The sequence below is a fragment of the Mesorhizobium sp. ZC-5 genome (genome assembly GCF_025753855.1).
Lineage (GTDB): Bacteria > Pseudomonadota > Alphaproteobacteria > Rhizobiales > Rhizobiaceae > Neomesorhizobium.
On record NZ_JAOWPT010000007.1, the window covers coordinates 1 to 113,651 of the forward strand.

General features: G+C 60.5%; 105 protein-coding genes and 8 pseudogenes (1 of these 113 running past the window's edge). 61 read left to right on the forward strand and 52 right to left on the reverse strand.

The window, feature by feature from the left end:
- Positions 1-867 precede the first annotated feature (867 nt).
- The gene (glmS, locus tag OHD58_RS18700) at positions 868-2,691 is read left to right on the forward strand and encodes a glutamine--fructose-6-phosphate transaminase (isomerizing) (protein WP_263804946.1); all 1,824 of its coding nucleotides are present in this window, start codon (positions 868-870) and stop codon (positions 2,689-2,691) included.
- Positions 2,692-3,891: 1,200 nt separating this feature from the next.
- On the opposite strand, the gene OHD58_RS18705 is transcribed toward glmS, so the two are convergent.
- Complete coding sequence (locus tag OHD58_RS18705; protein WP_040583815.1) at positions 3,892-4,143, reverse strand: helix-turn-helix domain-containing protein; 252 nt, start codon at positions 4,141-4,143, stop codon at positions 3,892-3,894.
- A gap of 429 nt (positions 4,144-4,572) precedes the next feature.
- Here OHD58_RS18705 and OHD58_RS18710 point away from each other — a divergent pair, with 429 nt between their 5' ends.
- Complete coding sequence (locus OHD58_RS18710; RefSeq protein ID WP_263792257.1) at positions 4,573-4,824, forward strand: DUF6074 family protein; 252 nt, start codon at positions 4,573-4,575, stop codon at positions 4,822-4,824.
- Between the two features lie 547 nt (positions 4,825-5,371).
- Here OHD58_RS18710 and OHD58_RS18715 read toward each other — a convergent pair.
- Entirely contained in the window at positions 5,372-5,677 is a 306-nt protein-coding gene (locus OHD58_RS18715; protein WP_263792254.1) for a hypothetical protein, read from the reverse strand.
- A gap of 3 nt (positions 5,678-5,680) precedes the next feature.
- Positions 5,681-6,070: a hypothetical protein gene (locus OHD58_RS18720; RefSeq protein ID WP_412177248.1), complete on the reverse strand. Its 390-nt coding sequence runs from the start codon at positions 6,068-6,070 to the stop codon at positions 5,681-5,683.
- Positions 6,071-6,490: 420 nt separating this feature from the next.
- Here OHD58_RS18720 and queC point away from each other — a divergent pair, with 420 nt between their 5' ends.
- Genes queC through queE form a run of 3 tightly spaced genes read left to right on the forward strand, consistent with a single transcriptional unit; the run spans position 6,491 to position 8,276 of the window.
- A complete protein-coding gene (gene queC, locus OHD58_RS18725) occupies positions 6,491-7,189 on the forward strand; it encodes a 7-cyano-7-deazaguanine synthase QueC (protein WP_006205545.1) in 699 nt (232 codons plus the stop codon).
- Positions 7,189-7,545, forward strand: a complete 357-nt coding sequence (queD, locus tag OHD58_RS18730; RefSeq protein ID WP_006205546.1) for a 6-carboxytetrahydropterin synthase QueD — start codon at positions 7,189-7,191, stop codon at positions 7,543-7,545. The genes queC and queD overlap by 1 nt, the downstream gene beginning before the upstream one ends.
- Positions 7,542-8,276: a 7-carboxy-7-deazaguanine synthase QueE gene (queE, locus tag OHD58_RS18735; protein ID WP_040583817.1), complete on the forward strand. Its 735-nt coding sequence runs from the start codon at positions 7,542-7,544 to the stop codon at positions 8,274-8,276. Before queD ends, queE begins: the two co-directional genes overlap by 4 nt.
- Positions 8,277-8,640: 364 nt before the next feature.
- On the opposite strand, the gene OHD58_RS18740 is transcribed toward queE, so the two are convergent.
- The gene (locus OHD58_RS18740; protein ID WP_244426062.1) at positions 8,641-9,096 is read right to left on the reverse strand and encodes a hypothetical protein; all 456 of its coding nucleotides are present in this window, start codon (positions 9,094-9,096) and stop codon (positions 8,641-8,643) included.
- A gap of 126 nt (positions 9,097-9,222) precedes the next feature.
- Here OHD58_RS18740 and OHD58_RS18745 point away from each other — a divergent pair, with 126 nt between their 5' ends.
- The 4 genes and pseudogenes from OHD58_RS18745 to OHD58_RS18760 all read left to right on the forward strand — a co-directional run bounded on the left by OHD58_RS18745 (position 9,223) and on the right by OHD58_RS18760 (position 12,659).
- Entirely contained in the window at positions 9,223-10,023 is an 801-nt protein-coding gene (locus tag OHD58_RS18745; protein ID WP_263804947.1) for a molybdopterin-dependent oxidoreductase, read from the forward strand.
- A gap of 58 nt (positions 10,024-10,081) precedes the next feature.
- The gene (locus OHD58_RS18750; RefSeq protein ID WP_263804948.1) at positions 10,082-10,636 is read left to right on the forward strand and encodes a hypothetical protein; all 555 of its coding nucleotides are present in this window, start codon (positions 10,082-10,084) and stop codon (positions 10,634-10,636) included.
- Positions 10,596-10,820, forward strand: a pseudogene (locus tag OHD58_RS18755) (molybdenum cofactor oxidoreductase); the annotation flags it as partial. The gene OHD58_RS18750 and the pseudogene OHD58_RS18755, both read left to right, overlap by 41 nt.
- Positions 10,821-10,937: 117 nt before the next feature.
- A complete protein-coding gene (locus OHD58_RS18760; protein WP_263805104.1) occupies positions 10,938-12,659 on the forward strand; it encodes a molybdopterin dinucleotide binding domain-containing protein in 1,722 nt (573 codons plus the stop codon).
- Positions 12,660-13,112: 453 nt separating this feature from the next.
- On the opposite strand, the gene OHD58_RS18765 is transcribed toward OHD58_RS18760, so the two are convergent.
- On the reverse strand, positions 13,113-13,502 hold the full coding sequence (locus OHD58_RS18765) for a hypothetical protein (protein ID WP_354494175.1): 390 nt from the start codon (positions 13,500-13,502) through the stop codon (positions 13,113-13,115).
- A 97-nt stretch (positions 13,503-13,599) separates the two neighbouring features.
- Here OHD58_RS18765 and OHD58_RS18770 point away from each other — a divergent pair, with 97 nt between their 5' ends.
- Positions 13,600-13,767 (forward strand): hypothetical protein, encoded by a 168-nt coding sequence (locus OHD58_RS18770; RefSeq protein ID WP_006204585.1) that lies wholly within the window; start codon positions 13,600-13,602, stop codon positions 13,765-13,767.
- A gap of 330 nt (positions 13,768-14,097) precedes the next feature.
- Here the strand turns inward: OHD58_RS18770 and OHD58_RS18775 are convergent, their stop codons facing one another.
- Entirely contained in the window at positions 14,098-14,481 is a 384-nt protein-coding gene (locus tag OHD58_RS18775) for a hypothetical protein (RefSeq protein ID WP_263804950.1), read from the reverse strand.
- 318 nt (positions 14,482-14,799) lie between these two features.
- On the opposite strand from OHD58_RS18775, the gene OHD58_RS18780 reads away from it, so the two are divergent.
- Positions 14,800-16,359, forward strand: a complete 1,560-nt coding sequence (locus tag OHD58_RS18780; RefSeq protein ID WP_006204587.1) for a dicarboxylate/amino acid:cation symporter — start codon at positions 14,800-14,802, stop codon at positions 16,357-16,359.
- A gap of 512 nt (positions 16,360-16,871) precedes the next feature.
- On the opposite strand, the gene hemN is transcribed toward OHD58_RS18780, so the two are convergent.
- Positions 16,872-18,221, reverse strand: coding sequence for an oxygen-independent coproporphyrinogen III oxidase (gene hemN / locus OHD58_RS18785; RefSeq protein ID WP_263804951.1), 1,350 nt, complete (start codon positions 18,219-18,221; stop codon positions 16,872-16,874).
- Between the two features lie 158 nt (positions 18,222-18,379).
- Here hemN and OHD58_RS18790 point away from each other — a divergent pair, with 158 nt between their 5' ends.
- The 12 genes from OHD58_RS18790 to OHD58_RS18845 all read left to right on the forward strand — a co-directional run bounded on the left by OHD58_RS18790 (position 18,380) and on the right by OHD58_RS18845 (position 31,510).
- The gene (locus tag OHD58_RS18790; protein ID WP_040583499.1) at positions 18,380-19,126 is read left to right on the forward strand and encodes a Crp/Fnr family transcriptional regulator; all 747 of its coding nucleotides are present in this window, start codon (positions 18,380-18,382) and stop codon (positions 19,124-19,126) included.
- Between the two features lie 167 nt (positions 19,127-19,293).
- Complete coding sequence (locus OHD58_RS18795; RefSeq protein WP_156788634.1) at positions 19,294-19,602, forward strand: hypothetical protein; 309 nt, start codon at positions 19,294-19,296, stop codon at positions 19,600-19,602.
- An 85-nt stretch (positions 19,603-19,687) separates the two neighbouring features.
- Positions 19,688-21,319, forward strand: a complete 1,632-nt coding sequence (gene ccoN, locus OHD58_RS18800) for a cytochrome-c oxidase, cbb3-type subunit I (RefSeq protein WP_006204595.1) — start codon at positions 19,688-19,690, stop codon at positions 21,317-21,319.
- Positions 21,310-22,041 (forward strand): cytochrome-c oxidase, cbb3-type subunit II, encoded by a 732-nt coding sequence (gene ccoO / locus OHD58_RS18805; RefSeq protein WP_006204597.1) that lies wholly within the window; start codon positions 21,310-21,312, stop codon positions 22,039-22,041. Before ccoN ends, ccoO begins: the two co-directional genes overlap by 10 nt.
- Positions 22,042-22,053: 12 nt before the next feature.
- Entirely contained in the window at positions 22,054-22,209 is a 156-nt protein-coding gene (locus OHD58_RS18810) for a CcoQ/FixQ family Cbb3-type cytochrome c oxidase assembly chaperone (RefSeq protein WP_006204598.1), read from the forward strand.
- On the forward strand, positions 22,206-23,072 hold the full coding sequence (gene ccoP, locus OHD58_RS18815; RefSeq protein WP_006204599.1) for a cytochrome-c oxidase, cbb3-type subunit III: 867 nt from the start codon (positions 22,206-22,208) through the stop codon (positions 23,070-23,072). Before OHD58_RS18810 ends, ccoP begins: the two co-directional genes overlap by 4 nt.
- A gap of 204 nt (positions 23,073-23,276) precedes the next feature.
- Positions 23,277-24,836 (forward strand): cytochrome c oxidase accessory protein CcoG, encoded by a 1,560-nt coding sequence (gene ccoG / locus OHD58_RS18820; RefSeq protein WP_263804952.1) that lies wholly within the window; start codon positions 23,277-23,279, stop codon positions 24,834-24,836.
- Positions 24,833-25,330: a FixH family protein gene (locus OHD58_RS18825; RefSeq protein WP_006204603.1), complete on the forward strand. Its 498-nt coding sequence runs from the start codon at positions 24,833-24,835 to the stop codon at positions 25,328-25,330. The genes ccoG and OHD58_RS18825 overlap by 4 nt, the downstream gene beginning before the upstream one ends.
- On the forward strand, positions 25,327-27,597 hold the full coding sequence (locus OHD58_RS18830; protein WP_263804953.1) for a cation-translocating P-type ATPase: 2,271 nt from the start codon (positions 25,327-25,329) through the stop codon (positions 27,595-27,597). The genes OHD58_RS18825 and OHD58_RS18830 overlap by 4 nt, the downstream gene beginning before the upstream one ends.
- Positions 27,597-27,752 (forward strand): cbb3-type cytochrome oxidase assembly protein CcoS, encoded by a 156-nt coding sequence (gene ccoS / locus OHD58_RS18835; protein ID WP_006204605.1) that lies wholly within the window; start codon positions 27,597-27,599, stop codon positions 27,750-27,752. The genes OHD58_RS18830 and ccoS overlap by 1 nt, the downstream gene beginning before the upstream one ends.
- Positions 27,753-28,310: 558 nt before the next feature.
- A complete protein-coding gene (gene ubiM, locus OHD58_RS18840; RefSeq protein ID WP_006204607.1) occupies positions 28,311-29,492 on the forward strand; it encodes a 5-demethoxyubiquinol-8 5-hydroxylase UbiM in 1,182 nt (393 codons plus the stop codon).
- A 110-nt stretch (positions 29,493-29,602) separates the two neighbouring features.
- Positions 29,603-31,510 (forward strand): putative bifunctional diguanylate cyclase/phosphodiesterase, encoded by a 1,908-nt coding sequence (locus tag OHD58_RS18845; RefSeq protein ID WP_263804954.1) that lies wholly within the window; start codon positions 29,603-29,605, stop codon positions 31,508-31,510.
- Between the two features lie 95 nt (positions 31,511-31,605).
- On the opposite strand, the gene OHD58_RS18850 is transcribed toward OHD58_RS18845, so the two are convergent.
- Positions 31,606-31,734, reverse strand: coding sequence for a hypothetical protein (locus OHD58_RS18850; RefSeq protein ID WP_263792225.1), 129 nt, complete (start codon positions 31,732-31,734; stop codon positions 31,606-31,608).
- A gap of 214 nt (positions 31,735-31,948) precedes the next feature.
- Between OHD58_RS18850 and OHD58_RS18855 the strand changes: the two genes are divergently transcribed.
- A complete protein-coding gene (locus tag OHD58_RS18855; RefSeq protein WP_318528268.1) occupies positions 31,949-32,644 on the forward strand; it encodes a transposase in 696 nt (231 codons plus the stop codon).
- Between the two features lie 910 nt (positions 32,645-33,554).
- On the opposite strand, the gene OHD58_RS18860 is transcribed toward OHD58_RS18855, so the two are convergent.
- Positions 33,555-33,767 (reverse strand): hypothetical protein, encoded by a 213-nt coding sequence (locus OHD58_RS18860; protein WP_006204612.1) that lies wholly within the window; start codon positions 33,765-33,767, stop codon positions 33,555-33,557.
- A 242-nt stretch (positions 33,768-34,009) separates the two neighbouring features.
- Between OHD58_RS18860 and OHD58_RS30725 the strand changes: the two are divergent.
- The 3 genes and pseudogenes from OHD58_RS30725 to OHD58_RS30735 all read left to right on the forward strand — a co-directional run.
- Positions 34,010-34,105 (forward strand): annotated as a pseudogene (locus tag OHD58_RS30725) (hypothetical protein); the annotation flags it as partial.
- A 12-nt stretch (positions 34,106-34,117) separates the two neighbouring features.
- Positions 34,118-34,309 (forward strand): hypothetical protein, encoded by a 192-nt coding sequence (locus OHD58_RS30730; RefSeq protein WP_006204613.1) that lies wholly within the window; start codon positions 34,118-34,120, stop codon positions 34,307-34,309.
- Positions 34,310-34,405: 96 nt separating this feature from the next.
- A complete protein-coding gene (locus tag OHD58_RS30735; RefSeq protein ID WP_412177245.1) occupies positions 34,406-34,705 on the forward strand; it encodes a hypothetical protein in 300 nt (99 codons plus the stop codon).
- Between the two features lie 270 nt (positions 34,706-34,975).
- Here OHD58_RS30735 and OHD58_RS18875 read toward each other — a convergent pair.
- The 6 genes and pseudogenes from OHD58_RS18875 to OHD58_RS18900 form a co-directional block, all read right to left on the reverse strand.
- Positions 34,976-35,977, reverse strand: a pseudogene (locus OHD58_RS18875) (IS30 family transposase).
- A gap of 189 nt (positions 35,978-36,166) precedes the next feature.
- Complete coding sequence (locus OHD58_RS18880) at positions 36,167-36,499, reverse strand: hypothetical protein (protein WP_006204615.1); 333 nt, start codon at positions 36,497-36,499, stop codon at positions 36,167-36,169.
- A 37-nt stretch (positions 36,500-36,536) separates the two neighbouring features.
- The gene (locus tag OHD58_RS18885; RefSeq protein ID WP_263804955.1) at positions 36,537-37,418 is read right to left on the reverse strand and encodes a dioxygenase; all 882 of its coding nucleotides are present in this window, start codon (positions 37,416-37,418) and stop codon (positions 36,537-36,539) included.
- Positions 37,419-37,515: 97 nt separating this feature from the next.
- Positions 37,516-38,574: a maleylacetate reductase gene (locus OHD58_RS18890; RefSeq protein ID WP_263804956.1), complete on the reverse strand. Its 1,059-nt coding sequence runs from the start codon at positions 38,572-38,574 to the stop codon at positions 37,516-37,518.
- Positions 38,575-38,611: 37 nt separating this feature from the next.
- A complete protein-coding gene (locus tag OHD58_RS18895) occupies positions 38,612-40,336 on the reverse strand; it encodes an FAD-dependent oxidoreductase (RefSeq protein ID WP_263804957.1) in 1,725 nt (574 codons plus the stop codon).
- A gap of 69 nt (positions 40,337-40,405) precedes the next feature.
- On the reverse strand, positions 40,406-40,819 hold the full coding sequence (locus OHD58_RS18900) for a MarR family winged helix-turn-helix transcriptional regulator (RefSeq protein ID WP_006204619.1): 414 nt from the start codon (positions 40,817-40,819) through the stop codon (positions 40,406-40,408).
- Positions 40,820-41,257: 438 nt separating this feature from the next.
- Between OHD58_RS18900 and OHD58_RS18905 the strand changes: the two genes are divergently transcribed.
- The 10 genes from OHD58_RS18905 to OHD58_RS18950 all read left to right on the forward strand — a co-directional run bounded on the left by OHD58_RS18905 (position 41,258) and on the right by OHD58_RS18950 (position 56,739).
- Positions 41,258-42,673 (forward strand): aminomethyl transferase family protein, encoded by a 1,416-nt coding sequence (locus tag OHD58_RS18905; RefSeq protein ID WP_263804958.1) that lies wholly within the window; start codon positions 41,258-41,260, stop codon positions 42,671-42,673.
- A 510-nt stretch (positions 42,674-43,183) separates the two neighbouring features.
- Complete coding sequence (locus OHD58_RS18910; protein ID WP_263804959.1) at positions 43,184-44,347, forward strand: ABC transporter substrate-binding protein; 1,164 nt, start codon at positions 43,184-43,186, stop codon at positions 44,345-44,347.
- A gap of 78 nt (positions 44,348-44,425) precedes the next feature.
- Positions 44,426-45,289 (forward strand): branched-chain amino acid ABC transporter permease, encoded by an 864-nt coding sequence (locus OHD58_RS18915; protein WP_263804960.1) that lies wholly within the window; start codon positions 44,426-44,428, stop codon positions 45,287-45,289.
- Complete coding sequence (locus OHD58_RS18920; RefSeq protein WP_263804961.1) at positions 45,286-46,275, forward strand: branched-chain amino acid ABC transporter permease; 990 nt, start codon at positions 45,286-45,288, stop codon at positions 46,273-46,275. Before OHD58_RS18915 ends, OHD58_RS18920 begins: the two co-directional genes overlap by 4 nt.
- Entirely contained in the window at positions 46,272-47,021 is a 750-nt protein-coding gene (locus OHD58_RS18925) for an ABC transporter ATP-binding protein (RefSeq protein WP_263804962.1), read from the forward strand. Before OHD58_RS18920 ends, OHD58_RS18925 begins: the two co-directional genes overlap by 4 nt.
- On the forward strand, positions 47,014-47,724 hold the full coding sequence (locus tag OHD58_RS18930) for an ABC transporter ATP-binding protein (RefSeq protein WP_263804963.1): 711 nt from the start codon (positions 47,014-47,016) through the stop codon (positions 47,722-47,724). Before OHD58_RS18925 ends, OHD58_RS18930 begins: the two co-directional genes overlap by 8 nt.
- A 23-nt stretch (positions 47,725-47,747) precedes the next feature.
- On the forward strand, positions 47,748-48,977 hold the full coding sequence (locus OHD58_RS18935; protein WP_263804964.1) for a cytochrome P450: 1,230 nt from the start codon (positions 47,748-47,750) through the stop codon (positions 48,975-48,977).
- A gap of 681 nt (positions 48,978-49,658) precedes the next feature.
- Entirely contained in the window at positions 49,659-50,486 is an 828-nt protein-coding gene (locus OHD58_RS18940; protein ID WP_263804965.1) for a cell envelope integrity EipB family protein, read from the forward strand.
- 486 nt (positions 50,487-50,972) lie between these two features.
- Positions 50,973-55,445: a Ulp1 family isopeptidase gene (locus OHD58_RS18945; RefSeq protein ID WP_263804966.1), complete on the forward strand. Its 4,473-nt coding sequence runs from the start codon at positions 50,973-50,975 to the stop codon at positions 55,443-55,445.
- 517 nt (positions 55,446-55,962) lie between these two features.
- The gene (locus tag OHD58_RS18950; protein WP_412177249.1) at positions 55,963-56,739 is read left to right on the forward strand and encodes a host specificity protein; all 777 of its coding nucleotides are present in this window, start codon (positions 55,963-55,965) and stop codon (positions 56,737-56,739) included.
- A gap of 697 nt (positions 56,740-57,436) precedes the next feature.
- On the opposite strand, the gene OHD58_RS18955 is transcribed toward OHD58_RS18950, so the two are convergent.
- Positions 57,437-58,174, reverse strand: coding sequence for a helix-turn-helix transcriptional regulator (locus OHD58_RS18955; protein ID WP_263804968.1), 738 nt, complete (start codon positions 58,172-58,174; stop codon positions 57,437-57,439).
- Between the two features lie 879 nt (positions 58,175-59,053).
- Between OHD58_RS18955 and OHD58_RS18960 the strand changes: the two genes are divergently transcribed.
- Complete coding sequence (locus OHD58_RS18960; RefSeq protein ID WP_263804969.1) at positions 59,054-59,719, forward strand: hypothetical protein; 666 nt, start codon at positions 59,054-59,056, stop codon at positions 59,717-59,719.
- Between the two features lie 337 nt (positions 59,720-60,056).
- Here OHD58_RS18960 and OHD58_RS18965 read toward each other — a convergent pair whose 3' ends face one another.
- A complete protein-coding gene (locus OHD58_RS18965) occupies positions 60,057-60,323 on the reverse strand; it encodes a hypothetical protein (RefSeq protein ID WP_006205846.1) in 267 nt (88 codons plus the stop codon).
- A complete protein-coding gene (locus OHD58_RS18970; protein WP_006205845.1) occupies positions 60,320-61,390 on the reverse strand; it encodes an acyltransferase family protein in 1,071 nt (356 codons plus the stop codon). Before OHD58_RS18970 ends, OHD58_RS18965 begins: the two co-directional genes overlap by 4 nt.
- A gap of 66 nt (positions 61,391-61,456) precedes the next feature.
- On the opposite strand from OHD58_RS18970, the gene OHD58_RS18975 reads away from it, so the two are divergent.
- The 3 genes from OHD58_RS18975 to OHD58_RS18985 are packed head-to-tail and all read left to right on the forward strand — an operon-like array spanning position 61,457 to position 63,316.
- Complete coding sequence (locus OHD58_RS18975) at positions 61,457-62,047, forward strand: hypothetical protein (protein ID WP_263804970.1); 591 nt, start codon at positions 61,457-61,459, stop codon at positions 62,045-62,047.
- A 59-nt stretch (positions 62,048-62,106) separates the two neighbouring features.
- Positions 62,107-62,616 (forward strand): hypothetical protein, encoded by a 510-nt coding sequence (locus OHD58_RS18980; protein WP_263804971.1) that lies wholly within the window; start codon positions 62,107-62,109, stop codon positions 62,614-62,616.
- Between the two features lies 1 nt (position 62,617).
- Positions 62,618-63,316, forward strand: a complete 699-nt coding sequence (locus tag OHD58_RS18985; RefSeq protein ID WP_263804972.1) for a transglycosylase SLT domain-containing protein — start codon at positions 62,618-62,620, stop codon at positions 63,314-63,316.
- Positions 63,317-63,359: 43 nt separating this feature from the next.
- Here OHD58_RS18985 and OHD58_RS18990 read toward each other — a convergent pair whose 3' ends face one another.
- Together OHD58_RS18990 and OHD58_RS18995 are read right to left on the reverse strand one after the other, a co-directional pair.
- Positions 63,360-63,692, reverse strand: a complete 333-nt coding sequence (locus OHD58_RS18990; protein WP_100084852.1) for a hypothetical protein — start codon at positions 63,690-63,692, stop codon at positions 63,360-63,362.
- Positions 63,693-63,836: 144 nt separating this feature from the next.
- Positions 63,837-64,289 (reverse strand): helix-turn-helix domain-containing protein, encoded by a 453-nt coding sequence (locus OHD58_RS18995; protein ID WP_006205840.1) that lies wholly within the window; start codon positions 64,287-64,289, stop codon positions 63,837-63,839.
- Positions 64,290-64,935: 646 nt separating this feature from the next.
- Between OHD58_RS18995 and OHD58_RS19000 the strand changes: the two genes are divergently transcribed.
- A complete protein-coding gene (locus OHD58_RS19000; protein ID WP_263804973.1) occupies positions 64,936-65,277 on the forward strand; it encodes a hypothetical protein in 342 nt (113 codons plus the stop codon).
- A gap of 147 nt (positions 65,278-65,424) precedes the next feature.
- Here the strand turns inward: OHD58_RS19000 and OHD58_RS19005 are convergent, their stop codons facing one another.
- Together OHD58_RS19005 and OHD58_RS19010 are read right to left on the reverse strand one after the other, a co-directional pair.
- Positions 65,425-66,027 carry a thermonuclease family protein gene (locus OHD58_RS19005; RefSeq protein WP_263804974.1) on the reverse strand — a complete coding sequence of 201 codons (603 nt, stop codon included), beginning with the start codon at positions 66,025-66,027 and terminating at the stop codon, positions 65,425-65,427.
- A complete protein-coding gene (locus OHD58_RS19010) occupies positions 66,027-66,599 on the reverse strand; it encodes a hypothetical protein (RefSeq protein WP_263804975.1) in 573 nt (190 codons plus the stop codon). The genes OHD58_RS19005 and OHD58_RS19010 overlap by 1 nt, the downstream gene beginning before the upstream one ends.
- A 55-nt stretch (positions 66,600-66,654) precedes the next feature.
- Between OHD58_RS19010 and OHD58_RS19015 the strand changes: the two genes are divergently transcribed.
- From OHD58_RS19015 to OHD58_RS19080, 14 genes are all read left to right on the forward strand, one after another.
- Positions 66,655-67,506: a lytic transglycosylase domain-containing protein gene (locus OHD58_RS19015; RefSeq protein ID WP_263804976.1), complete on the forward strand. Its 852-nt coding sequence runs from the start codon at positions 66,655-66,657 to the stop codon at positions 67,504-67,506.
- A 12-nt stretch (positions 67,507-67,518) separates the two neighbouring features.
- Positions 67,519-67,827 (forward strand): TrbC/VirB2 family protein, encoded by a 309-nt coding sequence (locus OHD58_RS19020; protein WP_006205835.1) that lies wholly within the window; start codon positions 67,519-67,521, stop codon positions 67,825-67,827.
- Positions 67,828-67,832: 5 nt separating this feature from the next.
- Entirely contained in the window at positions 67,833-68,141 is a 309-nt protein-coding gene (locus tag OHD58_RS19025; RefSeq protein WP_040583984.1) for a type IV secretion system protein VirB3, read from the forward strand.
- 1 nt (position 68,142) lies between these two features.
- On the forward strand, positions 68,143-70,554 hold the full coding sequence (locus tag OHD58_RS19030; protein ID WP_263804977.1) for a VirB4 family type IV secretion system protein: 2,412 nt from the start codon (positions 68,143-68,145) through the stop codon (positions 70,552-70,554).
- On the forward strand, positions 70,551-71,429 hold the full coding sequence (locus tag OHD58_RS19035; RefSeq protein WP_263804978.1) for a hypothetical protein: 879 nt from the start codon (positions 70,551-70,553) through the stop codon (positions 71,427-71,429). The genes OHD58_RS19030 and OHD58_RS19035 overlap by 4 nt, the downstream gene beginning before the upstream one ends.
- 11 nt (positions 71,430-71,440) lie before the next feature.
- On the forward strand, positions 71,441-72,154 hold the full coding sequence (locus tag OHD58_RS19040) for a type IV secretion system protein (protein ID WP_263804979.1): 714 nt from the start codon (positions 71,441-71,443) through the stop codon (positions 72,152-72,154).
- A gap of 226 nt (positions 72,155-72,380) precedes the next feature.
- Positions 72,381-73,451 (forward strand): type IV secretion system protein, encoded by a 1,071-nt coding sequence (locus OHD58_RS19045; protein ID WP_263804980.1) that lies wholly within the window; start codon positions 72,381-72,383, stop codon positions 73,449-73,451.
- 13 nt (positions 73,452-73,464) lie between these two features.
- On the forward strand, positions 73,465-74,196 hold the full coding sequence (locus tag OHD58_RS19050; protein ID WP_263804981.1) for a virB8 family protein: 732 nt from the start codon (positions 73,465-73,467) through the stop codon (positions 74,194-74,196).
- Positions 74,193-75,029, forward strand: a complete 837-nt coding sequence (gene virB9, locus OHD58_RS19055) for a P-type conjugative transfer protein VirB9 (RefSeq protein ID WP_263804982.1) — start codon at positions 74,193-74,195, stop codon at positions 75,027-75,029. The genes OHD58_RS19050 and virB9 overlap by 4 nt, the downstream gene beginning before the upstream one ends.
- 7 nt (positions 75,030-75,036) lie before the next feature.
- Positions 75,037-76,371 (forward strand): type IV secretion system protein VirB10, encoded by a 1,335-nt coding sequence (virB10, locus tag OHD58_RS19060; RefSeq protein ID WP_263804983.1) that lies wholly within the window; start codon positions 75,037-75,039, stop codon positions 76,369-76,371.
- The gene (gene virB11 / locus OHD58_RS19065) at positions 76,337-77,383 is read left to right on the forward strand and encodes a P-type DNA transfer ATPase VirB11 (protein ID WP_263804984.1); all 1,047 of its coding nucleotides are present in this window, start codon (positions 76,337-76,339) and stop codon (positions 77,381-77,383) included. Before virB10 ends, virB11 begins: the two co-directional genes overlap by 35 nt.
- Entirely contained in the window at positions 77,373-79,688 is a 2,316-nt protein-coding gene (locus OHD58_RS19070) for a type IV secretory system conjugative DNA transfer family protein (protein WP_263804985.1), read from the forward strand. Before virB11 ends, OHD58_RS19070 begins: the two co-directional genes overlap by 11 nt.
- Before the next feature lie 220 nt (positions 79,689-79,908).
- Positions 79,909-80,232: a type II toxin-antitoxin system RelE/ParE family toxin gene (locus OHD58_RS19075; protein WP_263804986.1), complete on the forward strand. Its 324-nt coding sequence runs from the start codon at positions 79,909-79,911 to the stop codon at positions 80,230-80,232.
- Positions 80,229-80,510: a helix-turn-helix domain-containing protein gene (locus OHD58_RS19080; RefSeq protein WP_006205593.1), complete on the forward strand. Its 282-nt coding sequence runs from the start codon at positions 80,229-80,231 to the stop codon at positions 80,508-80,510. The genes OHD58_RS19075 and OHD58_RS19080 overlap by 4 nt, the downstream gene beginning before the upstream one ends.
- 132 nt (positions 80,511-80,642) lie before the next feature.
- Here the strand turns inward: OHD58_RS19080 and OHD58_RS19085 are convergent, their stop codons facing one another.
- A complete protein-coding gene (locus tag OHD58_RS19085) occupies positions 80,643-83,150 on the reverse strand; it encodes a relaxase/mobilization nuclease domain-containing protein (RefSeq protein WP_263804987.1) in 2,508 nt (835 codons plus the stop codon).
- The gene (locus OHD58_RS19090; RefSeq protein WP_006205591.1) at positions 83,147-83,569 is read right to left on the reverse strand and encodes a hypothetical protein; all 423 of its coding nucleotides are present in this window, start codon (positions 83,567-83,569) and stop codon (positions 83,147-83,149) included. Before OHD58_RS19090 ends, OHD58_RS19085 begins: the two co-directional genes overlap by 4 nt.
- A gap of 309 nt (positions 83,570-83,878) precedes the next feature.
- On the opposite strand from OHD58_RS19090, the gene OHD58_RS19095 reads away from it, so the two are divergent.
- The 3 genes from OHD58_RS19095 (at position 83,879) to OHD58_RS19105 (ending at position 85,395) form a co-directional block, all read left to right on the forward strand.
- Positions 83,879-84,571, forward strand: a complete 693-nt coding sequence (locus OHD58_RS19095) for a ParA family protein (protein WP_263804988.1) — start codon at positions 83,879-83,881, stop codon at positions 84,569-84,571.
- Positions 84,568-84,909 (forward strand): hypothetical protein, encoded by a 342-nt coding sequence (locus tag OHD58_RS19100; protein ID WP_263804989.1) that lies wholly within the window; start codon positions 84,568-84,570, stop codon positions 84,907-84,909. Before OHD58_RS19095 ends, OHD58_RS19100 begins: the two co-directional genes overlap by 4 nt.
- Before the next feature lie 210 nt (positions 84,910-85,119).
- Positions 85,120-85,395 carry a WGR domain-containing protein gene (locus tag OHD58_RS19105; protein ID WP_006205588.1) on the forward strand — a complete coding sequence of 92 codons (276 nt, stop codon included), beginning with the start codon at positions 85,120-85,122 and terminating at the stop codon, positions 85,393-85,395.
- Between the two features lie 200 nt (positions 85,396-85,595).
- On the opposite strand, the gene OHD58_RS19110 is transcribed toward OHD58_RS19105, so the two are convergent.
- The 19 genes and pseudogenes from OHD58_RS19110 to OHD58_RS19200 form a co-directional block, all read right to left on the reverse strand.
- Positions 85,596-86,336: a thermonuclease family protein gene (locus OHD58_RS19110; protein ID WP_263804990.1), complete on the reverse strand. Its 741-nt coding sequence runs from the start codon at positions 86,334-86,336 to the stop codon at positions 85,596-85,598.
- Positions 86,337-86,704: 368 nt separating this feature from the next.
- Positions 86,705-87,046 carry a hypothetical protein gene (locus OHD58_RS19115; RefSeq protein WP_263804991.1) on the reverse strand — a complete coding sequence of 114 codons (342 nt, stop codon included), beginning with the start codon at positions 87,044-87,046 and terminating at the stop codon, positions 86,705-86,707.
- Positions 87,047-87,103: 57 nt separating this feature from the next.
- Positions 87,104-87,427: a DUF736 domain-containing protein gene (locus tag OHD58_RS19120; protein ID WP_006205585.1), complete on the reverse strand. Its 324-nt coding sequence runs from the start codon at positions 87,425-87,427 to the stop codon at positions 87,104-87,106.
- Positions 87,428-88,137: 710 nt separating this feature from the next.
- Complete coding sequence (locus OHD58_RS19125) at positions 88,138-88,671, reverse strand: hypothetical protein (RefSeq protein ID WP_263804992.1); 534 nt, start codon at positions 88,669-88,671, stop codon at positions 88,138-88,140.
- 267 nt (positions 88,672-88,938) lie between these two features.
- Entirely contained in the window at positions 88,939-89,358 is a 420-nt protein-coding gene (locus OHD58_RS19130) for a hypothetical protein (RefSeq protein WP_263804993.1), read from the reverse strand.
- Positions 89,348-89,608, reverse strand: a complete 261-nt coding sequence (locus OHD58_RS19135; RefSeq protein WP_057143280.1) for a type II toxin-antitoxin system prevent-host-death family antitoxin — start codon at positions 89,606-89,608, stop codon at positions 89,348-89,350. The genes OHD58_RS19130 and OHD58_RS19135 overlap by 11 nt, the downstream gene beginning before the upstream one ends.
- Before the next feature lie 62 nt (positions 89,609-89,670).
- Positions 89,671-90,612, reverse strand: a complete 942-nt coding sequence (locus tag OHD58_RS19140; protein WP_263804994.1) for a DUF2493 domain-containing protein — start codon at positions 90,610-90,612, stop codon at positions 89,671-89,673.
- Positions 90,613-90,860: 248 nt separating this feature from the next.
- Positions 90,861-91,109: pseudogene (locus tag OHD58_RS19145) on the reverse strand (toprim domain-containing protein); the annotation flags it as partial.
- Positions 91,100-91,738, reverse strand: coding sequence for a tyrosine-type recombinase/integrase (locus OHD58_RS19150; RefSeq protein ID WP_263804995.1), 639 nt, complete (start codon positions 91,736-91,738; stop codon positions 91,100-91,102). The pseudogene OHD58_RS19145 and the gene OHD58_RS19150, both read right to left, overlap by 10 nt.
- Before the next feature lie 51 nt (positions 91,739-91,789).
- Complete coding sequence (locus tag OHD58_RS19155; protein ID WP_263804996.1) at positions 91,790-92,089, reverse strand: hypothetical protein; 300 nt, start codon at positions 92,087-92,089, stop codon at positions 91,790-91,792.
- Positions 92,089-92,988: a tyrosine-type recombinase/integrase gene (locus OHD58_RS19160; RefSeq protein ID WP_006205578.1), complete on the reverse strand. Its 900-nt coding sequence runs from the start codon at positions 92,986-92,988 to the stop codon at positions 92,089-92,091. The genes OHD58_RS19155 and OHD58_RS19160 overlap by 1 nt, the downstream gene beginning before the upstream one ends.
- A 484-nt stretch (positions 92,989-93,472) precedes the next feature.
- A pseudogene (locus OHD58_RS19165) lies at positions 93,473-93,667 on the reverse strand (transposase zinc-binding domain-containing protein); the annotation flags it as partial.
- Between the two features lie 9 nt (positions 93,668-93,676).
- Positions 93,677-93,997, reverse strand: a pseudogene (locus OHD58_RS19170) (tyrosine-type recombinase/integrase); the annotation flags it as partial.
- Between the two features lie 75 nt (positions 93,998-94,072).
- Positions 94,073-94,879, reverse strand: coding sequence for a glycoside hydrolase family 12 protein (locus OHD58_RS19175; RefSeq protein ID WP_263804997.1), 807 nt, complete (start codon positions 94,877-94,879; stop codon positions 94,073-94,075).
- A gap of 345 nt (positions 94,880-95,224) precedes the next feature.
- Positions 95,225-95,410, reverse strand: a complete 186-nt coding sequence (locus OHD58_RS19180) for a transposase (protein WP_412177246.1) — start codon at positions 95,408-95,410, stop codon at positions 95,225-95,227.
- Positions 95,407-96,660, reverse strand: a complete 1,254-nt coding sequence (locus OHD58_RS19185) for a tyrosine-type recombinase/integrase (RefSeq protein ID WP_263804998.1) — start codon at positions 96,658-96,660, stop codon at positions 95,407-95,409. The genes OHD58_RS19180 and OHD58_RS19185 overlap by 4 nt, the downstream gene beginning before the upstream one ends.
- 82 nt (positions 96,661-96,742) lie before the next feature.
- Entirely contained in the window at positions 96,743-97,774 is a 1,032-nt protein-coding gene (locus OHD58_RS19190; protein WP_263804999.1) for a toprim domain-containing protein, read from the reverse strand.
- 104 nt (positions 97,775-97,878) lie between these two features.
- A pseudogene (locus OHD58_RS30740) lies at positions 97,879-98,070 on the reverse strand (hypothetical protein); the annotation flags it as partial.
- Between the two features lie 12 nt (positions 98,071-98,082).
- Positions 98,083-102,630 (reverse strand): strawberry notch-like NTP hydrolase domain-containing protein, encoded by a 4,548-nt coding sequence (locus OHD58_RS19200; RefSeq protein WP_263805000.1) that lies wholly within the window; start codon positions 102,628-102,630, stop codon positions 98,083-98,085.
- Between the two features lie 187 nt (positions 102,631-102,817).
- On the opposite strand from OHD58_RS19200, the gene OHD58_RS19205 reads away from it, so the two are divergent.
- Positions 102,818-104,011 carry a DUF1173 domain-containing protein gene (locus OHD58_RS19205; protein ID WP_263805001.1) on the forward strand — a complete coding sequence of 398 codons (1,194 nt, stop codon included), beginning with the start codon at positions 102,818-102,820 and terminating at the stop codon, positions 104,009-104,011.
- A gap of 35 nt (positions 104,012-104,046) precedes the next feature.
- On the opposite strand, the gene OHD58_RS19210 is transcribed toward OHD58_RS19205, so the two are convergent.
- Positions 104,047-104,802 (reverse strand): transposase, encoded by a 756-nt coding sequence (locus tag OHD58_RS19210; RefSeq protein ID WP_263805002.1) that lies wholly within the window; start codon positions 104,800-104,802, stop codon positions 104,047-104,049.
- Positions 104,803-105,031: 229 nt separating this feature from the next.
- On the opposite strand from OHD58_RS19210, the gene OHD58_RS19215 reads away from it, so the two are divergent.
- Positions 105,032-105,418 (forward strand): hypothetical protein, encoded by a 387-nt coding sequence (locus OHD58_RS19215; RefSeq protein WP_263805003.1) that lies wholly within the window; start codon positions 105,032-105,034, stop codon positions 105,416-105,418.
- 188 nt (positions 105,419-105,606) lie between these two features.
- On the opposite strand, the gene OHD58_RS19220 is transcribed toward OHD58_RS19215, so the two are convergent.
- The 8 genes and pseudogenes from OHD58_RS19220 to OHD58_RS19255 form a co-directional block, all read right to left on the reverse strand.
- A complete protein-coding gene (locus tag OHD58_RS19220; protein WP_006199589.1) occupies positions 105,607-106,206 on the reverse strand; it encodes a DUF1419 domain-containing protein in 600 nt (199 codons plus the stop codon).
- A gap of 132 nt (positions 106,207-106,338) precedes the next feature.
- A complete protein-coding gene (locus tag OHD58_RS19225; protein WP_050900681.1) occupies positions 106,339-106,731 on the reverse strand; it encodes a hypothetical protein in 393 nt (130 codons plus the stop codon).
- Positions 106,732-106,848: 117 nt separating this feature from the next.
- Entirely contained in the window at positions 106,849-108,999 is a 2,151-nt protein-coding gene (locus tag OHD58_RS19230; protein ID WP_263805005.1) for a ParB/RepB/Spo0J family partition protein, read from the reverse strand.
- A gap of 281 nt (positions 109,000-109,280) precedes the next feature.
- Positions 109,281-110,477, reverse strand: a complete 1,197-nt coding sequence (locus tag OHD58_RS19235) for a DUF932 domain-containing protein (RefSeq protein ID WP_263805006.1) — start codon at positions 110,475-110,477, stop codon at positions 109,281-109,283.
- A 759-nt stretch (positions 110,478-111,236) separates the two neighbouring features.
- Positions 111,237-111,397, reverse strand: a pseudogene (locus OHD58_RS19240) (cold-shock protein).
- Between the two features lie 299 nt (positions 111,398-111,696).
- Positions 111,697-112,287: an RES family NAD+ phosphorylase gene (locus tag OHD58_RS19245; RefSeq protein WP_040581798.1), complete on the reverse strand. Its 591-nt coding sequence runs from the start codon at positions 112,285-112,287 to the stop codon at positions 111,697-111,699.
- The gene (locus OHD58_RS19250; protein ID WP_006199596.1) at positions 112,284-112,895 is read right to left on the reverse strand and encodes a hypothetical protein; all 612 of its coding nucleotides are present in this window, start codon (positions 112,893-112,895) and stop codon (positions 112,284-112,286) included. The genes OHD58_RS19245 and OHD58_RS19250 overlap by 4 nt, the downstream gene beginning before the upstream one ends.
- Positions 112,896-113,435: 540 nt before the next feature.
- Positions 113,436-113,651: the 3' portion of a hypothetical protein gene (locus OHD58_RS19255; RefSeq protein ID WP_263805008.1), read on the reverse strand. It continues 78 nt past the right edge of the window; 216 of the gene's 294 nt are visible here — the last part of the coding sequence; its start codon lies off the right edge, out of view — the gene reads right to left on this strand; the stop codon is at positions 113,436-113,438.

Below are 113,651 nucleotides of genomic sequence, written 5' to 3' on the forward strand. Positions count from 1 at the left end.
GCTGAACAGTTCGGCAGTTCGATCGTCGCCGCCGCGCACTCGTCACCTCCGAATCCCTTCGAAGCCAGTGAATCACCGCTGCGGTCCGGTGGCGAGTGCCTTTTTCAACAGCCTGCTAGACAGCCTTCCTGAGTGAAGGCCGATGCCTCGCAAGACAATAAAGCCACTGCGTCATCCTGAGTGATCGGCATCCACGGTTGGCGTTTTCCGCCACATGTGCCCATTCATCGGGGATGATCGCCAAAGCGACATGGATTCCTCGGGGCTTCTGCTACTCAAGTGCAGGGAGCCATCGCTCCATTGCATCTGCTCGATATTGTATTGCTCAGAGGCCACACGAGCCTACCAGTCGGCGGGAAGTAACCCTTCTCCTGCTCCCATGCCCACGGCGGCAGAACCAGCGAACTTCCCTTCCGCCGTGGATGCCGCGGCAGCCATCCGTTGACATGAGGGCGGACCGACAATCGCGCTGCGCATGGATCCCGTGACAATGTCTGCTGATCGAGGCTCGGATAATCATCAAGGATCTGCCGACGCGAGTGGGTTGAGAACATCGGGGACTGCAACGGCGGTTGCGTTGGGAATTCCCTGGCCGGGCGAAGGCCGGGCTGATGCCCGCTGAGCTGCTTCGGGCCGCAGGCGTGCGCCTGCGTTCACCTCATGAGAGCGTCAAGCGCAACGAGGAGATCTAAATCAGGGCCCTCAAACGAATCTTCATCTATCCACAGTATGGATGGTAGCCATTATAACTATCAATTTTACCAATATAACTGGATGCTACTATAACATCCATGATCAAAGCGAGCAGGTGAACGTCTCCGTGATTGCTGTGGGGCTGACGCTGACGGGAAGAATTCGGGGACGAACATGTGCGGGATTGTTGGCATCGTTGGGCTACAGCCAGTATCGGAGCGGTTGGTCGACGCGTTGAAGCGCCTGGAATATCGCGGCTATGATTCAGCCGGCGTTGCGACGATCACCGAGGGTGCCTTGCACCGCCGGCGCGCAGAGGGAAAGCTTGTCAATCTCGAAAAGAGGCTGAAGGAAGAGCCGCTGAGCGGCACCATCGGCATCGGCCACACGCGTTGGGCAACCCATGGCGCATCGACGGAACGCAATGCGCACCCACACTTTACCGACGGTGTGGCCGTCGTTCATAACGGCATCATCGAGAATTTCGCCGAGCTGAAGGACGAATTGACGGCAGCGGGAGCCCAGTTCCAGACCGACACCGACACCGAGGTTGTCGCGCATCTCTTGGCAAGATACCGCCGCGAGGGCATGACGAGGCAAGAGGCGATGCGTGCCATGCTGAAACGCGTCAAAGGCGCGTACGCGCTTGCCATCCTCTTCGAGGATGATCCGTCAACCATCATGGCGGCGCGCAACGGACCACCGCTGGCGATCGGTCACGGCGACAGTGAGATGTTCCTGGGCTCCGACGCGATCGCACTTGCTCCCTTCACGAATGAAATCACTTATCTTATCGACGGCGACTGGGCCGTTATCAGCAACACGGGCGCACATATCTTCGATTTCGATGGCCATCCTGTCGAGCGTGCGCGCCAGACCTCCATGGCCGCGGCCTATCTGGTCAACAAGGGCAACCATCGCCACTTCATGGAGAAGGAAATTTACGAGCAACCCGAGGTCATCTCCCAAGCGCTCGGTCATTATATCAACTTCACAGACAGTCGCGCTGATACGGTTTCTAGCATCGATTTCGCCAGGATACCGAGCTTGGCGATCTCTGCCTGCGGAACCGCCTATCTCGCCGGATCGATCGGAAAACACTGGTTCGAGCGCTACGCGCGCCTACCGGTCGAAATCGACGTTGCGTCCGAATTCCGTTACCGCGAGATCCCGTTGTCGCCGCAGTCGGCGGCTCTTTTCATTTCGCAGTCTGGTGAAACCGCCGATACGCTAGCGTCGCTGAGGTACTGCAAGGAGCTTGGGTTGAAAATTGGCGCCGTCGTCAATGCTGGCGAATCGACCATCGCTCGGGAGGCCGATGCGGTCTTCCCGATCCTTGCCGGCCCGGAGATCGGCGTGGCCTCCACCAAGGCTTTCACCTGCCAGCTTACCGTTCTTGCCGCACTCGCCATCGGCGCCGCCAGGGCCCGCGGAACCGTAACCGAAGACGAGGTGCAGGCTCTCGTCAGGAGCCTCGCCGAAATGCCGCGCATCATGGGCCAGGTACTAAACAGCATCCAGCCGGAGATCGAACTCCTATCGCGCGAACTGTCAAAATTTCATAACGTCCTGTATCTCGGCCGTGGCACCAGTGTCCCACTGGCGATGGAAGGTGCGCTGAAGCTCAAGGAGATTTCCTACATCCATGCCGAGGGCTATGCCGCGGGTGAATTGAAGCACGGCCCGATCGCATTGGTCGACGAGAACATGCCAGTGATCGTCATCGCGCCACATGATCGCTTTTTCGACAAGACCGTCTCCAACATGCAGGAGGTGGCTGCCCGTGGAGGTCGGATTATCCTCATCACCGATGAAACAGGGGCGGCCGCATCGAAACTCGACACCATGCACACGATCGTACTGCCGGCCGTCGACGAGATTATCGCGCCGATGATCTTTTCGCTGCCGATACAGCTTCTTGCCTATCACACGGCGCTCTTCATGGGCACAGATGTCGACCAGCCACGCAATCTCGCAAAATCGGTCACCGTCGAATGATTGTGAGGCTTTACAGGTCGCAACGTTCGTCCATCCGAAACTGCCAACATCTTTGTCTTTAGACCCGAAGCCCAGATGACCATTATTGCTCGCCGCAATTTCGGGAAACGCGCAGTCGCTGCAGTCATGAAAATCGCCTTTCTTTTTCGGCAGGTCGCATGATTGCGCAGGGCAACCGGATAGAGCTTGCTGAAGCTGGCGTCAGCACGGCCGTCCGGCAATACATGTCCCCTGGCCGTTGATTGCAAGAATGCGGTCGTTCAGAGTTGGGTTGGCTCGTGTCAGACCGTCGCCGCCGCTTCCTCTTTCGGATGCATGTGGCCGATGGGTTCCAGAGTTCGAACTCGGCAAATCGCAGGAAGCCCTGTTCTGCGATGCGCCCGCCGGCTCGCATCAAGTTGCAACCGGGTTGAGCCGCTTCGCGCGGCAGCCCAGTGACAACTGGCCTATGAGGCGAGCACGAACGAGGCATCAATCCGGGCTCGAGCATATTGGTCGAGACACCCATGATGACTATGGCGGCTGTGCCGACGAGCAATAGCCGGAACGAGAACGCGGCAAGCGCACCGTTGGCCTAAGGCGGCAGTTGGCGGCTCGACGCTGAAGCTGCTGGGCAACCAGGCGGCCGACGACTATCGATGGCTGAAGCCGATGATCTGCACCCTATGGTGCCTTTGATCTCCATCTCGCGCAGCGGATTGCTTTCGACGTGAAACGGGGGGCCTGGATTGAAAAGACGCAGCCTATTGGGGCCATCGCTTTTGCCACTCTCGTCAGAGGTATCGAGGATGACGCCATAGGCCGTTGAGTACCCGGGACTGGCTTCGATGGCTCGCCACCGTCGCGTGCATAAGGGATGTCTTTGAAGCGCCCGTAGCCGTGGAGCAGCTTGCCGGACACCGACCAAGCATGCCGGGTTCATTTTCCCAAGCACGGGTATGCTCGGCAAGTTGCACGAAACGCTGGCATTGTCTTTCGCTGGCATTGACTTTCAAAGACGACGGCAGCGGACGCAGATAGGCAAAGGTGACCAAGGAGGTGGTCAGAGCCCGCGGCGCTTTCGGCTATCCTCGGCCGGCCATCTCAGGGAAAGGAACCAAGATGTCGGCTTCACCATCCAGCATTCCATACGCCTGGCCGGAAGCGCAACGCCAATGTTTCGACTAGCACAGGTCGCGGTGTCCAACTCACATACCCACATCACGCAGCGTCCAATATGTCCGACTCTTCAAGAATTCCCACAGGCAGGGACAGCGATCTGGCGATGCGATGCCGATAGCCCTTGTTGTACCTCAGACCCGACTCGATGTTTTGGATTTCCTCAGCGGCTAGCCCGCATGCCACCGCCAGGTCCTCGATCGTATATCCGAGGTGCTCACGATAAGCGCGAATGACGTGGGTTCCCTCCGATATAGCCTTCAAAACCGGCTCGGGAATGCGCGAAGCCTTCATAAACACCTCCAAGAAGACCAGGGCACCTGACAAATCGGGAGACTTCTTCCCCCGATCTGGCGCTCCCGGCAATTCAAATAAATGGACGTCGATTCGGCCGATAGGCCCCATCCATGGAATGGGCCACCTGAAATTGGCAGCCAAATCGGGATATGGCGGTTCAGCTGGTTCTGATCAAGTCCAAGAACCTGCCCTAAGACGGGCCTGATCGGCTGAAGCATCACTCCCTGCGATTCCGCGGCTTGTCATCGCCGATGGCTTTTGCTGAACAGGAACTCGAACTCGCGCCTGCCGCCACGTCCAGTGGCGGGCCTGTGCACCGAGCCTGGCGGACGCTTACTCCATTGCTGACCACCGTCAAAAAAGCCCTGTTAACCAGATTTTTAATCCGCCAATCCTTATTCGCAGACTGAAAGGGTGAGGTGACCGATGTGTGATTCAAACATAAGCGCGTTTCCGCTGCATCGGCGGCGGAAATTGGTCGAAGGTATTGCCCGGGTCCTGCAATCCAGGAACAGAAAGGACGCACACGACTTCTGGCGCAGCACCGCCAAGAAAATTCTCGTTCAACTGTCCGAATCGGGAATTGCACCGGGGCTCGCCGAACAGGAAGTTAGAATGCTTCTTCATGCTGTCTTAGGCGATATAGCCACCCGCAGTGCTGCGACACGTGCGCGATAGCATCGGCTCGCGACGAAGGGATTGCTGACGGCGTGCTTGTGCTGGTCGGCAGGGCGATACTGACTGGAACATCAAGGTAGCCGGCGAGAGCGGCCCATCACGTTAGCAACGATCTGCCGACATCCCGCGCCGCTCGTACGAGCGCATAGCGCACCCAGACGTTACTGGGTTGACTATAGGCATCTAAATCGCGAAAAGGGGCCGCTCTTCGTGAGTGGCGTGCGCCGGCAGTCTAACCCCAAGCCCCCCGCCCAGGCTGCCGGCGCGCTTCTAGGAATGCCGAGGTAGGGCGCACCGACGCCTCCTTTGCCGATCCCCCAGCAGGCAGCCAGTGTGACCGTCGCATGCGCGTAAACTCTTGCGCTTCCTCTGGCGCGTCAAGCCCACCGCCATGGGGTGCGCCAGTTTGGTGTTCACCCACCTGCCATTTGCGATCATGTGTCGACGTGACCCAGCAAGAGCACCGGAAGCTCCTGCCTGCTTGAAAAAAGGCAGGGCGGCGCGGCGGCGCCGCTGTTGCCATGTCGGAGTTTCCCTTGGCATAGGATCAGAGCCCTTCGACTTCCGCCAGAAGGAGGCGATGGTGGTCGATTCTCCCGCCTCCGAATTCGGCGGCACCGGGGGCGGCAGGGCCAGGCCCCATTTGCGCGTTGCGAAAACCGCGGTGAATGTTGCTCGATGCCAGGCAGAGACCTCGCTCTAAACGATCGCATCGATGCAACGTAAGATTGGTCGCCATGGTCACGGTCACTGCTTTGCCGCGGTCGCCGGAGCCGTTGTCGAGCACGACTGTCATCCCGGCGATGTCGGCGCCGATGTCGCATGCAAAAATCCACAGATTCACTCCGGCCAAATGTTAGCTGCCAAGCATATGCCCGGCCTTTCGCAAGGCGCCCAGAAAGAGACTGGCATGGTCGTCGACATCGATCTTGGCCTGCATCGGCAGGGGCATGCTGGTCCAGTTCTCCAATGGCGCAATGAAACGTGAGAAAGCGCCGTTGACGATGCAATGGCGGGTAACATGGCCTTGTCTGTCCAAAGCCAGCACGCCGGCCTGGTCGCCCGGATATCGGATGGCTGCGACCCGCTGGACCTCAGCGTCGCCGTCGACTCGCACGTCGAAAAGCAGGATACCACGGCTCCTGGCGGCTATCGCCGCGGCTTTTTCAGTGAAGCTTAAGGGGAGTGAGCGGACGCTTTCGACCGCCATCTGGAAAACCATCAAGTCCAGTTCATTTACGGCCATAAGGGTAATTGCGCGCAACACAGGGGTGATTGCAATCGACGCCCACGGCTTGTTCACAGATGTAGGTCCACCGCCGATCATTTAGTTTGGATTTGCCATCGGCCCCTGACCGACGACGTGCTGCGGTTCGAACCGCTCCTGTAGCGGAAGGCGCGGGCAGTTCGTGAAGTTGGGCTTCTGCTCGACGACCGTTAATGACTTCCGTCACTGGAAGTTCGGGATCCGTGATTGAACCGTCGAGAACCTTGCCGTTTCGTGTGTCCGACTTTTCCAGGCTCAGCGTCACCTGTGAGCCCCGCGCACCGCGGCACGTCAGCGCATCAAACTCGTCCCCCCGTTCACAAACGAGACTCCCTGAGGTACTGCGAGCGCAGAGAAATCTCCGGTCGCAGCCTACCCGGTCAAAACAGGGACCCCACGATGAAGACTCTCGTCATCTGCTCCGGCGGACTGGACTCCGTTTCCCTTGCTCACAAGGTGGCGGCGGAGCACGAACTCGCCGGCCTCCTATCTTTCGATTACGGCCAACGACACAGGAAGGAGTTGCGCTTTGCCGCTCTTTGCGCGGAGCGACTGAGCGTCCCGCACCGCATCATCGACATTCGTGAAATCGGCCGCGGCCTGTCCGGGTCCGCGCTGACGGATAATGTGGCTGTGCCCGACGGCCACTACGCTGAAGACACGATGAAGACCACGGTCGTGCCGAACCGGAACGCCATCATGTTGGCCATCGCCTTCGGTCTCGCGGCCGCTCGCCGCGCTGACGCGGTGGCGACGGCCGTGCATGGTGGGGATCATTTTATCTATCCGGACTGCCGGCCAGCCTTCATCGACGCTTTCCAGGTGATGCAAGACCGCGCGCTCGACGGCTACGCGAACATCCGCCTCTATGCGCCTTATGTGAACCTCACGAAGGCGGACATCGTTGGTGATGGAGCAACATACGGCACGCCATTTGTCGAGACTTGGTCCTGCTACAAGGGCGCCGAGCGTCACTGTGGACGGTGCGGGACCTGCGTCGAGCGGCGCGAGGCGTTTCATCTCTCCGGGTGCCCGGACCCCACCGACTACGAGGACACCGACTTCTGGCTCGAGGCGCTGCGGAGGAGGAGCGTGTAATGTTCCGAATCACCAAGGAATTTCACTTCTCGGCCTCGCATCAGCTCATGTCTTTGCCGCCAGACCACCAGTGCGCGCGCCTGCACGGGCATAACTATATCGTCGAAGTGGAGCTTTCGGCGAAGGAACTGAACGAGCACGGCTTCGTGCGCGACTATCATGACTTGGCACCGCTCAAACGCTATATCGACGAGAGCTTCGACCACCGACATCTCAACGACGTGCTGGGACATGGGCAAGTCACGGCGGAATATCTGGCCAGACATTTTTATGAATGGTGCAAGGCACGCCTGCCCGAAACTTCGGCCGTGCGGGTAAGTGAAACGCCGAAAACATGGGCGGAATGCCGGCCATGACCGATACGCATCCCGCAATCCGCGTGAGTGAGATTTTCGGGCCGACGATCCAGGGCGAGGGAGTACTTATCGGTTTGCCGACCGTCTTCGTCAGAACCGGCGGGTGTGACTATCGCTGTTCCTGGTGCGACAGCCTGCATGCAGTGGACAATCAATTCCGCCATGAATGGGAGACGATGTCCATCGGCGCGGTATGGCAAAACGTGCTTGCGCTTTCCGGTGGCCGCCCGATGATGGTTTCGCTGTCAGGCGGCAATCCGGCCATCCAGCCGCTCGGCGCGCTGATCGAGCGCGGCCATGGTGACGGTTACCGTTTTGCGCTGGAAACCCAAGGGTCGGTGGTCAGGGACTGGTTTGCCGACCTTGACGTGCTGGTCCTCAGCCCAAAGCCGCCCTCAAGCGAAATGACGACCGATTGGGCCGCGCTCGAGGCGTGCCTCCAGGCGGCACAGGGGAAGCCGCAAATCGTGCTCAAGCTCGTTGTTTTCGATGAGAGTGACTACGCCTTCGCGAAAGACACCGCCGCCAGATTTCCTCGACTTCCGATCTATCTGCAACCTGGCAATCACACGCCGCCACGTCCGGGAAATGAACAGGCGCCTGTCGACCTTGAAGGAATAGTGAAACGCATGGAGTGGCTGGTTGATAACGTGACCCGCGACAGGTGGTTCGAAGCCCGCGTGCTGCCGCAGCTGCATGTTATGCTCTGGGGTAACAAGAGAGGCGTCTAGCCTGCCCCGGCTTTTTCACGCAAACTGCGCCTGCGGATATTCGGTTGGACGGTTGGCTATGTTCGACGGCGCAATCGGAAGACCTGGGGACTGCTGTCGCCGGCACCAAGAGCGTGGCCAGCTGCTTCGATAGTTCCCTCCCGATTCGGACTGTTGCCAAGGCGTCGACGAGTGTCGGCCTTGTTGGCGCAGATAGCGAATACGGTTGGCGCTTGCGATCAGGAGCAGTTCTACCTTCGAGGTCGTTTCTCACCCACTAAATTGGAGCCATCCGGGCTGTGCTGGCAACTGTCGAGGCCGCGGGCGCAGTTCTGGTCGATATTGAGATTCCCGATCTGATTGATCACATCGCCAAGACCTCGCTCTATGGCTGCCATTCCAGGCACGACATCAATGTCTTTTTGGCCTCGCGGCCCAATATGCCGACCGGCTCGCTCGAGGAAATCAAGGCAATGGTACCTACGATCCTGCGGTCGACCTGCTGGTTGGCATTTTCGACGGGCCAAACAAGCCGGAGGACGATCCGGACTACTATTTCAAGCTCGCCGCACGTGACCGCTTCCAGCGCGTTAGCAAACATGCGCTCGACGCCATCGTCTTCCCCTCGGTGCAGGTGCTTCCGCCGCTTCAGGACGAGATTCGCGCCGGCAACCATCCGTGTCTGACCTTCCCGACCAACACGCTGATTGGGTCGCAGACCTGGTTGCCCTCGATCTGCCTGCCCGCAGGCTTCTGTCAGGGCATTCCGGTTGGCCTCGAACTGCTCGTCCAGCCCTACCGGGAGGCCAATCTGTTCCGCCTCGGATACGGTTTCGAGCAAACGACCAAATATCGCAGGCCGCCAGTCTTCGATTAGTCCCTTCCGCCATTCGGGCTGCTGGCTGCCTGCACGAACTACTGAGCGGCCCGGCTAGGCGGATTTGGTCTGTTCCCATGGGAGGCCCATTTGACCACTACCATCCCGGGCTATTGCACGCTTTGCCGGTCGCGTTGCGGCACGTTGAATGAGGTAGACCGCGAGATGTTGATTGCGGTACGCCCCGATCCGTCTCACCCCACTGGCCAGGCCATGTGCATGAAGGGTCATGCCGCGCCGGAGATCGTTCACAGCCCGCATCGCCAGCTTTATCCGCTCAGGCGCACCACGCCCAAGGGCTCAGCCGGTCCAGGCTGGCAGCGCATCACCTGGGAAGAAGCACTCTCCGAGACAGCTCGGCGTCTTGGCGAAATCAAGGCCGAAAGCGGCGCTGAAGCAGTGGCCTTCGCCATCACATCGCCGAGCGGCACGCCGCTGTCTGACAGTATCGACTGGATCGAGCGTTTCATACGTCATTTCGGTAGTCCAAACATCTGCTTCGCCACCGAGATTTGCAACTGGCATAAGGACTTCGCCCACGCCTTCACCTTCGGTTGCGCTATGCCGACCGCGGATTATGAGAATGCCGACACGATCCTGCTCTGGGGCCACAATCCGGCCAATACATGGCTGGCGCAGGCCCATGCCATCGGACGCGGCCGCAAGAAGGGCGCCGCCATGGTGGTGGTCGATCCGCGTCCCATAGCACTGGCGCACCAAGCCGACGTCTGGCTGCCTGTCCGGCCGGGAACCGACGCCGCGCTCGCGCTCGGCCTGATCCGCATGCTCATCGAAACACGCCGCTACGATGAAGACTTCGTTCGACGCTGGACGAATGGGCCATTTCTGGTGCGCTCGAGCGCGCGATCTTTTACCGGGCGACGAGACTGAGCGCTACATCGTCTGGGACGAGCAGGCCGGATGTCCTATCGCGATCGATCCGGGTGCAGTGCGATCATCCATCGATCCGCAGCGCTTGGCACTGCGCGGCACCTTCACCGTCACTCTTGAAGCAGACGGACAACGCGTCGATATCGGCTGCATGCCAGCCTTCGAGCATCTGACACGCGAGGCTGAACCCTACGACGCGCTGCATGTGCAAGCCGTCACCAACGTACCCCCGGAGGCGCTGAGGGCGGCGGCCGACCTCCTCTGCGGGGGACGGCGTATCGCCTACCACGCCTGGAGCGGACTGGCACAGCACACCAACGCGACACAGGCCGATCGCGCAGTTGCTACACTCTACGCGCTCAGCGGCAGTTTCGATCGCATCGGCGGCAACCGTATCAGGCGCAGTCCACCCTACAATCCCGTCAACGCTTTCGGCTACATCCCGAAGGAGCAAATGGCGAAGGCCCTCGGCATCCGAACGGCCGATCGGCCCGCCCGCAATGGGCTGGGTCACCGCCCGCGACCTTTACCGGGCTGTGTCGGAAGGCGTGCCTTACAAGGTGCGCGGGATGATGGCGTTCGGGACGAACCTGTCGCTTTCGCAGGCGGATAGCAGGACGGCCGAAGCGGCGCTCAAGGCACTCGAATTCCATGTCCATTGCGATCTCTTCGAGACACCGGCCGCGCGTAACGCCGATATTTTTCTGCCGGTGAATTCTCCCTGGGAGCATGAGGGCCTCCGCATCGGCTTCGAGATCAGCGCCGCCGCCGCCTCCCTTATCCAGCTTCGCCCGCGGATGGTCGCTCCGCGTGGCCAGTCCCGCTCCGACAACGATATCGTCTTCGATCTTGCCAGCCGACTCGGCATGGGAGACGCATTCTTCGGCGGAAGTCTCGAGGCGGGCTGGAACCACATGCTGGCTCCGCTCGGCCTGACCGTGGATGAGCTGCGCGCGGCGCCCCGGGGCCTACGATGGCCGGTTGACGCGCCTGAGCGGAAATTTGCGCTGACACTTGCCGACGACCCCGAAAAGATACGCGGCTTCGACACGGAGACGCGTCGCGTCGAACTCTATTCCGAACGTCTGCATCGATGCGGCCAGCCGGCTATCGCCAGCTATGTTCCGCCGGCGGAACGTACCGGACCGGACAACATCCGCCGAGGCCGGAAGTATCCGTTAATCCTTAGTTCGGCGAAAAACGGCCTCTACTGCCACAGTCAGCACCGCAGCCTGGCTTCGCTGCGAAAGCGCGCGCCCGAGCCGATTGCCGAAATCAGCCCAGCGCTCTCAGCCGCGCGGGGCATCGCTGAAGGCGACGGGATCAGGATATCCACCCGAGAAGGCCAGGCGCGCTTCATAACCCGGGTCACGCCGGGCCTTGCCGATGACATCGTCGTTGCCGAATTCGGCTGGTGGCAGGCCTGCCCGGAGCTCGACCGCCCCGCTCTCGCCATCGAAGGTGGCGAAGGCAGCAATTTCAACAGCCTGATCTCTGGAGATGCCAGTGATCCCGTTAGCGGATCGACGCCGCTCCGATCCTTTCTCTGCGATATCGAGCCCGATCCGTTGTCGCAGAAGGGCCAGCGGCGGTGGCAGGGCTACCTGCCATTTCGCGTCTCCGCGCTCCAAGCCGACGCCGAAGGTGTCATGCGCGTTTGTCTCACAGCAGTGAACGGCGAGGCACTACCGGATTTCCACCCCGGGCAGCATGTAGAGATCAGAGCCCGGATCGGATCGGCGGTGGTCAGTCGAGCCTATTCGCTCATCGATGCCGCGCGCGTCGACCAGCGCCAGACCTATAACATCACCGTCCGGCTTCGGAACGTCGTTCTTGAGGACAGCACGGCGGTGTTCGGCGTTATGTCGAACCATATCCATACCGAACTGGCTGTCGGCGAAATCGTCGAATTGAAGTCACCGTCAGGCAGTTTCGTCCTGCCGCGCCAATCTCCGCAGCCGATGATATTGATGGCCAGCGGCATTGGCATCACGCCATTCATGAGTCTGCTGGAGTCTCTGCCGGACGGTGATCCAGCGGAAATCTGGCTCCATTATGGAAACACTAACAGCCGTACACATGCCTTCAGCGAGCGCATTGCCTTCCACGAACAGCGGCTACCGGGACTGACGGTCGTCAATTACTACAGCAAGCCGCTTGCCACGGACCGGCGCGGCGTAAACCACCAGGCGACAGGCCGGATCAGCGCAACCGTGGTTGCAGACGACCTCATTGCGCGCCGCGCCCGAGTCTATATGTGCGGGTCGGCGCCGATGATGGAGGACGTAAGAACAGGTTTGGTCGCGCGCGGGCTGCCGGCCTTCGATATTTTCAGCGAGGCCTTCACTTCTCCTGCAACTGCGATGGTCGATGACGGCAAGACGTTTCGGGTGTCCTTCAGTCTCTCGCGCAAGCAACCGGATACATGGTCTCCTGCAAGCGGCCCGCTGCTCAGTTTTGGTGAAGCACTGGGCGTGAATCTGCCGAGCGGGTGCCGGGTCGGGCAATGCGAAAGCTGCGAAGTCCGCATTCTGTCGGGCAATGTCCGTCATTTGCATGGAAGCGAGCCGGATGATCACACCGTCTGCCTGACTTGTCAGGCAGTGCCGATAACCGACATTGTCCTTGATGCCTGACTTAGCGGATCCCAGTACGGCTGTCTTCTCGACAAAATTGTCCAGCCGCACCGGAGGAGCAAGGCAGCCAAGCGTCTGCTAATTCGGTGAACGAAGACGCAGAGTTTTTCCTCACGCTGATCGTCTGCGACGGGTCTTGTTTCTCTAGAGCAACACGGCTGCCGGTGATAGCTACGGGAAAACATCACGCAAAAGAACATGCGCAGCGTCAATGGCGAGGATGAATCATGGAATCCGAACATATTAGATTTTGAGCGTGCTGCCGCGGCGCGGATACTGGCCGCAAGAAGCTTAAGGATGACGGCTCAACCGCTCGCTTCGAAACAAAAAGGCCCGTCCGGAGGCGTGCCCGCTGCCGGTAAGACGTAGGACGGCCAAGGCGCGAGCCGACGAGGCCAAGTGGCTGTTATAATGAGCTGCTACACCGTTACCTCACCGCCGTGCTTGAGAAGGTCAAGTTGAACGATCGACGCGGCCCGATTTTCGAAGCTTCGCCAGCAAGATTGATGCCGTGCCTCGGTAGCTAGCACTGACCTGCTCGGCCATGGGCAGTGAATTCCACGCGGTTAGTTTGGCCACTAGAAAATCGTTGTCTGGGTTTATTGGTGCGGAGCTAAGTTGACCCTCTTTGTCCATCATGATTGCCACGGTGCCGGTTGCGCCATATCCAATCGCCGCCATTCTGCGAATGCGGGTGTCGCCGTCCACGCGAATGTCGAACAAAACCGAGCCGCCAGTTTTCTCCGCGACGTCGTCCACCCGATCGGAAAACGGACGCTGTATGCCGCCTGTATTGGCGAGGGACTGCTCCAACAGCGCCAGTTCAACATACTCCGCCATCATCCCGCGAGAGTGCGCGGCATGCCGCGCAGGACCAATAGGCCGTGGACGGCTTATCCACACAAAACAGCCGCCAATCGAGACGGCGCCTGGGAACCCCATGACCAAGAACCAACGCGCCGCCGCGCGACGGCACAGCCGTGCGAAACACAAGGCGACGCATTCGCTAAACCAGATAGCGGTCAAGCAGACCGCAACGCTGGAGCGGATGATGTTGCAGACCAGCCGGTCCGGTTCGCTTGCAGTATTGCAAGCGAAACAATTCTGAGACCCAAATGACCCGTCGAAGTCAGCACAAACGCGACGGTGGACCGCCTGTGGCAAGCAAGGTTGTGCGCTGGCGGCCTGCAGACCGCGCCGGAATGACTGCTCGCTGTTGGCCAGAGTTCGCCGACAATGCCGGGGCGAACGATTTCCTTGCAGGCGTGGCACCAACGTGGGAGTTTTCCACCCTCATGTCGGACTGCAAGGTGTTGCGGCTGACATTTGGTCGACGATCCCATCGAGCGGAAACCAGGGTTGCTATCCCAGCCGGGTTCAATTCGCGGATCGTCATGCCACCGCAGCCGCCGCACCTTGAAAAGGCGGCAGGCCGCTTTTACCGTCTTGCCTTGCGCCAGCCTGCCGCGACTGCCTCCGCCTCGGACCAGAACCAGCGCTCGCCATATCGAGGGCTAATCTTGGTTTCCCAATAATGTTCTTGACCAGGGATGTGGTAGATTCGTTCCCCGGTGTTGACGGAAATATTCCCCTTGATATCGCAACTGCCCGAGCCGGTCATGGCGCCGCCTGTCGCGACGCCTGGCACAACGAGATCTGCGACAGTTTCGAGGCTGCTTGGGCTCCCCGTGAGAAAGGCGGCTAAGGGAACTATCACCATCGCAATGAGAAATTGCGGTTGCCAGCGGCGACGCCGCTTCCTGGCGCGCTTTCGCCACCGGTCAGCCTGATTGGCACCCTGCTCGCGATTGACTTTGCCCATGCCCCTCTCTCCCAGACTGGAGGATGCGTCCTTTGCGAACGAGAGTCCATGCGCACGTGATGCCAAGGCTGATTACGGGGTCCGCCAGCGCGTTCCAAGCATATGAGGACAGGCGGCCCTTCTTTCGATGAAGGCACGCGCCTGCGGCGAGTGCAGAAATCCGCACATGCACGGCGTGAGAGATCCCGCGCGTTTCTCGCGCCACTGCGGTTTGGCACGGAGCTTGCGGCGGCATTGGTACAGCGTTCGACCGGAGCGCCGCGGTGGAAGAAGCCCGGGACGGTCGAAACTCGCCCCAATCCGGTCAGGGAGAGAAAAATGCTAGCTCCACCAGTCCGCAGCGCGAATCCCGCGCCTCGCAAGCCTCTCTACGCCCAGCTTTACGTGCAGGTGCTTGTCGCCATCGCCCTCGGCGTCGCAACTGGCTATTTCTGTCCGGGGATCGGCGAGAGCCTGAAGCCGCTGGGCGATGCCTTCATCAAGCTCGTCAAGATGATCATCGCGCCTGTCATCTTCCTGACAATTGCAACCGGCATTGCCGGTATGAACGATCTTCACAAGGTCGGCCGTGTCGCCGGCAAGACCATGGTCTACTTCCTGAGTTTCTCGACGCTCGCACTGATCGTCGGCCTCATCGTGGCCAATGTCGTTCAGCCCGGCGCCGGCCTCAATATCGATCCCGCCTCGCTCGACCTGCAGTCCGTGAACAGTTACGCCGCAAAGGCCCACGAGCAGTCCGTGACGGACTTCCTGATGAACATCATTCCGTCGACGATCGTCGGCGCGTTTGCGCAAGGCGACATCCTGCAGGTGCTGTTCTTCTCGGTTCTCTTCGGCATCGCGCTGGCGATGGCCGGTGAGGCGGGCAAGCCTGTCGTTTCCTTCCTTCAGGCGCTCATCGCGCCCGTCTTCAAGCTCGTCGGCATTCTGATGAAGGCTGCCCCGATCGGCGCTTTCGGCGCGATGGCCTTCACCATCGGCAAATATGGCATCGGCTCGGTTGTGAACCTGGCGATGCTGGTCGGGACGTTCTATTTCACCGCCTTCCTCTTCGTGTTCGTCATCCTCGGCGCGGTCTGCCGTTACAACGGCTTCTCGATCGTTGCTCTCATCGGCTACATCAAGGAAGAGCTGCTGCTTGTCCTCGCAACGTCCTCTTCAGAGGCCGCGCTACCCTCACTCATGGAGAAGATGGAGAAGGCCTGCGCCGCGCGTTCGGTCGTGGGCCTCGTCGTCCCGGCCGGATATTCCTTCAATCGGGATGGCACCAACATCAACCTGACGCTGGCGGCCCTCTTCATCGCGCAGGCGACGAATACGGATCTGTCGATCGGCGATCGGATCCTGCTGCTTCTTGTCACCATACTCTCGAAGGGAGCAACTCGCATTACCAATACCGGCTTCGTCACGTTGGCCGCGACGCTCCTTGTCGTCCCGACCGCTCCGTTCGCCGGCGTGGAGCTGATCCGTGCTGTCGAGCAATTCATGTTCGAATGTCGCGTGCTGAGGAATCTGCTCAGCAACGCTGTGGGAACGCTCGCCGTCGCCTGCCGGGAGGCCGAGCCGGATGAAATTCGTTTGGCAGGCGCCCTCGCGAGCAGACCTTCGGCGCTTTGGCGGTGGAAGGTCAGGTCACCCGGCATGGCGAAGGGCGGCCACGGTTGGCCGGCTCGCGCGAACGCCTATCAGGTATTGAGGGCAGGGCGCGAAGCCGTCGTAGAGGAGCCGTTCGCTGGTAACGCCACCAATAGAGCCCCGCAACTTATCGTACTCCGGGAACTGCGGGGCAAGCGATCAAAAGTAATGACCCACCTTTACGCCAAAGGCACCAATGCTGGCCTGCCGTCCGCCGCTCATTGGAGCCCGCCCCATGTCTAAGCCAAACTGCCGGCTCTGTTGCCACGATCGCACCGATGAGGACATCAATCTGGCGCATAATCTAGCGGAAAGCGGTCATCGGAGAATTTTGACTGGGTCTCCTCACTCCAGGACCACGAGCTCGCGCGCCAGGAGCCCTGTCACATCTTGGTTGCGATAGCGCGATGCGATGCATGTCCTATGCGCCAGTTCGAATCATTCGCACAACGCCAGGTCGGTGGGCTTCGAGCGGCATGTTATCGACAAGGTCGAGACCCCGATCCTGGATCCGGCGAAGACGATTGTTGTCTGCTTCCGATACAAAAAGGCGGCCGGACTCAACGTGGCGCTTGCGGGACTTCGAAATGAAATAGGGTGCCGGAAGGCACGACCGGACGATATCGTCGCTAATGCCATCGCATCTGGTCCGTTGTGAAATCCTATCTTGACGCGAAAGTGGTCGATGAAGAGTCAAAAACGTAGCGCAATCGGTTCACGATCGACTGAAAACCGTGACCTTTCCTCTGCGGTGCTCAGATTGCCGCCGAATGCCTGGCCGCTCCACTTTCGAAATATTTGTCGAACTTCACCGCAATGCTCCTCACGAACGGACGATTTTCCGCCGGCACGACGAAACTGTCGCCTTGGAGTTCAAGCAGTCGAGCGGGATCCTGAAGGGCGATGGAGCTTGCCTGAAGAAGCAGCTTTTGGCCGGCTTCCCCGAAGCTCTCCACCAGGTCGATCGCCGAGAAGGCGAAATCGCACATCAGCCGCTCGATGATCCAGCCCCGGCCGCGATCGTCGTCGGACAGCACGATCCCGCGCACAGCAGCCAACCTGCCGTCTGCAACCATGCGGCCGTACTCGCCGGTCGAAGGCATGTTCTGCACGTAGCCCTGGCGAAAACGGCCGATGGACGAAGGGCCAAGTCCGATCAACGTCTCGCAGCGATCCTCGGTGTAACCCTGAAAATTGCGATGCAAAGTCCCCGCGCGGGCCGCTATAGCCAACGCATCGCCCGGCTTTGCGAAATGGTCGAGCCCGATTGATTCGTACCCCTCGTCCACAATCGCTCGCGCGGCAAGTCGCGATTGAGCGAACCGCTCGGTGGTGTCGGGAAGCCATGCCTCGTCGATCATCGTCTGGTGTTTCTTGAACCACGGTACATGGGCGTAGCCAAAAAGCGCTATCCGGTCTGGCTCCAGGGTCAGCGCCCGCGCGACGGTGGAGGAGACGCTCTCCCTTGTCTGATGCGGCAAGCCGTAAAGCAGATCGAGGTTCACGGACTCGACACCGCGTGAGCGAACTCCGTCGACGACTGCCTTGGTCTGCAAAAAGCTTTGCTTGCGATTGATTGCCTTTTGCACGTTCGGATCGAAATCCTGCACGCCGAGGCTCGCCCGCGTCATCCCGATTTCAGCAAGTGCATCAAGGCGGGCTTCGTCCGTATTGTTCGGATCGATCTCGACGCTGATCGTCGCATCGCCGAGAAAATCGAAGCTGTCCCGCAGGACCGTGCCCAGTGTCATCATGTCCTCGGGCTTCAGCATCGTCGGCGAACCGCCCCCGAAATGAACTGCGCGAACTCGGCCCTTGCCGCTGACAAGGCCGCCAACAGTCGCAATCTCCGCATACAGCGAGCGCAGATATGCGGCCACTGGCTCATAGTGGCGGGTCTGCTTGGTATGGCACGCGCAGAACCAGCACAGCCTGTCGCAATAGGGAACATGCAGGTAAAGCGATATCTCGCCACCGCTTTCGAGCGCCTCCAACCAGCCGCGGTAAACGACAGCATCGATGCCCGGATGGAAATGCGGCGTGGTCGGATAACTGGTATAGCGCGGGACGTTCTCGCCAAGTCTGGCAGCTAGTTCCGGTAGCATGTCGTGACCCACGGTGTTTGCTTTTCGCTGGAACTCTGGAGGCATTGACGAGCCAAGCCCTGATTTGGGTCAACCTCCGGCACGGACAAACTGCCGCAAGGATTTTTCTACCGTCGATTGCTATCCTGCCGACAAATTGGGACCGGTAGAGCGATCAAATGACAGTACGGCAGGACATTCGCAGTTCCGGCATTCCCGCTCTTTGCCTGTCTTGCGAGGCACGGCACCACGGCGTCTGTGGTGCGCTCGATCCAGACCATTTGGCTCGGCTCGCCAAGACGTCGTCGCGGCACAAGATCGATCCGGGGGTCGAACTGATCGGCGACGCTGAGACTGTCGACAGCTATTCAAACCTGCTTTCAGGCGTGGTGAAGCTGACGAAGAGCCTTTCGGACGGCCGCCAGCAGATTGTCGGCCTCCAGTTCGCGCCGGATTTTCTGGGACGGCCCTTCAGAGTCAAAAGCACGATCAATGCGGAAGCCGCAACAGCTGTCTCGCTGTGCTCGTTTCCCAGGGCGGCCATCGAACGGACGATGAAGGAATCACCAGAATTTGAGCACCGCCTGCTCAAGCAGACGCTCTACGAACTCGACGAGGCACGTGAATGGATGGTGACTCTGGGGCGCAAGACCGCACCGGAGAAGGTGGCGAGCTTTCTCCTCATGATCGCCCGGAATATCGATTCCAGTCTTGAGCCTGGGGCCAGGTCGGCGTGCTTCGAGCTGCCGCTGACGCGTGCCGACATTTCTGATTTCCTTGGAACCACAAACGAGACGGTGAGCCGTCAGCTGACCAGACTGAGAATGGACGGTGTGATCCGGATCGAGAACAACCGCCATGTCACAGTGGACAGCATGAGCCGGCTGGAACAGCGCTGCGGCGGCCGAGGCGCAACCGCCCCTTGAATGAGCGATGTATCGCGCTTCGAAGAAGCCGCGTAGCATGAACCCGACTGCTTCCACACTCGCTATCGGATGACGATCTCCGATCGCCAGGAGCGTTTTGGCCACCTCGTCTTGCGAAGCATTGATCCCCGAGGTGCTCGACGCGCAACCGGCTGGTGGACGCAAGATTGGGCTCGGCCAAGGTCAGCACGCCTTATACGCGCAGGAAAAATGACCGTCTCCTCGAAGCGTTCGCGCTGGCTGTCCCAAGGCATTTGAAGGCGATCGACGTACGGCAAGGCACCGGCTATATTTTCCAGCGCGTCGCAGACGCGCGCTTCACCACATCGTCCGGAATCGCCTCCACACCGGCCCGGCCCGGGGAACCGGACTTGTCCATAAACGGGGCGGCCCGTTCGGCATTTTCTCGTTCAATCGCCATCTTCCAATCGCACCGAACTCAATGCTGCCCCGAAGCAAAAATCGTGCGGCTCTGACATGGATCAGGGCAAGCAGGCGGCGGCTGCGCAATTAGTGGACTGCGGATTTGGCGTCCGTCGGAATTGGAGATCGGAACTTGCGATGAAATTCGGCACAGAGATCGTCCTTCTAAGCCTGTTCGCGTTTGCGGCTTTTGTGGCTGCCGGCTTCGGCGTGGACGAGCCATTCCGACAGCATATGTTGGTGCTGCTCATCGCGCTGCTGGGTTTCGCCGCTGTTCTTCTACGCAACACGAGTTTCGCGCCGGCAGCCGCGGTCGATCCGTCAGCCTATATGGATGGTCCAATCCGATACGGCGCCATCGCGACCATGTTCTGGGGTATCGTCGGCATGACTGTCGGTGTGGTCATCGCGCTGCAGCTTGCCTACCCCGATCTCAACATCCAGCCCTGGTTCAATTTCGGCCGTTTGCGGCCGCTGCATACGTCGGGTGTCATTTTTGCTTTCGGCGGCAATGCCCTTCTGTGCACGTCAATGTATGTCGTGCAACGAACCTGCCGCGCGAGGCTATTCGGCGGCAATCTCGGCTGGTTCGTGTTCTGGGGCTACCAGCTCTTCATCGTCATGGCCGCGACTGGCTATCTGCTCGGCATCACCGAGAGCCGTGAATACGCCGAACCCGAATGGTATGTGGACATCTGGCTGACCATCGTTTGGGTCGCCTATCTCATCCTGTTCCTCGGCACGATCCTGAAGCGCAAGGAACCGCACATCTACGTCGCCAACTGGTTCTACCTCTCCTTCATCGTGACCATCGCGATGCTGCATGTGATCAACAACCTCTCGATGCCGGCGTCCTTCCTCGGTTCCAAGAGCTACTCCGCCTTTTCCGGCGTTCAGGACGCCTTGACGCAGTGGTGGTATGGCCACAATGCCGTCGGCTTCTTCCTGACCGCCGGCTTCCTCGGCATGATGTATTATTTCGTGCCAAAGCAGGCGAACCGACCGGTCTATTCCTACCGCCTTTCGATCATCCACTTCTGGGCGCTAATCTTCCTCTATATCTGGGCCGGTCCACATCACCTGCACTACACTGCCCTGCCTGACTGGGCGCAGACGCTCGGTATGGCATTCTCGATCATGCTGTGGATGCCTTCCTGGGGCGGCATGATCAACGGTCTGATGACGCTCTCCGGCGCATGGGACAAGCTCCGCACCGATCCGATCATCCGCATGATGGTGATGGCCATCGCCTTCTACGGCATGTCGACATTCGAAGGTCCGATGATGTCGATCAAGACGGTCAACTCGCTGTCGCACTACACCGACTGGACCATCGGGCACGTCCATTCCGGTGCGCTCGGCTGGGTCGGCATGATCTCGTTCGGCGCGATCTACTACATGGTGCCGAAGCTCTGGAACCGTGAACGGCTCTACTCCCTGAGGCTCGTCACCTGGCACTTCTGGCTGGCGACGCTCGGGATAGTAGTCTACGCCGCTGTCATGTGGGTCTCCGGCATCATGCAGGGCCTGATGTGGCGCGAATACGACGAGCAGGGTTTCCTGGTCTACTCCTTCGCCGAAACCGTGGCCGCCATGCACCCCTACTATGTCATGCGCGCCATCGGCGGAGCCATGTACCTCTCCGGCGCCCTCATCATGGCCTGGAACATCACCATGACGATCCTTGGCTACCAACGTGAGGAAGATCCGATGCCGGGCTCTGTTCCAGCCTTCCAGCCTAAGCGATCAGGAGCGAGAAATTGGGCTTGATGGACAAACACGCAATCATCGAGAAGAACGCCTCGCTTCTTCTCGTTGGTTCCCTTCTTGTAGTGACCGTCGGCGGCATCGTTGAGATCGCACCGCTCTTCTATCTCGACAACACGATCGAGAAGGTGGAGGGCATGCGTCCCTATTCGCCGCTCGAACTTGTCGGGCGCAACATCTATGTGCGCGAGGGCTGTTATCTCTGCCACAGCCAGATGATCAGGCCGTTCCGCGACGAAGTCGAGCGCTACGGTCACTATAGTCTCGCCGCCGAGTCGATGTACGATCACCCGTTCCAATGGGGATCGAAGCGCACGGGGCCGGATCTCGCACGGGTCGGTGACCGCTACTCGAATGTATGGCACGTCGAGCACCTTACGGATCCGCGTTCGGTGGTGCCGGAATCGATCATGCCGAGCTACGCGTTCCTCAAAGACGCATCGATCGACGTGAAGGACTTCTCGACGCATCTGGTCGCCAACAGGCGTGTCGGTGTCCCTTACAACGATGACATGATCGCGCACGCCAATGTCGACCTGATGGCGCAGGCCGATCCCAGCGCCGACACATCCGGCCTTGAGGCCCGCTATCCCAAAGCCAAGATCGGCGACTTTGACGGCAACCCGCAACAAGTCACCGAAATGGATGCCCTCGTCGCCTATCTGCAGATGCTCGGCACGCTGGTCGATTTCAAGAACTACGACGAAGCCACCGGCTACCGCTGAGGAGCTTTATCCATGGATTACAATTTGATGCGAGAGTTTGCCGACAGCTGGGGTCTGGTCGCCATGGCGCTTTTCTTTGTCGGTGCAATTGCCTTCGCGCTCCGCCCCGGCAGCCGCAAGATGGCCGACGAAGCTGCCCAGATTCCCCTTGAGGACGGCAGATCATGAGCAACAACGAGCACATCGACGAAGTGTCGGGAGTCTCCACGACTGGTCATGATTGGGACGGTATCAGGGAGCTGAACACCCCGCTTCCGCGCTGGTGGGTCGTAACCTTCTACGTCACGATTGTCTGGGCGATCGGCTACACCATCGCCTATCCGGCATGGCCGCTGCTGAACTCGGCGACGAAAGGTGTGCTCGGCTATTCCAGCCGCAACCAGGTCAAGAACGATCTGGCGGTGGCCGAAGCCGCCAAGGGCAAATATGTCGAGGCGGTAGGGTCCAAGAGCGTCTCGGAGATTGCCGCGGACGATGGCTTGCGCGAATTCGCGGTCGCCGCCGGTGGCGCCGCCTTCAAGGTCAATTGCGTCCAATGTCATGGCTCCGGTGCCCAGGGCTCCAAGGGCTTTCCCAATCTCAATGACGACGACTGGTTGTGGGGCGGCAAGGCCGAGCAGATCCAGCAGACGATCACGCACGGAATCCGCTTCGCGTCCGATACTGACACGCGGATCTCGGAAATGCCGGCCTTCGGTGACATCATCACCCCTGACCAGATTGCTCAGGTGAGCGCATACGTGGCCAGCCTTTCCGGCAAGGTCCAGGACGCAAGCCTCATCGAGCCAGGCGCCAAGGTCTTTGCCGAAAATTGCGTCGCCTGTCATGGCGACAATGCAAAGGGCAACAAGGAACTCGGCGCTCCCGATCTGACCGATGCGATCTGGCTTTATGGACCGGGCGAGACGGCCATCGCCGCCCAGGTCCGCGCGCCGAAACAGGGCGTGATGCCGGCCTGGATCGGGCGGCTCGGCGAGACCAAAGTCAAGGAGCTTGCAGTCTATGTCCATTCGCTTGGCGGCGGAGAATAGTAACCCAAGCCTATTCTCGACCCCCCTCCCGCCAAGCGACGAGGCCCGGCGCGCGCCGGGCCTCGACTGCATCGCGGCATCGGGCGACTGACCTGCATCAACGCATCGCTGCCCGCCATACGGCAAGCTTGCTCAACGCGGGCATCAGCCAGAACCGATGGGCCTGGCTTTCGGCGAAATCGTCGCTGGTGACGGGAGCTTCTCGTGCTTGATGATAGGCAGACAGAACGGCTGGAAGCCGAGGCGGCCAACTCCGCCAAGCTACGACAACCACTCTATGCCGCGCGCAAGAAGATCTTCCCCAAACGCGCCACAGGCAGCTTTCGCCGGTTCAAATGGCTGGTGATGGCGATCACGCTTGGTACCTATTACCTGACCCCTTGGCTGCGATGGGATCGCGGGCCATTTGCCCCCGATCAGGCTGTGCTGATCGATCTCGCCAACCGCCGCTTCTATGTCTTCTTCATCGAGATTTGGCCGCAGGAATTCTACTACGTAGCAGGCCTTCTCGTCATGGCCGGCTTTGGCCTTTTCCTGATCACATCCACGGTTGGCCGCGCCTGGTGCGGCTATACATGTCCGCAAACCGTTTGGGTTGATCTGTTCCTGGTCGTCGAGCGAGCTATCGAAGGCGATCGCAATGCCCGCATGAAACTCGACGCCGGACCCTGGAGCGCACGCAAGCTGGTCTTGCGCACGGCCAAGCATTTCATCTGGTTGCTGATCGCGGTGGCGACCGGTGGCGCCTGGATCTTCTATTTCTCCGATGCGCCTACCTTGTTTCATGACGTCTTTACTGGCAGTGCCGCACCGGTAGCTTACATCACTGTCGCGGTGCTGACAGCGACCACCTACACGTTCGGCGGGCTGATGCGCGAGCAGATCTGCACCTACATGTGTCCCTGGCCGCGCATCCAGGCAGCCATGCTCGACGAGAGTTCGCTGACCGTTACCTATAATGATTGGCGCGGCGAACCGCGCTCGCGCCACGCCAAGAAGGTGCAAGCCGCGGGGCAGTCGGTCGGTGACTGCGTCGATTGCAACGCCTGCGTCGCCGTCTGCCCCATGGGCATCGATATCCGCGACGGCCAGCAACTCGAATGCATCACCTGTGCGCTTTGCATCGACGCTTGCGACGGCGTCATGGATAAGCTCGGCAAGGAGCGAGGGCTGATCTCCTACGCCACGCTCGACGATTACAATGCGAACATGGCTCTTGCTATGACGGGGGGCGCCACGCTGGTCAATCCATCGCTTGTGAGGACCGCTGACGGACGTTTCATCGATAATCTGGCGCATTTCCAGCTGCGCAAGATCTTTAGGCCGCGCATCTATGTCTACACGGGCTTGTGGTCACTGGTCGGCATCGGACTGCTCTATTCTCTGATGACCCGCAACCGGCTCGAAGTGAACGTGCTTCACGACCGCAACCCGCAATTCGTGACGCTGTCCGATGGATCCATCCGCAACGGCTACACCGTTAAGCTGCTCAACATGATCCCCGAGCCAAGGACGATCGTCGTCACGATGCAGGCGTTGCAAGGGGCTGACATGAGCGTGGTCGGCGACGATATCGCGGCAGGTCGTTCCTTTGCCATTCCGGTCGAGCCCGACCGCCTGAAAATGTTGAAAATCTTTGTGCGCCAGCCGGCGGATCAGATCCACGGCGCAGCGCAAATCTTCACGTTCCGGGTCGAGGACAAGGCGAGTTTCGAGTCGGACGAATACACCGCCACTTTCAACGCACCGGAGACCGCCAGATGAGCGCGAATACGCAGAAATCCCGCGAATTCACCGGCCGGCACATGCTATTCACCATCCTTGCCTTTTTTGGGGTGGTCATCGCGGTCAATCTGATCATGGCGACGCTCGCCAACACAAGCTGGACCGGGCTCGTCGTCGAAAATAGCTATGTGGCGAGCCAGGAATTCAACAAGAAAGCAGAGGAAGGCCGGGCTCAGGCGTCACTTGGCTGGAAGAGCCGGTTGACGATTGCCGGTGGCGAGATTCGCTACAGCCTCGCAGATGCGGCAGGCAAGCCTGTCGCATTGCACGGCGTCAAGGTGATCTTCCGTCATCCCGCCTACGAAAAAGGGGACGAGTCCATCACTCTTGCCCTTGCCTCCGGCCAGGAATACGCGGCCCGACATACGCTCCGGAATGGGGTATGGATCATTGAGGTGGACGCAGACGCAGGTCTCGCAAAGTCCTATCGCGAAGTCCGCCGTGTCATCGTTTCCCATGGAGCGCTGCAATGAGCTGTTGTGCGCCGGGCGCGGAAATGGCGCTGGATCTTGAGACATCCGTCCTGCCCTCGAGCCAGGAAATCCGATTGGCGAGCCGATCGCTTGGCTATGACCTTCACCAGACCGATCTTTCAGTGCCGACGGTTCATTGCGCGGCCTGCATCCATTCGATCGAGAAGGCGCTTGGCAGGCTCGATCACGTCGAGGGCGTTCGCGTCAACCTGTCGACGAAACGGGTCTCGATCCAGTGGCGCGGGAATGATATTCCGCCGGTCGTTGCCGCGCTTGGACGGCTCGGCTACGAGGCGCATCTGTTCGACCCCGAGGTTGGCGAGAAGGACAAGACACTTTCGGAACTGATCCGCGCCGTCGCGGTCGCGGGCTTTGCGGCGGGCAACATTATGCTGCTTTCGGTCTCGGTCTGGTCAGGTGCGGAAGGCGCGACGCGGGACCTGTTCCATTGGGTGTCGGCGCTGATCGCCATCCCTGCGCTCGCCTTCGCCGGCGGCATCTATTTCCGCTCGGCCTGGAATGCGCTCCGCCACGGCCGCATGAATATGGATGTGCCGATCGCGGTCGGCGTCTCGCTCGCCTATGCCATGAGCCTTAACGAGACCATCAATCACGGCGAGCACGCCTATTTCGACGCGTCGGTCTCGCTGCTGTTCTTCCTGTTGATCGGCCGCACGCTGGATCACGTGATGCGGGAGCGTGCCCGCACCGCTGTGAACGGCCTGGCGCGGCTGGCGGCACGCGGCGCCATGGTGCAACGCGATGACGGCACACGCGACTACCTGCCTGTCGGCGAGATCGAACCGGGCATGCAGCTGCTGGTCGCTGCCGGCGAAAGGATCCCCGTCGACGGCAGGATCATTCGCGGAGCCTCCGATCTCGACTGCTCGCTGGTTTCCGGCGAGAGCACACCGAAAACCGTGGCGTCAGGGGAACGGGTCCAGGCCGGCACGCTCAATCTTACCGGCCCGCTGACCGTCGAGGCTACCGCTGCTGCGAAGGACTCCTTCCTGGCGGAAATGGTCAGGCTGATGGAAGCCGCCGAGGGTGGTCGAGCGCATTACCGCCGGATCGCCGACCGCGTCTCGGCGCTCTATGCGCCGGTGGTGCATCTCACCGCCTTCGTGACTTTCCTCGGCTGGGTGGCGGCAACCGGCGACTGGCATCGGGCAGTGACGATCGCCATCGCCGTTCTCATCATCACATGCCCATGCGCACTCGGCCTCGCGGTGCCGATCGTGCAGGTCGTCGCCGCGCGGCGCCTGTTCGAAAACGGCATCATGGTCAAGGATGGTTCGGCCATGGAGCGCCTGGCGACGATCGATACAGCGGTCTTCGACAAGACGGGCACTCTGACGCTGGGAAAACCCCGGCTCGTCAACAGGTCATCCATCGATCCGGCCATGCTGGCCCTCGCCGCCGCGATGGGCGCACATTCCCGCCATCCGCTTTCGCAAGCAATCGCCGGCCTGGCGAGCCCGGCCGGGCAACCGACATTCAATGAAGTGACCGAGCGTCCGGGTTTTGGCATCGAAGCGACAGCCGCAGGCAACACCTGGCGCCTGGGCCGGCGCGGATGGGCCGGCGGCAAGGGTCGGACCGGCGCCGAAGGCAAGACAGGTGGAACGGTGCTGACCCGAAACGGAACGATCGTCGCATCCTTCGAATTCGAGGACGCCTTGCGGGCGGACGCGGACACGGCCATTGCGCGGTTGAAAAATGCCGGACTTACGGTGGAAATGTTGTCCGGCGATACGGTCGTCGCATGCGCCGAAGTCGCGGAGGCGTTACCAGTCGACCATTTTACCCCCACTCTCCTGCCGTCAGGAAAGGTCGAGCGGATCAGGCAGCTGAGCAATGACGGTCACCGGGTAATGATGGTCGGCGATGGTCTGAACGACACGCCCGCGCTGGGCGCGGCGCATGTCTCGATCGCCCCGGCCACCGCCGCCGACATTGGCCGCAACGCTGCGGATTTCGTATTCCTACGCGAGAGCCTTCTGGCCGTGCCTCTTGCGCTGGACGTCTCGCGGAAAGCCGGGCGGCTGATACGCCAGAACATCGCGATCGCGATCGTCTATAATACCATTGCCGTGCCGATAGCCATTCTAGGGCACGTCACGCCGCTGATCGCTGCGGTGGCCATGTCCGCTTCGTCGCTGCTTGTCATTGGAAATGCGCTGCGCCTGCAACGCTTTGCAACCACCGAGGTGACGAGAGCTCCTTTGGCAACGCGCTCCGGCATTCACGAATCAATGCAGTCGTGATGACGACGCTCGTCTACCTCATACCATCAGCTCTGTTCCTTGGCGCTCTTGGGCTGTCCGGCTTTCTGTGGGCGTTGAGGAGTGGTCAATATGAGGATATTCACGGGGCCGCTGAGCGCATCCTCATCGACTGGGACGACAAGCCGGAACGCTGACCCAGGTCGCTATGCTGACGATTGTCAGGTGCCGGTGGTCAACCGAGTCGACTTGGGAACAGCCTGCTGAGGCTGTCGCTCGAAGGACTGCGTGGGCGTTCTGCCAGAATACGTTTGCTAAGAAAGAGCCGCACCGAAGGGGAAGCCCGCTATTCCAATACGAGCTGACCAGACCGCGGCCAACGACCAGCCGACTGTGAACCCGCCGTTGCCGGCTTTGTCGTGTCTGGCTGATCCAGATCAAGGTTATCTCATCATCGGCATGGTTTCGTCGACCAGCCTTTCAAGGGAGAACACATGTCTAACGGACAGTTTGGTCGTCACTATCAGCCAACCGCCGACGTGAGAATCTCGCTTGCCGGCTGGCTATCTGCCTTGGCTGGGCGCCCATCAGCCGCGTTCCTGGCTCCATCGTTCGTTGCCGATCTATGCGCATTTTTCTGCCCAGTGGCCTGAGGGTATGCGGCTGGCACTGGAACGCAGGTCCGTCGATCCACGGCTAGCGGCTCAACTCCAGCAGCATCCCACGCAGATATCCGACGCGATGGCGGCACGCTGATGGCAGGGTCCCCCGAGCGGTTTGACATCGTCGTCATCGGAGCCGGGCCGGTCGGACTTTCGTTCGCCGCATCGCTTGCACAGAGCCGGCTCAAGGTGGCAGTCATTGAACAGCAGCCGCTCGAAAGGCTGGCAAATCCGGCTTTTGACGGTCGCGAGATCGCGCTGACCCACGCATCGGTCAGAATTCTTCGCGAGCTCGGCGTCTGGGATGCCATCCCCGCTTCCGACAAATCACCACTTCAAGGCGCGCGCGTGCTCAACGGATCGAGCCCTTTTGCGCTGTGCTTCGATTCTCCCGGCGGATCTCGGGAACCACTCGGGTTCTTGGTTCCAAATTGTCGGATCCGCGATGCCTTGTTCAAGATCATCCGCTTGCAAGATGATGTCCAGTTACTGTGCGGCCACTCGGTCGTTGGTGTCAAAAACAGCGAGACAGGAGCAGTCATAACGCTCTCTGACGGCAGGCAATTGACCGCTCGGCTTCTCGTTGCAGCCGATTCGCGTTTGTCCGCCACGCGCGGTCTGCTCGGCATCGGCGCCGACATCAATCGGGTTGGCAGCTCGATGCTGATTTGTCGGGTGAGGCACGAGCGCGCCCATCACCAGATCGCAGTCGAATGGTTCGATCACCATCAAACGATAGCGATGTTGCCACTCATGGAAGGTGTGTCCTCGCTGCTTGTCACTTTGCGCTCAAGCGAGGCTGACAGACTGCTTGCTTTCGACGACGATTCGTTTCTGGTGGAATTGACGAAGCGGTGTCGCGGGCGCCTCGGAAAAATGACCTTGGCAAGCACCCGCCATGCCTATCCGCTGGTCACGACGTGGGCGCACAGGTTCTGGGCTCCGAGCGCCGCGCTCATCGGCGACGCCGCCATTGGCATGCACCCGGTGACCGCGCATGGCTTCAACATTGGCCTCAGCGGCCAGAAGCAACTCGCCCATAAGATCATGACAACATGTCGCGACCGCCATGACATTGCCGATCCCGACATGCTCCAGAGATACGAAAGCCGGCTACGCCTGTCGGCGGCACCGCTCTATCATGCTACAAACATACTTGTCGGTCTCTACTCAGGCGAGCACCCGGCGGCACGGCTTGCAAGACATGCGGGGCTTCGCCTTGCCCAATATCTTCCCTTTGTCCGCCATGGCATTTCGGCCATGCTTAGGCGGTGAATCGCAGATAGCGTTGCCGCTCTCGAACCGCTGAATAGTTAACCCGTCCTTCAGTGGGTGTGCATAGGCTTATCCTGCCAAGAAGCCTTGGAAGGTAAGACAACCCGCCCATGGACCTGAACAACGAAGACACGCTGAACGCCAAAATCCGTCAGGATCAGCTTGCTGACCTGAGGGCCGGCTTCTTCGTGTCAATGCCGATAAGCACTGTCCTGTCAGGCCTTATATTGACGGTGCAGGCTATTTCTGGCGGCGGTTCTAGCGCCGCGATCTGGTTCCTGGTCGTCAATGCGATAAATGTCGGCCGCCTTGCGCTCGCCCGTTATCAGCTAAGGCAAACGGAACGCCATGATGATTCTGCAGGGACCTCGCAGCGGCTCCGCCGGTTTGGCGTTCTTGCCCTTATGGCAGGGTTTGCATGGTCCTTTCTTGCCGTTCTCACGGCCGGATACACGACACCGCACGCACCGCTGCATCTGATCATTCTGGCTGGCATTGCAGCTGGCGCTGTTACGTACGGCAGTTCATATGCCGCTGCCGCGATCAACTTCATCACACCCCCGCTCCTGATCACAGCGGGGTGCTTGCTGGCAAAAGGCAACTTCGAAGGCTGCGTTCTGGCTTTTGCCGTTCTGCTCTTCCTGGGCGGCCTGGTGCGAGCCTCCTTTGTTGGGCAAACGCGCTTCCGCGAAGCGAGCCGCCTGAGGCATGAGGCCGAGCGGCTTGCAGCCGAAATGGAGGCCAGTTCCAGGCAGGACCACCTGACGGGCCTTCTCAACAGGCGTGGCCTCGAACACGCCATCGGCCGGTTCGAGGCCACAGCCGGCCTCTTTGTGGCGATGCTGATTGATCTGGACGGATTCAAATCCGTCAACGATACCTACGGTCACAGGACCGGTGATGAACTGCTCGTCATGATCGCCCGCCGGATAGAGGAGGAGGCACCGGAAGGCTCAACGCTCGCCCGCATCGGCGGCGATGAATTCGTGCTGTTTTTTCCCTTGGCGGGGGATTCGCTTTCTGCCAGTGATCTCGCCTCCAATATCATAGCCAAGATTGCCCGCTCGTATCGGGAGGTGGCGTCCGTCCGGATCGGGGCATCGATAGGGATATACCTGGCTGAAAGCCCGGGACTGACGGAAATGTTGTTGCGGGCCGATATCGCCCTTTACACGGCCAAGCGGCGTGGCCGGAACGAATTTTGCCTGTTCGATGCCGAACTCGACAGGGAACTGCAGCGCCGCCAGTCCATCGAACGCGACCTTCATTCGGCGATAAAGACGAGAAGCTTGGGACCCTGGTTCCAGCCCATCGTGAAACTCGACACCGGGGCCGTGATCGGTTTTGAAGCCTTGCTAAGGTGGTCCCATCCGATTCATGGTGCCATCTCTCCACCCGAAATCATGACAGCCGCGCGCCACACCGGAATGCTCGAGCTTCTGACCCAAACGGTCTTCGCCGACTGTTGTGTTCTTATCGATGGCTTGGTGAAAGCCGAGTGTCGTGATCTTCGCGTGGCGATGAATGTTTCGCCGCGCGAACTGGAAGCCGGCGATATCGACGACATGGTTCTGGATGGTCTGGCGGCAAAAGGCCTGCCTGCAACGATGTTCGAAATCGAGATTACCGAAGAATCCCCGGTCGACCCGGACAGGGTGGACGAAAAGCTCGGACGTCTTTCCCATGCCGGCATTGCCATCGCGCTCGATGACTTCGGCACCGGCTTTTCCACATTGGCATCGCTCAAGGACAGTCGGATACGCAAGGTGAAGATAGACCAGGGCTTCATTCGCGGCTTGGCCAGATCCCGGGAGGACCGGCTGCTTGTCAAAACGGTCATCGATCTTGGCAGGAGCCTCGGGATCGAGGTCATGGCCGAGGGCGTCGAAACAGAGGCGGATCGGCAAACCCTGCACAAGCTTGGCTGCCGAACCGCTCAGGGCTTCCTGTTCTCCAAGGCAATGCCTCTGAGCCAGGCGCTTGACATGGCGGTAAAACAGCATGCCAAGGCGTTGTGACCGGCGCCCGCCGCGCTTTCCTACGCGGCCGTGCGCTCTGGAATCGTGGGGACAGAGACTTGCCTGTCTGAAACGCGTGGCCGTCCGCGTGTGCGTCAGCCGGCGAGCAGGTCTTTGTAGCCAGTCGTCACCATCCAGTTGGCCCGGTCGATATGGCTGCGAAGCGCCTCGCGGGCGCGTTCGGGCTCAAGGGTCGGGTCGATGCCGAGAATGAGATCGGCCATCTCCGCTTCGCTGGCATTGTCGGCGCGGGCGCCCAATCTAGCAGACGCATGTTAGCGTCGAACGGCGCTTGCGATGTTGGACGCCGCTTGCTTGTTGCTAGTTTTGTCCGATAAAGCTCCGAGGGAAACGCGAGGGGACGGAGCATTGACTCTTCGCGGCATGACACGAAGCGACGACTGATCGCACACGTCGGTTATCATCAAGGAAGAGGAAATGAAGCGCCAGATCCGGCCATTTATCGTGGAGGTCAAACAAAAACGGGGCAATGGCAAACAGAGCCGATCGATCTGGGGCGATCTCGACCTGTCCGCTATTGCCGCCGAGACAATGAAAGATTCCAACGAGGAGATAGGACTGCAAAACCGTCAGCATATTGACTCTCATGTGACACCCATTGATGTTGAAGATGGATATAAACCAAGAGCGGAGCATCTTATGGCCGACCTTAGGGCAGCCGAACTAGCGCAGTCCCCGACCGAAGCGCCTGCGAATACAGAAGCCGCTGACGCAAAGAAAAAGAGAACTCCGCGGCCGAAAGCAGCCAAGGCACAGCTAGAACGCCCGGCTCGAAAGCCAGCCGCTAAGATGGCGCCTGCTGCGACGGACATTTCGGCGTCAGTTCGCAACGCGCGAAAAACTTACTCGGCAAAGGAACGCGGCCAACTCCTCTTACAGATCGAGAAATCGATTAGTCGTGGCGAGAGCATCAAGAGCGCCACAGCACAGGCTAGCATATCGGAACAGACCTATTACCAGTGGAAGAAGAAGGCTACGCCGCCCGCGTCGGACAGCGGTGAGCTAAAGGATCTGATCGCGCTTGAGGAAGAGAATGCTCATCTGAAGAAGCTGCTCGCCGAGCGTCTTCGCAAGGAGAATGCGGAGCTAAAGAAAAAGCTCGGGCTCAATTAGGCCGGGTCAGCCGCTGCCTTAGCCTCGACACCCGCTCAAGTTGGCAGCAGCATCTCGCCGTCGACGATGCGTCAGATTAAGGCGTCCGTCTCCGGTTGCGTGGCAGGTCGCCGAGCGCAGCCGCCGATTTATCATTCGCCGTCGGCGGCACAATACAGGGACGAGGGGACGTGGCTGTCGCTGCAGGGCTATCGGCTTGATGATTCAGCGGCTCACCCGTTCGGCCAGCTATGTGACGCGTTCGCCTTGCCGAATTTCTCGCGGGAACTGCATCAGATCGCATTCCCAGTGTCCGATCTGCCTTCTGTCTCGAGCTATGTCGGACGGTGCAAAATGCTCAGTTCCGGGCTGAATTGACGACCATGGAGCCGCCTGACTGCCTCGGCCGGCGGTCGGGCGCGGCTCTCCGGAAGATTGCGCTACAGCTCTCCCGGCCGCTCCGGATAGGCCAGGCGATCGATCGTCTCGTGGCGACGCGGACCCAATGCGACCACCCAACCTCTCCGCTGGGCGATCGTGCCATCATACCAGAAGGACGGGCATGTATCACTATCCTCGCTTAGGGTCGGAGGTCGTGTTGGAAGAGGAGGCGCCGCCCGAGTGAAACGCAGGTGAATACGGACTGACAGAATATAGCGTCTGCCGGCCATTACATATTTGGACAGACCTGCGCTCGGCTCGATCCGGGAGTGCCTTCCGTGATCGCACCATATTCTGCTGAGTGCAGTCCGGTATTGATCCGGGGCGGCCCTATGTCGTGCTGATCAACTTCCGTCCTTCCCTAGAAGGCGGCAGGACTATAGTCTTGCGTCTCGCTTACAATGGTCTGACGTTACCGCTTTAGTTCCGGTATCGTCCATTGGACGTTCCGTATTTTAGTCAATCGAGATGTATCCCAAGCGCGTGCCAACTAGATACCGCTGTCGTCGGAATCCAGCTTTGACCGTATTGTGTTGATGGCGTCCACAATGGTATCGGCAGTCTGCCGGTCTAGCGCGATATCCAACAAGCCTTCAGTTGTCTGGATCGACAGGATGCCAAGAGGGCCTCTCTCGTCCATGACAGTGCTAACGTGAATTTCGGTCGGCACGAAAGGCAGCGCCTTTTTTCCGGTACGCTTCATTGGGTACTCATTGCCTTGGCCAGCTTCGACAATCGCGCAACGCGGCGACGATTTCAAGCGGACCAGACGACGCTACCCAGCCATAGGGATCCGTCATCAACGAGGTCGCGCATTGCTTGCCTATGATCATGCGGCCGTCATATGTTGGCGTTAAATACCCTTAATTCCGGATTTTTGGATAAATGGATAAAAAGTCAGATCTCCTCGCATTGGCAGCACTTGGCTAGGATACCCGGCTCGAAGTCTTCCGCCTGCTGATTAAGGCGGGTGCCGATGGCATGCCCGCCGGCGAAATCGCCTCGCGCCTTGATTGCAGAACACCATGTCAGCGCACCTGAAGGTCCTTGACAATGCTTGGCCTGGTCCGCGCCGAGCGTGACGGCCGAAGGGACTTCATGATGGCGCATCCGATCCTGAAGGTTGCTGTTGGGCAGCCGGGCAGCAGAAACAAGTCGAATGCCCTGCACCCGGTTATCCGGAAACGACCGCGCCCCGAGGCGATGAATGAGGACAAGGACAAGTCCCGCCAGAAAATTGAATAGCTCTATCGTCACCGCGAAGGCGCCGCCTGCCTGCGGGACTCCGAGATCGCGAACGTCATTACTAACAGCGTCAGCGGGCAGGGGATCAGGTCCGCCATGAAGCAGATCGTCGGCCTTCGCTCGGCGCGCGCCAAGATCCCCGCCGTTTATGTCTACGAAGATTTAGGGCGCGAGGCGGCCATCTCCAGTACGAGGTATGTCCCTGATCGTGGTCGCGATCTGCTTGAAAGCTTTGGCCGTGCCCGGGTGTTTCGGGTCGTCTACATCGACGGTTTGCAGGGCCGAGCGCCTGAAGCAGCAGCCGACATCCTCGACCTTAGGCAGGTCAATCATTCCACCGTAGCCATCCAGGAGCTGATGCACACCACCCCATCGGGTTTTTGCACCGGATCCTGATGTTCTGGGCCGAGCCGCGCTCCTCTCAGGAATGCTTTGTCGCCTTCAAGGCTACAAGGATGATTCCAGGCTGCGGGCGCTTCAGGACTGCGTGCTGTTCCTGCAGGCACAGAAATTGGGATTCTCCGTTCTAACGGGCAACATCAGCGACTTCGACTACTTGCTGCAGCTGAGCCCGAAAGGTCGAGTTTTGATGTATCGGCGAATCTGATTGTATTTGTGTGAGTTCTCGCTGAAGTGCGACTGCGCAGCGAGGGTAGGTTAGCGCGTTCACCGATTGGCCGACAGTATCTTCTGACGGAAGACTTCGGCCGGTGTTCTGAAGCCGAGGCATTTTCGGGGCGTTGAGTTGAGATGGGCGCACACCTGGTGCAGGTCTCGATGCTCGATCGACAGTGGATCGGTGTCTCGCGGAAGCCATTTGCGAGCACCGCGGTTGGTGTTTTCCACCGTGCCTTTCTGCCACGGCGCCTGCGGATCGCAGAACCATGTCTGAACGCCGAGACCGGCCTGAAGGTAGGGCCAGTCTGTGAACTCGGTGCCGCGGTCAAAGGTGATTGATCGGCGGGCGGAATAGGGAAGGGGACCAAGCACGTCAATCAAGCCGTCCATGATCGCGCGCGACTGCCGGTCGTTGTTGCGTAGGAAGACCGTGAAGCGGCTCACCCGTTCGACCAGCGAAGTGACGTTCGCCTTGCCGAATTTCTTGCGGAACTGGATCAGGTCGCATTCCCAGTGTCCGAGCTGCTTTCTGTCCCGAACAATGTCCGGACGATGCAAAATGCTCAGTTCCGGGCTGAATCGACGGCCATGACGCCGCCTGACGTGCCTCCGCCGGCGTCGGGCGCGGCTCTCCGGAAGATAGCGCCACAGCTTCAGCTCCTGGCCGTCGGCCGAATAGGCAAAGCGATAGATCGTCTCGTGGCAGACGCGGACGCTGCTACGTTCAAAAGCCAGTCGACCGGCGATCTGCTCTGGCGACCAGCCATGCTTGATGCGGCCAAGCTTCTCAGCAATCGCATCAACACTGACGCCAGCCTGGCGCCATCGCTCGACGATCTTCCGCGAGATCGCGCGCAACAAGTTCGAGGATCGGGAGATGCCGGATCTGACCGGCTATTTCTGTGTGGCGGCCAACAATCGGTCCAGGGAACGCCGCAGCCGTTTTCGCAAACTGGTTCGGCATCCGAAGCTTCGCGCATCGATCATCGAGCGCCAGCGCTCGATCTTGCGGCGTTCATCCAAATCGATCTGGGAGTAGGTGCGTTTCATCTACGGTTCCTTGCATGCGATAGGTCATTGGTATCGCTGCAAAGTCGCAGTTCAAGATAGAACGCACCCTGCTACATCAGGTAGTCGCATAACATGTATTATGGAACTGACTTTAATGTCGCAAAATCAATAGTTTAGGAACACCCCGTTTGAACATTCCACTACGCCGATAAGCGAAAACCCGGAAATCTAACGCAGGGAAATGCTCGCAACAGGGTCAAGATTCAGGACACGTATCGCCACCCTGTGTTGTGAAATGCCGGTGATTGCGGCACGCAGCATATTGCAAACGGATAGAATCAAATCTCGGGTCCGCTCCACCTTCTGCAACAGCTGGATTTCGACTGAGATCTGCGCTTGGTCGTTCATCCCTCGGAAAGGAATGATTGCGAACTGACAAATGGATGCGTCGACCTCAAGCTCACGGCAGAGGATATCTCGCAGCGCCGGCAGCAACGCCTCAAGACCGTCGACTTCCTTTGTCCAAACGGCTTCCTCCACAAATATCTTGAGGTTGGGCATGGGCTGACTCCCTTTGTGCCAGAAATGATAGGCCTGCTTAGCGCGACGCCGCGTTGGCGCAGGGGTGGACCGGCGGCTGCTGTCGATCAACGAGCACGAAATCGAATTGCGAGCGCCAGAGCGTCGGGCCACCCTCCACACGTTCAAAAGGCGCTACGAGCGTCTCCTTCACGCCGAACACGGTATCGGAGTCCAGGTAAGGGTCGTCACCGACAAAGGTGTGGGTCACGAGCCTCTGGTAGCTGTGCGCGGTCACGAGGAAATGCATGTGGGCGGGGCGGTATGCATGCCGACCGAGCTGGCCGAGCATCTGACCGACAGGCCCGTCGTTAGGGATCGGATAGGAAACCGGCTTGATGCCGACGAACCTGTATGCACCGTCCTGGCCGGTGACGAAGATGCCGCGATTGTTCCATCTGGGCTGGATGCCCGGTTGTTGGACGTCGTAGAAACCCTCAGCATTGTCCGACCACACATCGACGTGCGCCCCCGCGACGGGATTGCCGTCGAGGTCGAGCACCCTGCCCTCGTAGAGACAGCTCTCGCCCTTGCCGTCGAGGTTGATCGTGTCTCCCATCTTCCGTATGGGCGCGCCGGCGACGTGGAACGGTCCGAAGACGGTGCTCTCCGTCGCGCCCGCGGGCCGGCGGTTGTTGATGGCATCCACCAGCATGGAGAAGCCCAGCGTGTCGCTGAGCAGAATGAACTCCTGGCGCTCGCCGCTACACATCTGCCCGGTCCTGGTCAGGAAGTCGATGGCGGTCTCCCACTCGCCTTGGGTAAGCTGGGTCTCCTTGGCGAAGGCGTGGAGATGGCCGACCAGGCAGGCCATGATCTCGGCGAGCCGACGGTTGACGCTCCTGACCATGCGCTCGTTGACGGCTTCGACCGAACCGTCTTCGGAGAAAAGGCGCTGCATTTCGTTTCTCCCTCGTCATGTTGCTGTCGGTTTTTTGGGCGGCTTTCGCGCTTTCCGTCGAGCCGTTGCCTGTGCAGGATGTCGTGATACCGCCCGCCTATTGCGGGGGCTTTCCTTCCCATGCGCGTTGCAGCAATGAGCGGATGGCGTCGCGGTCAATTGGCCGCGGGTTCCAGTAGGGGTTGCGCACGGCCAGGTCGGCGGCGCAGTCAAGGTCACTCTCGGCGAGCCCGAGATCGCGCAGGGCGAGCGGCGCGCCCAGCGAGGCGGCGAAGTCGTGGAGGCCGCCGCCGAGCGAGCCACCGAAGAGATTTGCAATCGGCTTCAGCGCCTCGGCTGCGGCGGATGCGTTGTGTGCCACTGAGTGCGGCAGCAAGATCGCGTGCGTTGCCGCATGCGGTAGGTCGAAGCTCCCTCCCAGCGTGTGGCAGAGCTTATGATGCAACGCCATTCCGACGGTGCCGAGAACGGTGCCGCAGAGCCAGGAACCATAGAGGGCGAGCGAACGCGCCTCGCCATCAACTGGATTCTCCACGATGCACGGCAAAGCCTGTTTCAACGCGCGAATGCCTTCGACGGCCTGCCATGTAGAGATCGGATTGCGGTCCTGCGCATAAAGGCCCTCTACCGCGTGGGCCATGGCGTTCAGCCCGCTTGAAACGCTCATGTCGACCGGCAGGCCGAGGGTCAGGTCGGGATCGTAGATCACAGCTTCCGGCAGGATGCGGGGATCGCGTCTGGTGGTCTTAAGGCTTTCCTCCGTCTCTCCGAGAATGGGGGTGACCTCCGAGCCGGCATAGGTGGTCGCGATCACTATCTGGGACGTATCGTTGCGCCACGCGATCGCTTTGCCGAGCCCGATAGTCGACCCGCCGCCGAAGGAGACCACGCAGTCCGCGCGTTCGTCTTCGTACGCCACCAAGGCTCGCTCGGTGACGGAAACCGGCGTGTGCATCGTCGCGCCGGCGAAAACCCCGACCGCCGCCTCGCCCAATTGTCCAGCGAGCCTCTCAGCGTCCGCCTTCCGGGACGGGGTCGACAAAACGAGCGCCCGCTTGCAGCGCAGGCGCGCGACCTCGGCGGGAAGCTGTGACACCGCGCCCCGTCCGAAGACCACGCGTCCCGGATTGAGCGTAAGGGCAAAGGTTTCGATCATGGTGGCGGTGGTTCCCAGAGCTGGCAGCGCGAGCCAGCTATGCGTGCATACTGTTCGTCGATACCGTATCCTGTGCGCCTTCATTGGCGATTTTCTCAAGGCCGGACATCCTTCGCCCGAGCACGGTCTCGATCGTGCATTGCGCATCCGCATCGCGTGTCCCGCGCCACGCAACGACCTGGTCGGGGCGGATAAGCACCAACGGCGCTTCATACAGGCTTTCCACCTCGGCCGAGGCAATGTCGACTACGCTCAGGTCCATGCCAGCTTGGGCAGCCGCAGATGTAATGGCGTCCACCGCCGGGGGCGTCCTTCCCAAGCGCAGCAGCGTCCATTCGAAGCCGAACAGATCATAAAGCGAGGTCGACGCATCGATCCATATGTGGGGAGCGCGCCCGCCAGGCGCGCTTGTGGGGGTGTAAACGTCCGGGCGATCCTCGGCCGGCGGTCTCTTCTCCGACAATATGATCGGAGACGCGTCGTACCGGGCGCCGAAGGTAATCCCGGGAATGTTGAACTCCGCCTTTCCGTGCCCAGAAAGATAAGCGCCGGCTTCTCTTCGGAGAGCCACACCTTGCGCCGTGTTGTCTTCTAGGCCGGGCTTCGCCGTATAGAGGCCGATCGAATCGGCGAACTGCTTGGCAAAGCCCGTGTTGCGAACCGCGATGGGACGCCGCTCAATCTCATAGCTGTCGAGTATAGTCGGCGAGCCCACGCCCTTGATCGCTGCTGCCAGTTTCCATCCCAGATTGACCGCATCGTCGACGGCGGTATTGTAGCCCAGTCCGCCCGCTGGCGTGAACAGATGGACGGCGTCTCCGCCGAGGAACACCCGTCCCCGCGAATAGCTCTCTGCGACGAGCGCGTAGCCGGCCGTCCAGGTGCCGCGGGAAAGCACCTCGGCTTCCACGGGATGGCCGACCGCGGCCTGGAACATTTCCAGCGCCTGCTTGTCCGTGATGTCTTCCTCCTTCTCGCCTTCGCGAAGCTGCGTGTGAAACGCGAATTCGCCTCGGCCGTCCACCGCGGCCATGAAGGCGCGGCGCTGGTTGTTGAAAGTCACGTTCATCCACGCCGGCGCGAAGGGCACGACCTCGTAGAATTGCGGACAGCGCAGATAGATCGCGAACATGCGCCCGCCGAAGAAATCTCGCACCGCGCCCGCATCGCCCTTGTAGGCGATACCGAGTTGTCTGCGCACGAAGCTGCGGGCGCCATCGCCGCCGACAAGATACTTGGCCCGGACGGTGCGGCGAGAGGTGGTCTGGACTTCCTGCGCCGTGACCGACACGCCGTCCTGAGAGTCGATGAACTCGCTTACGCGCCAGCCATAGTTGATCGAGACGCCGGGCTGGGCTTCGGCATGCTTTCGCAACACCTGCTCTACATATTTCTGCGACACGCGATGCGGCAACTCGGCCGCGCTCCAGGAGCCCGAAAGAGACGACACTCTCTCGCGCGCTTCCCGGGCGGACGGCAGGCGGAAGCGTCCAAGCTCGTGTCCAGTGTAGCGCGTGAAATAAGCGACGTCGGTCGGAAAATCGTCCGGCAGGCCAAGAGCACGGACCTCCTCGGCGAACCCTAGACGCCGATAGTGCTCCATCGTGCGGGCCTGGGTCGCGTTCGCCTGGGGATTGAATGCCGTCGAAGGCTTCTCATCAAACAGGGTGACCGAGATTCCTCGCCGACCGAGCTCGTTCGCAAGCATCAGGCCAAACGGCCCGCCACCCGAAATTGCAACATCGACCACGGCACCGTCCACACAGATCCTCCCCAAAATGCCCTGAAGATCATAGCATTTGGTAAGGAAACCAGACGATTTGTCAAGGCACTATTCTCGCTCGACATCCCCCTCGCGGGCCTCGACATACTTTGCGAGCACTTCAACCATCAAGTCGACCATGGCAGGACCGAGCTCGGCGCGCATTTCACTCTCGGCAACCTCCAGGCTGCGATGAAATGCCTCGAGCCAGGCCATCCCCTTGTCGGTGAAGCACACGAGCTTCGCGCGGCCATCCGTCGGATCAGGCCTCTTCTCGATCAGTCCGGTCCGCTCGACCTGATCGACCAGTTCGCTCATGGACTGCTTCGTCATGGACGCCCTGCGCGCGAGTTCGGTGAGTCGGGTCCCGTCCTCATCGAGATTTCGCGTAAGATTAATATGGGCGACGCTGAGTTCGTCATGCCCATTCGATCGCAGATTCTCCACGATCTGCGCCTCGAACAATCTCACTGCCTCGTTCATACGACGGCCAATGTTGTTGCGCCGCCAGGAATTTCTAAGTCTCATGCCAATCGTCTCTGCTCCCACTCGGTCAGCTTATACATCCTTCTACCGCGCGCTACGCCGTGCTTTCGGCTTTTTCAATCTCTGCGGCCAGTGGATTGACACATCGGCTCCGGCGAATATATCGTCAGGTATCCGAACAATATAGGAAGGCGGTTGACGGCCGCCAAGGGAGGAGAGATGCGTCATCAAGAAGTTCGCGTCGCGAACTGGAGGCCTGCGCTCAGCAGCCGTCCGGCGACGCCGCTTGATTTCTCGCGGCATGGCATCGCTTCAGCTTGGCTTCGTCGATTGTCTCCCGATTTGCAAAATAGGGTTGGCTCGTGAGGTTGGGGGTTTCGCTCCTCACTAGGGGGTTGGCAAGGTGATATTTCACATCGAGCAGGATCAATCACGATGGTAAAGGCAAACGGCGAGAAGTCGCTGCAAACACTTATCGACGAGAAGCGGGATCTCGTCGAGTATTTCTACAATGATACCCTTGCCCCTCACTATCGGGCCAGGACGGGTCTTACGGCGGCGTACATCCCTCCTGAGTTCACGAATTGGCGCGACGAACAGCGTGCATGGCGGGAATCGGCGATCCTCTTCGATCAGTCGCATCATATGCCGGAGATGCTTCTGAAAGGTCCCGACGCTCTTCGGCTTCTCGAGAAGATCGGCATCAACAGCCTCGCGAATTTCTCGACGGACAGGGCAAAACAGCTGGTCGGCTGCACGCCTCGAGGCCACGTGATTGGCGACTGCGTCGTGTATCGACTTGAAGAGGAAACCTTCGAACTCATCAGCAGCATGCCGTTGCTGAATTGGGTTCAATTCAATGCCGAAAAGGGCGGCTACGACGTCACTATCGAGCGTGACGACCCGACCCCATACAATCCAGCCGGAAAGCGCTGGTTCTATCGTTTCCAGCTGGAAGGTCCGAACGCAGGCAAGATATTCAACGACGCCGTGGAGGGCGATGCACCCGAGATTCCGTTCTTCCGCACGGCGAAAGTGAAGATTGGCGGCTGCAAAGTCCTCGTGCTGCGGCATGGCATGGCTGGACACCTCGGCGCGGAGCTGTCCGGGCCCTATGAAGAGATGGACAAGGTGCGCTCGGCTCTCGTTGCCGCTGGCGAGAAGCACGGGCTGAAGCAGGGGGGTACCAAGACCTACTTCAGCACCATCTTCGAGTTCGGTTGGATGCCCTATCCCCTGCCAGGCATATATACCGGCGCGGAACTGAGGGATTACCGTGAATGGCTTTCCGGCAATGGCTGGGAAGCCAACGCGCAGCTCGGCGGCAGTTTCCTGTCGGACAACATTGAAGACTACTACGTCACACCATGGGACCTCGGATACGGTCACATAATCAAGTTCGACCATGATTTCATTGGACGCGCAGCGCTCGAAGCTCTGCCGGAAGGAAAGCGACGCAAGAAGGTCACTTTGGTCTGGAACAGGGAGGATGTGGCGAAGATCTTCGGGTCGCAGTTCGGTGACGGGCCGCGGTTCAAGGCACTCGACTTTCCAGTTGCCTACTATGGTTGGCCGCAATTCGACGAGGTCAGGGCGCCGGACGGCTCCTTGGTTGGGCATTCCTGTCATTGCGGTTACAGCGCCAACGAAGGCGAGATGCTGTCACTCGCGATGCTCGATGCGGCTTGCGCGACGCCGGGCACCCAGATTGTCCTGACATGGGGCGAACCAGGCGGAGGCTCTCGCAAGCCGCATGTCGAGCGCCATGAGCAGCTCAAGGTTCGCGCGACAGTCGCCCCGGCCCCCTACGCGCAGTCCGTGCAAAAGTTGAAGCGAGCAGCCATTGGCTAGGTTTCGCGTCACCTCGCGCGACCCGTCTCGTAGACCATCCCCTCTTAGCCGGGGTGGTCGCCCTACTCACCGGCTAGTCTGCCAAGAAGGGATCCGAGTGGACTCTCAACCCAGCTACCCTTTTGACCTTCGCGCAAAGCTGCTGGGTTCGTCTGCCGCCGACCACTCGGTGCATCTGTCGAACAATCTTTCACCGGCGCCGCATAGCCGGTGCATCTGGCTGAAGCATTTCGTCAGCTTACATGACGAAATAAGGATACAAGTGCAATATGCAGCGGGCCATCCAAACGGCAGCGGTCATAGCACTCGGTTCTCGGTAGCAGAAAATCTTGCGCGCCTTGTCGCTTCAATCGGATTTCACCTACGGCGACGGCCAATCGACGAGGCTTCGCTGCTTGACAATTTAGTCAAGAATCCTTACTAAAATTGAAGGGAGAGACATCAGGTTTCACAAGGTAAACCGGCCGAGCTTAGCACTGTGAGACCCGGCAATCCAAGGGAGGGAATACGATGAGGAGACTTTGTGCGGGCCTGCTTGCAACCGCGATCGCAACGTTCGCGCTTGGAGGCGCGGCGCTCGCGGAAACCATCAAGGTGGGTGTGATCGCAACATTCTCGGGCCCGAACGCCATCTGGGGCAAGCAGTTCAAGGAAGCTATTCAAGTCTATGTCGCGCAGCATGGCAACGAGGTGAACGGCAATACGATCGAGTTCATTTACAAGGACGTCGGTGGGCCGAACCCGGATGCGAGCAAAGCCGCCGCTCAGGAACTGCTCATACGCGAGGGCGTGAAGTATCTGGCCGGTTTCGATTTTACCCCGAACGCGCTCGCCGTCGCTCCGCTGATCAATCAGGCCAAGGTTCCGGCGATCATATTCAATGCGGCAACCTCTGCGATCAACAAGCAGTCGAAATACTTCGTGCGCACCAGCTTTACCTTATGGCAGGTGGCAGTGCCGGCTGCACAGTGGGCCGCCAAGAACGGCGCCAAGAAGGTAGTCACCGCCGTTTCGGACTACAATCCAGGCATCGACGCCGAGACCGCCTTTGGCAGCGCCTTCGAACAGCAGGGCGGGACGATCGTTGAGAAAATCCGTATGCCCTTGCAGACGAACGATTTCGCTCCTTTCATGCAGCGCATCAAGAATTCCGGGGCTGATACGGTTTTCGCGTTCCTCCCTGCCGGACCCGCCACGTTCGCCTTCACGAAGGCCTATAGCGAGAACGGACTGAAGGAAGCTGGCATTGGCTTTATTGGGACCGGTGAGACTGACGAGACGACCATTGACGCTCTCGGCGAACAGGCAATCGGGCTGACTACGGCCTATCACTATTCGGATGTCCACACCTCGGAGCTGAACCGGGCGTTTGCGGCCAAGCTCGCCGAGCTTTTTCCAAACTCTAGGGCCAATATGGCTTCGATGGGCGCTTATGACGGTGCGCATTTGATCTATAAGATGATTGAGCTAGCCGGAACGGATGGCGACAAGGCGATCGAAGCCGCGAAGGGCTTGTCGTGGGAAAGCCCACGCGGCCCGGTGAGCATAGATCCAACATCGCGCCATGTCGTCCAGAATGTCTATATCCGCCGTGTGGAGCGCGATGGAGGACGCTTGGTGAACCGCGAATTCGATCTCGTGAAAAGCGTTCCGGACCTCGGGTTCGATCGCTGACACATCCTGGCATAGTGGGTGTCCGAGCCCACCATGCCGCATTGCTGAAAACCTCTGTTTCTAGATCGGTGTTAGCTGATGACGGTCGCCCTCAGCATAGTTGTCGACGGCATCGCCTATGGCATGATCCTGTTCATGATTTCCGTCGGCTTGTCAGTGACGATGGGCTTGATGCGGATCGTCAATCTCGCCCATGGCGGCTTTGCCCTGCTTGGCGGCGCGTGCGCGCACGTGCTGACCATGCGATATGGGGTGCCGTTCGTCCCGGCCCTCGCCGCCTCTGTGATTGCCGTGATCGTGATCGCGATCCCCCTCGAGCGGCTGGTCTACCGTCACATCTATCGCTTCAGCGAACTCGAACAGGTTCTTGCAACGATCGGGATCGTCTTCGTGATGATCGCCACCGTCAATCTCTTCCTCGGCTCCACCCTTCTACCGATCCGGATGCCGCCGGAAGTAAGCATTCCGATTAATCTCGGCTTCAAGGTGCTCCCGCTACATAGAATTATCGTCATCGTCGTCGGGCTTCTGATGGTGACGGGGTTATACCTGCTCGTGGAACGCACCCGGTTCGGCATCTTTCTGCGCGCGGCAGTCGACAACCAGAATACTGCGGCATCACTCGGGATCGATACCCCCAAAGTGTATCTGGCCGCCTTCGCTCTTGGTGCGGGGCTGGCGGCAGTCGGCGGAATTCTCGGCGCCGAGTTGCTACCTATCGAGGCATATTATCCTCTCCGATACATGGTCCTCTTTCTCATCGTCGTGACAGTCGGCGGTATGGGGAGCATTGTCGGATCGTTCATCGCGGCTTTAGGCCTCGGCATCCTCGATACGGCCGGCAGATACCTGCTTCCCGATGTTGGGACAATTTTCTTCTTCCTTGCGATCATAGCGCTTCTGGCCCTGCGCCCGAACGGTCTTTTGGTCAGACCATCATGATCCGAATTTCTACAATCGACACCGTGCGCACGTCGCTGGGTGGCACCGGCAAGCTCCTGCCCGTTGCCATCCTGATCACCTGTGCTTTCGCCGCCTTCTGGCTGTTTCCGTACGATCTGGGGTTCATGACCCAGATGCTGATCATGATGGTCTTCGTGGTCTCTTTCGACCTGATCCTCGGTTATGCGGGTATCGCGACGCTGGGTCATGCGGCAATGTACGGGTGTGGGGCTTATGCTGCCGGGCTCTTTGCGATCCACGCGTCACCCGATCCACTGCTTGGGCTTGCCGTCGGCGCGGTGATCGGAGCCCTGATCGCGTTCTTTTCCGGCCTGCTGTTGATGCGCGCGCATGGGTTGTCGCTGTTGATGCTTTCGATCGCGATCACAATGGTGTTGCAGGAGATCGCCTCGAAGGCGCGTGACGTCACCGGCGGCGCTGACGGACTGACCGGAATATCCATGACGCCGATCCTGGGGGTCTTCGAGTTTGATTTCATCGGGAAGACAGCGTTCTGGTACGCGTTCAGTGTCCTGTTTGTCATCCTGGTGGTCCTGCGTATCCTTGTTGCATCTCCCTTCGGTCTCGCCCTGCGAGGCATCAAGGACAGTCCTAGCCGAATGCGTGCAATCGGCACACCGGTCTATTGGCGCAAGGTGACGGCCTATGTGATTGGGGGAACGATCGCAGGTATCGCCGGCGCCCTTTCTGCCCAAATCACCAGCCTGGTCAGCGTGGAAGCGTTCAATTTCGCGCTATCCGCGGATGTCATGGTGATGCTGATTCTTGGAGGTGCCGGTCGCCTCTACGGTGCGTTGATCGGGACGCTTGTGTTCATGACGGTTCGTCATGTCGCAGCCAGCATCGACCCTTTCAACTGGCTGTTCGTCATCGGCTTCATGCTTCTGGCAGTTGTTTTCTTCCTGCCTGATGGTCTTATCTCGCTGCCTAGGCGGGTGGCGCGCATGATCGGAGCGCGCAGATGACATCGGGCCTCAGGATCAGAAACCTCTCGAAGAATTTCGGCGGACTGCAGGTCGCGAGGAACATCACGCTCGACATTCCCACAGGAGCTCGCGCTGCACTGATTGGCCCCAACGGGGCTGGAAAGACAACCTTTGCAAACCTGATCATTGGAGCGCTTCAGCCTTCATCAGGCTCCATTCATCTTGACGACAAGGATATCAGCCAGCTTCCCGAGGCTGCCCGCGTAAGAGCAGGCATCGCAAAGACCTTCCAGAACACCAACCTTTTCAAGGACCTGTCCGTTCGGGACAACATCCGCCTGCCCATCCTCGAGCGAGAGCACAGGACGTTTCGCTTTCTGGAACGCTACGATGGCGATGCGGCCATCGAGGCCGAGGTCGAACAGCTTCTGGCCGACTTCCGTCTTCTCCCTCTGGCCAACCGCCTCGTTCGCAGCCTCGCCTACGGACAGCAGAGGTTGGTCGAACTTGCTTTGACTCTTTCGCTAAAGCCCAGGATCCTGATACTCGACGAACCCGCCGCAGGGGTTCCGTCATCCGACAGTCATCTGATCGTCGATGCAATCAAGCGGTTGCCGACCGATCTCTCGGTGTTGATCATCGAACACGACATGAAACTGGTGTTCGAAGTTGCAAGCAGGATCATCGTCCTCGTTAACGGCGCGGTTCTCGTTGAGGGCACGCCGGAAGAGATCAGCCGCGACTTGCGCGTGCGCGAGTTGTACCTCGGAGCGGGCCATGGCTGAAACACTTTTGGAACTCGAGAATGTCGTCGCGGGCTATGGCGAGACCCATATCCTGAGAAATGTCTCTCTGAAGGTTGTGCAAGGGGAGCGACTCGCGATCATCGGGCGAAATGGCGTCGGAAAGACCACGACGCTCAACACGGTGATGGGTCTGACGCGGCAGCATTCGGGAACGATCCGACTCAAGGGACAGCCCATTGACCGGCTCCCTCCCCATAAGCGATCGCGCCTCGGCCTCGGCCTTGTTCCGCAGACGCGGGACATCTTCCCTTCTCTCACCGTGGAAGAGAACCTGCAGGCCGGCGTGCGCAACGGCGCCAGCATCGAGGAGGCCTATGACCTCTTCCCTCGACTCAAGGAGCGCCGGCGAAACGGCGGTCGCCAACTTTCCGGCGGCGAACAGCAAATGCTGGCCGTCGCCCGAACGCTGATGGGAAAGCCGGACATCATCCTGCTCGACGAACCGCTGGAGGGCTTGGCTCCGGTCATATGTGAGAGGCTGGTCGCAGTGTTTCAGGAGCTTTCGAGGCGTGGGCATACGATTGTGCTCGTCGAGCAGCATACAGCCATCGCGCTCGATTTCGCCGAGCGCGTGATCATCATCGAACAGGGGGGCATCGTGTTCGAGGGCGCCGCGTCGGAGCTCAAGTCCAACAAGGAGTTGCTCGATCGCCACGTCGGCATCGCAGCTCCGCATCACTGACACGACCAATCGGGAGCCGTGGTATGCAACTGGTAGCGGATCATATCGCCACGAAGATCTCGGCCGATATTCCTGTGTGGGACATCGATCCGTACGATGCGGAGATTCTCCGTAACCCGGCACCCTATTATGTCGAACTGAGAAAGCGTGGTCCGTTCGTCCACATTCCCCGGTATGCCATTCTCGCTTGCGGTCGCTTCAATGAGACTAGGGAAGTTTTCTCCGACTGGCAGCGCTTCGTTTCCTCCCGAGGAGTTGGCCTCACGGATTTCCAAGTCGCTCCGTCCTGGCGCAAGCCATCCATCGTATTGGAGGTGGAACCGCCCTATCACACAAGGACGCGAACAGTCATTTCACGCGCCCTGTCTCCCCGTGCGATGAGTGTGCTCAAGGATGCTTTCGCCGAGAGGGCAAACGCGCTGGTCGACGACCTGGTCGAGCGCGGCGAGTTCGATGTGGTTCCGGATCTGGCTGAGGCATTTCCCGTAAGTGTGTTTCCTGCGGCCGTCGGGCTTCAAGAAATCGACACGCGCGCGCTGGTTGATTTCGGTGCGTTCGGCTTCAACGCTTTGGGTCCTGATAACGCCTTGCGCAGCGCTGCGCTGGAACGGGGACCCCAAATCATGCCCTGGATCATGAAGCACTGCAAACGCGAAGCGTTGGCTCCGGGGGGCTTCGGCGAAACCATCTACGCGGCAGCCGATGCCGGCGAACTGACCGAGGACGAAGCTGCAATGCTCGTGCGGTCGCTGCTGTCGGCGGGCGTCGACACGACCGTGACCGGCATTGGCAACGCGGTGTGGTGCCTTGCGTCAAATCCGGGCGAGTTCGAAAAGCTCAAGAGGGATCCCAAGCTTGCCCGGCCAGCTTTCGAGGAAGCACTGAGGTATACGTCGCCGGTCCATTCGTTTTGCAGGACGGCCAGTGTCGACACCACCGTGGGCGGTGTCGACATACCCCAAGATACCAAGATCCTCTGTGTTCTCGGCGCGGCCAATCTTGATGAAGATCAGTGGCCGGAAGCCAGGTACTACAAGGTCGACAGACGACCTGTCGGTCATCTCGCATTTGGTGTGGGGATCCATGGCTGTGTGGGCCAGAACGTTGCCCGAGCGGAAGCAGAGGCAGTCCTGACTGCGATCGCAAGCAAGGTCGGATCAATCGAGTTCGTTAGCGAACCTGTCTGGCGCCCCAACAATGCGATCCATGCGCTCGACAGCATGCGCGTGCGCTTTACGCTACGCAATAGCTAGGAGTGCTGGCACCGTGGTTTCAGTAAGCTGCTGCCGCGCACCGGACGGTCGTGTTGCGACGATCGACCGAAGGCGGATGTGGCACTCGATGTTGGCCCTTGAGCGTGGCGCGCCCTTCAATAGCCGGCTGCCATTCCTGCTTCTCAGCCTTCGAGGCGAACAAGGAGGGGTTGCCGCGCACTGCGTCGATGACTTCGGAGTTCGCTGCGAGTCGATCGAGCACGGCACGGATGACGGTCGGACGCTTCGACGATTGAATCGATCTTCATGGCGTTCGCGGCCGTATGAAGATCCTGATACATCCGCACAAAGCGGTCCGACGGTCCGACACTTTGTGCCATTGCTGCTTCACTACGTTTCGCGAGTTCCCCCTCACGATTTCGGTGACCGATCGCACCGACTGCGCCACGCCACGCGGCAGTGGTTCGGCCACTATTGCGGATGCGTTGGCGGTGGGAGCACGCTTCAGGATTGACGACTAGGAACCTATTAGGGCCGCTGCCCATGTTGAGAGGGTTTGTCGCTTTCGCGACACGGTGATGTTCGGTCGGCGTGCCCACACACGCTCAGTTACGCCATTGAATAATATGTAGCACAGTTTCTGAGGTTCTTTCTGCGCGGTTGGCACGACTCTTGATGCTCTCGTTGCGCGACAGCAGGTTGCGCCAACTGGAGTTGCGAATGCGTATCCCGAGACGGCTCGTCCTTCCTATCATCGCCCTCTGTGTCTTTGTGCTTTCGGACACGGCCGCCGCGCGCTTTCTGCTACCTCATCGTGCCGTTTACGACATGACGCTGATCAAGGCTTCCGACAGATCAGGGATTGCCGACGTAACGGGTCGTATGATTTATGAGTTCTATGGCTCTGCCTGCCTAGATTATACAACCAATACCCGCATTGTGACGCGCATCGACTCGGTCACCACGAGTGGGCTGACCGACCAGCAAATGACGACCTTCGAGGCTGCCGACGGCAACACTTTCTCATTCATGACCAAGACCTATGTCGACCAGGCACTTCAGAAGGAGGTGCGCGGCACGGCGACACGCGAGGGCCAGAACGTCATGGTCAGGCTGGAGAAGCCGGAGCACAAGGATTTCGACATTGGCTCAACACAGTTTCCGACGCAGCATATGCTCGACATTATGAACCGTGCCGATGCCGGTGAGACCCTTTATGAGACTAGACTGTTCGACGGCGTCGGCGATGCCGACAAGGCTATGACCACGAGCGTCCTAATCGGGAAGAAGGCCGAGGCCGAGAAGAATGACCCTGAGGCGCCAGCTCTCGCCAAACTGGAAAAGGATCGCGCTTGGCCGATCGAAGTTGCCTATTTCGACGACAGCACGGAGCGCGGCGACGAACTTCCGCAAACTATAATCAACTTAAAGTTACATGAAAATGGGATCGCGCGTGACCTAGTGATGAACTATAGCAACTTCTCTCTTTCCGGCAAACTCGTCAAACTCGAGCTGTTGGATATGAAGTCGGGTATCTGCGACAAGTAGCAATGGCCCCCGGCCGCGGTGGCAGACTTCACCTCTTCAGCGGCTGGCGCAACTGCGCGCCCAAACCGGCTCGCCAAAAACGGGACTTTCAAATCGGAGGCCCGCGCTCTCGGGGTGGGGCAATTTCGGCTAACCCGCGAGCCTCGTTTGCTCAACGAAAATTGACCGAGTTCGAGAAGGTACAAATCATAAACGGTCGCAAGGCGCGGCATCTCCGCCAATATCCGTCGGCCGAGATCGACGCGACCTTTAGGGACCATACTGCGAGCATGGAAATCCTCGTTTGCCCATCCGCGATAGACGTAGAGGCACCGGACCGCAGACTGTTCTCTTCGAGCGTTCGCTTTACAGACGGCGGGGATCGTCAGCTTCTCGACAGCTTGCCCGAGTAGTTTTGAGCCTCCGGTGACCTATAAGCGTGAGACAAGCTTGGACCTACCTAACTTCAATCCAACGGATCCGGCTTGGCGGGAGACGTTCGACGCCATGCAACGGCAGCAGGCGGCGCACGCCGGGCACAATTGCTTTGAGCAGCACTTGCTGCGCGAGGCGCGCCAAGCCGATGCCGCGTCCGTCGCACGGATCCATGCGCCTCGAGACCGCTTTTATCCTCGTCTGTCTGACAAAGACCGGTGCCTCATCGACGCGGCGATCAAGGCCGAGGTTGCGCGCCGGGATCTGAAAGGGCCGACGTCCAGGGGTTATGCAGCCGCTCTTCGCAGATTAGCGGATGATCTCGGATCGCAAGGCAAGACGCTTTCTGCGCTCGATCACCAATCCTTGATTGCTTACGCTAAAAGTTTCTTTGCCCATGACGGGACAATGGTGGCCGCGTTGACAGTGCTTCGTAAGCACCGCGACCCCGGCGCTCCTGCTGACGGACGTCAGCGTAATGACCCCCCTGTGGAAGACAAGAACCTCATCGAGCGGGTTGTCCAGGCGGCGGCTGCGGACCGGGGATGGCTACCGAGCACCGCCGAGCAGTATGATAGGACTCTTCGCAGATTGGCGACATCCCTCGGCCCAGGCCAAACGATTACTGCAATCGATCACAATTCCTTGGTCGCACATGTCAAGTCATTCGGGGACCGGGATAAGGAGGCGATGGGAGCCGCGCTGACGGTGCTTCGTGAATATCGTGAGCCAGGTATTTTAGCGGATCGCAGGCCTCCACATCATGGTTCCTCTGGTGCCGACCCCGTCGCAGGGGTCCATGCGCCTCGAGACCGCTTTTATCCTCATCTGTCTGATAGCGACCGGAGCCTCATCGACGCGGCGATCAAGGCCGAGGTTGCGCGCCGGGATCTGAAAGGGCAAACGCCCAGGGGTTATACGGCGGCTCTACGCAGATTGGGGAATGATCTCGGGTCGCAAGGCAAGTCGCTTTCTACACTCGATCACGAATCCTTGGTTGCTTACGCTAAAAGTTTCTTTTCCCATGACGGGTCAATTGTGGCGGCGTTGATGTTGCTTCGTAAGCATCGCGACCCCAGTGCTCCTGCTGACGGACGTCCGCGCAATGAACCCTCTGTGGAAGACAGGAACCTCATCGAGCAGGCTGTCCAGGCGGCGGCTGCCCGACGGGGATGGCTACCGAGCACCGCCGAGGAGTATGATAGGACCCTTCGCAGATTGACGAAATCCCTCGGCCCTGGCCAAACGATTACTACACTCGATCACGATTCCTTGGTCGCACATGTCACGTCATTCGGGGATCGGGATAAGCTGGCAATGGGAGCGCTGACGGTGCTTCAAGAATATCGTGGGCGCGGTACTTTAGCTGATCGCAGGCCTCCCTCCATGGAAGGCGGGCGCCTCATCGATGATGTGGCTCGTGTCAGCGGACACCCCGAGACGACACCCGCCAACGGCTCTCGGCAGGCGGAGGATCGGGCCGTCCAGTCGCCGTCAACTTTCAATTCGGCGGAGCTTTGGGAGGGGGCGGATCAAGCTGGTCAGTTGCCAGCCGACAGTTGGGGCACGGTGAACTTTTGGCAAGGTGTGCCCTCACCTCCCTTTTCGCCGGCAGGCGCTGTTGATCAGCCAAGCCCAGCCCTCCCCTCGCCGGGGCTGGCTGTCAATCCAGAGGAGGTTCTGCGAGGGGCGGATCAGCCGGAGCAGTTGAGACCAGCGAAGAGGCAGAGGACGCTGAGCAATCCCCAAGGGGATGCCATTGAGCGGCAACTGAGCGCGATCGGCAATTCAGGCGGTCGCGTGCTGCAGGCCCCCATCCATCAACTGGCTTCGTCGTCAAGGGAAGCGCAGCCCATAATGCAGGGGAGCGGGCAAGATTACATACCAGCGCCGCACACCGGAGGTGGTGGGGCGATCTTAGGCGCCTCGGCGCTGCAGCCGGATCGTTCAACAACGGTTTGCGTAGGTGGCGACAAGCGTCCTCTTTATTCCGAAGATGCGTCCCTCATGGAGGGTCTCAGGGCGGCACTCATCGCCCGTGGGGCCAAGGACGGCACCGCCACGCGCCATGTGAATTGTCTTCTCAACTTCAGTCGTTGGCTCGTTGAAAACGACAAGCAGGGCATTGCTCCTCGGCTTCACGACAAGTCGCTGGACGACGACGTCAAGGAGCTCGAAAGAAACGGGGGGTCGTCGTCCATCGTTCCGGCTCTCAAGTATCTGAAGACATACCAGGCGGGCGCACCCGCGCCAACGATAGGACGTACTGTCCTGAATCCTTATCCCGACGACGCGGCCCTCATCAAAGAGTACAAATCAGCAGCGCCTGCGAGCGGGCTCAGTCCAGATAGCGCCAGTAACTATGCAAGTGCCCTTGGCAGTTTCGGTCACTACCTGCGTCAAAACAACATGCCGGGCATTGCTGCCCGGCTTCATGACAAGTCGCTGGATGAAGATGTCAATCGCTATCCCGGTAGTTACAAACGGGTCGTATTCGCTCTGGCTCACCTTCGCAAGTCACTGCCGCGCAGCGAAGCGTTGGAACCTGAGCGCCAGATTGCCACCGTGCCGCGCGCTGTCGGATCTCCAGTGGCCCTCCCCGGGGAAGGTTACGATCAGGATCAACTTTGGGAGATGCTGGAAGAAGCTGGCCTACCGTCTTCCCTCGCGCCAACCGCGCGCCATTCCCAGGCCCCGGATTTCGGAGAGGCCGTTCGTCACTTGAACTGGCGCCACGCCCACCAGCGCGCGCCAGACGAGTTGATCGCTGCGCTGGACAGGAGCAACCTCATGCCGAACCAAGAGGTTCAACTGACCAGCTTTTTGATTGATGGCGAGCGCTACACGGCGGGTTGGTTGCCGCTAGGGGGTAGGCCGAGAACCCCACTCAATCCGCGAGGCGTTGCCATTCGCCTCAGATATCGACCGGAAGCCGCTCCGCTGCCCAACTCGCGGCCGGGGAATCCCACCTGGCCACAGCTGTTCGACCGGACGATGGAACCACCCAGGGCGGTTTCCGCAAGGGCTGAGGGGGCGGCAGGACTGAATGACGTTCAGCTCATCCATCACGCCGAAGTCGGGCCGATGAGTGAAGCTGCGTCAGCGGCAACGCCGAGGGCTCCGTCGGACATCTACGGCGGCCTTGCCTCTCTGGTTCATTTGCCGGTCACTCCGCAGGAGCTGCGGGATGATGCCCACTATGCGCCGGGGCTCCCGCGCCTACCATCCGACGTTCAGCTCGTCCATGGGCCGATGAGTGAAGCTGCGCCCGCGGCCACGCCGAGGGCTCCGTCGGACATCTACGGCGGCCTTGACTCGCTGGTTCATTTGCCGGTCACTCCGCAGGAGCTGCGGGATGATGCTCACTATGCGCCGGGGCTCCCGCCCCTACCATCCGACGGTCAGCTCATCCATCACGCCGAAGTTGGACCGATGAGTGAAGCTGCGTCAGCGGCAACGCCGAGGGCTCAGTCGGACATCTACGGCGGCCTTGACTCTCTGGTTCATTTGCCGGTCACTCCGCAGGAGCTGCGGGATGATGCCCACTATGCGCCGGCGCTCCCGCGCCCACCATCCGACGTTCAGCTCGTCCATGGGCCGATGAGTGAAGCTGCGTCCGCGGCAACGCCGAGGGCTCAGTCGGACATCTACGGCGGCCTTGACTCTCTGGTTCATTTGCCGGTCACTCCGCAGGAGCTGCGGGATGACGCTCACTATGCGCCGGGGCTCCCGCGCCTACCATCCGACGTTCAGCTCGTCCATCACGCCGAAGTCGGGCCGATGAGTGAAGCTGCGTCAGTGGCAACGCCAAGGGCTCCGTCGGACATCTACGGCGGCCTTGACTCGCTGGTTCATTTGCCGGTCACTCCGCAGGAGCTGCGGGATGATGCTCACTATGCGCCGGAGCTCCCGCGCCCACCGTCCGACGCTCAGGTCGGAGCTTTGCATCCGACAGCCTCGCTCCACGATGGCGGCTGGCTGGAGCTCGGCGCCAGTGAGTGGCTGGCCGACAAGCATATCTTGGCGGATTACGCGCTCCTGGCACAGGATCTGCAGAGGGACAATCCTGATCTCGCCGCGCGGACGCGGCTCGTGGATCCCCTCGTAGCCCTTTATCATCTGCGCTTGGGCGCCGAAATCCTCGCGCTACGCGCATTCCAGCGCATAGTCCATGATCAGAGGGGTAACGATACAGCTGACTTCCTGTTTGTACCAGTAAGCAATGCCCAACCTGATCGCCCCGGCGACCACTGGTCGCTGTTGCTCGTCGACCGCCGTGTGCGGGAAAGCCCTGTCGCCTATCACTACGACTCCGCCCGCGGGTACAATGACCAGCCCGCAGCAGAGTTCGCAGCAAGGCTGGGCGCTCGCCTCGAGCCAGCCCGCATGGCCCAGCAGCCGAACAGCTATGATTGCGGCGTCTTTATGGTCGACGGCACGCGGGCTCTGGTTAGACGATTGGCGCAAGGACACCAGCCAGCCGTGCTGCACCTCGACAATCTCGTCGCCGACCGGCAGGCACTCCAGAACCGACTCAGGGGCTGACGTCGGTTTCTGCCCATGGATATGGCCGGAGGAAGCGACCGCGCACGGTATCACACCTGCGAGCCGTTCCGAGAAATGGAGTCGTAAATCCGATCCAAAATCCGTGCTCTTGGAGGGGAGCCGCTTCTGTTGAGAAAAGACCGGATTTTATCGCAAACTTTTGGCAAAGGTCTCAGAAAAGCTATCGCTAGTCTCTCAGGCTCCCTGTCAAGGCTGAAAGCGAGAGGGAACAACTGCTTGGTGCAAGTGTGCAAAGCAGTTGGATTGGCTGGAACTGCACAGGGCCGGTGGGGGAACTCGATGCCTTCTCATGCTCTCGAACCTGACGTCAGGTCATCGTCAGTTTGACCGAGTATGGTTCGCAGCAAGGCTTAGACAGCCTCCACCTGCGAAAAGACTTAAGCCGAAGGGAAGCGTCATGTATAATCCAATCAGTGGCTCATCCACACGCGCTAGCCAAGCTGACGAACCGGGTCAGTCGGTTGAGAGCGATAGTTTTACGGAAACACTTGCGGGAATGCCGTCCCGGTCGGCGTCGGATCCCCATGCGAGTTCGTCTTCTGCGCCGACACACCCGTACTCGCTTGCTTCCCAACCTCCTGTCGTCGAGCTCGAAAGGTCTTCATTCGCCAGAAAAGTGAAGGACTTTTACGGCGATGAAATCAAGCACATCGCCGAAAATCCACAAGAGTACTCGCCTTTCGTGTCCTCAAAAGCCGGGCGCACGGCAACAATCGCTCGGCTCTACGGTGGCACTGACACTGATACGCCCAAGGCGCGATATTTCAGTTATGATCTGGGCGAAAAAAGCGTTGGGCTTTTAAGAACAGAGGGCGGATTTGGCATCAATAACGAGCCGTGGCGGGAACAGTTTCCTGGTCGAAAAGAGATCACATCGGTTGTAGATCTTCGGGTTACTCATCCGCTTGTCGAGAACGCAGGTGATATTCTGCTCGAGCATCAACTTCGACTCGACGGCGAACGGCCGTTGATCATGTCACGCCCCGCTTCGCAAGGGATGGAAGCCCGGCTGGCGCAGATGGGGTTTGTTGACGTGGGTGAAAATCGGTGGGTGCTTGACCCGACGCAGCGTCCCGACAAGTGGACGGAAAATAGTGACGGTGAATGGCAGCGGGCCGACAAACCTGGGCTATATCTCTCTAAAGCCGTGAGCGATGATAGCGGTAGTGCCACAAGTGTTGAGGGGTATTCGAGTGGAGCCAGTATCGAGACGGATTCGTCCGATGATGACCCGTCTTGGTACTTCCAACAATTGAACCTGAACCAAGGATAAGGCACCAGCTGGCTTCGATGGACCTGTTGTTGGACACACTCGCTCTAAACAACTATCCGCCCCTGCGTCACGCATCTCGACAATTTCGAAAGGGCGGCAAGCAATGCCGCCCTTTCTTCGTGTCCATTGCGCCGGTTGTCGGCGACCCGCAAGCCGGGGTATAGGCCCGACAAGGGTTAAGCTTATGTTTGGACGGATACTGCCTTTTCTCCTGGGGCTGGCTTTACTGTTGGGTAGCGGCTGCGCGCGCAGCGATGATGGTACGGTGATTATTCCGAGAGCGCTTGATACGAGGCGATTCTTTGACAAAGAGCCGTCACACCTGCAGCAGCCACAGATCGAAACCAGCGTGTTTCCGGTTGCGACACAGGAGCCGGAACGGCTCGAACCGCGCCGTACGGCAAGTCTCAAGACATCAAACAGACGGGCATCGCCGGCCGCAAGTCCTCCGCTCTCCTCTTCCGAGCCACACAAGCCGCTTGTCTGCAAGAACATCAGCGAGCCCGGCAAGCGGTACCGTGTGGTTTGCGAATAGGACACTTGGTTTGGCCAGCATTCTACCCACGCGGTGCCTTCTGGATCAGGTTGTCCAGAGCGACGTCTCCGTTCTTTCCCATGATCCAATCATTCTATCATTCCCAGCTTCACGAAACGCAACGAGTTCACAGGCGGCTTCCGCGAAGCGCTTGGCTACCGATCAGAACAGTTTTTGAAAGAAAAGGCCGCGCTCGGTAGCGATCGCAACCGCATGGGCCAAGCTTTTGGCACCCAGCTTGGCCCGTGCCAGATCGAGATGAAATCGCACCGTGCGAGGGGATAGCGACAGTATCTCTGCGGTCCGTTTGACCTTCTCTCCCCTCGCGTACCATTTCAGGCATTCGATCTCTCTATCGGAGCAGACCGTCTGATGGCGTGGCCTTCCTTGGATTCGACCGATAGCATCGTGAAATTCGCCGGCGAGATACTGGAAGTCGCGGGCCTCGGATTTGAGAAACGCCTGCCACGCCGCAGCGTTCTCGTTGCTCGTCACGCTCAGAATGCCGCGGTCGCCGTCGACACCCCTAACCGGGAACGTGATGCCATGCTTCCCGACACCATGTTCCCTCGCTTCACCAAAGAACGTGCGCACGGCCTTGTCCGATAGGTCGATCTCCTTCCAATCAACCAATGTCACAGCACGTAGCCCATGGCGAAGCACGGGATCGATGTCGAAAAAATCCTTCTCGATATAGCGTTTCACCCAGTCAGGCGAATAGGTGGTCACATAGAATGGCTTGCTCGGTTCCTCGTAAACCGGACTGACGGTAAGAAAGGCCGCCGTCTCAAGGCCGTAACTTTCGACAATTGTGTTCAGACGGTCCGCTGCGTCCGCAAGAGAGGCAACTGCTCGAATACCTTCCGTCATGTCGTGAAACTTTGAGTCAAATTGCGCCATATCCAGCTTACCTCCTTGATATCGACGTGCCTCTCCAGCCATTCGTACGCCCATCTAACCAGGTTGCTCCTCGCTCGATCCCAGCGTCTCGCGACCTGTCAAAAGTGACAGGCGAAACCGCCAGTATACTTAGGTTGCAACCCCATTTATTCCAGGTTGCATGGCCACAACCCGGCGTGGAGGAAACGCCTTGGATACGATCGTATTTTCGTCAAACGATGTGGATCGGCTGACTAACCCTGTGCGTACCGCGCGTCGTGCGTCACATCGGAGTTCCGGAACGACCGACCACGAGGTTTGCCGTTTCTGTTCGGAGCTGGAACAATTAGACGCTGATAGGGATGCCCTTTTTGCTTTGTCCCCTCCACCTGTGCCGGGCAACCCTGCGCAGAGCAAGCAGTTCTTCACAAAGCTGAATGCGATTACGGCTCGCTATTTAGCGCTCGAAGAGCGGCTTCGAGAGGCTCGCAGCGACACTAGGCAAGGCTACCCCCGAAGCCGCTGAGTTCGTCCAGTCGGATGCCGCTGCGACGGCTGCGGCGTAGCGCGCATTCAGGCTACCGATTGCCCGATGGTCCAGACTTGCCGAAATCCAGAAAATCAGACCGCCCAGCGTCAACTCGACACCGAGGCTCCCTACCTAGCCCATCGGGCACCAATGCGGATACGATCACACTCCTCCCCTCGCTGCATCTGAGTCAGAGACACTTGCACAGCGATTTGCAAGATAGTTTATTGACTCAATGATTCCGAAGAGGAGTGATTCATGGGAACCAGTAATCAACTTTTGCTTCGTGCACCTACGGCGGCGTCGACGGCTGCGACCTGGGCCAGACCGCGACGCTGGGAAAGCAGACGTGGCCTTATGGCGTTGTCGCCATGGCATGGCTCGCTCCACCGGAAACCCTCACCTGCAAACCCATGACCCCCGAGACCGAGATGCATTCTTTTCGTCACATCCTCCACCTCGTCGCATCCGCGGCCTTGCTCGCCGGTTGCGCCGGGCGAGTGCCGGATGCTTCACATTGGGCCGGCCCCGTTTCGGTTACGGACTCCTATTGGAAGCCCGATCGGGTCAGTCGCAGCCGGCAAGAATATGCGCCCGATTTGGGCCGCTTCCCACCGGTCATTACCCAGCGAACCGGCTATCCGACCGAAGCTCAGGCGAATAGCGCCTTGCGCCGCTCGCATTGGAGCTCCGTGCCTGTGCGCACGCTCGTTACCAAGGAAGGCATCAAGACGATCTCCGTCCCTGCGGAAGCCCCGGACACGATCGCCGCAGGCGTTCGTGTCTTTGCGTGCCGGCCCGGAGCGCTCAATGGCTATACCGGTCGCGTGCAACACTACGAAGGCCCCGTCGTCGCATGCGCTTCCGACCTCCTGTCTGCCGATGGTCGCGTGGTCGCCCGAGTACCCCTCAATTTCTACTACTGGCAGAAGGCTTGGCGCGTCCAAGACCCGAGGCCGTCCTACACGTCCGTCCCATGGGCTGATCAGGAGCCCTCGCCACCCAAGAGCAAGGGCTGGTTCGGCAACCGCTACTGAGCAGCGGCCGTCACACTGCCGCGTGTCGGCTGGCCAGATGCGCACAGAAGCCGACGGCCAAACCAATCGCAAGGCGCCGGCGTCGCCATGGAGGCCGCATCGCTCACCTCCAGCCGAAAAATCGTGATTTCCGCAACTTTTTCTTTTAGGTACAAGCAGGCGAGGGACTATTTTCGCAAGGCTTTCGTTCTATCCCTTTCCAGGGCGAAATAAGTGACAGTGCTCGGCATTGCTGACGGTCGCCCAACTCGCGGGGGTGTCGTGCATTCGGCATTTCGGGATCGAGCGGCAGGCTGCACAGCCTCCCAACCTCGTAGCTACCTCACGGTCCTATCGATTAGGTTCTGCTCTTCTTCTGGGGCTCGCTTTGCACGAAAACGTCCAGCACTTGCGCGATATGAACCCCTGACGGCGATCCGTTGCGCACCATACCCCTCGATACCGCCGAGCGCATGGCTCCAATGACGCAGCATGCCGCGACGAGCGCTGCCACGGCATCGCCGTCGGTTTCGGTCAATAGCTGCTCCGCCAGCGCCCTCGCTCCTCGGGGAATTTGATCGACATCTTCACCACCAAGCGACCACTGACGATTTTCTTCCGTCACGGCGACACCTCCCGGACTGTTCGATTTGACCATTGGCGGCCGAGCTGGCGGAACGGATCTCCGATTGCCACCGTCAGCACATGAGACAGCCCGATCGCGACCGCGATCGAGAGCGTTGCCGTCGCCGGAGCCTCCAGGAATTGGCCAAGCGACCAGTTGAACAGCGCCAGCACCGGCAGATGGATCAGATAGAGGGCATAGGAGATGCCTCCCAAGCGGCGCAGCATCCGCCCCGGCCAGTTCACAGAATCATCCCGCAAGGTCGCCCTTGTCACGATCCACCCGCACATCAGCGCCAGCACGGCAGTCGCCACGCCATGCGTCGCCGGCGGCAAGATCGCCAACATGAAGGCCGCGATCGACATCCAGAACGCCGCTTCCATGTTGCCGATCACCCGCAGGTGTTCCGCCAGACGGGGCCATGCGCTTGTGCCCATGGTTGCTCCGATCGCCAGCCCGACCGCGATTGCATCGATGCGGAACGTCCAAAGCGTCCCGCCCCAGGGCCGCAGCGTGAACGTCCCGACCACGAGAACGAGTCCGGCCAGCGCGACGAGCGCCCGCCGCGGTAGCAAGAACACCAGGAGCGGAGCCAGTAGATAAAATTGCATCTCGGTGGCGACCGACCAGAATGGCCCAAACGCAAAGGCGTTCCCGCATCCTGTGGCGCCCCCGAAACAGGGCGCCCAATGCGCATTCGAGATGAAAGCGAATGCCGCCTTCGCGTCTGCAGGCTCAACGCCGCTTCCCGGGATGATCAACCCGATCGAGAGAATGGCGCCGACGCACCAGGCCAGCGGCACGATCCGCATGACACGCCTGACATAGAACGCGGAGGCCGCCTCGAGCGCTCCGCGCTCGAGGCGCAGGCTTCGCAATGAGCGTTCCACCACCAGGCCGGAAATCACAAAGAACAGGTCGACCCCGACGCTCCATGCCGGCGCAAACAGCAGAGCAGCGACCGGCCCGCCTTCTCCGAAGACCGGCCCGACATGCGACAGCACCACCAGCCCGATCGCCAGGCCTCGCAATTCATCCAGCCTCGAGAGGCGGGCTTCTTGTCCCATCCAAAATCATGCTCGACAATCATTACGACATTGATTTAATCATAGGGCATAAAAGCGAGACAAGGAATGCATGGCCCCCTGACATTTGTCGCAGTTGCGGCTGCCCTTACATTGGCGCCCCATGCTTCGGCTCAGTCGCTCACGCATGATGCCAACGCCTGGCGCGCCGTCGCCTACGCCGATCTCGAGCTCCCTAATTCGGAAGCCGTGCCCTACGCCTCCCTATGGGCCGACCGACTGAAGAAAAACAACGACGCCTATGTGGCCAAAGGCGATATGCGCTTTGCGGTCGCCAATGCACCAGCTTCCGAGAGTCACATCGTCGTTCGCAGCCCAACCAAAACCGTCGTCCTCTCGGTCCTGCACACGCTCACCGGCTGCTCGCCGATCCGCACCGATCCAGTCGGCAAAGCCACGCTGAAACGGTGTCCCATGCGCTTGGCGATCTATCAGAACGGCCGATCCACGGTCGCTGACGCTGGCTCCGGCTGTTTCATCGAATATGGCGCGCAACCGAACAACGTCCGCCCCGACCTCGCTCGGAATGGTGCAATGGGTGCATATGATGTTCAGGCCAAAAGCATTCGCGCCGGCATCGTATTCCAAGGTGAAATCGCCCCGGAATGCCAATTCCGGGTCCCTATCCCGCAAACCTAGGGGAAGCCGCGATGCCTGGTTTGCTTCCGGCAACCTCGATATTCGGAAGGAGCGCAACCATGATCGACATGGAAAACCTGACCTTATTCAGTACACCAGCGTGCCACCGGCCATCGCCAGCGGATCAAGGCTTCTTTCACAACGCGCGATGCGCGGTATTGACCGCGGCTCCTGCCGGCGGTCACGGCGGGATGATGTTCAGGAGATCTGCCATGGCCAGCCCGACAATCTTCGCGACTCTAGCCGTCTTGATCTCGCCGGCAATCGCGCAAGCGCTTGATCCGCTCAAGGCTCCGCAGGGATCATATGTAGCGTCCACACACACATGTGCCGATCTCGACCAAGGCGTCGGCGCTCTCGAACTTGCCGAGTTCGACGGCGACGCAATCACCGTCGGCGCGAGCACCTGCAAGATAGCAGGCACCCGTCATGCTGACGATGCGTTCCAAGCCTCATGTACCGAACGTGGCAGCAGCTCCCCGGTCATCACGCCGATGAAGATTACGCGCCCATCCAGCGACGCGCTCTCCATCAATGGCGCCATCTATAATTTCTGCCCGGGGAAGTAAGATGCTGCGTCCCTTCCCAATACTCCTCTCCGCGCTCCTGGTCGTTGGACAAGCGCCTGTTGCGCAAGCGAATTCCTTCGATCAGGATGCAAGTTCTTGCGACCTCCATAACAAAACAACCCTGCGTTCCCTTTGTACGAACGGCGCGGGTGTGCCGAGCTATCCGTCCATGCAAGAGATGATGGAGCGCAGCCCGAACATCGCCAATATGATTGTAGACGCCGCCAACAAGTATGGCGTTGATCCCAAGCTCGCTCTTGCCGTATCCGCTCACGAAGGCGCGATGTCAGCATGTGCCGGCTCCTTCAGTGGCGTTCTTGGGCCGATGCAGCTTACGGGGGCCACGGGCCGGGCCTACGGAATGGATCGGGGCATCTTGTCAGAAAACATTGAAGGCGGCGTAATGACGCTTCGCGATGCCGTCAAATCGTGCGGCGGCACTTCAAGTATTCGCTGCCTCGCCGATCGTTACAACGGCAGCACTGAAAGCCAGCGCCGTAACTGGACGAACGACGTAAACCGCCGCTATGCCGCCCTCAATTCGGCCGGCCAGTCCATTCCTCAGGGATGCGGCGCGCAAGCGATATGCCAAATGGGACCAGGCGACTTTCCGACGCCCAATGATGGTGACACGAAACTCGCTTCATCCGCTCCCGGTCCCGCCGGCAGCGACATCAACGTTGCCCCTGGTCAGGTGTAACCCCCGCCTTGCCATTGAGGGCCACGCCGTCGGCCCGCCGCCTTCAATGGGAGAGATTTCGCGACGAGAGCTTTCCAAATCCCCGTTTCAGATGGCTTGCCAGCTCCTGGCGCACATCATCAGGCCATTGCTCCATCCCAACGCAGTTCACTTCGGCGGCAACCAGCGACCAGTACAGCAGATCCGCGTGTCGTCCTTCGAACAGAGCCGCCACGATGAACTGTCCGATCACCAACGTGATCGTCTCGGGCTTGCCTTTCTGCCGTAGAAAATCCGAAACCTCTTCCACCCATGGTTTCGGGTGGCAATCGACGAACGCGGCCGCTTCCTTATAAAGCGCATCGTCCGCTGCGACTTGCCAGATATTCGCTCGCATCGTGAACCCTTCAGCAACATAACGCCATTGCATCGACGCTGGCGGATTTCTTGGTGCGAGTCAAATAAATATAGAATAGATTTTCTGCCAATCGTAGCAAATTAATCTACGCTGGTTGTTTAGCAGCTTCTACTTTTCTTGTATCTACTGGTTTGCCCTGCGCCCCTTTTTGGCCGGAGGCAGCCGCTTCTTCTCGGAGGTTGCCCCAGCGGGGCTGGCGGCCTCTTTCAAAGAAGGAACACCACTGAACTCCGTCATCGAGCGCTTCACAGCACGCGTGGCCTCTATATGCCGCGCAATCTCGGTAAAGCTGAAGCCAAACGTCTCGATGTCCCGCTTCACGCTGTCGTCGTCGCCAGTACGACCAATGAGCGTCCACACCGGAACCTTCAAGTGCCGCGCCAGCCGCTCCAGCGTGACGAATGTCGGGTTCCCCTTCCCCGTCCGCAACTGGTAGAGCGTGCCGCGCGATAGCCCCGTAGCGTCGGCAAAACTCGCATAGTCCGGGTACTCATTCTCGATTTGGCGAAGTCGCAGCGCGAGCAGGATCGAAAGCCAACCATCGCTGTCTTCTGTCTTGTTTTTAAATATCGGCACAGCTGCCCCCCCTGCTTATCGGTCGGAATATGACGGCCATTTTTTGCAGAATGTCTAGTGCTCAGGGCTTGTAGCCGAAACGATAACTCATTGCCCTATTAAAGTGTCGCGGCATCCTCCCCATACTCCCGCAAAGTGACGGCGTACAGGTTATGACCCGCCAAATCGTTCCAGATGCACGATAGCATTTGACGATCTGCATTGCCTTTTGACAATGAATAATTCAATGAGTCCGGCTTGGATGTCCTGGCATCCGGAGGGACAACCCTGATCTCTACACTTGCGGCAGGCAGACCCTCCAATCGTTGCCCGACCACTTCGAATGACTTGGTTCAGGTCACGCCCTACGATGCCACGCTGACCACTGCTGATCTGGTGTAGGCGAGACCTCAACAGCGATGGTTCTGGCGATTACGCTCAAGACGGCGCCGCAAGGCTCGGCCCCGGGACCAATCTCTATCCCTGTTTGAGATGGGAATGCCGCCGGGTAATACTCTGAAGCCGATACCGCCAAAAACGGCACCATGCTCGCAAGCCGTCGAAAAACGCTTGATCCATGAGGGGCTACCTATCTCCACTGATCATTATAATGACGATCAATCTGTGATATTATAATGATCAACATCGAAATAGGAGACTCTCTGTCATGTTCATGAGGTTCGCGTTTGCAATTTTCGCCGGCGGCGTGCTCGCTTTCTTCGCCCTGCCCGATCACGAAGCCAGCCTTCGCATGCTCAGCTTTTCCACTGCTTTCTTGATCTTGTCCCTCGCCGCCGTCTGTGTCATCGAGTTTCTAAACCGCAGTATCGAACGTTATCGTCTTCGGTCGTCGTTGCAACCGTCGCCATGTGATGACGATCTTCCTTTGCATGACGCTGCAAAAGTCGAGCGCTCCGCCTGGTCAACGTCCGGCGTCAACCCCAAGGAGTCGAAACTAGCCTGGCAGTACCGCGTCAACGATCAGCGCCTTGGCCGCTTCAAACTCTAACAGGCTCTCCTTGCCAGGATCTGCTCAATCACGCACATAGACGAGCCTGCCGTACCGTCAGGTCTGCGATCTCGCTTGCCGTGGCGTTCGTGATGTGGCGGCGGCCTCAGCGGCATGTCAGGCATGATCCAACCCGCCGGGGACCGGTTATCGATTTGCAGGCGGATTCGAAGACTGACCAGCCGCGTTAGATGCGTTGCGGATGTTGTGGAGGATGATGGCATTCGGATCAGGAACGTTGGCGAACTGCCACAGGCCAAGGTGCTGCTTTTTAGCGACCTCCTGCGCGACAATATAGGGAGCATGAACCGGAGTGCCGTTCGGAGTGATGGCCGCAAAGGCCCATCCTGTTGAGATCAGCGCCGTGCCGAGATCGATGCGAGAACCGGCCGCGGATCCTGATACAGGCTGTGCAACGCAGACGACGAAGCGCGTTTTGGTCGCGACTTGCCAGGCGGCCGTGTAGCACTGGGGTTTGAGATCCCGGATAAGAGAGACGAGCATGGCGAGGCTGGCCTCGCCGCAATCGACACGCCCCCCTGCCGCATTTGTGAAATAAGTGCCTCGCAGGCAGGCTTGAACGCCGTAGAGACGGTGGGTCTCGCCGGCATAGGTCCAGGTGTCGCCGGTGCTGAAAGATGCTGTGGCAGGGATCTGAAACCAGGGATTGGGTTTGTCCTCGGCCAGTGCCGGAACACTGGCGAGGACGGCCGCGAGAAGGCCAACAACGGCTGAGAAGCCAGGCTTCATTATTGATACCTGCTCAGATCGAACCAGAAGCGCTGTTTGCCGTCTGTGGTCGTGAGATCGAGATAGTTTGGCTCCGTCCTCTTCTCGCGCGGCGTCACGGCGGATGTTGGACGCGCACCGGAACCCGAGCCTCTCGAGTAAGTGCCCCACGAGGCATTCGTTGCATTGCGCGGCGCGCAGAAAGCGCCGTTGCTGTCGGGCTTGTAGACAGTTTGTGAGCGAGAGCTGTTGTCGCTTCCGCCCGATTCGGTCTCGGGCGAGACGGCGATCGTGCCGTCCGGGCAGGGTTTGAATTTCTCATATCCGATACGACCGGAGCTGCCGGCCTCGGGGCACTGAGGCCAGGGCTCCCCATGCGCGACCATACGGAAAGCGCGCTCGACCGGAGGCACACATTCCCCGACGCTCGCCCAACCCTGCGGGTTGAGGATGCACAGCAAAACCTTGCAGCCAAAATCATTAGCATGGGCCGGCGCCACCGACAGAGCCGACAAGGTCGGCAAAAACGCCACAACGGAAAGAACCCTGCTCATTTTCATTGCGCCAGCCTCATTTTCGCGATTGCGGTTCATCGATTCATTGTATTAATTCAGCATTTCAGAATCGGCAACGGCGCAGATTATTTTAATGATTCGATCCCGCAAAACAGTACTGGCCGTGGGTGCGATCGTGGTGATGTGCCAGGCAGCGTCTGCGCAGGAAGCTTCCGGGAAGTTCCAGGGCAACGTCACGGCACCTGCTGGTCGCATCGTCAACGCGACTGTCGACGCAAAGGGCCGGGTGATACCGGCCTTTGAGGTTGGCAGCCATGACGTGCAGCGGATCGGTGCGGCGGGAAGCGCTGACAGCGCGGCCGCTACGGTGACATCGACCAAGGTCGACAACCCCTGCCCCGGCGTCGCTGCCCTGTCGAAGGAAGAGGGACAGCGTATCGTCGAAACGGTCGCGCGCCAGCAAGGCTTTGCCCCGCCGCTCGTCCTCGCGGTTGCCCGGGCCGAAAGCCGCTTCAATTCCGGCGCGCTATCGTCCAAAGGTGCCTATGGCCTGATGCAGCTTCTGCCGTCCACGGCAGCAAGCTACGGGGTCGATATCTGCGATCCCGCGGATAATGTGAAAGGTGGGATCGGCTTTCTGCGGGATCTGCATCGCAGATTTCCGAACCCGATATACATGCTCGCCGCCTACAATGCCGGCGAGGTCGCGGTTCTCAAATACAAGGGCGTGCCGCCCTACTCCGAGACGGTTGGCTACGTCGCCAACGTCATCAACGATTTCTACCAATGGCCATCGGTCGGGTCTGAGGCAGTGATGCCAGGTGGGGCGGTGAGCCTTGACCTGGCAGGCGTTCAACCGGCTGCGGCCGGCGCGGCGGATCAACAAAATGTTCCGCGCACCAACTCCCGCAATGGCGGCACCACGACGTCTCGCGAAGCGACGGCGTCGGTCTGGCAGGGCGGGATGGTGCAAAACTTTGACTGAGGAGAAGCTTTGATGACCATGTGGAAGATGATTGCGACACGCAGCGCTGGTGTGGCGATGCCGCTCATGCTCTTGGCAACGCAGGCGATGGCCGGAGGCGGAAATCTCCAGCCGGTGCAAAGCACGTTGCAGACGTTGGTGCAGACCCTGACCGGGCCGATCGCGACGGCTTTGGCGGTTCTGTTCTGCATTTTCATGGGCTTCATGGCCTGGGCGGCACGCCTGTCATGGTTTGTGGCTGGAAGCTGGGTCTTGGGTATCGTGCTGGTCTTCGGCTCGGCACAGATCGTCGAATTCTTTCAATCCGCGGTCGGCAGGTGATCGGCGTGGCAGACGGCCGGATCGATCCTGGCGAGCCCAGGTTACTGATCACCCCTCTCGTCAAGGGCCTGACCCGAGCGCCGACGGTGCTCGGCATCCCCTACGAGCTAGCGGGGTTCATCGGCGTGCTGACCGCCGTCGTGTTCCTTGCAACCCATAATCTGATCATGCTCTGCATCTGCGTGCCGCTCTATGCGGTTGCCAGGATCGCGATCATGCGCGATCCCATGTTCATCGAGATCATGTTCATCCGTTCACGAAAGATGCCGCCCCGGAGCGCCAGCTTCTGGGGGGCGCGCAGTTATCGGGTGTGACGTGGCGATCGCACGGGCTCTTCGCGATGAACTGAGTTTCGGGGCCGTATCTCGTCGGGAGAACCCGGTTTCGGCCCATATACCCTACTCGCGGCATGTGTCCGACGAGGTGATCAAGACGCAGGACGGCATGTTGATGTCCTTCGTTCACATGAGCGGGCTGTGCTTCGAGACGATCGATATCGCCGAGATCAATTCGCGCCTGCTCGGTCGCAACGATCTCATTCGGGGGTTGGCGAATTCCCGCTATGCGATCTACTCGCATATCCTGCGCCGCGAGGTGAAGCCGGCGATCGAGTCGAGCTTCGAGAATAAGTTCTGCCAAGAGCTGGACCAGCGCTATACGGCGGCCCTGCGCACCCAGCGCATGTTTGTGAACGACATCTACCTGACGATCGTGCGGCGCGAACTGCAGGGAACCGTCGGGACAGCGGATCTGGTGATCCGCAAGCTTTTGGGACGCAGGGCGGCGGACGGTCGCTCTTCGAGCGAGGAGCGGTCGCTGATCGAACTCACGGACGTGATGAAAGCCGTCCGAGAGAGCCTGCAGGCGTATGGCGCGCGGGTTCTGACCGTCGTCAAGCGCAACGACGTTTGGCATTCCGAGCCGCTGGAGTTCCTGGTGCAGCTTGTCAATGGCGGCTGTCCGCGGCCCATGGCACTGCCGCGCATGAAGCTCGCGGAGGCGCTGGCGACCAAGCGGCTGTTCTTCGGCCCGAATGCGCTGGAAATTCGCGGGGCGTTCACTGGCGAAACGCGATACGGCGCCATCATTTCGGTAGGCGAGTACCCTTCCATTACGGGACCGGGGATGCTCAACCCAATGCTGAAGGTGCCGCACGAATTCATCGTGACGCAATCCTTCGCCATCATCGACAAGCCCCAGGCGCTGACCCAGATGGAGCGGGTCGGGCGCAAGATCGACATGTCGGATGAAGCCGGCTCGATCGTCGCCGATCAACTCGGCGAAGCGCGCGATGAGCTTTTATCTTCGGAAGCGCTCTATGGTTTGCATCATCTGACGGTGCTGTGCCTCGGGAAAACCATGGACGACGTGGCGCGCTGCGTGACCGACGTCGGTACCGCGCTGACGGAGGTGTCCGCCCTGTGGGTTCGCGAGGACCTCAATTGTGAACCAGCGTTCTGGGCCACCCTGCCCGGCAATTTCGCCTATGTGGCGCGCAAATCGATGATCTCATCGAAGAACATGGCGGGCTTCTCGGCTTTCCATAACTATCCGAGCGGCCGGGCTGGTGGGGTGCATTGGGGAACGCCGATAAGCGTGCTCGAGACGACGTCGCAAACGGCCTACTTCTTCAACTTCCATGTTCGAGATCTCGGCAACTTCACCCTGAACGGTCCCTCGGGCTCCGGCAAGACGGTGCTGCTCGGCTTTCTCGCGGCACAGGCGCAGCGCATCACGCCGCGCCCCAAGTTGGTCATGATCGACAAGGACCGCGGCCTGGATATCTTCGTGCGGTCGCTTGGCGGCCGCTATGAGGTTCTCAAGGCCGGCGAGCCTTCCGGCTTCAATCCGTTGCGGCTGCCTGATACGCCGCACAACCGGGAATTTCTCTTCCAGCTTTTCAGTTTCATGCTGCGTCGCGCCGACGGACACGCCCACTTGACGCGCGAGGAGCAAGTCATCCGCAACGCGATCGCCCAGGTGGCAAGCGCACCGCCCGAAGGTCGAACAATGGAGGAGTTCGCCGAGCTGTTGCGTGGTGCGATGCGCGCCGGCGATGACGATCTCTATTCGCGTCTCCAGCCATGGATGAGGCCCGATCAGCGCGGTTGGTTGTTCAACAACGCTGAAGATTCGTTTTCGATGTCGTCCATTTTTGGCTTCGACATGACGAGCGTGTTGAGCGACGCAACGACCAGCACGGCGGCCTTGCTCTATATCTTCCATCGCATCGAGGAGCTGCTTGACGGGCAACCGGTCATGATCTTCCTCGATGAAGGCTGGAAGCTCCTGGACAATGATATTTTCAGCTACTTCATCAAGGACAAGCTGAAAACCATTCGAAAATTGAATGGCATCATTGGCTTCGGCACACAGTCTGCGGCGGATATCGTGAAATCGTCGATCGCCAACACGCTGATCGAACAGACGCCGACCAATATCTTTTTCCCCAACCCGAAGGCAGATGAGGAGTCGCACAGGGCGTTCGGGCTGTCCGAGCGCGAGATCAAATGGATCCGCGAAACCCCGCCGGAAGCCCGCAAATTCCTGATCAAGCATGACCAGGACAGCGTCATTGCGCGCCTTAATCTGGGCGCGATGCCTGACGCGATCAAGATCCTCTCCGGTCGAATTGAGACGGTCCAGGAGCTCGACGCACTGCGCGCGCGGGTCGGCGACGATCCGCAGGTTTGGTTGCCAATCTTTCTTGGGAGGGACCCGGAATGAATGCCATCGTTGGCGCGACGGCCGCCGTTGTGATGATTTTCGCCGGATCGATGGCGATGGCGGCCGTGCCGGTTTCTGACAGCTCTATTCTGTCGCAGCGAAGTGAGGACAAGGCCGACAAGGTTCAGATCAAGCTGATCCAGGAGGACACGAAGTCCGCGACGCAGGGCGTCAAATGCTCGGTGACGACCCCCAAAAAGGCGCAGAACGTGACGAGCCCCAAGGCTTCGGTCGATCCCGCGAGTGGCCGGGCCTCCCTGGAACAGGTCAATCCCGACGTCAAGGGCTCAACGGCGTTCGCCTCGACCGGAACGGGATCAGGCGCTGTCGGCGGCAATGCAGGCGAACGAAGCCTTCTGGACAGCACCGGCCAGGTGGCCGGCGGGATGAATGGCAGCATGTCGACCGTGGGTCCCAACAAGCAGGTCTTCGAGACCATGGGCCAGGATATCGGGACCGACCAAACGGTCATGGAAGCCTTCGACCGCAATAGCGCAATCCGAGCCCAAGGCGGACTGACCTTCAACGAGGTGATCCAGGCAACTGGGTTCTTCGCCCAAGCTTTCAACGTGCGAAACATCGGCACGGCCACACTGACAAGCCGGGGATCCTCCGGCCTGGTGGTGCCCAATCCCCCGCCCGCGCCGCCTGGCCCGGGCGGCTCGACGAGCTGTCCCGGAGGGACGAGCGGCGGCACGGCCGCCAACACGTGCTGCCCCTCGACGGACAGCGCATGCCCGGTGCCGCGCACGACCGACACGGTTGAAAACGTGTCGCCCATGCTTTCGCAAATCCAACGGGACGCGAACAGCGCTCCCGTGACCATGACGACCGACGAACTGATGTCGGCCGTCAAGCAATATCAGGCTCAATAGGAGAAAACGCTATGCGTGGAATTCCGTTAACAGCGGTACTCTTGCTTGGCTTTGGCGGCATCGCCATTGCCCAGGTGCCTACGATCGACGAGGCCAATCTGGAACAGGCTCGGCAGATTGCATCGGCAACGAGCGAGATCCTCAGCACCGACCGCAACATCATGAACTATACGCAAGCGACGCTCCAGGCCGTCACGGGCGACCGGTCGGGCGAGGCTGGTCAGCTCGCGCAGATCGCCTTGGGCAATGGTGGCTTCTCCATGGGAAGCGCACCTTCGCTTGGTAGCGTGATCTCGGGCGGCTCATTGTCGTTTGCCGGCCTCGGCAACGGATCGCAGGGAATGGTTTCAAACCTGATCAACGGCCTGCAGCTGGTGAAAACCATTTCGGGTCTGATCAATGGTCAGACGACGCAGATGGATAAGAACTACAGCGCCCTGGTGAACGTCGCGGCCACGGTCACCGGGCTGGTGGACTCCTCGCAAAATGGGGTGAAGACCCGTTCCAGCGCTTTTCAGTCGGGCGCTCAGAGGATCGGCACGGCGCAGGACATCAAGGGCTCGATCGATCAGAACAGCCAGATAATGGTACAAACCGGTCTGACCGTGAACGAACTGATCGGCGCGGTGAACACCGCCACGGCGGCCGCCAACCAGGAAAACATCGATCGTATGAACCTGATCACCCAGGCCACGCGGGGGCTCGAATACAAGTCCGGCCAATGACGGTGCGCTTGCTTCTATCAGTGGCCGCCCTCATTGGCGCTCTCGCGACCTCGGGGTGCGGCCACAAGCCCCTCAAGGCTCCATGCTCGCGCGACGAGGGACCGATGCAGCCGATGGCGTTTGCGGCGCCCGAACCAAGAACAGAAGCGAAGAAGTCATTCGAGTGCGGTCCGATGAAGGCACTCAATAGCGATCCATCGCTGTTTACAGGCGGGACGGCGAACAAATGAATTTCAATATCACGACGCTTCTGCAACAGGTCGACAAGTTCGGCAATAACTACGTATCGCAAGCCTACCAGAACCTCGCGTCGGCCCTGACCGGCGGGGGACAGGTGGGTGTCGCCGGCCTGATGCTGACGCTGTACGTGATATTCTGGGCCATCAGCATCTGGCAGGGAACCTCGACGGGATCGGGAAAAGAGATGGTCTGGCGCCTGTTTCGCGCCTTCGTCATCTACGCTCTGGCGACCAACTGGGGGGACTTTCAAACATATGCGTATTCGTTCGCCAATGACACACCTTCCGCGATCGGGAACAGCCTTCTCACGAGTGTTTCGGCCAATGTGACCGGGACATCAGCCGGGCTGAACTCCGTCAACTCCGTGCAGACGGCCCTGCAGAATATCTGGGATTCGCTCGCCAACTCCACGTCCGCCTTTATCAAGAGCCTTGGGGTGTTGAACTTCGGCGGCTACGTGCTGGCGGCGATCATCCTTGTCGTTGGCGCGCTGCTCATCGGTTATGCGATCTTCCTCATCATCCTGTCGAAGATCTTTCTTTGGCTTTTGCTGGCGCTCGCCCCAGTGTTCATCATTCTCATGCTGTTCGGCTACACAACCCGGTTCTTCGCCGGCTGGATAACCGCGATCGTGCAGTACATGTGTGTGCAGATTCTGGTGTACGCCTTCTGCGCCTTCTTCATCTCGATCACCCAGACCTATTTCGACGCGGTCAACCGGTCGAACGGTGCTGCGACGACGACCTTGACCGAAGCCGCGCCGCTGATCCTGATCTGCCTCGTCGGCGTGCTGCTGCTGTCGCAAATCACCAACGTTGCCGCCTCGCTAGCGGGCGGAATTGGTATTGGAACGCCTTCGTTTGGGCGCTTCTACGGCGGCGCCTTCGCGGCGATGGGCCAAGCCGGTCAGCGCAGGCTGATGGGACGCTTGGGCTGGAGCACGCGGCCGGAACGCCTGGCGGGTCGCGAGCGGGCGCGCGTCAGTCTCGCACAAAGAAGGTACGAGGATTCAGCGGAATATGCGCGGCTTTCCCGAAAGCTGACGGATCCCGCATAGTCTTGGGGCACCAATGAGCGATGTGAAGGAAAACGCTGGGGCACCGGCGAAGGAAACCCAGTCTCCTTTGCCGTACTATGTGGATGCGGCAATCTGGGAAAAAGATATCGCGCGGCGCAATCGTTGGTCGCGATCGCTGGCGTGGTGTGTGGCGAGCGTCGCCTCGGTCATTGCCGTAGCAGCGGTGGGCGCTCTGATCCTTGCGCTGCCGCTCAAGACTTATGAGCCCTACATGGTGGTGGTCGACAAATCCACCGGGTTTGTCGAGGTCAAACGGCCGCTGGCCGACGGGCCTTTGCAGCAGGACGAGTCGATGGGGATGTTCGATATCGTCCGTTATGTGAAGGCTCGCGAGACTTACGATCCGAAGGCGCTGAAGGACAACTTCGATCTGGCGCAATTGCTGAGCGCCGGCGATGCCTCGAGGGAGCTCGTCGAGCTTTTCAGCCCGGCGAACAAGGTGACGAATCCCGTGGTGCTGTACGGGCGAAACACCGTTGTGGCTGTGACTGTGAAGTCGGTGACGTTTCCTAACCAAAGGACCGCCCTGGTCCGTTTCATGACGGAGGAAAAAAGCCAGGCGAACACGGTGCAGCGGCATTGGGTGTCGTTGATCCGGTTCCGCTACACCGGCGTGCCGGCCAAAAACGAGATCCGCTTTCAAAATCCGCTTGGCTTCCAGGTGCTCGAATATAGGCGCGATCAGGAGACGGCGCCGGCACCCACCGCGGAGACACCGCAATGAAGATCGCCGGCATCCTGATGGCAATCTGGCTCGGCGTTTGCGCGGTTCACCCGGCCCTTGCCGAACAGACCCCTCGGGCGGGATCTCGTGACAGTCGTATTCGCTTCGTCTGGTATCAGAAGGACGATGTGGTGTCGGTGCCCGCCAGCTATGGCGCCTCGACCATGATCGAATTCGGCGATGACGAGAAAATCGAAACCCTGGGCGCTGGCGACGTCCCGGCCTGGAGCATCGAGCCCAACAAGAAGGGCAATGTGCTGTTTGTGAAGCCGATCGAGAAGAACGCGGGCGGGAATCTCAATGTCCTGACCAACAAGCGCAGCTATGTGTTCTTCCTCAACGGCGAATTTCGGCCGGTTGCACAACAAGTCTACGCAATCAAGTTCCGCTATCCCGAAGAGGCGTCGGGCGCAGCGCTGATGGACGAAGCCCAGGCCCGGGCGGCTCAGCCGAACCGGCAGGGATTCAAGGCCGAAAACGCCAACTCGTCCTATGCCTATAAGGGGTCGTCGGCCAATAAGCCGCTCGTGATTTACGACGATGGCGTGAAGACCTGGTTCCGCTTCGATCCAGCAAGGGAAGTGCCGGCGATTTATGTCGTCGACAGCGAGCGCAATGAGACCCTTGTGAACTATCGCCGCGAGGGCGCGTACATCGTCGTCGACAAGGTCAACTACCAATGGACCCTGCGCAACGGCAACGACGCGACCTGCGTCTTCAATCTGAGGCTGAACAATGTGAACGAACCGACCGGGATTGAACCTTACGAGCCGCAACGTGTCGGCGGTGGGACTGTTCGGAAAGTCAGGGGACCCGATGCCATCTCCCAATGAGTACAGAATGCTGGCTGAGGAAGGCACGGCGGTCGCCGCGCCAAAATTCGGAGCGACGACATTCTTCAGGATCGCGGTGCCGCTGGGTGCGGTGCTGTTCGCCGGCTGGATGATCTATGCGGCGACGCGTGCGCCAGACAGGCCGCTGTTGACGGCGTCGGATGGCGAGGAGTTTCACACCACACAGTTTCCCGCACCAGGGCTCGATACGCCGCGCCCCCAGCTTGATAACGGCACCCTGAAAATCCCGACGGCTCCCGAGGAGCCGCCGGCAGCGCCGGCACAGCCACCGTCGGCGGTCGAGGCGCCGCCTCCCCCTCCACCGGCCCTGCAACCGCCCGCAGCTCCACCACAGGTGCAGGATGATTCCGAAGCCCGTCGTCTGGCTGAGGAAGAACGGCGCAGGCAGGAAGAAGAGGAGCGGCGCAAATGGGAGCGCTTGCGCGCCAAGCAGCTCGTCGTCGATAGCGGCGACGCGCCTGGCAGTGCATCAGCACTGGCCGCCAATGGAGCGGATGCCGCGGCGCCTGGAAACGCCAGCGAGGGCGAGGAGGACCCCAACCGGCGTTTTTTGGCAAGGGCGAGCCGGAGCGGAGCGGATACATCGAAGGCCACGATGAACCCGCGCACGGACGCTCTGGTCGCCCAAGGGACGATGATCAAGGGCGTGCTCGAGACCGCCATCCAGAGCGATCTTGCAGGCATGGTTCGGGCCGTGGTTTCGGAGGATGTGTGGTCGTTCGACGGCCGCAGGGTTTTGATCCCCGCTGGCTCCCGCCTTATCGGTGAATACCGCAGTGGCCTCGCAACCGGCCAAACGCGGGTGTTCATTGTGTGGACACGCCTGCTTCGATCGGACGGCATGTCGGTGCAGCTCGGCTCGACCGGCACCGACGAGCTCGGTCGGAGCGGTATGCCGGGCGAGGTCGACAACCATTATTTCGAGCGCTTCGGCTCGGCGATCCTTCTGAGTGTCGTGGGCGGCGCGACGCAGTTCATTGCCAACCTTGGCAATGACCAGAACGGGTCGAACACCAATCAGACCTATACGGATCCGCAGACCGGACAGACGGTAACAATCCAGACGCAGCCCAACCAGCACATGCAGAGCGCGCGCCAGATCGGCGCGCAACAGGTCTCGCAAAGCCTCAACCGCATTGCCGAAGAGGCGCTTCGCAATTCGATCAATATCGCGCCCACGATCCATGTCGACCAGGGGTCGCGCATCATGGTGTTCGTCCGCCGGGACCTCGATTTTTCCGAATTCTATCCGGACCCGGTGCGCGAGGCGTTGAGGGAGATCCGACGTGAACGGGCAGCAAAGAACCGTCTTTCTAAATAAGGCGCTGGAGCCCGTGCGGCGCTGGCTCGACGACGATCGCGTGGTGGAAATCTGTGCAAACGGGCCTGGACGGGTGTGGGTCGAAATCGTCGGCTCGACACATATGGAGCCCTTCGACGTGCCCGGGCTCGACGGCGCCGCGATCACCTACCTCATGGAACGTATAGCCGCATCATCCTCGCAGTCCGTCAGCGAGGAAAATCCCTTGCTTTCGGCCGCCCTGCCGGGCGGCGAACGCTTTCAGGGCGTGCTTGCGCCGGCGACACCGGCAGGAGGCGCCTTCGCAATCCGCAAGCAGGTCATGAAGGAAATGCGCCTTGAGGATTATCGGAAACGTGGGTCGTTCGATACGATCTCCGTCCAGGATCCCGGCGAACTGAGCGAGACCGACAGCGCCCTTTGCGAATATCTCGACGCCGGCAAGATCGAGGATTTCCTGCGCCTGGCCGTGCGGGAACGGTATTCGATCTTGCTTTCAGGAGGCACGTCGTCGGGCAAAACGACCTTTCTGAACGCGATTTTGCACGAGGTACCTTCGGATGAAAGGATCCTCACCATTGAAGACACGCGAGAGGTCAAACCACACCAGCCCAACTATCTGCCGCTGGTCGCGTCAAAGGGCGATCAGGGCCTAGCGCGCGTGACCGTTGAAACGCTGCTGCAGGCGGCAATGCGCCTGCGGCCGGATCGAATCTTCCTGGGCGAGATCCGGGGAGCCGAAGCCTATTCGTTCTTGCGCGCCGTCAACACGGGTCATCCCGGATCGATTACGACGATCCATGCGGACAGCCCGGCCGGTGCGTTTGAGCAGTTGGCATTGATGGTCATGCAGGCTGGGCTCGGTCTGAGCAAGGCGGAGATCATCGATTACGTGCGGTCGGTTTTGCCGATTGTGATCCAACAGACGCGCCGGGGCGGCTGGCGCGGTACTTCGGCGATCTGGTTCAACCGCATGACTGAATGGAGAGCCGCCAGAAAGGTTCCCCAGGATGTCTCGCGTATTGGCCTATAGACTTTTCCTCGGCCTAATCGGTCTCGCTGCTTTCTTTGCCCTTTGGAGCCTGGCTTACGAGCTGGTGGCGACATGGCGGTGGGATCCCGCCCTGCCTTCTGAAGGAGCCTCGCGCTGGGGGCTTTTGCGGTACCAGAACGCGCAACGCAGCCTGAGCGGCCTGTTCGTTGCCTGGCAGCACTTCAGTCAGCGCTTGGCCTATCATCCCACGCAAAGCGAGACGATCATCCGCGGCGCGGTCGCGGTCGCAATTGTCGTGGCGATCGGCGTCGGCTTGATCTTTGCAAGCCTGATCAACCGCAAGCCAAAGCACTACGGCGATGCGCGGTTCGGCACAATCATGGACGCCGAAAGGAAAAACCTGCTGGCAAAGCAAGGCTTGATCCTCGGCAAGATGGGCGGGGCGACGATCCGCTCGGACGATCCCGCGCACGTCCTCGTGGTCGGGCCGACCCGATCCGGCAAGGGCGTCAGCTTTGTCATACCGAACGGGTATATGTGGCGAGGATCCTCGGTGTGGTTCGATCCGAAGCGGGAGAACTTCGAGGCGTTCGGTGCACACCGGCAGGCTCTCGGCGACAAGGTCTTTTTCTTTTCGCCCGGCGAGCAGGATTCGCATCGCTATAATCCGCTGGATTTCATCCGGCGCGATGCGCGCATGCCGACGGACTGCGCGGTGGTCTCCTCCTTCATCATCCCCGAGGCGACAGGAAGTTCCGAGATCTGGGCGCGCGCCGGCCGGCAGCTGCTTTCGGCCATGATAGGTTATGTGCTGACGTCACCACGCTATGAGGGGCAGCGTCATTTGCGCGCCGTCGCGATGCTCCTTTCGACCGGTGTGGATTTTCTCAGGGTGCTGACGAATATCCGCAATGACGAGGAAAAATATCTGCCTTCGTGGGTCGTGCACGGGCTCAACCAGTTCATTGCGCTGGAAAAGGAAACGCGAAACTCGGCCTACTTCAACCTGACGGCGGCTCTCAACCCCTGGACCAATGATCTCGTTGCAGCCGCTACGGCGTCGACCGATTTCGATATCTCGAAGTTTCGCAAGGACCCGACGGCTCTCTTCATCGGCTGCTCGGTGGCGCAGCTCGACGTGTTCCGGCCCATCATCAAACTCCTGGTTCAGCAAATCCATGATGTGCTGATGGCTTCCTCGCCAGGTCCTGACGAGCCTTATCAGGTCCTGGTGATGATCGACGAGTTTCGCCAGCTCGGCAAAATGGAGTCTATCGTTTCCAAGCTGGCGATCAACGCGGGCTATGGCTTTCGCATGGTCCTGATCCTGCAGGATCTTGCCCAGCTTGACGAAGTTTATGGAAAAGCGACGCGGCAGACCACGGTGACCGCGTGTCAGGTGAAGCTTTTCATCCGCATGAACGACATTGAGACCTCGGAACATGTCTCTGAAATGCTGGGGCCGACCACGATCGAGGTCCCCACACCGATCATCAGGGCCGGGCAAGGTATATTTGGGGGCCGAGACAAGAGTTTAAGTTATCAGGAAAGACCGTTCCGGACGGCGGCGGAGCTTCGGCAGATGCCGGCGAAGCAGGCCGTGGTTTTGGGCTCGAGCCCCCCTGGTTTCATGGTGCGCAAGGTCACCTATTATAAGGACGCTCCCTATAAGGCGACCTACCAGCAATTTCGGCACAGGCGCTTGAAGGTTCCGCCTCTCTCACGATGGCAGGATCTTCCGCTGCGCTCCATGGCGGAGGTCGAAGCGGCGGCTAACAACGCGCCGGCAGCACCTTTCGAGTTGGGGGAACCCGATAGCGTCGAAGCGCCGGTTTCGGGCGATACAGCCTATGCCGAGGCGGTGCCGCCTGCGACTGGTGCGGCGGCTGAAAGGGCTGGTCCCGTCGGGTTAAAGCCGAAAGCAAGGAGCGACAGCGCGGACGCACCACAGGCGCTGCCAAGCTCAGGCCTTCCAACGGGCGGTGAAGCTGAAGCAAAGAGCGAGGTCGCCGCTGAAGTTCCGGAGTTGAAGCCGAAGCGGACCGATCAGACAGCCGATGCTGCGCCGCGGCCGCTTCCCACCCTTGGCCGGCGCTCGGCGCCGGCAGCATCAAAGGCGTCCGACCCGAGTGCGTCTGAAGGCAAGGCGAGTATCTTGCAATTCCAAGTCCGGCCGGGAAACAAGTCCACGTCGATCGCCGCGCTGCTCGCATCGCTCGATCAGGAAGTGGAGGCCGGCGCTCGTTCCCTGTCACCGTCAGTGGATAGCGGCGATGTCGACGGGGTACCGTCAGCCGCTCTTGAGGCGCTGCAGGATCAAATTAGACGTCACGGCGATCGCTAGGACGTGAAATTCACTTGAATACAAATGAGCGATTTGTGCCTTCGGTGCCTATGTCGAGTGTGAGAACCAGACGAAACGTCCCTAATCCGATGGCGGGCGCATCGAACCGGTTCGAGCGCCTCCCGGTTCTTGGTGGGGACGTGAGCTGATTGCTCGTCCGTAAAATGCGATTGATTTTCACTCTAGGCAGCCTGTATCAAAACCGATACAGTGCACCCCGATGAAGGTGATTGAATGGCTGGGAAACAGTCGGGCGGATGTTCGAGCGTTTCCTGACGATGCGCGGATAGAGGCCGGCTGGCAGCTCGAACTTGTCCAGCGCGGCGACGATCCCGACGACTGGAAGCCTATGCAGATCGTGGGGGCCGGCGTCAGGGAAATCAGAGTCCGGGAGGCATCGGGAGCGTTCCGCGTCATCTATCTGGCAACCCTGGAGGACCGCGTTTTGGTGCTTCACGCGTTCCAGAAGAAGACACAGGCCACATCCAAGAAAGACCTCGATCTGGCGGCTCAACGGCTAAAACGATGGAAGGCAGAACGATGAACGTAGAAATCTATGAGAACGTCTGGGACGCCCTGGCGGACACCGAACAGGAGGCAGCAAACCTTAAAGCGCGCTCGGCGCTGCTCTACGAAATTCGTAAGGCAGTCCAGCGTTGGGGCATTCCCCAGGAGGAAGCCGCCAAGCGGCTCGGCCTGACGCGCCCTCGTATCAATGATCTGCTGCGCGGTAAGCTCGCCAAGTTTTCGCTTGACGCGCTCGTCAACATCGCCGCCTCCGCTCACTTGGATATAGAAATCCGGGTGAAGGAGGTTGCATAATCACCAGGTGTCTAATCCTCGCCTTTCCTCGGAGTCCATCCGCGTTTGGACGCGAGCGTGTGCCGAACGGAGCCGCTGCCAGAGCCCGGCTTAGGGAACAACGAGCCCCGCAGTGGTTGCATGGCGAGGCAACTACTGCTTTTGCGGCTTTTGTGAATCCGGCTCTTCGCCTTCGACTGGAGCGGTGTTGATGCTTCTCGACTGCAGGCGCTGCAGTTCTTCGAGCCGTTCGCCTTTGACGATCTCAGGATCAAGCGGCTCGTGAGGATTGTGCGCCAATGAACGCGCGGCTTCGCTTGCGGCTTGTGCCTCGCGGGCTTCCTTCGCAGCGATGCTTTCGGCATTGCGAACCATTTCGCGGTCTTGTGCAACCTGCTCAAGCGATGTCGGATCGATTGAGCCGGCATGTTCATCACGAAGTTGTCGCTCGATGGCACGATTGCGGATTTCGTTCGCGCGCTGTGCCTCTAGGTGCTCCGTAGCCTCGATCTCACGTGCACGATTTGTGAGCTGCACGACCGCTGGTTCATGTTGAGCAGGACCATATTCTTGTCGCGCCTTCTCCCAAGCATAATCTTTAACATGTTCAGCAAAGGGCTCATCTTGTTCCGCGTTTCCTTTCGAATAAAATTCATCATCTGAGCGTTGCACGGATCTTGCGAACGCCGCTACATCAACATCCGTCCATTCTGACGGATCTTTGGTCCTATACTGTTGATCTTCCATCTCCCATGCTCTTGCGATAAGCGCTTCACTTCGTGATCCGGCGATCTGATGCGCTTCTTCATGCGAAATGTGCGTCACACCGCGCTCCTGCATAGATTTGAGATCCGTTCGGATCGCCAGCAGCTCCATGGTCGGCGCTGCGCTTCGCAAGAACTCTGCCTTGGTCTGGCCGTTCATCATGGCGGCCGTCTTGTTTACGGTCTCGTTGATCTCTTTTAGGTTTTCCCGCATCTTGTCCGCGGTGGCATCTGAACTCATTTGAACACCCTTTCCATCTCGAATAGCAACCACAACAGTACCGGATCGGAAAGCTTGCGTCATCCGATCAATAAATTGATTCGCTATCGCGTTATCCGGCTGAGAAGCAGCAACCGAGTGCCAGTCCCGAAGGCTTGCCTGGGTGGCCTGCAGCTGGCGCGCCGAAATCGGAATCTTGATCGGGTTGGCCCTCGCGTAGTCGATCCGCTGTCGTGCTTTCTCGATGACCTGCGGGTTTGCACGGGCATACGCGCGGTCCCGCGCCTCCCTACCTGGCCGCGGCTTTTCGGCCGTGGCAACGATCGCCTTGTCGCGCGGACCATAGCTTTGTGATGACGCTCGATAGGCCGCGGAGGTCGCGACGATTTTCATGCCCTGTGCTTGTGCGTGCTGAGCATAGAGCGCGCGCCATTCGCGAAGTTGGGCCGGACCTGGTCGCAATCGCTGACCATCCTCACCCTTCACCGCGACGATGGCATGGACATGAATATGGCCGCCCTCCTCGGCCATGTCGGCATGCATCCCAAAGGCGAATTTGTGATTGGGGAACTGTTCATGCAGGAACCCACGTGCGGCCCTCACCAGGGCTTGTCCGTCCTCACCTGCCTTGGCCGACAGGATCATATGCATAGTGTCGCGCGGCTTGTAGGAATTCAGCGTCTTGTCCCAGGACTGCGCGGTCTGCCGGACCGCCTCCTCAGACGCGATCGTGACGCCGTCGGCGCCGATCGCCGCTCCGTCATGGGTAAGGCGCGAGAGATGGAACACGACACCAGCTTTGCCGTGGCTGGCTTCCCCAATTGGCTTGACCGAAACAGTATCCTCCTTGACCCCAAGCGTCTCGGCGATCCGCGAGGCGATCATGGCCCGGGTCGGTGCCGAGAACCGGCGATCCTCCTGGCGCCGATCGGAAAAGTGAAACCGATGCTTCTTCTTCTCGTCTCCGTTCTCGCCCCGCACGACGCTGTGTCCGGCCATGGTCGCAACGACACGCGCAACGCTCGATCCGTCCTGTAGCGTGTCGATACGATAGGCGAAACCGTGGCCGGCAAAACCAGCCTGAACCGCCAATGAAAGGCGCTCGGCATTCTCCTCTCCTGCCACCGAAAGCCGGAACGTCGCGACATCGTCGCTTTCCCGCCGCTTGTCGAAGCCCTTGCCCCACTGTTTCATTTCCTCGGCAACGGCGGCCTGCGTCGCGAGGATGCGGGCGTCATGAGTTTCGAGCGCGACGCCCTCCTTCTGGATATATTGACCGATGGCGGCTGCTCTTGTGACGCCGTGCCCATAGGAAATCACCTTCAGAACCGCCGGCTGATACCCGGCCGCCAGCCGGTCGGCAGCCGCCCTCGGCGCAGGTCCGCCGGCGAGCTTCCGCCGCTTCGTTGGCAGGGCGAAGTTTAGTCGCCCGGCTTTACCGCGCGGCGGCTCCAACTCCCGGGCAGACGAGCGCGGCACGGCGGGTTCCGGGGGCTGGCTTCCGCCGAAACCGCCCTCCCCCGGCCCGCCGCGAACCGTCTTGAACAACCAATCATCGTCATTTCCAGCAAAGGACAACAGGGCCCGATGGCGGCGCTTGCGGTTCTCTTCTTCAAAAGCTGCGCTCGCTCGAATCCGATCGGCTATGGCCTGTATGGACGACGGGTCGAGGTTCACGCGTCCTCACCATCCAGCAGATGCGCCGCCTTCCGAAGTTTCAGGCCATGGGCAATCGTCATTGCCGTCAATTCGGCGTCGACAGCTTTCACCCTGACATCCAGTGCGTCCCATATCGGCAACGTCGCCTCCATTGGGACGGCGTGGCCGGAATGAATGGCATGCAGAAGCTGGCTGAGGTTTCGGCCGACCATCCGGACTTGCGAGGCCAAGGCCGCGACAGTGCGTGAATTCTCTGCCGACAGAGCGGGGCCGACATCCAGGCTGGCCCGGATGATGCGTCGCAACGTCTCCGCCCGGTCAAGCTGGAACACCTTGCAGGCCTCGTCCAGGAGTGCGCCCGCCTCCGGCCCGATATCGATCCTGGAGCGCTTTCGAGTGTCCTTTTGGGCGGGGCTGGTGCCGAAAATTCTCGCCATGGGGCCTCACGTCGAAGACGGTCCAGGTCGAAGCGAAGCGACGACCTGCCCAGCCAATTTGGACCCAAATTGCGTATCTTGTCAATTCAATACGCAACATTATACTAACTCACTGATGAACTAACGCTGAGTCGATTTTGCACCTTCGAACATTGAACTAAGTGCGCAAATTCATATTATCGCACAGTCGCTTATGTGCCTCCGCACTTCGTCGCATTGGCGCATTGGCATAATGAAAGAAAGGCACTTTGGCGCCAGATCGCCTCTGCGCTTTGGCGCCAAAGTGACACGCGAATATTGGGAGAAAAAATGCCGGAACAACGCGCGGTGCAAATCACAGTGGCCTCGCCCAAAGGCGGGGTCGGCAAGACCATGACCACCATCCTGCTCGCTGGCGAATTCGCCGCCGCCGGTCACCGGGTGTCGGTGCTCGACACCGATCCGCAATTGTCCGCGGTGGAGTGGAGCAAAAACAGTCACCGCGCCGGGTACGCTCTTTCGAACATCGACGTCATCCCTATCAGCTCGACCGACGAACTGATCGACCGCCTGGCGCAATCTGACGCCGAGGACCTTCTGCTGGTCGATGTCCAGGGCACGGCCGTGGCTGCCCTCGGCCCGGCCGTCGCCAACGCCGACTTCGTGCTGATCCCGACGAAAGCGCACGTCTTCGATGTCAAGCAGTGCCTCGGCCTGATCCGGCACATCCGATCGCTTGGCGGACGCCACCGCGAAATTCCCTACGCGGTGATGCTCAACATGGTTTCGGGGATCGAGCACAACACCATGGCTTTTCGCACGGCGATCCAGCTGCTGCGGCAGGCCGACGCCAGCGTGCTTGAGACCTTTTTGTCGCAACGGCCGACCTTCGCCTCAATCGCAACCGCCGGGACGCTCTACGAAGTCCAGCCCGTGAACAAGGCGGTGCAGGACGCTCGCGACCAGACGAATGCTCTGACCGCCGAGATCATCCGCAAACTGAACGGAGCCACCTCGCAATGAACGAGAAAAACGATCGGACCGCAAACCAGCTTCCGCTGCCTGCCTTGAAACCGCGTGCCCGTTCGGATGCTCCGTTCTCGCGCAACATGGCTGCCATAGTGGAATCCAGCATCAGCGAAACGGACAACCTGGAGCAGCAGACGAGAACCCAGTCTGCCAGAACGGCGAATTCGAGGCTCGAAAAGCCAAAGGCAGCCGGCGAGACAGCCCGGCTGCACACGCGCATTCCGGTTTCGCAGATGATCGAGCTGCAGGTCCATTGCGCGCGCAATAGGACAACCATGCAGGAGGTGGTTCAGGGTCTGATAACGGAATTCCTTGCCCGGCAGCCGAAGTAGCCAGACGCGGTGATCAGCGTCGATCGTCACGACCGACCGCGCACGATACGGGCCAACGAGGATTTGCTGCATCTCTCCAGGAAGGGCCATCAAAGAGGCTGCTGAACGACTGACGTTCGGTTCCATCCATCATCAGCGTGAATCAATCCGCGTCTGCTGATTCAAACCATTCATTGGACGCGCGCGTCCGGCTGCGCGATTCTGTCCGCAATGATCGCGCAGCTCTATCGCCTCTGTATCGAACGCCGCGACGCGGATCGGAACATGGCGCGCTTCTATGCACTGTCGATTGAGGAGACACTGTTCGGCCAGACCTGCCTGGTCCGGCGTTGGGGCCGGATTGGAACCACCGGCCGCACGGTACAGCACTCCTTTGATACCGAGGGTGAAGCCGTAGCCCTTTTCCTCGAGCTGCTGCGCGCCAAGCGGATGCGTGGCTATCAGCCGCGATCCCCCCGACGCGCAGAAGCGATCCCGTCTGGTTGACAGGCAACCGTTACGGCGACGGGAGCCAGGCTTTGAACAAAGTCGCTTCGTGTACCGGGCGCAGGCGCGATGTTGCCCGTCGGAATTCAGTGATCCTGACACTGCCGCATGCTCGCACTTTCTGAGCCGTTGAAGCACTCAGCGGTCCCGCGGTACGCGCCAGCGCAGGCGAAAAGCAGGGCAATAACTGGCCCTGTGGCTTAACGCTTTGCTTTGCGCCAACCGGCCGCCACCGCCTCTTCCTCGCTGCAGAACCAGCGCTCACCCTTGCTGGTCGTGATGACCGTGCGATCGTAATATTCCTGGCCAGGCATGTGATAGATGTGCTCCCCGCGGGCATTGATGTTGCCCTTGATGTTGCAGGCACTGGGCGACACTGCGAGCAGGGGAGCGATCATCGATGGCTGTTCGTTGTCAGCGCGATGCTTGGCACGCCAATCCCAAGGCGCTTGAAACGTTCCTGCCCAGATGCCAACCTTTGCCGCCTTGGCCTTCTCCTGCAGCATGGCGTAGGCACCTTGGCTGTATTTCGGCCAATCAAGAGCTTGACCGTTCTCGACCATCCAGGCGGCGACGCTGACACCATCGGCCCGCCGGCAATTGCCGACATAGCGGCCATACCGATCCCATGACACAAACGTGCATCGGGTCGGTCGCGAGGCGGCGAGAAAGGCATCGAGAGCGGCGGCGGACTTGGCGCCGCATTGATAGTGGAAGCCATTGGCGTCGTCGCACTGCTGTGCTGACTCCGGTGCATCGATACCATTGAAGCGAATGCGCTGGCCATGGATCTCGATCGTGTCGCCGTCGATGACAGATGCGACCCCAGCAATTGCTACCGGTCGCGGCGTGATCAGGTTCTGCAGATTGATTTCCGGGAGGGACCCGCTGTCGTGCATGACAAACTGCGTTACCAGAGCGGAGGTCGCAGCCACCGTCACGAAGACTAGCCGCATCGGCACGCTGGCCCAGCCTCGTGCGAGCGGGCGTCCTGCGCCGGTACGATTGCGCCACGGCCCCGACCGATCATCGTAGCGGGATTTAGCCAAGCCCCTTCTCCCCGCCGCAAGAATGCGCCCAAAACACGCGGAAAGTCCAGAATCCTGTCGCGACCGCCTCAACGGCTCGCCTGTTCTGAATCGTCCCCGGCAGTTGGGCCCGATTTCCTTAATCGGCTGCGGCAGGGTCGCAAAAGTAATCCGCGGTTTGGAGTCGCTACCTCGGACCGTTGATGTTCGTGGCTCTTTTCCGACGCGCAAAAAAGGGGCCCGCAACGGAACACTCCGTCGCGGGCCCTGAGACGTGTTGCCTACTTGGGGTGGTTGAGGCGTTTCAGCACCTGGCCGAGGATTGTGTCTTGCACCGGACGCCCGCTGGCTGCCGCTTTGTCGTCGACCAGCTTTGCGGCCAGTTTGGGCGGCAGCGGCATGAAGTCGTAGCCGTGCGAGATGGCTGCGCGGTGAAGATCCTCAAGCGTTTCGAACGCGCGATCGTGGGTGCCGAGCCAAAGACCGGGCTCGTCGGTTTCTTCGTGCGGGAACGCTTGCAGGAAGTAGGTTCGAAGTGGCGGATCGTAGCCGATGACAGCGTCTGGGTCCGAGCGGCCCTGTCCGGTGACGGTGCCAGTGACAGTGATGGTGTAGCGGCTCATTGCAACCTCCTTTTGCCGGTGGGGAGCCGGCCCCTTGCGGGGCCGGCCACCGATGCTTCACTGGGGGTTGTTCCAGAGGATGACCTTCTTGTTTTCCTCGCCGCCGGGGGCGGGAGCGAGGTTGCCGAAGATGACGCCGATCTCGGGGGCCTCCAGCTTGACCGAGAGGTACTCCTCTCCCGAACGCTGGGAGATGCGGTGCCAGCCGGCTCCGATCTCGAAGCCTGTGCGCTTGTTGACGATCCGGTAGTCGGGGGCGTCCTCGCGCGACTTGTTGGTGTTCGGGATGAGGGTGATCGGGGCATTGACCCGGAGCGTGGCAAAGACGCCTTCCATCGAGCCGTCGGCCTTGGTGGTGAGGTTTGCGATCGTGGTGGCCATGGTAGTTCTCCTTCGGTTGCATCGGGACCATTCCCGATGGCGCCAAAGGAGAGGGCCGTCCTGCTGCGGTCATCTCGGCGAAAATTCTGGAAAATTCTATTTGCCGAAAAATTGCGGGCAGGCCCTTCGCCTGCCCGCAGACAAAAACAGAAATCGAATTTTCCTGAATATTCGCCGAGTGTACCCCCAACGGGGGTTGACCGCACAAAGCAGGCGGTCGTCTACAAAGGCGACATGAAACGGGAATGGCCCCGGATGCGACCGAAGGAAAAGAACGCAGGCCGCCATCGCTAGACCGCGGAGGCAACGCTGCCGGATCGCAGGAACATGCTGCAGCCTCTCGGGTCATGTGGTCGGCATCGCCAACACATCGAACAGCAGCCCGGCGCGTGACCGCCTTGCGTGTTCGGTATGGCGGCATAGCGGTTTCGAGATCGGGGCCGGCTGGCAGCGGCCTTCACGCCCCTCGGGGATGATACCGCGCAGTCAGGTTGGATGACCCGGCAAGCCAGGATGTTGTTCGGCGCGCTTGCACCCGCTTCAGAGGCGAGACGGGTCAAGATGATCATCCGCACAACGCCCGGCGGCTCTGCGCGTGGACCGGTTTCGAAAGGGGCCGGCTCCGTCCGCTCATACAAGTGGATTAGGCGGCGAGCTGCCGGATCAACATATCGGATTGACCCCGCCGGCTGTCGGCAGGACCTGATCCATCATCCTGGCAACGTTAGACGCTCGTCCGGCGTCATGCGGGCTTCGGCTTGGCGGCGAATGTCCGGATCAGCATGGCGAAGCATGGCGCACCAGTCCTCCACATTGTACGTCGTCGCCATCCGGCCCCTGGCCAGATCGTAAATGACGCACGGCTTGTTGGCGATGGCGAGCCGAAGCACGTTGACGGCCGTACCGGGTGATGCGCCGTCCCAGACCATCATGCCAAAGTCGGCGCGCCGCGCCATCTCCCGGTCCTTGGCGGCGTCGTACCAAGATCCATGAGTGCCTCCAGGTGACGGGACATGGTAGGCGGCCCAGTCGCCGAGATTGTTGTGGGGTTCCTTGCCGGCATGGAAGACCCCGACATGCTCGTACTTGTAGCCGGCGAGCAGGCCCTGCGCCTCGGCATCGGCTCCAGGCGCGTCGCCAATCAGCACGCCGTGCTCGGCAGCAACGATTGCGCCGATGCGAGCGATGGCAGGTTCCGGCAGCTCGAATATCTCGCGTGATCCACCTATGAATATCATCGACATGGTGACTTTCCCTTCTCTCCAGCGCCCCCGCCCCGCGCCGGCCGCCCTCTCCCTCTGGCCCTGCGCGAGGGATCGTCACCGGAAGGCCGAGACGGCGAAGCTGGCTCGCGGAGCGGCGGGACGCCGCGACGAGAGCCCGGCCGGCCGCAGGCCGGCGCGCCCGGATCCTGAGCAGCCGGAGGCGCTACGCGCGTGCAGTTAGCGGCCTTTGTCGGCCAGCCAGAGGCTCACGTCCCGGATCGAGCGCATGGCCGCGAAAAGAGAACGTCAGTCCAGACGGCTGAGGCGGCGGCCCTCGCTGCGCGCTTCGATAAAGGCGCCTGCGATCTTCATCATGAAAGCCTTGCTGAAACGACCGAGGGGCTTACCGTCGGATTCGATGTACCAGGAGCGTTCGGCAATATCGTAGTTGTATTCGTCAACCACGATCCAGCAGCGTTTGAGATCGGTCAGACCGGCGCGGCGGCACTCGATAGCGGAGACTTCCAAACCGACCCGATCGTTGGTCGGTGGCTGGGTGGTTATCGCCAGGAGCGCGAGATGGGTCAGGCCATCTCTTGCGCCGCGGACAGCGATGACGACGCAGGTCGGCCGGCTCTTGCGGCCTTCCGTTTCGCCGCGCTCGTGTTGCCATGCCCAAAGATAAGGATAGGAGATCACCTGACCAGGCAGAAATCTACCGCTCATCATCGTATCCTTCCCCGCGCGCCAATCGGTCGATCTCTGCGGCGAAGAGTTCCGTGTGTTCCTCCGGCATCTCGGAGACATGGTATGCGCGGCGGGGATCGCCGCCGATGCGCATCCGTTCGTAGTGCTCGTAGCTCATCAGCACGAACCGGGGTTTCCGGTGCTTGGTGAGAATAACGGGTTCGCGGCTGGCAACGTCGGTGACGTCGCCAACCTGCTTGTTGAGATCCCCGGTCGTGAACTGGCGCATGGCTGGCCTCCTTACCAATCTCCATATTATCTGGATTTTCTGGATTTGCAAGAAAACGGCGCTCACGCGCCGCCCTCCGCGAACCGCCAGACGGGAATGCCCAGCCGACGCGCCTTGTCGGCAAGGTTGTCGGTGATGCCGGAGCCGGGAAAGACGATCAGGCCGTAGGGCACCACCGAGAGAAGCTGGTCGTTGCGGCGGAACGGAGCCGCCTTGGCGTGTCGGGTCCAGTCCGGCTTGAAGGCGATCTGGGTGACCTTGCGGCTTTCGGCCCAGCAGGCTGCGATGCGTTCGGCGCCGCGCGGGCTGCCGCCGTGGAGCAGGACCATGTCGGGATGTTTTTCGCGGGCCTTGTCGAGCGCGTCCCAGATCCGGTCGTGGTCGTTGCAGTCGAGGCCGCCGGCGAAGGCGATCTTGGTGCCGGCCGGGACGAGCACCTCGGTTTCGGCGTGTCGGCGGGCGGCGAGGAAGTCTCTGGAGTCGATCACCGAAGCGGTCATCGCCTGGTGGGAGACCTTGGAGCCGGTGCGCGGTCGCCATGCCGATCCGGTTTGTGCCTCGTAGAGATCGGCGGCCTCATCGCGCATGATTTCGAGCACGTTGCGGCGCTCGATATAGCTGATGCCTTCCGCGGTCAGCCGCTCCAGCTCGACGGACTTCACCTCCGAGCCGTCCTGCTCATGCTGGCTTGAGCGATGGGCTTCCTCGTTGCGGTCGAGGCTGCGGGCGACGCGCTCGGCGGCACGGTGGAAGACGTTTGCGAAGGACCAGAGCAGGTCGTCGAGATCGGGTTCGAGCCTGGTGTCGCCAAGCATGCCGGCTAAGGTCTCGACGATCCCGGCGAGGCCAGCCCGGATCACTTCGTCGTCGGGAAGCGGCCGAGGATCAGGTTCGTCCTGATGCGGGCGATGGCCGTACATCTGCAGTTCGAGGATGACGCGGTCGGTCGGCGAGGAGGCGTGGTAGGGCTCGTAGCCGTTGTCGAGAGGAAGCTCGTAGGTCATGGCGTGTCTCCGTCGGTTGTGGCCGCGCCTATCGCGGCCTGACAGCGCAACCCGGCCGCGCCGCGGGCGCGGCAGCACCGAAGGCCGGAGCGCGAGCGGAGGACGGCGCAGCCGTTGCGGCCGTGAACGGGGGGTGGCAGGGGTCGCCTCTCAGGCAGGCCGCGGGCGCGGCCTCTCCGGCGGACCGCCGCTATGTCTGCAGGCTATCCGGCGACGCCGTCCCGGCCCGCGTGTCGGCCCGAACCCATTCATCCGGGCGGCAGCAAGAGACGGGCATCCTCCGGGACGAGCTGGTCGCGGAGCCATGCCGCGAGACGGGCAGGCCCGAGATGACGCAGATCGTCGTTGAAGTCGCCGAGCTGCGGCCGCAACACCAGGGCAAGGATCCCTGACTCGCCCGCGCGCTGGCTGAGGCGCTCGATGCCCTGACGGCCGGCGGCGTCGGCATCAGCTGCGATGTAGAGGCGACGGCAGCCAGGCGGGAAGGTCAGGCCGGCAGCACGGCGTCGACCGCTCGGTCATCGCTCTGTGGCTGGGCCACGAGTCGGTCGAAACCACCGCCATCTATCTTCAGGCCGACATGAAGCTCAAGGAGCAAGCTCTGGCAAGGACCGACACGGCCGACATCCGGTTGGGCCGCTACAAGCCCGACGACCATCTCCTCACATTCCTGAAGAGCCTCTGATAATGCAGACACAAAAGCCACAAATCGCCCGCATTCTTTGGCCTCCCGGTCGCCACTCGGAATAATCCGGCACTCGGAGTTATGGCGCAGATCGTGCAGGCGAGGACGGCGAGCCGACGTCGATCTGATGCCAGCCTTGTCGACCAGCCTGTCGAAGATCTCCTTGACGGCAATGTAGCGTAGCGGCCGGTTGCGCTTGTCGATGAACACCGGATCATCGTCTGAGCCGGGCCCGCGACGTGCCAGGTATCGCTGCAAGCCGGCCGCCGCCGTATCGTGCAGCGGCACCAATCGCGTCTTGCGGAACTTGGTCTCGCGGATCAGCAGACCGTCGCGGGTCACGTCCGCGATCGTCAGCTTTAGGGCTTCGGAGATCCTGAGCCCTGTGGATGAGAGCAGCGCGATCAAGGTCGCTTGCGTGTGCGGGCGTAAGTCGCGCATTGGCCGAAGCCGCAGCGCAGCTTCGACCAGCCGACTGATCTCGTCTGTCGTTTAGATGTGCGGCGTGCGACGCTTCTTACGGGCGCTGAAGTGATTTGCAGGCGGCAGCTCGTGCCCGACGTCCTCCACCCGGACATGGCGTACGAAGCGACAGACGGCTCTTAGCCGTGCATCCCGTTGCGCGACGGATGGTCCCAGCGCGGCCCAGTCGATCGCTGTTTTTGTCTGGACGTACGTTTGTCCGCGTGCGGTCGCGAAGGCGGCAAAGCTCTTCAGCAGGTACTCCGCGGTCGACATCGCGAAGCCCGTAGTGCGGCGGAGCGCGAGATAGGTCTCGATGGCGTCGAGCATCAGAGCGCCTCCGGCCAGGGCTGAGCAACCTGCTTCAGCAGCGCGACGTCGGCCTTTGCGTAATAGGCCGTCGTATCGATGCCGCGATGCCGAAGGACGAGGCCGATCTTGTCGAGCGGCACGCCGTGGCGCAGCATCTCGGTCGCCGCGGTGTGCCGCAGAGCGTGGGCCCCTTTGACCGGCGGCACGATGTCAGCCCGCTTCATGATACGCTTCACCACCGACGAGATGCCGTCGCCTCGTCGGAATGGCCGGCACGGCGCGATCGTGCGCAGGAACAAGACATCGTTCCGGCGGGTAGACAGCCGGCATTCGAGGTAGGCGGCGATCGCATCCCCGACGTCTTGCGGTAGCGGCAGCCGGACCTCGTAGCGCGACTTGCCGCAGACCCGCAGCGATCCCGTTTGCCACTCGATATCGGTGAGACGCAGTTGCGCCCCGTCACCGGCCCGCAGGCCGAGGCGCACCAACAAAAGTACGATCGCACGATCACGCCGGCGCGCACCGGCATCGCCGTCACAGGCAGCGATCAGCCGGTCGACCTGCTCGGTCGATAGATACCGGGGCATGTCGGCAAGCTGCCAATGAGCGTAGGCCGGAACGGCGCCGTCGAGACCTGCCTGACAACGGCCTGTGACTGCGAGATACCGCAGGAAAGCCCGCAGGCTCGTCGTAATCTTCTTGATCGTGCCACTCCCGCTATTGCTCGCCCGCTCCAGGAAGTAGCTGCGGACATCGTTCGGCTTCCAGCCGGCCGGGTCAGATCGAAGCTCCATCATCAGGCCCGCGGCGTCGCGGGCGTAGAGCCTGACGGTGGCATCGGATGCGCCGCGATGCTTGCGCAGCCACGTCTTGAAGTCGGCGACCAGCGGCTGCGGCTCGGCGGGCGCTGCCCCCACGGCCTCGGACCGGCAAAGGCCGAGCTCGACGAGGTGCCGACGAAAGAGCCTGGCACCGTAGATGGTATGGTGGTTGCGCCGGCCGCCTTTGGCGCGTGAACACCGGCAAGTGCGCAGGTGCTCGCCGAACGCGGCGAGACCAAAACGTCCGTCAGGCCTGCGCCTTGCTCGGCCATGACATGGCCGATGTGAGCTGCCGCTCGCAAATAGCGTACCGCTGTCTCGGGGCCATAGCCCTGCTGCTCCAGCGCCGCTGCAAACCCGTCAATGTAAGGCCCGCTCGGCCCACTGCGCAGATGCCCCAGCATCTTCGCTGCCGAGAAGTACGTCTCCAACATGTCCGTCTCCGTATGTGACCGGCCATCAGTGGCCGACCCAACGGGGCCGCACGGGCGACTTCTAATGGAGAGCTCGAGAGCGGCAATACACAGGAAAATACGGTGATCGCGATTGCCAGCTCCCCATTACCGGCTTTGCCCATAAGGCAGGAGTTGTAGGCGATGCGTGTGGCGCCGCAGTCATCGCACTGCTCGACGTGGCCGCCGAGCACAGCCGTCCGGCATGCCGTGATCGCGCCCATGACGCGCCGCTCGACGCGGTCCAGATGCTCGGCACGGGCTTGCCGAAACGCTTCGCCGTGGCGGCGGAAGATATCCGCCACTTCCAGAACCGGAGCCATCAGGTCCGCTCAGCCGGGCGGCACGACCTCCAGGCGGAGCCGGTCCAGCGGACTTGGCGTATTGCTGATGGTCTTTGTGGCGACTTGGGTATAGCGCGCCGTGCTGGCCAGACTGGCATGGCCGAGCAGCACCTGGATGATGCGCACGTCGGCCCCGTTCTCCAGGAGATGGGTCGCGAATGTGTGCCGCAACGTGTGCACTGTCACCGACTTGCTCAAGCCGGCCGCCGCACAAACTGAACGGCAGGCGGCGTGCAGCACGTTGTGGACGAGCGGACGCTCGTCGTCGCGGCCGGGAAACAACCATCGCTTTGGCCGAGCGAGCCGGTAAGCGCAAGCTAGGCCGTCAGCCAGCGTGGCTCATTGGCATAAGCGCAGCTCACCTTGCCGCCCGCACACGGATCTTCACTTCGAGGTCACAGACCAGTTGTTGAAATTGAAGTTCTTTCCCCCCGGGGACGAGGTAATCTCGACGCCGTATTGGACGCTACCGACGTTTATGTCGCCAAAGTACCCCTTCGACTTGATCCACTGCAGGATACTCTTGATGTCCACTGTCCCGCTGTTGGTCTTCGAAGTGCGCAGAAATGAGATGACCTTGTGACCGTCGGGGCCTTCACCTTCAAACACGTTCCAAGTCGCTCCGCCTACATTGACATTGCTGTAGACCGGAATCGCCGCACCGGAAGGGGCATAATGATATGAAATGGGCTTAACGTTGCCGCTCCCGTCCGAGTTTCCGGTGTAGTTTGTCCAGAGCATTACCTCATGCTGGTTTGAGCTGTCCCAGATATCGTAGGCGACATCCCAGGCGCCGCCAGTAGGAACCTCCTGATTGAAGCTCGAGCTCAGAGTGTTGATTGAACTGAGCGGTTTCCCGATACTAAAAGCCTCGTGCGGATAGCTTTTGATGCCCGGCGTATTAGGCTGGTTCGACCATACGCTCCACCGGTTGACGCCACTCACCGAAATCGTCTGAGGCCCAGGGCACGGGCCCCATACGTCGTTGTTCCAAGAGTAGCCATCGCGTGAAAAGCTTCCGTACGGAGCGCTCGAACTCCAAATCGGAGCCTGCGCCGATACAAGCGCGGCAGATGATAATGACCCGGCTTCATTCGCGGCCTGCCTAAATAGATCATGATCCTCCTGTGTCCGGACGTACCCCGGTGGGAACCCTTGCGCGCCGCCACCGTTTATCCGATTGGAATCCATAAAGCTCTCCTTTCGATTATGATAACAAAGTCTCCTGCAGATCCGCCCAGCGGGTACCCTAGTTCAGCATAGGCGGCATTGGCATCTAGAGACCGGGTGCGAATGCTAGGAAGGTTGGCTTTCGAGAAGCTGACGAGCTCAAGGAGAAAGGCGGAGCCGCGCCCGAGTTTGCCGTCTTTCGGATGACAACAGCCTGCTGAGACAGTGGCAACGATCCACTGGATGACGAGCCTAGCAGTTTACTGAAAAATCCAAAGAATTGGGCGTTTGTTCTGTCGCGGGTGCCATTGTTGGATGACTTGTTTGAGAGTTTGAAGCGCTTTGGCGGTCTGGACGCCAAGTTGGCTACGCTGCAACCAGTTTGGGGATGCGGATCAGGTTGTAGGCGATCAGATTGAGCATGAAGTGGGCAGCGACCCGAGCGATGCCGCGATGTTTGGTCTTGCGCATGGTGCCGTGCTGCTTGCCCCAGCCGAAGATGCACTCGATCATCGCCCGGCGCGATTGCTCGATAGCCTCGCGCAACGTCATGCCAGGCCCTCCAGATCGAGGGCCGCCACCTCGCGAAGTGCCGCGAGATTGACCTTTGCGTAAATCGCGGTGGAGGATGGGTCGCGGTGCCCGAGAAAGTCCCCGATCACCTTCATCGACATGCCCTGATCCAGAAGATGCTGGGCTGCGGCATGCCGCAAGACATGCGTACCTCTTCGGCCGGAGACGATGCCAATGCCGGCCAGCCGATCACGGACCATCTTGCCCAAAGCTGCTCTGCCAAGCGGTCGGATCGGCGCGTGAACTGTGAAGAAGAGGCCGCGCCCGAAGCCAGATGGCCGTGCCTCCCGTATGTAGCGCAGGATGGCATGTCCGACCTCATGCGACAGCGGCCAGAGATGGGTCCGACCGGGCTTCGGGCAGCGGACACGGAGCATCCCGTTCTCCCAGTCCAGATCGTCCAATTGCAGGCCGCGGACTTCTCCAGCCCGCAGTCCATTGGCGATGAGAAGCGTCAGGATCGCCCTGTCGCGCTTGTCGACCGCTCGATCCCCCACGACAGAAGCCAGCAGGCGCAGGACATCCTCGCGCCCGAGTCCTTTCGGTACGGTCTCATCGGCCATAAAGCGGGGCGCGATGATCCCCGCAGCCAGCCCGGCGCGGCACCAGCCGCGCGCTTCGGCAAACAGGAAGAACGCCCTCAGACGCTGAGCGTCGTCGTGTATTGATCGGCGCTTCCAGACCCCTCGCTTATGTTCTGCCGCAATGACATCGTCGATGTCGGTCATCTGGATGGCGTTCAAGGCAACACCCTTTCCAGCCGACCAGAAGAAGAAGAAGAAGTGGTCGGCGGCGGCGCAGTAGGCTTGTACGGTCGCGTTCGAGAGGCCGCGCTCCTGATGCAGCCATCTCTCAAAGATTACGATCTCTGCATGATGTGGGTGATGCTTACGCTCAGGCTCGTCGAGCCACCCCAAGAATCGCAGCCATTGGATTCCGCGACTGGCAAAGCGAGTTCTCGCCTTGGGCGAAGCTGCCCGAGCATATCTGTGGCCTTTTGGCAGCGCCCAGATTGCTGCTGCGGCTTCTATTTGGGGAATGCTGACCCGGACGCCTTCTCGCAAATCCAGTAATCGGACGAGACTGAGTTGATCGTTCGCATTTTTGCGTAAGGTTGTTCGGCAAGCGCCCAGTTCATTCAGGTGTCGAAGGTACTGCGCGCGCGGTTCAGACAGCGGTGCTGCTCGATATTTCTCTGCAGTTCGAGGGAAGAAGATTGCTTCAAACATACTTGTGCCTCCATGTTGATGGAGGCTCAAGCTTTCGCACCGAGCACCGTGATGAAAGCCCTGCTACGTAGAGGGTGCTCAATCATCTGTAAGTAAAGCAGCAATCCTGCGGCATGAGTTGGATGCGCAATGTCCGCCGGAGCGCGCGGAGGCCGAATGCACGCAGGTCCTCGTTGAAGTCGCCCATCCGCGGAGATAGAGCAAGCGCCTCAATGCCGGCAGTTTCGGCACGTTCGGTCAATGTCGCGAGGGCCGTGTCGCCCGCGGCGTCGGCGTCGCGGACGATGTAAAGCCGACGCAGCTTCGGCGGAAGCAGAAGGGCGGCAAGGTGGTTGGCCGAGAGCGCGGCAACCATCGGCATGGCCGGCAGCGCACAGCGCAGCGACAGCATCGTCTCGATGCCTTCGCCCGCAGCGAGGACATCATCGGCCGCGCCAAAGCGGACGGCATGGCCGAGGAGACCGCCCATGGCGCGGCGCGGCGTGTCGACCGGCGCCTTGCCGGAACCGTCCCGGGCAAGCCAGGTACGATGCGCGCCGGTGATCCTCCCTTCGAGATCGGTGACGGCAGCGACCATCGCCGGCCAGGTCTCGGTAGGGCCGTCGCCCTCAGGTCGATAGTAGCAGCGCGGATGGAATCGCAGGCTGCCTGCGTCGCGCAAGTTCATGATGCTGCGATTGCGCAAATAGGTCTCGACGAGCGTCCGGCGGATCGGCTGCGACATGGCGAACAGCCGCTGCGCCGCTTCCGGCGATCCGGCGGGAACGGGTGTGCGAACGAGCTTTGGGGCGCCGTACGGTTCGACGCGCGGCAGGCTCAGAAAGCGCCGCGCCTCATCGGCGACATCGTGGAAATCGACGAGACCGCAGCTCTCGCGGATGACGTCGAGGAGATCGCCATATTCGGCTGAGGCGGCATCAGTCCAATGCCCGGCGGCGCCGGGACCGGATTCCGGCCCGCTGAGCCGGACAAACATCGATCGGCCGGGCGTGTTGCGCACATCGCCCACCGTCCAGTAGCGGCCTCGGCGTCGACCATTGGACAGGTAGTGCCGGCAGACCGCCTCTGCGTGGCGTGCCAGGCGGCGAGACAGTTCGGAAGCGTCGCGGGGCATCACGACACCTCCCGCGCGCTGACGTTATGTTGCGTAGAAGCCGTCGACCGTCTGTAGGAAGGCGCCCAATCGCGGCGGCGCAACATAACCCTCGCCGCAACATATTCGACCCACTTTCCGGCTGCCTTGCCGCCCACCGCTTTGAGCCGCACATGCATGGAGCGGCCGCGCCTGTTGCGGACATCGCCGACCATCCAGTAGTTGCCGGAGCGATGGCCGTTGGAGAGATATTCGCGGCACACCGCCTCGGCATGTTCGCCAAGGCGTTGTGCAAGCTCGGAGGCCGAGACGGTCATGATCGTCTCCCCTCACGCCACTGACGCGCGGTCGGTGACGCCGACCAGTGTGTGGCGGTCGAGGAGCGCGGCGAGGATTGACGGCCCTTGCTCACTCGTCGGGATGAACAGCCGGAGTTTCCACGAGATGATCTCGGAGATCAGCCCCAGCGCCTTCAGCCGCGGAACAAAAGCGTCGGTGAAGCCGATCAATTCGATACGGTAGTCGTTCATGACGCGGCTGCGGCGCAGGATCAGGCCATCGGCGAGTTGCAGTCCGATCCTGCCTTCCACGAGCCGAGTCCAGGCATCTTGCGGCGCGAGGGTCGGCGGATGATCGAGCCCCAGATTGCGCAACATGGTCGCGACAAGCGTCGGCGCGATGTGACGGCCGATGATGCGTTCGCCGGCATCGGTCTGGATCCGGTAGACCTGGCAATCATGATCCGGCAAGCGCCGCCAGATTGGCAACAGCAGGCCCGTCACGATGTGAAAGGTGCTCGTGGTGAACTCCGGGAGGGCCGCGACTTCTGCCTGCCACGAGTCGCAGAACAGTTTTCGGTCGGCGGGCTGCCAGTGGGTCTCGGCAAGGGCATCGAGACCGAAGCGCAGTTCGTCCGTCGGCCGCAGCAGGCGCACGCGCTGCTCTATCGCGCCATCGTCGAGCATCAGACTTGCCGTCGGCAGCCGGATCGCCGCGCGGTTCGACCGCGTGTTCACCAACAGAACCGATTGCGGTTCCGCCCGGGCGATGGCCACCGCGTCGACCAGGCTGAGCGGCCGAATCCGGTCCTTGCGTGCGACGGTCAGCACATGCGACTGCGCGCCCGAGATCGGGTGCGCGTAGACGGTGCGGCGATCGGTGACGACGATGCTTTCCGCCGTGATCGTCTCCAGACCTTTGTCATAGGAGCCGGCAGCGATCGCGCTCTCGACCTTCGCCGTCATCAGTTGCTCGAACACCTCGAACAGCAGATTCTGGGTTTCGATGCGCAGCGCCAGCAGGCGGTTGAGCCAGGTCGTGATCGGCGGCAGTTCGTCGCGCAGCCCGCCCTCGTCAGTCGTCAGCGACAGTCCGGTCACAGTCTCAAAGGTCGTGAGCGAGCAACCCTCGATCTTGCCCTGATGCAGCAGCATGTAGAATTGGCGAAGTGCGGCCCGCGCATAGGGGCTTTCGAGATTGTCCTCGGCACGGAACAGCCCTGCCCCGCCGGTCTGGCGCTGGCCGCGCGTGATCGCACCCAGCGTGTCGAGCCGCCGTGCGATCGTCGACAGGAAGCGCTTGCCGGCTTTCACGTTCGCGGCCATGGGCCGGAACAGCGGCGGTTGCTTCTGATTTGTGCGGTGGGTGCGCCCGAGACCCTGGATGGCGTTGTCGGCGCGCCAGCCGGCCTCAAGCAGATAATGCTTGCGAAGCCTCTGGTTCCTGACCCCGAGATCGGCGTGGTAGGACCGGCCTGTGCCGCCGGCATCCGAAAAGATCAGTACGCGCTTGTCGTCATCCATGAAACTCTGGGTCTCGGCGAGATTGGCCGAGCCAGGGCGGTTTTCCACGGCCAGCCGGTCTATGCCGTCGCGGCCGGTCTTTTTCACAATACGCCGCGCGCGGCCGGTCACCTCGGCGACGATGTCGGTGCCGAAGTGATGGATGATCTGGTCAAGGGCACTGCCGACCGGCGGCAACGACCCAAGCCGCTCGACCATCTCGTCGCGCCGGCGAACCGCCTCGCGGCATTGAACCGGGTTGCCATCTTCATCGTGGGCAGGCCGCGAGCAGACGTTGCCCTCCGTGTCCGAATATTCCTCGAACAACTGGGTGGGGAAGGAGTGCATTAAGTACCCGCCGACATACTCGCGCGGCGTCACATCGACATGCAGATCCGACCATTCCTCGGTGGGGATTTCGGCAAGGCGTCGCTCCATCAGCGCCTCCCCGGTCGAGACGATCTGTACGACCGCCGAATGACCGTCGGCGAGGTCCTCTTCGATCGCGCCGATCAGCGTCGGCGTCATCATCGAGGTGATGAGATGGCTGAAGAAGCGTTGCTTGGTGCTCTCGAAGGCCGAGAGTGCCGCAGACTTGGCGTTGCGGTTCAGCGTGCCGGCCTCGCTTGTTATGTTGGTCGCCTCGAGTGCGGCGGTGAGGTTGTTGTGAATGACCTGGAACGCATCGGCATAGGCGTTGTAGATGCGGATCTGTTCGTCGCTCAGCGCATGCTCGAGCAGGTCGTATTCGACACCGTCATAGGAGAGCGAGCGCGCCGCATAGAGGCCGAGCGATTTGAGATCGCGGGCGAGAACTTCCATCGCCGCGACACCGCCGTCCTCGATCGCGGAGACGAATTCGGCGCGGTTGGCGAAGGGAAAATCCTCGCTGCCCCAGATGCCGAGACGCTGCGCATAGGCGAGGTTCTCGACCGCGGTCGCGCCAGTGGCCGAGACATAGACGACGCGCGCGTCGGGAAGGGCGTGCTGCAGCCGCAGCCCCGCCCTTCCTTGCTGCGACGGGGCGACGTCGCCACGCTCGCTTTTGCCGCCAGCAGCGTTGGCCATGGCGTGGGCCTCGTCAAAGACGATGACGCCATCGAAAGATTTTTTCGCCCCGGACGGGCTTTCTCCAATCCCTGTCTGGCTCCCCGCCGACTTCTCTGAACTCCCTGTCGGGCCTTCGTCTCTCCTCGCCTCTTGGCCCACCCAGTCGAGAATCTGGGCAATCCGGGATTTCTTGCCCTCCCGTTCCTGCGAGCGCAGCGTCGCGTAGGTCGTGAACAGGATGCCCTCGGCAAGGCGGATCGGCGTGCCCTGCCGGTAGCGCGACAGTGGCTGCACGAGAAGTTTTTCCTGGCCGAGGGCCGCCCAATCGCGCTGGGCGTCTTCAAGCAATTTGTCCGACTTGGAAATCCAGACCGCACGGCGGCGGCCCTGCAGCCAGTTGTCAAGGATGATGCCCGCGACTTGCCGTCCCTTGCCGCAGCCGGTTCCATCGCCCAAAAACCAACCACGGCGGAAGCGGACAGCATTCGAAGCACCTTCCGGCGCGGCCGAGACGACATCGCAGGTCTCGCCAACCGTCCAGGTGCCGGCGAGATGGCCGCAATGCGCCTCCCCGGCATAAATCACGCTTTCGAGCTGGGCGTCCGACAGCAGGCCCTCGTCGATGATCGCATCAGGAAGAAGCGGCCGATAGGAAGGCTTTGGCGGGGCGACGGCGGCCATTGCTGCCGACTGCACGAGGGGTGTCGGATGCGGCTTTGCGCGGGGAATGTCGATCGACTGAAGCGCGTAGGGTTCGTAGATCGTGTCGGTGAGGCGGCCGCCCTCTTCCGGCATCCAGTCGCGTAGCTCATAGGCCAGGGGGACCGCCGGCGTGCTGCTTGCCTTGACCTGACGGGCATTCGCCCGCGCAATCGGACGGACCGGTTGGATGGCCTTCGGCGCAGAAGTTGAGACAGTGAGGGGTGCGGCTCTCGCCCCTGATCGGCCGCCCATGTGCATGGCGGCATTTGCCAGGATGCCGCTGGACAACGCGCCGATCGAATCCGGAAAGCCGCCCGGTGTCCGGGGCGGCAGATCCGTAATCCAGGCGAGCAGCGTTTCGACATCAGTTGCCTTGCCGGGCGAGCGGACGAAATTTTTCGGGTCGGCGGCCCGTACCTTGTCGATAATTGTCAGGCGCGTTTCAGTGGTGGTGCCATGGCGGGCGTAGACACGGCCGTCGATCGCCGCGGTGAAGACGACGGTGCCCTGCTGCTGCAGGCGTTCGAAGGCCGGCCGCCATTTTGGGTTTTCGGGAGACAGCCCGGTGCCGGTGATGGCGACCAGGCGCCCGCCGGCGCGCAGGCGTGCGAATGCGGAAGAGAGGTGCCGCCATGCCGCGTCAGTGACGTGGCCGTCGACATAGGCGCCGACGCTGAAGGGTGGATTCATCAACACGACGGACGGCTCGATGGCCGCACCGAGATGATCGTCGATATGGGCGGCGTCGTGCCGCGAGACGGAAAACCGGGGAAACAGCAGGCCGAGGAGATCCGCCCGCGTCGCGGCAAGCTCATTGAGGGCGATCGAGGCGCGCGCCATCTCGGCATGGACGGCGAGCAGACCGGTGCCAGCTGAGGGTTCGAGAACGAGGTCGCAAGAGGCGATCGCCGCGGCGTGCGCCGCGATGAAGGCCAGCGGCAAGGGCGTGGAGAGCTGCTGCATGGCCTGGCTCTCGTCGGACCGTCGCGTATGGGTGGGAAGAAGGTCGGCGATGCGCTTGATCATCGCCAGCGTTGCCTGGGGCGTGGTCGACCGGGACAGGATCGCAGGGCCGAACCGGCGCAGAAACAGCACCTGGGCGACTTCGAGCGCCTCGTAGCCGTCCTTCCAGACCCAGAACCCCTGAGCATCGCTGCCGCCAAAACTTGTCGTCATGGTGGTGCGCAGTGCAGCGGTGCTGACAGGCTTGCCCTGTTCCAGGAAAGGCAAAAGCTGCGTTGCCGCTCGATAGATCGCCTGGTCGGTGTCGATGGAGGCCGGCGTCAGCGCGGCGAGGGAATCAGCCGTACGAGCGACGGCCGGTGCGGTCGAAACGATGTTCATGGAAATGTCCTTCGCAAGAGGGGAGAGTGGCGCCCGCGCCGGCACTCTCTGCGCGCCAGCCGGGCCACACTCCTCCCGGCTCCCCTCTGCCTCTGGCGCCGATGCACCAAAGGGGTTGCGCTCTGTGCAAACCCATGACTTGAATGCGCGCACAGGGATGCGGCGGCGACCTGGAGCTGTGGAGGTGATGCGACGGTTCAGAATTGGCAGTGCGGTCTACGAGGAGGCAGCGCCTGACCTGCAGGCGGCGCTGGCGAGTGCCTATGCCCGCACCGAGCGTCCGCTATGCCTGTGCCGCGAGCCGGGCTGCCCGATGTACATCGCCCGCATCGGCGACCTTCACCTGATCAAGCGCATGCCGATGAGCGGCGGCGGGCATGATCCATCCTGCGATTCCTATGAATCGCCTTACGAACTGTCCGGCCTGGGCGCCTTGATGGGCAGTGCGATACAGCTCGATCCGCAAAACGGCTTGGCCGCCCTCAAATTGGACTTCAGCCTGTCGAAGACAGGGAGCCGGGCGGCATCGGTGCCTGCGGGGCAAAGTTCCGCCAGCGTTACCGCCGATCCGAGGCGGATGTCGCTGCGTGGCCTGCTTCATTATCTCTGGCACGAGGCCGAACTGACGGTCTGGACATCGAGGTGGGCCGGCAAACGGCATTGGTGGAATGTCCGTTGGCATCTGCTCGAGGCTGCCGGGCAAATGACAGTGAGGGGCGGACCACTCGCCGACATCCTGTTCGTGCCCGAGCCGTTTCGGGCCGAGAACAGGCAAGCCATCGAGCAGCGTCGCAACGCGGTTCTCGGCACGGCGCTCCCGCCGAAATCCGGCCCCCGAAAGTTGCTTGTCCTGGTCGGCGAGGTGAAGGAGATCGTGCCCGCCCGATCCGGTCAGAAACTCGTCATCAGGCATTTGCCCGGTTTTCCCTTCATCATCGACGATGCATTGCATCGCCGCTTGCAGGCGCGTTTTGAGAAAGAATTGTCGCTGTGGGCAGCGGATTCCAGCTCGCATCTGATGACGATCGCGACGTTCGGACTGAACCCCGCCGGCCTCGCCATTGTAGAGGAGGTCGCCTTGATGGTGGTGTCCGAGAACTGGATTCCCTACGAGACGGTCCCGGAGAAAAGGCTCGTCGATGGGCTCGCCCGCCTTCGCGAGAAGAGCGTCAAGGGATTGCGCTTTGACCTGCAACCCGACCAGCCGATCGCCAATGCGTTGCTTCAGAACAGGGATGAGCCGATCGCGCTGTTTGTCGTTCCGGCCGGAGCGGACGAGAACTACGAAGCGTCGCTCGACGAAATGATCGCCGCGCGACCGGAGATTGGCTCCTGGGTGTGGCGGGTCGGCGAAGGCGATATGCCGCCGCTACCGCCTTGAGTGTCGGCGGAATTTCCAGCGATGCTCACTATGCCTTACGCCAGGCCCAGCTTCTTCTTGAGCTCAGCATTTTCCTTGCGCAGACGGTCGGCAAGCAGGTTCTTCAGGCGCTTGTTTTCTTCTTCGAGCGCGACAAGATCACGGAGATCGCCGCTGTCTGAAGAAGGTGCGACAGCTCTCTTCCAATAATGGTAGGTCTGCTCGGATATGCCGGCCTGGCCGACCGCAATCTTGCTGGTCGCGCCGGCAGCGATCGATTTTTCGATCTGGGCAAGCTTCTGGGAGCGTTCCTTCTCGGAATATGTCTTGCGGACGGTCTTCGCTACCACGGGAGCTTCGGCGGCCTGGGGCGCAGGTTTCGCTCCCTTCTTGCGGACCGGCTTTACGAGCTCCGCCTTCGCTTTCTTTGCTCGCGGAACTTTCTTCTTGGATTCAGGCACTTCCACTTTGGCTGGGGCTACTGTCGTCTGAACAGTCTGAGCGTCCTGAAACTCGGCCATCATATACTCCGCTTGTGGTTTATCCCCTTCTTCAGCATCAAGGGGTCTTATACTGAAGTCAATGACCTGGGCATTTGGGAGCGGAGCAGCATAGCCTGGCTGCGTCATCTCCGTGGCAATCTTGGACAGGTCGAGATCGCCCCAGATCGAATGGCTTGGCTTCTGCTTACCGCGCCTCTGTTTCAGTTCACGATGAATGGCCGGATCTGGCGCTTCATAGTCCGTTCCTTGATGTGAGCATGACTTGCTAGCCAAGTCGCAGTTTGGGTTAGCGAGTGCCAGACGTATCATATCGCTTTCGCCGTGATTTACCGGAGAAGCCCCGCAACGAGCAAGCGGTGTGTCATGAGCCTAGGGCAATCGGCTCAATCAACGGGGGCAAACGTGCCTACCGAGAGAGAGCTGCCTCATACACGCGATGCTCAGGCGTCGAGCCGGCGGAGTGCGATGACTGTGCACAATCCGGCTGGAGCGATTGCAATCCTTATATTCTTGGGAACTAATCTTCTCATGGCGGCGGATGAGTTGGACGCAGCTTGTTTTCGGGATGGCGGTCGACAGCGTTTGTGCGCTTTCTATTCCTTTCGCGGAAAAAGTCGCGGAAATCGCCCACAGAAGCCAGGGCGTCGTGCTTTTCAATTTGCGCGTCGATGGCGACATGGAACTTCAGCGCGTCGCCGCCATTCGGTATCCAAGCAATCAGACAGGGGTTCTGGTGCTGGATAAGCAGGGCTTGGCGACCAGCAATTGCATGGTCAATGGCACTTTCTCCAGCTTTATCGCTCCGTTGGAGGACTGGAACACGCTGCCGCTCGCAACGCAGGCCAGGACGAGTATCGCCGGCCCGACCAGCCTGTTCATCGGCGCTTTACGCAATGCCGGATACCTCCCGCGTGGCAGGCACTGAACCCAAGTTTTGGTGAGGGCCGATGCTTGTATCCTCGGGGCAATTGGCCATACGGTCTCGCATGTCTCAACAGCTTGAGGATGGGCCGTACGCGGGTGCATCCATTGAGCGGAAGTCGGTCACCGTGATGGAGAGGTTTCGCCGTCGAGGCGCGGTTCTCATAGCTATCCATCGTCGCCTTCCTTTCGTCAGCTCCGACGCAATCGCACTTTGGACAGGAACTCGTCGATCTCGAGATCCGACAGGTCATCGAGCAGCTTGAAGGCAGCATCATGCCTTCCGGCGTTGACGAGAATCGTGCGTTTGCCGCGATGTTCGGCCCACCCGGTCTCGGGGTCTGCATTGCGGGGGGTCCCCTTGAGTTCGACAGGGGTTATGTTCCAGATCGCCTCGAGCTTTTCCGAGCGGGTCATGCTGTCGCTCGCGCCGGTCTCGTGGGCGATGATGGCGGCGCGCATCTTGTCTGGCGACTGCCGATCGGTGAGATCGCAGAAGCCATGAAACCAGCGCTCGCGGCGCCGGATCCGGATCGCGAAGAATACGCTGGTCACGTTGCCGGCTTTATACTCCGACATTCCGAACATGCCGGTGCGCATGAAGAGCGGCGGCAACAAACCGAGCATGAAGTGGTATTCGGACGCGGTGATCTCGAACCACTCGCCTGAATAGGGAGTGCCGGAATTGGGATCGATGCCGGGAGTGTCTTTGTGACGGCTAAACAGTTGGAACATCTGCTCGCGGGTGGCGACGCCGTCGAGCACCTTCCTGAAGGGTGGATGTGCGGTCATGAGGTTCTCCTGAAGTCAGGTCGGCCACGCGCGGCATCGCCGCGCCATGGCAACTCCTTGCCGTGTTGTGGCTGGCGACGGGCCGAGCCTGCGGCCGACACGTGCACTGGCGATGATGGGGTTTGCAGGACTTTAGGCGGCGCGTCGCTCGGAGGAACACGAAGCGTCTCGAGCAACCCCGGTGATGGCACGGACGGCGGCGGCTAGCGCCGGAATGTCGTCCAGCATGCCGAGTGCGACGAAGTGGTTGACCCCGCCGGTATAGTCCTTACGGCCCTTGCAGGTCCTGATCAGGATGCCGTGACCAGAGGACAGGCCGAACTGGCCGACCTGGATATAGGCACGATCATGATGCAGGGTAATTTCACCGCAAACGGCGATGCCCGCCCTGTTTGAGCGCAGGTCAAAGCTTCCCTGCGGCAGCGCAAGTTCGGCGGCGAGTTTCTTCAGCCGTGAACGGGCTGTGGTGTGGAAACGTCTCTTCTGCTGCTCGTCGTAGGAGCAGGATCTTTTCCAGTCGAACATGTCGATCTCCATGAAACAAAAACGCCCGGGCGCGCTATGGCGATCCCGGGCTTGAGAGTGAGTTGGAACTGAAAAGGGTCCGGCGAAGGTGCCGGACCGGTGGGACCGGGAGGCCGACTATTCGGCGGCCTGGAGGTGGTCCGTTTCGTCGCCGTCGATGGTCACCGGCGCATCGGAGGACGGATCCGCATCGTCGGCGAGGAAGGCCGGAAGCTCGGCGGCATCGCCGTCGAGAGCCGCTTCGTCCGACATCTCGCTGGCGGCCGCGTCGCCAGCATCGGCAGACACTTCATCGACCTCAGCGCGCAGCGGCTCTGGCAGCCAGTTCGAGCCTTCGAGAAGACGGGCGGCTTCACGGGCCATGATGTCCTTCTTCATGTGGTCGATCAGCTGCGCGGAGTCTGCGCCACGCGCTTCACGGACAGCCTGTAGAATCCGCGCCTTGGTGAGCCTCCCGAGGAACTCGACCGTGGGCGTCCAGCCGGCGTCGACCATGTCGAACTGGAGCGAGCGGCCAAGCACGTCTGCATGCTCGAGCGCCTTAGCTCGCCTGTTCCAGGGTTCGACCACCGCATTGAGGGTCAGCGAGACGCAGTGCGCGAACAGCGCCTTGCGGCTTGCTTCATCGAGGCCGAGAAGGAAGTCCCACAGGCCTTCCGCCTCATCGGGCAAATCGCGGTCCCAGGCTTCGTGCCGCTCGGCGATTTCCTTGGCCCAGCATGTCTCGGCAAGACCGTCGACCTGGCTGAAGCTGCCGCTCTTCAGGCTGATCTCCAGGCACGTGTTCGGCGCGAAGCGATAGAAGACCTGCAGGACGAAGGCATGGAGTGCGGCGATGATGGCGATATCGACGTCGCCGGCGAGCGCGTTGCGTAGCGCTAGCGTGCGCTGAGCGGTCAGGTCGAAGACGAGCCGATCAGGCAGTGGCTTGATGCCATCGTCCTCGCCGTCGTCGCCAGAGGCGTCGTTCATCGGCTGGCCGTTGACGACAACACCATCGCCACCGTCGTCGCCATTGGATTGGGTTCCGCCGTCGGCGCTCCCTTCCTCGCCCTCAGCGACGTCGCCGGTCTCGGTCCGCGGCTCGTCCTCGGACCGCACGAAACCGGCGTCGACCTGGAGTTTGCCGTTCGCCGCAAGCGTAACGAACGCACCGGCAATCGCCTTCTGGGCGGGATCGTAGCTTTGAGGACGATCATCGATCGCATCGAGCTCGGCACCCAGCTGGTCGAGCTTCGCCTCGATTGCTTCGTCGGCATCCTCGGCCTTGGCATAGTCCGCATCCAGCTTGTCGTAGTCGGCCTTCAGCGCGTCGTAGCGTTCGATCTCCTCGGCGCTGAGCTCCCGCGCCTCGGCGTAGATGCGCCTCATGCCGGAGGCGTGGCCATAGGGAAAGCTGATCGCCGCTTCCACCCATTTCCATCCTTCGGCGCGGATCGCCTCGGCATCCCCCTTCAGCCTGTCGAAGACAAGCTGCTCGAGGAGTGCCGCATCCTGGAACCAGCCGCCGGAATCCTGCTCGAACAGGTCGCGAAGGATGACGCCTCCAGCCGCTTCATAGGCATCGGCGCCGACATAGACGGCCCGACGATCGTCGGCTCGCACCGTCGTCTCCGTCAGCAGGCGCCTGATATAGTACGGTTCCTGCGTATGCGAGCTGGCAATCCGCTCCCAGACCTGTTCCTGGCGCGCGTGATCGTCCGAGATCGAAAACGCCATGATTTGCTCGAGACGGATTTCGTCCTTCTCGTAGAGCCCAAGCAGCTTTGGCGATACCGATGCGAGCCGCAGGCGCTGTCTCACGGTCGCCGGCGATACGAAGAAGCGGGCACCGATCTCGTCGGGATCGAGGCCCTGATCGCTGAGCGTCTTGAAGGCCCGAAACTGGTCGAGCGGGTGCAGGTCGGCGCGCCGCAGGTTTTCGGCAAGCGAATCCTCCTCGGCCGAGGTCTCCTGCCCGCGGTTGACAATGCAGGGGATCGGCTCATCCTTGGCCAGGCGCTTCTGCTTGATGAGGATGCCGAGCGCCAGGTAACGGCGGCCGCCGGCGGGCACTTCGAACGTGCCGGTCTCCTCTCCCTCGCCGTCGAGCACGGGACGGACGTTCAGGCTCTGGATCAGCTTTCGCCGTCCGATGTCTTCGGCCAGCTGCTCGATCGACACGCCGTCCTTGATGCGCCGGACATTTTTCTGAGACAGCTTCAGCTTGTCATAGGGAATGTTCTCCGCGGCGTTCATCGCGATCTTCTGAATGGCGTTCTTTGCCATGGTCAGGTTCTCCATGACGGGCGGCCGGGGCCTTTCCCCGAACCTCCAAGCCCGTCAAAACCCTCCCCTCCCCCCTCTGCCTCCAGGCCTCACGCCGACCCGGCCCCGGCTCGCGGATCTCGACGCGACCAAGCCGCCGGAGGGGCCTCCAGCATGTTGGTCACAAGGTTCTCCCACGAAAAAAGCGCCGTCCACTTGCTTCGGAGGACCGCGCTTGGATTGATGAAGACGGCCCGGAGGCGAGGCCGGCGACGAGAGTTTTCGTGCCGGCCTCCTCAGGATCAGGCGGCGAAATCGAGAAGCTTCTTGGCTTTGCCCTCCATGTCCAGGCGGACATCCTGATGCGGCTTGTCGCGCGCGACCCGCGTGATGCCCTGCACGAAATCAAAGATCGATTCCGGTGGTCTGCCTTCCTCCATGAGAACAGTATCGATGATCTTCGTGGTCTCGGACTTGGAGAAGCCGCACTTGCGCAGGAAGCCCTGGCGATCTTCGTCGTCTCTGGCAACGATCCGTTGCCGCGCCGTCTTGATGCCGTTGACGAACGGCATGGGCGAGGAATCGGCAAACTGGATCAGCGCCGGCTCGGCTTCAAGGGCGAAACGGGAGGCCGCGTATTTTGAATGGCGGATGGTGATTTCCTCGAAATCTTCGACGCCCCATAAATTACGATTCTGGCACACTGCGCGTAGATAGAAGCTGGCGATGCCGAGGGTGCGGGCTCCGACTTCGGAATTCCAGCAATAAAAGCCACGGAAGTACAGATCCGGTTCCCCATTCGGCAGCCGCCCGGCCTCGATCGGGTTCAGATCGTCGACGAGGAACACGAAGACATCGCGATCTGACGCGTAGAGCGTCGTGATGTGGCGGGAGATGTCGACGTGCGGATTGTAGATTCCCGTCGACCAGTCGAGCACTCCTGGCACCTTCCAACGGGTGTCGCCGGTACCGTTGCCGGCGATTTTCTGCACGGCGTCGACGAGTTCTGAGTCAAATATTCTGCCGTAATCCGGGCCTGTCACCGCCCGCAACTCGAGGCGCCCGTTCTCGATTTCCAACGTCTTCACCTGCTCGGCGCGGTGGTTGAGGAGACCGTGCTGAAGGTTGATCGCCGCGAGCGGGGCTGGAAGCTGCCGCAGATAGGTGGCCGGTGCGCCGACCAGGCTGGCGAGTTGGCCAAAACTCCAATGCGTGGGGGCAACAGGGGCAGGCGCATCGGGCAGCATTAGCCTCAGGCGCTCCGGATCGTCGCGGCTGGCCTCGACGCGGATCAGCTCACTTTCGACGATGCGGGTTTTACTGCGCTCCGACCGGCTCTTCACCGCATTTCCAAGGTCGTTGAGCGACAGGTATCGCTCGTCCGCCGGCCGGTTGAACCATTCCGACGACACGCGGCCAATACGCTGGCCGCGGCTGACGTCGACCTTGTAACCGGCACGCTCGTTGCGCTTGGGCGCAAGAATTTTCATCTGAGTCATGGGCGTTGCTCCTTGGCGGACGCCGGGAGACTCTCTCCCGGACCTTTACCCGCCACCGCACCCCGCCCGCCCTCTTCCTCTCCCGGCACCCGCGCACCACTAGCAGCGTCGCCATTGCGGCAGCGGCCGCCTCAAGGCTGGCACCCAGAAAGGAAGGCTAGGGCTTCAGGAAAGCCCGAGCCTGGGACCAAGCGCCGCTTCACCCTCCGGACGCGTCAGAATTCGCTGTGCTTTCTTGCGCAACAAGACCGGTGCCCATCCGAATTCAGGTAGCGGCCTGCTGAAATTGGACAGGCAACTTGTCTTGAGATTGAGGCGGCGACTTGCCATTGCCCTTCGAATGACCGGCAAGAATGACAGGTCGAGAAGACGGCATCAGTCTTCCGCCTGCCGGGCTGGCGAAGATAAGCCATCGACTTGACAGCTCTCACCAAGGTTCTCATTTCACCCGGTGAAGTGGCAAAGCGATATTGCACGATTCTGGGCATCGAGATCGCGCAACCAGCGGCCGGACGTTGGCTCAGTTTACCCGTTTCTCGCGCGCAAGAAAAAGACCGGACCAAAGGTCCGGCCAAGTATGAAGGTTAAAACCTCCAGAGGGGAACGCGTCGGACGAATGGGAGGAAACATCCGACGCAGCGCGCATATAGGTCAGCAAATGTGACACTTCAACGACATGCCGATAGGCCACCAGACTTGATCATCTTGGTGCACTGAAGTTTGTGTGCTTGATGCGCTTGCCGAAATCACATGGCTGGTTTAGCCAGCCTTGCTCAGGTTGCCGGCCGACGATTTGCCGGTCCGCCGATCCTTTTCTATCTCATAGTGGACCTTCTGGCCGTCAACGAGTGTCAACAAGCCCGCGCGCTCGACAGCAGAAATATGGACAAAAACTCCTGTCCACCACCGTCGGGCTGGATGAAGCTAAAACCCTTGGTCGCGTTGAACCACTTTACCGTTCAAGTCGCCATATAGGTGTTTCCTTGCCGGTTTATCGTGGACCCCAAGATCACATGGAAGGAAGGACCAAACGGCCCCCGTCATTTCCGAGCGCGACGGCAGGCGGCTTGAACTTCGTGTCAGAACAGACCCTGAGAGAACCATTCAAGAGTGCAAAAACATCCGAGACATGGTCATCAACGGCATGTAACCATTTAAGGCATGGGAATGTGTGATGGGGATGTGTTTGAGCTAAGCGGCACGCTCGGCGTTGGTTCCACTAGTGCGGAGCGAGTCCGACGTTGTATCGGCTGGCCAAACGCCAAAACCAATCCTGGTCTAGCTCTGAGACCCTTTCTGCCTCGACCAGTGCATCGGCGCATCGATCGAATAACGCGTAGCAAAGCTCTTCGTCGTCATGCCGCGCATTATAGGCAATACCGTCGCCATTGACCGGGTGTCGTGATAGCGCCTGCGACCAAATCTGAGATGTGTCGTATGGCAAACCCGAATGGACGATCTCTGCGGTAGCGCCGAGCACGGCGAGTCCCGGACCAGCAAGCTTGATCAATGACAGATCCGACCTCAGTTGCAGCCGAACGTAGGCCTTCCTTGCAAGGAGGTCGGTATCAATTAGCGAACGTCCCGGGCTTCTTAGGAAGGTTTCGGCAAATGCTCCTTCCGATCTCTTGGCGACATACAAAACTCCGTATGTCGCATCCGGCGCGTTTAATCTACCATCGCGAGACCTGTCGAAATATATCGGCTCGTATCTGGCGGTGTAGAAGCGATAGACATTCGTCCCCGCCGGCAACACCACCAACTCAGGAGTTCGCCTAACCAAATCTGGGGGCGGTAGCGGCCCGCTCACGCTCCCTGTGTGCCCATTCTCCGCGCGGCGTTGACGACCATGTCGATGTCGCCTGCCTTAAGGACGTCGATGGGTCTACGTCCGCTCAGCCTGTCATCTGGTTGGGCGAGGAAGTTCAGCACCGTCCAGGGATTGCTCGTCGGCAAAGCGTCACGCACTGTCTTCAGGCCCGCGACAACAGCGCCATCCCGGGTGAACTGGAGCGTGGGGTAACTTCTTCGATTGCTGGGACCGGGGACGGCAAGCAGACTGCCTTCCTGCACCCGTTTGTCTATCGCCTGGCGCGATACGCCTTGCATTAACGTCCTGACCTGCTCCAGATCATAGGCGCCACCCGCCTGATGCAAATCTTCCTGAGCGATGCGAACCCCGTCCAGAAGGGCCTGAGATCGCGCATCCGGCTTGAATGCATCGCTGTTGACAACTGGAGTTCTGACTTTGCGGACATGACGAGCGACGACCTCGCGAACAGTGCCAAATCGCGTTGAGCTAGCGCGTTGGATTTTTCGAACCAACTCACTATTTTTCGACACGATTGCGATCTCCGTTCCGGCGGGAAGTTCAAAACCCTGCAAGAATGCTACAGGATCGCCTTCTACGGTCATCATTGCGACGGTCCTTCCAGGCGTCTTCCTACGTGACCTCTTCGCCAACGGGGGTTTGGGTTGCGTGTTGTGTGCCATATCGATCTCCTACATCGAAGATGGTGCAGGAGAGCAACTTTGTCAACTTCGACAACTTTGCAAACGCCGATGATTGGCTTGGTGCCTACCCCCGACGTTGGCGACGGCGATCTTGAGCGTAAGGCCCATTCGGGCGAACCTTCGCAGTCCAGACCCTCGAGAAGCGGTTCCGAGATGTTGAAGCTGACGTTCCGGTCATCATAGCCATAGTCATCGACGTAGGCCCTTGTCCGGAATCCGGTATGAATCCCGGCTGCGATTAGGGCTCCGTTCAAAACATCGGCGGCCCCAGCGTTCGCTCTCCCGATAGTCCTTCAAGTCTCGCAATCTAGCGCCCCATTGCCATCAGCATTTCGTCCATTCGTTCGAACAGTCTCGGGGGGCGTGACTTGCCCACTAGATATATGCGAGCCTCTCCCCGTTGCAACTCGCCCAGCTCTTAAGAGAGGACATAAGTCTCACGGATCAATTACACTCCAGCTTCGAGAGAGGCCCGCCCCACCTTTCGCAACAGCGGGCTTTCGTGAGATCGGGCAATATCCGCATCTCCACGGTTGAGCCAACAGCCACGCGGCTCAACCTCTGTCTGAAGTCGGTTGCGGTGGCGGCTTGCAAATTCAAGCTGCTTTTTCGAGCGCCGTGGACCAGGTCCTTGACTACCTGGCATTTCATGATCTCGGC

What these genes read in the sequence shown, in the direction of transcription:
- glmS (WP_263804946.1), top strand. Translation starts at nt 868, where the DNA reads ATGTGCGGGATTGTTGGCATCGTTGGGCTACAGCCAGTATCGGAGCGG.
- OHD58_RS18705 (WP_040583815.1), bottom strand. Translation starts at nt 4,143, where the DNA reads ATGAAGGCTTCGCGCATTCCCGAGCCGGTTTTGAAGGCTATATCGGAG.
- OHD58_RS18710 (WP_263792257.1), top strand. Translation starts at nt 4,573, where the DNA reads ATGTGTGATTCAAACATAAGCGCGTTTCCGCTGCATCGGCGGCGGAAA.
- OHD58_RS18720 (WP_412177248.1), bottom strand. Translation starts at nt 6,070, where the DNA reads ATGGCCGTAAATGAACTGGACTTGATGGTTTTCCAGATGGCGGTCGAA.
- queC (WP_006205545.1), top strand. Translation starts at nt 6,491, where the DNA reads ATGAAGACTCTCGTCATCTGCTCCGGCGGACTGGACTCCGTTTCCCTT.
- queD (WP_006205546.1), top strand. Translation starts at nt 7,189, where the DNA reads ATGTTCCGAATCACCAAGGAATTTCACTTCTCGGCCTCGCATCAGCTC.
- queE (WP_040583817.1), top strand. Translation starts at nt 7,542, where the DNA reads ATGACCGATACGCATCCCGCAATCCGCGTGAGTGAGATTTTCGGGCCG.
- OHD58_RS18760 (WP_263805104.1), top strand. Translation starts at nt 10,938, where the DNA reads ATGCTGGCTCCGCTCGGCCTGACCGTGGATGAGCTGCGCGCGGCGCCC.
- OHD58_RS18765 (WP_354494175.1), bottom strand. Translation starts at nt 13,502, where the DNA reads ATGATGGCGGAGTATGTTGAACTGGCGCTGTTGGAGCAGTCCCTCGCC.
- OHD58_RS18770 (WP_006204585.1), top strand. Translation starts at nt 13,600, where the DNA reads ATGACCAAGAACCAACGCGCCGCCGCGCGACGGCACAGCCGTGCGAAA.
- OHD58_RS18775 (WP_263804950.1), bottom strand. Translation starts at nt 14,481, where the DNA reads ATGGGCAAAGTCAATCGCGAGCAGGGTGCCAATCAGGCTGACCGGTGG.
- OHD58_RS18780 (WP_006204587.1), top strand. Translation starts at nt 14,800, where the DNA reads ATGCTAGCTCCACCAGTCCGCAGCGCGAATCCCGCGCCTCGCAAGCCT.
- hemN (WP_263804951.1), bottom strand. Translation starts at nt 18,221, where the DNA reads ATGCTACCGGAACTAGCTGCCAGACTTGGCGAGAACGTCCCGCGCTAT.
- OHD58_RS18790 (WP_040583499.1), top strand. Translation starts at nt 18,380, where the DNA reads ATGACAGTACGGCAGGACATTCGCAGTTCCGGCATTCCCGCTCTTTGC.
- ccoN (WP_006204595.1), top strand. Translation starts at nt 19,688, where the DNA reads ATGAAATTCGGCACAGAGATCGTCCTTCTAAGCCTGTTCGCGTTTGCG.
- OHD58_RS18810 (WP_006204598.1), top strand. Translation starts at nt 22,054, where the DNA reads ATGGATTACAATTTGATGCGAGAGTTTGCCGACAGCTGGGGTCTGGTC.
- ccoP (WP_006204599.1), top strand. Translation starts at nt 22,206, where the DNA reads ATGAGCAACAACGAGCACATCGACGAAGTGTCGGGAGTCTCCACGACT.
- OHD58_RS18825 (WP_006204603.1), top strand. Translation starts at nt 24,833, where the DNA reads ATGAGCGCGAATACGCAGAAATCCCGCGAATTCACCGGCCGGCACATG.
- OHD58_RS18830 (WP_263804953.1), top strand. Translation starts at nt 25,327, where the DNA reads ATGAGCTGTTGTGCGCCGGGCGCGGAAATGGCGCTGGATCTTGAGACA.
- ccoS (WP_006204605.1), top strand. Translation starts at nt 27,597, where the DNA reads ATGACGACGCTCGTCTACCTCATACCATCAGCTCTGTTCCTTGGCGCT.
- ubiM (WP_006204607.1), top strand. Translation starts at nt 28,311, where the DNA reads ATGGCAGGGTCCCCCGAGCGGTTTGACATCGTCGTCATCGGAGCCGGG.
- OHD58_RS18845 (WP_263804954.1), top strand. Translation starts at nt 29,603, where the DNA reads ATGGACCTGAACAACGAAGACACGCTGAACGCCAAAATCCGTCAGGAT.
- OHD58_RS18850 (WP_263792225.1), bottom strand. Translation starts at nt 31,734, where the DNA reads ATGGCCGATCTCATTCTCGGCATCGACCCGACCCTTGAGCCCGAACGC.
- OHD58_RS18855 (WP_318528268.1), top strand. Translation starts at nt 31,949, where the DNA reads ATGAAGCGCCAGATCCGGCCATTTATCGTGGAGGTCAAACAAAAACGG.
- OHD58_RS18860 (WP_006204612.1), bottom strand. Translation starts at nt 33,767, where the DNA reads ATGAAGCGTACCGGAAAAAAGGCGCTGCCTTTCGTGCCGACCGAAATT.
- OHD58_RS30730 (WP_006204613.1), top strand. Translation starts at nt 34,118, where the DNA reads ATGCTTGGCCTGGTCCGCGCCGAGCGTGACGGCCGAAGGGACTTCATG.
- OHD58_RS30735 (WP_412177245.1), top strand. Translation starts at nt 34,406, where the DNA reads ATGAAGCAGATCGTCGGCCTTCGCTCGGCGCGCGCCAAGATCCCCGCC.
- OHD58_RS18880 (WP_006204615.1), bottom strand. Translation starts at nt 36,499, where the DNA reads ATGCCCAACCTCAAGATATTTGTGGAGGAAGCCGTTTGGACAAAGGAA.
- OHD58_RS18885 (WP_263804955.1), bottom strand. Translation starts at nt 37,418, where the DNA reads ATGCAGCGCCTTTTCTCCGAAGACGGTTCGGTCGAAGCCGTCAACGAG.
- OHD58_RS18890 (WP_263804956.1), bottom strand. Translation starts at nt 38,574, where the DNA reads ATGATCGAAACCTTTGCCCTTACGCTCAATCCGGGACGCGTGGTCTTC.
- OHD58_RS18900 (WP_006204619.1), bottom strand. Translation starts at nt 40,819, where the DNA reads ATGAACGAGGCAGTGAGATTGTTCGAGGCGCAGATCGTGGAGAATCTG.
- OHD58_RS18905 (WP_263804958.1), top strand. Translation starts at nt 41,258, where the DNA reads ATGGTAAAGGCAAACGGCGAGAAGTCGCTGCAAACACTTATCGACGAG.
- OHD58_RS18910 (WP_263804959.1), top strand. Translation starts at nt 43,184, where the DNA reads ATGAGGAGACTTTGTGCGGGCCTGCTTGCAACCGCGATCGCAACGTTC.
- OHD58_RS18915 (WP_263804960.1), top strand. Translation starts at nt 44,426, where the DNA reads ATGACGGTCGCCCTCAGCATAGTTGTCGACGGCATCGCCTATGGCATG.
- OHD58_RS18920 (WP_263804961.1), top strand. Translation starts at nt 45,286, where the DNA reads ATGATCCGAATTTCTACAATCGACACCGTGCGCACGTCGCTGGGTGGC.
- OHD58_RS18925 (WP_263804962.1), top strand. Translation starts at nt 46,272, where the DNA reads ATGACATCGGGCCTCAGGATCAGAAACCTCTCGAAGAATTTCGGCGGA.
- OHD58_RS18930 (WP_263804963.1), top strand. Translation starts at nt 47,014, where the DNA reads ATGGCTGAAACACTTTTGGAACTCGAGAATGTCGTCGCGGGCTATGGC.
- OHD58_RS18935 (WP_263804964.1), top strand. Translation starts at nt 47,748, where the DNA reads ATGCAACTGGTAGCGGATCATATCGCCACGAAGATCTCGGCCGATATT.
- OHD58_RS18940 (WP_263804965.1), top strand. Translation starts at nt 49,659, where the DNA reads ATGCGTATCCCGAGACGGCTCGTCCTTCCTATCATCGCCCTCTGTGTC.
- OHD58_RS18945 (WP_263804966.1), top strand. Translation starts at nt 50,973, where the DNA reads ATGCAACGGCAGCAGGCGGCGCACGCCGGGCACAATTGCTTTGAGCAG.
- OHD58_RS18950 (WP_412177249.1), top strand. Translation starts at nt 55,963, where the DNA reads ATGCCGTCCCGGTCGGCGTCGGATCCCCATGCGAGTTCGTCTTCTGCG.
- OHD58_RS18955 (WP_263804968.1), bottom strand. Translation starts at nt 58,174, where the DNA reads ATGGCGCAATTTGACTCAAAGTTTCACGACATGACGGAAGGTATTCGA.
- OHD58_RS18960 (WP_263804969.1), top strand. Translation starts at nt 59,054, where the DNA reads ATGGCATGGCTCGCTCCACCGGAAACCCTCACCTGCAAACCCATGACC.
- OHD58_RS18970 (WP_006205845.1), bottom strand. Translation starts at nt 61,390, where the DNA reads ATGGGACAAGAAGCCCGCCTCTCGAGGCTGGATGAATTGCGAGGCCTG.
- OHD58_RS18975 (WP_263804970.1), top strand. Translation starts at nt 61,457, where the DNA reads ATGCATGGCCCCCTGACATTTGTCGCAGTTGCGGCTGCCCTTACATTG.
- OHD58_RS18980 (WP_263804971.1), top strand. Translation starts at nt 62,107, where the DNA reads ATGATCGACATGGAAAACCTGACCTTATTCAGTACACCAGCGTGCCAC.
- OHD58_RS18985 (WP_263804972.1), top strand. Translation starts at nt 62,618, where the DNA reads ATGCTGCGTCCCTTCCCAATACTCCTCTCCGCGCTCCTGGTCGTTGGA.
- OHD58_RS18990 (WP_100084852.1), bottom strand. Translation starts at nt 63,692, where the DNA reads ATGCGAGCGAATATCTGGCAAGTCGCAGCGGACGATGCGCTTTATAAG.
- OHD58_RS19000 (WP_263804973.1), top strand. Translation starts at nt 64,936, where the DNA reads ATGTTCATGAGGTTCGCGTTTGCAATTTTCGCCGGCGGCGTGCTCGCT.
- OHD58_RS19005 (WP_263804974.1), bottom strand. Translation starts at nt 66,027, where the DNA reads ATGAAGCCTGGCTTCTCAGCCGTTGTTGGCCTTCTCGCGGCCGTCCTC.
- OHD58_RS19010 (WP_263804975.1), bottom strand. Translation starts at nt 66,599, where the DNA reads ATGAACCGCAATCGCGAAAATGAGGCTGGCGCAATGAAAATGAGCAGG.
- OHD58_RS19015 (WP_263804976.1), top strand. Translation starts at nt 66,655, where the DNA reads ATGATTCGATCCCGCAAAACAGTACTGGCCGTGGGTGCGATCGTGGTG.
- OHD58_RS19020 (WP_006205835.1), top strand. Translation starts at nt 67,519, where the DNA reads ATGACCATGTGGAAGATGATTGCGACACGCAGCGCTGGTGTGGCGATG.
- OHD58_RS19035 (WP_263804978.1), top strand. Translation starts at nt 70,551, where the DNA reads ATGAATGCCATCGTTGGCGCGACGGCCGCCGTTGTGATGATTTTCGCC.
- OHD58_RS19040 (WP_263804979.1), top strand. Translation starts at nt 71,441, where the DNA reads ATGCGTGGAATTCCGTTAACAGCGGTACTCTTGCTTGGCTTTGGCGGC.
- OHD58_RS19045 (WP_263804980.1), top strand. Translation starts at nt 72,381, where the DNA reads ATGAATTTCAATATCACGACGCTTCTGCAACAGGTCGACAAGTTCGGC.
- OHD58_RS19050 (WP_263804981.1), top strand. Translation starts at nt 73,465, where the DNA reads ATGAGCGATGTGAAGGAAAACGCTGGGGCACCGGCGAAGGAAACCCAG.
- virB9 (WP_263804982.1), top strand. Translation starts at nt 74,193, where the DNA reads ATGAAGATCGCCGGCATCCTGATGGCAATCTGGCTCGGCGTTTGCGCG.
- virB10 (WP_263804983.1), top strand. Translation starts at nt 75,037, where the DNA reads ATGCTGGCTGAGGAAGGCACGGCGGTCGCCGCGCCAAAATTCGGAGCG.
- OHD58_RS19075 (WP_263804986.1), top strand. Translation starts at nt 79,909, where the DNA reads ATGAAGGTGATTGAATGGCTGGGAAACAGTCGGGCGGATGTTCGAGCG.
- OHD58_RS19080 (WP_006205593.1), top strand. Translation starts at nt 80,229, where the DNA reads ATGAACGTAGAAATCTATGAGAACGTCTGGGACGCCCTGGCGGACACC.
- OHD58_RS19090 (WP_006205591.1), bottom strand. Translation starts at nt 83,569, where the DNA reads ATGGCGAGAATTTTCGGCACCAGCCCCGCCCAAAAGGACACTCGAAAG.
- OHD58_RS19095 (WP_263804988.1), top strand. Translation starts at nt 83,879, where the DNA reads ATGCCGGAACAACGCGCGGTGCAAATCACAGTGGCCTCGCCCAAAGGC.
- OHD58_RS19100 (WP_263804989.1), top strand. Translation starts at nt 84,568, where the DNA reads ATGAACGAGAAAAACGATCGGACCGCAAACCAGCTTCCGCTGCCTGCC.
- OHD58_RS19105 (WP_006205588.1), top strand. Translation starts at nt 85,120, where the DNA reads ATGATCGCGCAGCTCTATCGCCTCTGTATCGAACGCCGCGACGCGGAT.
- OHD58_RS19115 (WP_263804991.1), bottom strand. Translation starts at nt 87,046, where the DNA reads ATGAGCCGCTACACCATCACTGTCACTGGCACCGTCACCGGACAGGGC.
- OHD58_RS19120 (WP_006205585.1), bottom strand. Translation starts at nt 87,427, where the DNA reads ATGGCCACCACGATCGCAAACCTCACCACCAAGGCCGACGGCTCGATG.
- OHD58_RS19125 (WP_263804992.1), bottom strand. Translation starts at nt 88,671, where the DNA reads ATGTCGATGATATTCATAGGTGGATCACGCGAGATATTCGAGCTGCCG.
- OHD58_RS19130 (WP_263804993.1), bottom strand. Translation starts at nt 89,358, where the DNA reads ATGAGCGGTAGATTTCTGCCTGGTCAGGTGATCTCCTATCCTTATCTT.
- OHD58_RS19135 (WP_057143280.1), bottom strand. Translation starts at nt 89,608, where the DNA reads ATGCGCCAGTTCACGACCGGGGATCTCAACAAGCAGGTTGGCGACGTC.
- OHD58_RS19140 (WP_263804994.1), bottom strand. Translation starts at nt 90,612, where the DNA reads ATGACCTACGAGCTTCCTCTCGACAACGGCTACGAGCCCTACCACGCC.
- OHD58_RS19150 (WP_263804995.1), bottom strand. Translation starts at nt 91,738, where the DNA reads ATGCGCGACTTACGCCCGCACACGCAAGCGACCTTGATCGCGCTGCTC.
- OHD58_RS19155 (WP_263804996.1), bottom strand. Translation starts at nt 92,089, where the DNA reads ATGCTCGACGCCATCGAGACCTATCTCGCGCTCCGCCGCACTACGGGC.
- OHD58_RS19175 (WP_263804997.1), bottom strand. Translation starts at nt 94,879, where the DNA reads ATGGATTCCAATCGGATAAACGGTGGCGGCGCGCAAGGGTTCCCACCG.
- OHD58_RS19180 (WP_412177246.1), bottom strand. Translation starts at nt 95,410, where the DNA reads ATGACGTTGCGCGAGGCTATCGAGCAATCGCGCCGGGCGATGATCGAG.
- OHD58_RS19185 (WP_263804998.1), bottom strand. Translation starts at nt 96,660, where the DNA reads ATGTTTGAAGCAATCTTCTTCCCTCGAACTGCAGAGAAATATCGAGCA.
- OHD58_RS19190 (WP_263804999.1), bottom strand. Translation starts at nt 97,774, where the DNA reads ATGCCCCGCGACGCTTCCGAACTGTCTCGCCGCCTGGCACGCCACGCA.
- OHD58_RS19200 (WP_263805000.1), bottom strand. Translation starts at nt 102,630, where the DNA reads ATGAACATCGTTTCGACCGCACCGGCCGTCGCTCGTACGGCTGATTCC.
- OHD58_RS19205 (WP_263805001.1), top strand. Translation starts at nt 102,818, where the DNA reads ATGCGACGGTTCAGAATTGGCAGTGCGGTCTACGAGGAGGCAGCGCCT.
- OHD58_RS19210 (WP_263805002.1), bottom strand. Translation starts at nt 104,802, where the DNA reads ATGATACGTCTGGCACTCGCTAACCCAAACTGCGACTTGGCTAGCAAG.
- OHD58_RS19215 (WP_263805003.1), top strand. Translation starts at nt 105,032, where the DNA reads ATGAGTTGGACGCAGCTTGTTTTCGGGATGGCGGTCGACAGCGTTTGT.
- OHD58_RS19220 (WP_006199589.1), bottom strand. Translation starts at nt 106,206, where the DNA reads ATGACCGCACATCCACCCTTCAGGAAGGTGCTCGACGGCGTCGCCACC.
- OHD58_RS19225 (WP_050900681.1), bottom strand. Translation starts at nt 106,731, where the DNA reads ATGTTCGACTGGAAAAGATCCTGCTCCTACGACGAGCAGCAGAAGAGA.
- OHD58_RS19230 (WP_263805005.1), bottom strand. Translation starts at nt 108,999, where the DNA reads ATGGCAAAGAACGCCATTCAGAAGATCGCGATGAACGCCGCGGAGAAC.
- OHD58_RS19235 (WP_263805006.1), bottom strand. Translation starts at nt 110,477, where the DNA reads ATGACTCAGATGAAAATTCTTGCGCCCAAGCGCAACGAGCGTGCCGGT.
- OHD58_RS19250 (WP_006199596.1), bottom strand. Translation starts at nt 112,895, where the DNA reads ATGATGACCGTAGAAGGCGATCCTGTAGCATTCTTGCAGGGTTTTGAA.